86 protein-coding genes, 2 pseudogenes and 1 riboswitch (1 of these 89 only partly in view) are annotated in these 89,484 nt (G+C 74.4%); of the genes and pseudogenes, 31 read left to right on the plus strand and 57 right to left on the minus strand.

Annotated features, from left to right (window positions below):
• Positions 1 to 862: the 5' portion of a M56 family metallopeptidase gene (locus ACFOYX_RS14755; protein ID WP_109802915.1), read on the minus strand. The gene continues 56 nt to the left of window position 1, outside the view; 862 of the gene's 918 nt are visible here — the first part of the coding sequence; the start codon lies at positions 860 to 862; its stop codon lies off the left edge, out of view.
• Positions 859 to 1,230, minus strand: coding sequence for a BlaI/MecI/CopY family transcriptional regulator (locus ACFOYX_RS14760; RefSeq protein ID WP_109802916.1), 372 nt, complete (start codon positions 1,228 to 1,230; stop codon positions 859 to 861). The genes ACFOYX_RS14755 and ACFOYX_RS14760 overlap by 4 nt, the downstream gene beginning before the upstream one ends.
• Before the next feature lie 83 nt (positions 1,231 to 1,313).
• Here ACFOYX_RS14760 and ACFOYX_RS14765 point away from each other — a divergent pair, with 83 nt between their 5' ends.
• Positions 1,314 to 1,961, plus strand: coding sequence for a phosphatase PAP2 family protein (locus tag ACFOYX_RS14765; RefSeq protein ID WP_109802917.1), 648 nt, complete (start codon positions 1,314 to 1,316; stop codon positions 1,959 to 1,961).
• Between the two features lie 23 nt (positions 1,962 to 1,984).
• On the opposite strand, the gene ACFOYX_RS14770 is transcribed toward ACFOYX_RS14765, so the two are convergent.
• From ACFOYX_RS14770 to ACFOYX_RS14780, 3 genes are all read right to left on the minus strand, one after another.
• The gene (locus ACFOYX_RS14770; RefSeq protein WP_322438934.1) at positions 1,985 to 3,994 is read right to left on the minus strand and encodes a translation factor GTPase family protein; all 2,010 of its coding nucleotides are present in this window, start codon (positions 3,992 to 3,994) and stop codon (positions 1,985 to 1,987) included.
• A 228-nt stretch (positions 3,995 to 4,222) separates the two neighbouring features.
• The gene (locus ACFOYX_RS14775; protein WP_109802919.1) at positions 4,223 to 4,636 is read right to left on the minus strand and encodes a VOC family protein; all 414 of its coding nucleotides are present in this window, start codon (positions 4,634 to 4,636) and stop codon (positions 4,223 to 4,225) included.
• 111 nt (positions 4,637 to 4,747) lie between these two features.
• Positions 4,748 to 5,143, minus strand: coding sequence for a hypothetical protein (locus ACFOYX_RS14780; RefSeq protein ID WP_109802920.1), 396 nt, complete (start codon positions 5,141 to 5,143; stop codon positions 4,748 to 4,750).
• Between the two features lie 281 nt (positions 5,144 to 5,424).
• Between ACFOYX_RS14780 and ACFOYX_RS14785 the strand changes: the two genes are divergently transcribed.
• Positions 5,425 to 6,237 (plus strand): alpha/beta hydrolase family protein, encoded by an 813-nt coding sequence (locus tag ACFOYX_RS14785; RefSeq protein WP_322438935.1) that lies wholly within the window; start codon positions 5,425 to 5,427, stop codon positions 6,235 to 6,237.
• On the opposite strand, the gene ACFOYX_RS14790 is transcribed toward ACFOYX_RS14785, so the two are convergent.
• Positions 6,234 to 6,740 (minus strand): DinB family protein, encoded by a 507-nt coding sequence (locus ACFOYX_RS14790; RefSeq protein WP_109802922.1) that lies wholly within the window; start codon positions 6,738 to 6,740, stop codon positions 6,234 to 6,236. The genes ACFOYX_RS14785 and ACFOYX_RS14790 overlap by 4 nt on opposite strands.
• A gap of 115 nt (positions 6,741 to 6,855) precedes the next feature.
• On the opposite strand from ACFOYX_RS14790, the gene ACFOYX_RS14795 reads away from it, so the two are divergent.
• Complete coding sequence (locus tag ACFOYX_RS14795; RefSeq protein ID WP_322438936.1) at positions 6,856 to 7,893, plus strand: M36 family metallopeptidase; 1,038 nt, start codon at positions 6,856 to 6,858, stop codon at positions 7,891 to 7,893.
• Between the two features lie 40 nt (positions 7,894 to 7,933).
• Here ACFOYX_RS14795 and ACFOYX_RS14800 read toward each other — a convergent pair whose 3' ends face one another.
• The 8 genes and pseudogenes from ACFOYX_RS14800 to ACFOYX_RS14835 form a co-directional block, all read right to left on the minus strand.
• Entirely contained in the window at positions 7,934 to 8,821 is an 888-nt protein-coding gene (locus ACFOYX_RS14800) for a M15 family metallopeptidase (protein ID WP_377534031.1), read from the minus strand.
• A gap of 89 nt (positions 8,822 to 8,910) precedes the next feature.
• Positions 8,911 to 10,209, minus strand: coding sequence for a D-alanyl-D-alanine carboxypeptidase (locus ACFOYX_RS14805; RefSeq protein WP_322438937.1), 1,299 nt, complete (start codon positions 10,207 to 10,209; stop codon positions 8,911 to 8,913).
• A gap of 262 nt (positions 10,210 to 10,471) precedes the next feature.
• Positions 10,472 to 12,817, minus strand: coding sequence for a flippase-like domain-containing protein (locus ACFOYX_RS14810; RefSeq protein WP_322438938.1), 2,346 nt, complete (start codon positions 12,815 to 12,817; stop codon positions 10,472 to 10,474).
• A 266-nt stretch (positions 12,818 to 13,083) separates the two neighbouring features.
• Positions 13,084 to 14,331, minus strand: coding sequence for a serine hydrolase (locus ACFOYX_RS14815; protein ID WP_322438939.1), 1,248 nt, complete (start codon positions 14,329 to 14,331; stop codon positions 13,084 to 13,086).
• A gap of 96 nt (positions 14,332 to 14,427) precedes the next feature.
• Positions 14,428 to 14,574, minus strand: a complete 147-nt coding sequence (locus tag ACFOYX_RS14820) for a hypothetical protein (RefSeq protein WP_322438940.1) — start codon at positions 14,572 to 14,574, stop codon at positions 14,428 to 14,430.
• Between the two features lie 6 nt (positions 14,575 to 14,580).
• The gene (locus tag ACFOYX_RS14825) at positions 14,581 to 14,985 is read right to left on the minus strand and encodes a hypothetical protein (protein ID WP_322439001.1); all 405 of its coding nucleotides are present in this window, start codon (positions 14,983 to 14,985) and stop codon (positions 14,581 to 14,583) included.
• 105 nt (positions 14,986 to 15,090) lie between these two features.
• Positions 15,091 to 15,186, minus strand: a pseudogene (locus ACFOYX_RS14830) (FAD-dependent monooxygenase); the annotation flags it as partial.
• A 448-nt stretch (positions 15,187 to 15,634) separates the two neighbouring features.
• Positions 15,635 to 16,099: pseudogene (locus tag ACFOYX_RS14835) on the minus strand (FAD-dependent oxidoreductase); the annotation flags it as partial.
• Positions 16,100 to 16,200: 101 nt separating this feature from the next.
• Between ACFOYX_RS14835 and ACFOYX_RS14840 the strand changes: the two are divergent.
• The gene (locus ACFOYX_RS14840; protein WP_109802195.1) at positions 16,201 to 16,404 is read left to right on the plus strand and encodes a helix-turn-helix domain-containing protein; all 204 of its coding nucleotides are present in this window, start codon (positions 16,201 to 16,203) and stop codon (positions 16,402 to 16,404) included.
• A gap of 7 nt (positions 16,405 to 16,411) precedes the next feature.
• Positions 16,412 to 16,882 carry a Clp protease N-terminal domain-containing protein gene (locus ACFOYX_RS14845; RefSeq protein ID WP_109802194.1) on the plus strand — a complete coding sequence of 157 codons (471 nt, stop codon included), beginning with the start codon at positions 16,412 to 16,414 and terminating at the stop codon, positions 16,880 to 16,882.
• A gap of 141 nt (positions 16,883 to 17,023) precedes the next feature.
• On the opposite strand, the gene ACFOYX_RS14850 is transcribed toward ACFOYX_RS14845, so the two are convergent.
• From ACFOYX_RS14850 to ACFOYX_RS14870, 5 genes are all read right to left on the minus strand, one after another.
• Positions 17,024 to 17,467, minus strand: coding sequence for a protein-tyrosine phosphatase family protein (locus tag ACFOYX_RS14850; RefSeq protein ID WP_322438941.1), 444 nt, complete (start codon positions 17,465 to 17,467; stop codon positions 17,024 to 17,026).
• Between the two features lie 97 nt (positions 17,468 to 17,564).
• Positions 17,565 to 18,224 carry a hypothetical protein gene (locus ACFOYX_RS14855; protein WP_322438942.1) on the minus strand — a complete coding sequence of 220 codons (660 nt, stop codon included), beginning with the start codon at positions 18,222 to 18,224 and terminating at the stop codon, positions 17,565 to 17,567.
• Positions 18,225 to 18,237: 13 nt separating this feature from the next.
• Positions 18,238 to 20,019 (minus strand): DUF4012 domain-containing protein, encoded by a 1,782-nt coding sequence (locus tag ACFOYX_RS14860; protein WP_109802191.1) that lies wholly within the window; start codon positions 20,017 to 20,019, stop codon positions 18,238 to 18,240.
• Positions 20,020 to 20,107: 88 nt separating this feature from the next.
• Positions 20,108 to 21,373: a glycosyltransferase family 4 protein gene (locus tag ACFOYX_RS14865; RefSeq protein ID WP_322438943.1), complete on the minus strand. Its 1,266-nt coding sequence runs from the start codon at positions 21,371 to 21,373 to the stop codon at positions 20,108 to 20,110.
• Complete coding sequence (locus tag ACFOYX_RS14870) at positions 21,370 to 21,582, minus strand: hypothetical protein (protein WP_201749679.1); 213 nt, start codon at positions 21,580 to 21,582, stop codon at positions 21,370 to 21,372. Before ACFOYX_RS14870 ends, ACFOYX_RS14865 begins: the two co-directional genes overlap by 4 nt.
• On the opposite strand from ACFOYX_RS14870, the gene ACFOYX_RS14875 reads away from it, so the two are divergent.
• Positions 21,569 to 22,072: a low molecular weight phosphatase family protein gene (locus tag ACFOYX_RS14875; RefSeq protein WP_322438944.1), complete on the plus strand. Its 504-nt coding sequence runs from the start codon at positions 21,569 to 21,571 to the stop codon at positions 22,070 to 22,072. The two genes, ACFOYX_RS14870 and ACFOYX_RS14875, sit on opposite strands and share 14 nt — an antisense overlap.
• Here ACFOYX_RS14875 and ACFOYX_RS14880 read toward each other — a convergent pair.
• The gene (locus ACFOYX_RS14880) at positions 22,053 to 23,504 is read right to left on the minus strand and encodes a polysaccharide biosynthesis tyrosine autokinase (RefSeq protein WP_322438945.1); all 1,452 of its coding nucleotides are present in this window, start codon (positions 23,502 to 23,504) and stop codon (positions 22,053 to 22,055) included. The genes ACFOYX_RS14875 and ACFOYX_RS14880 overlap by 20 nt on opposite strands.
• Before the next feature lie 188 nt (positions 23,505 to 23,692).
• Here ACFOYX_RS14880 and ACFOYX_RS14885 point away from each other — a divergent pair, with 188 nt between their 5' ends.
• Positions 23,693 to 25,549, plus strand: coding sequence for a polysaccharide biosynthesis protein (locus ACFOYX_RS14885; RefSeq protein ID WP_322438947.1), 1,857 nt, complete (start codon positions 23,693 to 23,695; stop codon positions 25,547 to 25,549).
• Between the two features lie 79 nt (positions 25,550 to 25,628).
• Here the strand turns inward: ACFOYX_RS14885 and ACFOYX_RS14890 are convergent, their stop codons facing one another.
• From ACFOYX_RS14890 to ACFOYX_RS14935, 10 genes are all read right to left on the minus strand, one after another.
• Entirely contained in the window at positions 25,629 to 25,832 is a 204-nt protein-coding gene (locus tag ACFOYX_RS14890) for a hypothetical protein (RefSeq protein WP_109802187.1), read from the minus strand.
• On the minus strand, positions 25,829 to 26,161 hold the full coding sequence (locus tag ACFOYX_RS14895) for a hypothetical protein (RefSeq protein ID WP_322438948.1): 333 nt from the start codon (positions 26,159 to 26,161) through the stop codon (positions 25,829 to 25,831). Before ACFOYX_RS14895 ends, ACFOYX_RS14890 begins: the two co-directional genes overlap by 4 nt.
• Positions 26,158 to 26,526 carry a DUF1622 domain-containing protein gene (locus ACFOYX_RS14900; protein ID WP_322438949.1) on the minus strand — a complete coding sequence of 123 codons (369 nt, stop codon included), beginning with the start codon at positions 26,524 to 26,526 and terminating at the stop codon, positions 26,158 to 26,160. Before ACFOYX_RS14900 ends, ACFOYX_RS14895 begins: the two co-directional genes overlap by 4 nt.
• A gap of 72 nt (positions 26,527 to 26,598) precedes the next feature.
• The gene (locus tag ACFOYX_RS14905) at positions 26,599 to 27,186 is read right to left on the minus strand and encodes a TMEM165/GDT1 family protein (RefSeq protein WP_109802184.1); all 588 of its coding nucleotides are present in this window, start codon (positions 27,184 to 27,186) and stop codon (positions 26,599 to 26,601) included.
• 257 nt (positions 27,187 to 27,443) lie between these two features.
• Positions 27,444 to 28,409 carry an L-histidine N(alpha)-methyltransferase gene (gene egtD / locus ACFOYX_RS14910; protein ID WP_322438950.1) on the minus strand — a complete coding sequence of 322 codons (966 nt, stop codon included), beginning with the start codon at positions 28,407 to 28,409 and terminating at the stop codon, positions 27,444 to 27,446.
• Between the two features lie 55 nt (positions 28,410 to 28,464).
• Entirely contained in the window at positions 28,465 to 29,211 is a 747-nt protein-coding gene (egtC, locus tag ACFOYX_RS14915; protein ID WP_322438951.1) for an ergothioneine biosynthesis protein EgtC, read from the minus strand.
• Positions 29,212 to 29,253: 42 nt separating this feature from the next.
• On the minus strand, positions 29,254 to 30,567 hold the full coding sequence (gene egtB, locus ACFOYX_RS14920) for an ergothioneine biosynthesis protein EgtB (RefSeq protein WP_322438999.1): 1,314 nt from the start codon (positions 30,565 to 30,567) through the stop codon (positions 29,254 to 29,256).
• A 20-nt stretch (positions 30,568 to 30,587) separates the two neighbouring features.
• Positions 30,588 to 31,823: an ergothioneine biosynthesis glutamate--cysteine ligase EgtA gene (egtA, locus tag ACFOYX_RS14925; RefSeq protein ID WP_322438952.1), complete on the minus strand. Its 1,236-nt coding sequence runs from the start codon at positions 31,821 to 31,823 to the stop codon at positions 30,588 to 30,590.
• Positions 31,824 to 31,977: 154 nt separating this feature from the next.
• Entirely contained in the window at positions 31,978 to 32,736 is a 759-nt protein-coding gene (locus ACFOYX_RS14930) for a hypothetical protein (RefSeq protein ID WP_377534032.1), read from the minus strand.
• 16 nt (positions 32,737 to 32,752) lie between these two features.
• Entirely contained in the window at positions 32,753 to 33,376 is a 624-nt protein-coding gene (locus tag ACFOYX_RS14935; RefSeq protein ID WP_322438954.1) for an RNA polymerase sigma factor, read from the minus strand.
• Between the two features lie 556 nt (positions 33,377 to 33,932).
• Here ACFOYX_RS14935 and ACFOYX_RS14940 point away from each other — a divergent pair.
• Positions 33,933 to 35,294, plus strand: a complete 1,362-nt coding sequence (locus ACFOYX_RS14940) for a protein kinase (RefSeq protein WP_322438955.1) — start codon at positions 33,933 to 33,935, stop codon at positions 35,292 to 35,294.
• Positions 35,295 to 35,445: 151 nt separating this feature from the next.
• Here ACFOYX_RS14940 and ACFOYX_RS14945 read toward each other — a convergent pair whose 3' ends face one another.
• The 5 genes from ACFOYX_RS14945 to ACFOYX_RS14965 all read right to left on the minus strand — a co-directional run bounded on the left by ACFOYX_RS14945 (position 35,446) and on the right by ACFOYX_RS14965 (position 41,071).
• On the minus strand, positions 35,446 to 37,926 hold the full coding sequence (locus tag ACFOYX_RS14945) for an FtsX-like permease family protein (protein ID WP_322438956.1): 2,481 nt from the start codon (positions 37,924 to 37,926) through the stop codon (positions 35,446 to 35,448).
• Positions 37,914 to 38,705, minus strand: a complete 792-nt coding sequence (locus ACFOYX_RS14950) for an ABC transporter ATP-binding protein (RefSeq protein WP_322438957.1) — start codon at positions 38,703 to 38,705, stop codon at positions 37,914 to 37,916. Before ACFOYX_RS14950 ends, ACFOYX_RS14945 begins: the two co-directional genes overlap by 13 nt.
• Positions 38,706 to 38,856: 151 nt before the next feature.
• Positions 38,857 to 39,522: a response regulator transcription factor gene (locus ACFOYX_RS14955; protein WP_322438958.1), complete on the minus strand. Its 666-nt coding sequence runs from the start codon at positions 39,520 to 39,522 to the stop codon at positions 38,857 to 38,859.
• The gene (locus ACFOYX_RS14960; RefSeq protein WP_322438959.1) at positions 39,519 to 40,754 is read right to left on the minus strand and encodes a sensor histidine kinase; all 1,236 of its coding nucleotides are present in this window, start codon (positions 40,752 to 40,754) and stop codon (positions 39,519 to 39,521) included. The genes ACFOYX_RS14955 and ACFOYX_RS14960 overlap by 4 nt, the downstream gene beginning before the upstream one ends.
• A 74-nt stretch (positions 40,755 to 40,828) precedes the next feature.
• A complete protein-coding gene (locus ACFOYX_RS14965; RefSeq protein ID WP_322438960.1) occupies positions 40,829 to 41,071 on the minus strand; it encodes a GntR family transcriptional regulator in 243 nt (80 codons plus the stop codon).
• Positions 41,072 to 41,419: 348 nt separating this feature from the next.
• Between ACFOYX_RS14965 and ACFOYX_RS14970 the strand changes: the two genes are divergently transcribed.
• Positions 41,420 to 41,701: a hypothetical protein gene (locus tag ACFOYX_RS14970; protein WP_322438961.1), complete on the plus strand. Its 282-nt coding sequence runs from the start codon at positions 41,420 to 41,422 to the stop codon at positions 41,699 to 41,701.
• Positions 41,702 to 41,712: 11 nt separating this feature from the next.
• Here ACFOYX_RS14970 and ACFOYX_RS14975 read toward each other — a convergent pair whose 3' ends face one another.
• Both ACFOYX_RS14975 and ACFOYX_RS14980 read right to left on the minus strand, forming a co-directional pair.
• A complete protein-coding gene (locus tag ACFOYX_RS14975; RefSeq protein WP_322438962.1) occupies positions 41,713 to 42,474 on the minus strand; it encodes a hypothetical protein in 762 nt (253 codons plus the stop codon).
• Between the two features lie 7 nt (positions 42,475 to 42,481).
• Positions 42,482 to 43,162, minus strand: a complete 681-nt coding sequence (locus ACFOYX_RS14980) for a DUF305 domain-containing protein (protein ID WP_322438963.1) — start codon at positions 43,160 to 43,162, stop codon at positions 42,482 to 42,484.
• 138 nt (positions 43,163 to 43,300) lie between these two features.
• On the opposite strand from ACFOYX_RS14980, the gene ACFOYX_RS14985 reads away from it, so the two are divergent.
• A complete protein-coding gene (locus tag ACFOYX_RS14985) occupies positions 43,301 to 44,749 on the plus strand; it encodes a hypothetical protein (protein WP_322438964.1) in 1,449 nt (482 codons plus the stop codon).
• A gap of 54 nt (positions 44,750 to 44,803) precedes the next feature.
• Here the strand turns inward: ACFOYX_RS14985 and ACFOYX_RS14990 are convergent, their stop codons facing one another.
• From ACFOYX_RS14990 to ACFOYX_RS15020, 7 genes are all read right to left on the minus strand, one after another.
• Positions 44,804 to 45,805 carry a carcinine hydrolase/isopenicillin-N N-acyltransferase family protein gene (locus ACFOYX_RS14990; protein ID WP_322438965.1) on the minus strand — a complete coding sequence of 334 codons (1,002 nt, stop codon included), beginning with the start codon at positions 45,803 to 45,805 and terminating at the stop codon, positions 44,804 to 44,806.
• 105 nt (positions 45,806 to 45,910) lie between these two features.
• On the minus strand, positions 45,911 to 46,843 hold the full coding sequence (locus ACFOYX_RS14995; RefSeq protein ID WP_322438966.1) for a PfkB family carbohydrate kinase: 933 nt from the start codon (positions 46,841 to 46,843) through the stop codon (positions 45,911 to 45,913).
• A gap of 50 nt (positions 46,844 to 46,893) precedes the next feature.
• The gene (locus tag ACFOYX_RS15000; protein WP_322438967.1) at positions 46,894 to 47,376 is read right to left on the minus strand and encodes a DUF1203 domain-containing protein; all 483 of its coding nucleotides are present in this window, start codon (positions 47,374 to 47,376) and stop codon (positions 46,894 to 46,896) included.
• A gap of 277 nt (positions 47,377 to 47,653) precedes the next feature.
• Positions 47,654 to 48,619 carry a hypothetical protein gene (locus ACFOYX_RS15005; protein ID WP_322438968.1) on the minus strand — a complete coding sequence of 322 codons (966 nt, stop codon included), beginning with the start codon at positions 48,617 to 48,619 and terminating at the stop codon, positions 47,654 to 47,656.
• Positions 48,620 to 48,731: 112 nt separating this feature from the next.
• Positions 48,732 to 49,538, minus strand: coding sequence for an isocitrate lyase/phosphoenolpyruvate mutase family protein (locus ACFOYX_RS15010; RefSeq protein ID WP_322438969.1), 807 nt, complete (start codon positions 49,536 to 49,538; stop codon positions 48,732 to 48,734).
• On the minus strand, positions 49,535 to 50,545 hold the full coding sequence (locus ACFOYX_RS15015; RefSeq protein ID WP_322438970.1) for a cytochrome P450: 1,011 nt from the start codon (positions 50,543 to 50,545) through the stop codon (positions 49,535 to 49,537). The genes ACFOYX_RS15010 and ACFOYX_RS15015 overlap by 4 nt, the downstream gene beginning before the upstream one ends.
• A gap of 220 nt (positions 50,546 to 50,765) precedes the next feature.
• Positions 50,766 to 51,512 (minus strand): helix-turn-helix domain-containing protein, encoded by a 747-nt coding sequence (locus ACFOYX_RS15020; protein ID WP_322438971.1) that lies wholly within the window; start codon positions 51,510 to 51,512, stop codon positions 50,766 to 50,768.
• A 131-nt stretch (positions 51,513 to 51,643) separates the two neighbouring features.
• Here ACFOYX_RS15020 and ACFOYX_RS15025 point away from each other — a divergent pair, with 131 nt between their 5' ends.
• Positions 51,644 to 53,863, plus strand: coding sequence for a family 43 glycosylhydrolase (locus tag ACFOYX_RS15025; protein ID WP_322438972.1), 2,220 nt, complete (start codon positions 51,644 to 51,646; stop codon positions 53,861 to 53,863).
• Positions 53,864 to 54,093: 230 nt separating this feature from the next.
• Positions 54,094 to 55,890 (plus strand): DEAD/DEAH box helicase, encoded by a 1,797-nt coding sequence (locus ACFOYX_RS15030; protein WP_322438973.1) that lies wholly within the window; start codon positions 54,094 to 54,096, stop codon positions 55,888 to 55,890.
• 69 nt (positions 55,891 to 55,959) lie between these two features.
• On the opposite strand, the gene lon is transcribed toward ACFOYX_RS15030, so the two are convergent.
• Positions 55,960 to 58,296, minus strand: coding sequence for an endopeptidase La (lon, locus tag ACFOYX_RS15035; protein ID WP_109804934.1), 2,337 nt, complete (start codon positions 58,294 to 58,296; stop codon positions 55,960 to 55,962).
• Positions 58,297 to 58,555: 259 nt separating this feature from the next.
• Here lon and ACFOYX_RS15040 point away from each other — a divergent pair, with 259 nt between their 5' ends.
• Together ACFOYX_RS15040 and ACFOYX_RS15045 are read left to right on the plus strand one after the other, a co-directional pair.
• The gene (locus ACFOYX_RS15040; RefSeq protein ID WP_322438974.1) at positions 58,556 to 58,903 is read left to right on the plus strand and encodes an Lsr2 family protein; all 348 of its coding nucleotides are present in this window, start codon (positions 58,556 to 58,558) and stop codon (positions 58,901 to 58,903) included.
• A gap of 333 nt (positions 58,904 to 59,236) precedes the next feature.
• Positions 59,237 to 60,484 (plus strand): MFS transporter, encoded by a 1,248-nt coding sequence (locus ACFOYX_RS15045; RefSeq protein WP_236648452.1) that lies wholly within the window; start codon positions 59,237 to 59,239, stop codon positions 60,482 to 60,484.
• A gap of 61 nt (positions 60,485 to 60,545) precedes the next feature.
• Here ACFOYX_RS15045 and ACFOYX_RS15050 read toward each other — a convergent pair whose 3' ends face one another.
• Both ACFOYX_RS15050 and ACFOYX_RS15055 read right to left on the minus strand, forming a co-directional pair.
• Positions 60,546 to 61,871 carry a hypothetical protein gene (locus ACFOYX_RS15050; RefSeq protein ID WP_322438975.1) on the minus strand — a complete coding sequence of 442 codons (1,326 nt, stop codon included), beginning with the start codon at positions 61,869 to 61,871 and terminating at the stop codon, positions 60,546 to 60,548.
• 322 nt (positions 61,872 to 62,193) lie between these two features.
• Complete coding sequence (locus tag ACFOYX_RS15055; protein WP_322438976.1) at positions 62,194 to 63,066, minus strand: DUF2726 domain-containing protein; 873 nt, start codon at positions 63,064 to 63,066, stop codon at positions 62,194 to 62,196.
• 124 nt (positions 63,067 to 63,190) lie between these two features.
• On the opposite strand from ACFOYX_RS15055, the gene ACFOYX_RS15060 reads away from it, so the two are divergent.
• The 9 genes from ACFOYX_RS15060 to ACFOYX_RS15100 all read left to right on the plus strand — a co-directional run bounded on the left by ACFOYX_RS15060 (position 63,191) and on the right by ACFOYX_RS15100 (position 68,832).
• Positions 63,191 to 63,781, plus strand: a complete 591-nt coding sequence (locus ACFOYX_RS15060) for a GNAT family N-acetyltransferase (RefSeq protein ID WP_322438977.1) — start codon at positions 63,191 to 63,193, stop codon at positions 63,779 to 63,781.
• A gap of 93 nt (positions 63,782 to 63,874) precedes the next feature.
• Entirely contained in the window at positions 63,875 to 64,981 is a 1,107-nt protein-coding gene (locus ACFOYX_RS15065; protein WP_322438978.1) for a DICT sensory domain-containing protein, read from the plus strand.
• A 98-nt stretch (positions 64,982 to 65,079) separates the two neighbouring features.
• Entirely contained in the window at positions 65,080 to 65,268 is a 189-nt protein-coding gene (locus ACFOYX_RS15070) for a hypothetical protein (RefSeq protein ID WP_109804890.1), read from the plus strand.
• 11 nt (positions 65,269 to 65,279) lie between these two features.
• Positions 65,280 to 65,678: an Asp23/Gls24 family envelope stress response protein gene (locus tag ACFOYX_RS15075; protein ID WP_322438979.1), complete on the plus strand. Its 399-nt coding sequence runs from the start codon at positions 65,280 to 65,282 to the stop codon at positions 65,676 to 65,678.
• Position 65,679: 1 nt separating this feature from the next.
• Complete coding sequence (locus ACFOYX_RS15080) at positions 65,680 to 66,198, plus strand: hypothetical protein (protein WP_322438980.1); 519 nt, start codon at positions 65,680 to 65,682, stop codon at positions 66,196 to 66,198.
• Positions 66,195 to 66,743 carry a hypothetical protein gene (locus tag ACFOYX_RS15085; protein WP_322438981.1) on the plus strand — a complete coding sequence of 183 codons (549 nt, stop codon included), beginning with the start codon at positions 66,195 to 66,197 and terminating at the stop codon, positions 66,741 to 66,743. The genes ACFOYX_RS15080 and ACFOYX_RS15085 overlap by 4 nt, the downstream gene beginning before the upstream one ends.
• 99 nt (positions 66,744 to 66,842) lie before the next feature.
• Positions 66,843 to 67,559: a helical backbone metal receptor gene (locus ACFOYX_RS15090; protein ID WP_322438982.1), complete on the plus strand. Its 717-nt coding sequence runs from the start codon at positions 66,843 to 66,845 to the stop codon at positions 67,557 to 67,559.
• Positions 67,560 to 67,715: 156 nt separating this feature from the next.
• Positions 67,716 to 68,291, plus strand: a complete 576-nt coding sequence (locus ACFOYX_RS15095) for a DoxX family membrane protein (RefSeq protein ID WP_377534035.1) — start codon at positions 67,716 to 67,718, stop codon at positions 68,289 to 68,291.
• A 172-nt stretch (positions 68,292 to 68,463) separates the two neighbouring features.
• Positions 68,464 to 68,832 (plus strand): FKBP-type peptidyl-prolyl cis-trans isomerase, encoded by a 369-nt coding sequence (locus tag ACFOYX_RS15100; protein ID WP_089013951.1) that lies wholly within the window; start codon positions 68,464 to 68,466, stop codon positions 68,830 to 68,832.
• Between the two features lie 110 nt (positions 68,833 to 68,942).
• On the opposite strand, the gene ACFOYX_RS15105 is transcribed toward ACFOYX_RS15100, so the two are convergent.
• Positions 68,943 to 69,308: an STAS domain-containing protein gene (locus ACFOYX_RS15105; RefSeq protein WP_322438984.1), complete on the minus strand. Its 366-nt coding sequence runs from the start codon at positions 69,306 to 69,308 to the stop codon at positions 68,943 to 68,945.
• 217 nt (positions 69,309 to 69,525) lie between these two features.
• On the opposite strand from ACFOYX_RS15105, the gene ACFOYX_RS15110 reads away from it, so the two are divergent.
• Positions 69,526 to 70,545, plus strand: coding sequence for an SMP-30/gluconolactonase/LRE family protein (locus ACFOYX_RS15110; RefSeq protein ID WP_322438985.1), 1,020 nt, complete (start codon positions 69,526 to 69,528; stop codon positions 70,543 to 70,545).
• A gap of 74 nt (positions 70,546 to 70,619) precedes the next feature.
• Here ACFOYX_RS15110 and ACFOYX_RS15115 read toward each other — a convergent pair whose 3' ends face one another.
• From ACFOYX_RS15115 to pdhA, 5 genes are all read right to left on the minus strand, one after another.
• Positions 70,620 to 71,888, minus strand: a complete 1,269-nt coding sequence (locus ACFOYX_RS15115; protein WP_322438986.1) for an Ig-like domain-containing protein — start codon at positions 71,886 to 71,888, stop codon at positions 70,620 to 70,622.
• A 199-nt stretch (positions 71,889 to 72,087) separates the two neighbouring features.
• Positions 72,088 to 73,767: a right-handed parallel beta-helix repeat-containing protein gene (locus ACFOYX_RS15120; RefSeq protein WP_322438987.1), complete on the minus strand. Its 1,680-nt coding sequence runs from the start codon at positions 73,765 to 73,767 to the stop codon at positions 72,088 to 72,090.
• 241 nt (positions 73,768 to 74,008) lie between these two features.
• Positions 74,009 to 75,400: a dihydrolipoamide acetyltransferase family protein gene (locus tag ACFOYX_RS15125; RefSeq protein ID WP_322438988.1), complete on the minus strand. Its 1,392-nt coding sequence runs from the start codon at positions 75,398 to 75,400 to the stop codon at positions 74,009 to 74,011.
• Positions 75,401 to 75,476: 76 nt separating this feature from the next.
• Positions 75,477 to 76,493 (minus strand): alpha-ketoacid dehydrogenase subunit beta, encoded by a 1,017-nt coding sequence (locus ACFOYX_RS15130; protein WP_322438989.1) that lies wholly within the window; start codon positions 76,491 to 76,493, stop codon positions 75,477 to 75,479.
• The gene (gene pdhA, locus ACFOYX_RS15135) at positions 76,493 to 77,698 is read right to left on the minus strand and encodes a pyruvate dehydrogenase (acetyl-transferring) E1 component subunit alpha (protein ID WP_322439000.1); all 1,206 of its coding nucleotides are present in this window, start codon (positions 77,696 to 77,698) and stop codon (positions 76,493 to 76,495) included. The genes ACFOYX_RS15130 and pdhA overlap by 1 nt, the downstream gene beginning before the upstream one ends.
• A gap of 72 nt (positions 77,699 to 77,770) precedes the next feature.
• On the opposite strand from pdhA, the gene ACFOYX_RS15140 reads away from it, so the two are divergent.
• The gene (locus ACFOYX_RS15140) at positions 77,771 to 78,277 is read left to right on the plus strand and encodes an Lrp/AsnC family transcriptional regulator (RefSeq protein ID WP_322438990.1); all 507 of its coding nucleotides are present in this window, start codon (positions 77,771 to 77,773) and stop codon (positions 78,275 to 78,277) included.
• Positions 78,278 to 78,462: 185 nt separating this feature from the next.
• Entirely contained in the window at positions 78,463 to 79,503 is a 1,041-nt protein-coding gene (locus ACFOYX_RS15145) for a P1 family peptidase (RefSeq protein ID WP_322438991.1), read from the plus strand.
• An 85-nt stretch (positions 79,504 to 79,588) separates the two neighbouring features.
• On the opposite strand, the gene ACFOYX_RS15150 is transcribed toward ACFOYX_RS15145, so the two are convergent.
• Both ACFOYX_RS15150 and ACFOYX_RS15155 read right to left on the minus strand, forming a co-directional pair.
• Positions 79,589 to 80,563, minus strand: a complete 975-nt coding sequence (locus tag ACFOYX_RS15150; protein WP_322438992.1) for a DNA primase small subunit domain-containing protein — start codon at positions 80,561 to 80,563, stop codon at positions 79,589 to 79,591.
• Positions 80,564 to 80,701: 138 nt separating this feature from the next.
• Positions 80,702 to 80,932 carry a hypothetical protein gene (locus tag ACFOYX_RS15155; RefSeq protein WP_109804068.1) on the minus strand — a complete coding sequence of 77 codons (231 nt, stop codon included), beginning with the start codon at positions 80,930 to 80,932 and terminating at the stop codon, positions 80,702 to 80,704.
• 138 nt (positions 80,933 to 81,070) lie between these two features.
• On the opposite strand from ACFOYX_RS15155, the gene ACFOYX_RS15160 reads away from it, so the two are divergent.
• From ACFOYX_RS15160 to ACFOYX_RS15175, 4 genes are all read left to right on the plus strand, one after another.
• A complete protein-coding gene (locus tag ACFOYX_RS15160) occupies positions 81,071 to 81,802 on the plus strand; it encodes a histidine phosphatase family protein (RefSeq protein WP_109804062.1) in 732 nt (243 codons plus the stop codon).
• Positions 81,786 to 82,655: an NAD(P)H-hydrate dehydratase gene (locus ACFOYX_RS15165; RefSeq protein WP_109804061.1), complete on the plus strand. Its 870-nt coding sequence runs from the start codon at positions 81,786 to 81,788 to the stop codon at positions 82,653 to 82,655. The genes ACFOYX_RS15160 and ACFOYX_RS15165 overlap by 17 nt, the downstream gene beginning before the upstream one ends.
• A gap of 147 nt (positions 82,656 to 82,802) precedes the next feature.
• Positions 82,803 to 84,287, plus strand: a complete 1,485-nt coding sequence (locus tag ACFOYX_RS15170) for a S8 family serine peptidase (RefSeq protein ID WP_322438993.1) — start codon at positions 82,803 to 82,805, stop codon at positions 84,285 to 84,287.
• A 119-nt stretch (positions 84,288 to 84,406) separates the two neighbouring features.
• Positions 84,407 to 84,907 (plus strand): hemerythrin domain-containing protein, encoded by a 501-nt coding sequence (locus tag ACFOYX_RS15175; RefSeq protein ID WP_109804059.1) that lies wholly within the window; start codon positions 84,407 to 84,409, stop codon positions 84,905 to 84,907.
• Positions 84,908 to 84,956: 49 nt separating this feature from the next.
• On the opposite strand, the gene ACFOYX_RS15180 is transcribed toward ACFOYX_RS15175, so the two are convergent.
• Positions 84,957 to 85,823: a metallophosphoesterase gene (locus ACFOYX_RS15180; RefSeq protein ID WP_322438994.1), complete on the minus strand. Its 867-nt coding sequence runs from the start codon at positions 85,821 to 85,823 to the stop codon at positions 84,957 to 84,959.
• Positions 85,824 to 85,961: 138 nt separating this feature from the next.
• A riboswitch (ZMP/ZTP riboswitch) is annotated at positions 85,962 to 86,051 on the plus strand.
• 18 nt (positions 86,052 to 86,069) lie between these two features.
• On the opposite strand from ACFOYX_RS15180, the gene ACFOYX_RS15185 reads away from it, so the two are divergent.
• Entirely contained in the window at positions 86,070 to 87,488 is a 1,419-nt protein-coding gene (locus tag ACFOYX_RS15185; RefSeq protein WP_322438995.1) for a glycine hydroxymethyltransferase, read from the plus strand.
• A 138-nt stretch (positions 87,489 to 87,626) separates the two neighbouring features.
• Here the strand turns inward: ACFOYX_RS15185 and ACFOYX_RS15190 are convergent, their stop codons facing one another.
• Positions 87,627 to 89,288: a ribulokinase gene (locus ACFOYX_RS15190; RefSeq protein ID WP_322438996.1), complete on the minus strand. Its 1,662-nt coding sequence runs from the start codon at positions 89,286 to 89,288 to the stop codon at positions 87,627 to 87,629.
• Positions 89,289 to 89,484 lie beyond the last annotated feature (196 nt).

Here is an 89,484-nt window from a genome sequence, read left to right on the forward strand (position 1 = left end):
GCTGGACGGTCGCGGCGCCCAGGGTCAGCGCGGCGAGGACCAGGGCGAGCACGGCGACGGCCGGGCCACGTCGCGGGGTGGGCGGGTCGAGCAGGGCCCGTACCCGATTCGGGACGTCGCCCCCGGTCGCGGCGGTCAGGAGGTCGCCGGGGTGGCGCCGTCGGGCCAGGGCGGCCCGGGCCAGGGCGCGGGCGACCAGCCGGCGGTCCCCGAGTCGGGCGGCGGCGTCCTCGTCGGCCCACCGTTCGACGGCGTTGCGCAGCGTCCGGGCGGTGGGGGCGAGTGACGGGTTGGCCGTGGCGGCCAGGTCGACCGCGGTGATCCACCAGGCGTGCCGGTGGGACAGGTGAGATCCCTCGTGGGCGAGCAGTGCGGCGCGTTCGTCGGGGGCGAGGGCGCGCAGCATGCCGCGGGTGACCACGATGCGGCCGGTGGCCTCGGGGGTGGTGAAGGCGTCAGGAGTGTCGGTGTCGAGCACCACGAGGGAGCCGGGTTCGCCGAGTCGGCCGCAGTCGCGGTGCGCGGCGCGCATCGCCCGGGTCCGGCGGATGAGGAAGACGGCGGTGCGGGCGGCCGCGGCGGCGAGGGCGAGCAGGGCGGCGGCCGAGACCGGCCAGGGCACGGGAGCCTGCGACCGCAGCGCCTGGACCGACCAGGCGCCGGCCGCGGCGATCTCGGCGTCCTGGCCGATCCAGGTGGCGGCGACGACCGCGGCGGCGAACCAGAGCGCCGAGGTGACGAGGAGGCCTGTCGGCGCGAGGAGCCGCACGGCGAGGGCGGGTCGGAGGGTACGGCTCAGCCATGGGCCGCAGCAGGCGTAGGCGACGGCGGACGCCAGCACCACCCCCAGGGCGACGATCATGAGTCCGGCTCGGTCCGTTGGAGCAGGGTGACCAGCAGCGCCTCGTCCTCCGGCGTGAGCGAGCCGACGAAGCGGGTCAGGACGGCCGAGCGGTCGGTGTCGTCGTCGTCGAGCAGCCGACGCATCTGGTGGGCGGTCACCTGGGCACGGTCGCGTACCGCCTGGTAGGCGTAGGCGCGCCCGGCCGGGTGGCGGGTGACCCGCCCCTTGCCGTGCAGGCGGGCCAGCACCGTGGTGACGGTGTTGTAGGCCAGCCCGGCGTCGAGGCGCTCCCGGACCGTCGCCGGGGTGAGCGGCGCGTCCGCGGCGGCGAGCGCCGCCAGGATCTCGTGTTCCAGGTCGCCGTGCCGGCGGCGTCTGCTCTCCACCCGTCCCCCATCAACTACAAATCTTGTAGTAGTAAGCTCTGACCTACAAACATTGTAGGTGTCACTCGACGACGGGGAGCGGGATGGACGTCGGGCTGTTCGACGAGGTCAACCGGTTCGCGGTGGCCACCCCCTGGCTGCATGCCGCGGTGACTGGCTACGCGGCATTCGGCGTGGTGCTCTTCGCCGCCATCATGCTGGCCGGCTGGTGGTACGCCCGGCGCACGAGCGAGGCGGACCGGGTGGCGGCGGCCGTCCTCGCCCCGGTGGCGACCCTGCTGGCGGTGGCCGTGAACCAGCCGTTCGTGTCGGCGTTCCACGAGGCCCGCCCCTACACCAGCCACCCGGACATCCTCGTGCTCGCCACCCGCAGCACCGATTTCTCGTTCCCCTCCGACCACTCGGTGATGGCGGGCGCCGCGGCCGCCGCGCTGTGGTTCGTGTCCCGACGACTCGGCCTGGTCACCGCGGTCGCCGCGCTGGCGATGGGCTTCTCCCGGATCTACATCGCCGCGCACTACCCGCACGATGTCCTCGTCGGCCTGCTCCTCGGCGCCGTGGTCGCGGTCCTCGTCGTGCTGCTCGCCCGCCCGTTCACCACCCGGCTGGTCACCGCGACGGGTCGTACCGCGTTGCGCCCGCTGGTCACCGCCGAGCCCCCGACGCCGCCCGGTCCGGTCGTCGCCGCCGCCGGCCGGGAACGGACCCCGCCGGAGGACACCGGCCGGTGACCGCCAGGGCCGCAGTACGGCGGTCACCCGTCCTGGACCGCTCCGGTGACCCGGCGCGCCACCGCCAGCAGGTAGTCCTTGCGGTTGAGCGGGTTGTGGTCCCAGCGCGGCCGGCTCGGCACCGGCCCACGCACCGGCCGGTAGTGGTCGAACTCCGACTCCAGCATCCCCTCGCCCCGGGTCAGCGACGGCAGGCGCTGCTCCAGGGCGTGCACCCGGCCGGCCGGCACCTCTCCCTCCACCGGGTACGACGAGCCGCGCAGCGTGGAGCCGCGGGGCACCGCACCGAGCCCGGCGAGCACCGGCAGCACCGCGCCGAACAGATCCGCCGGCACGTCCAGGCGGAACCGGTGCATCGGCTCGTGCACCCGGGTGCCGGCCCGGGTGAGGGCGTCCATCAGGACCAGCGGGGTCAGGTTGCGGAAGTCCCCGGCGGTGCTGGACATGCTCTTGTCGAACACCCCGTGCGAGTGGCTCTGCCGGGCCCAGTACCCGCCGTGGGTCAGGGTGACCACGCAGTCGATCACCGCCCAGCCGCGCAGGCCCTGACGCAGGGTCTCCCGGACCGTCTCCTCGATGGCCTTGAGGAAGGCCAGCGGCATCGAGCCGAGTTCGATGCCGAGGCGGAACTCCACCCCGCTGTCGAGGGGGCCCGGTTCGATCCGCAGCCCCACGGTGGCGAGGAACGGGTTCGGCTCCCTGCCGATCCACTCCACGGCGGCGCCGACCCCGACCGGGCGTTCCACGCAGACGGTGGTGGTCTCCCGGAAGTCGACCCGCACGCCGTACTCGTCGGCGAGGGTGGCCTGGATGACCTCCTTCTGCACCTCGCCGTAGAGCGACACGGCGATCTCCTGCCGGATGTCGTCCTGCCGCAGGTTGATCAGCGGGTCCTGCTCGGCGAGCTGGGCAAGGGCCGAGTGCAGGGCCGCCCGCTCGGCGGCGCGGCACGGCACCACCACGGTCTCCAGGGTCGGCGGGGAGAAGTGGTGGCGGCCGGCCGGCCGGGCGGGCGGCGTACCGAGGAAGTCGCCGACCCGGACGTCGGCCAGACCCCACACCCGGGCGATCCGGCCGGCGCCCACCGCGGGGGCCGGCAGGGCGGTACCGGCCTCGAAGACACTGATCGCGGTGACCTTGGCCGCCGCGTCCCGCCGGAACGGGACCCGGTCGCGGACCCGCAGGGCGCCGGTGAAGATCCGGGCGTACGCGATCTTCTCGCCGGCCGGTCCGCGCTCGACCTTGAAGACCGTGCCGCACAGCGGGGCGGCCTCGTCGCCCTCCGCCGCCGGCAGCAGCTCGACGAGGCCGGCGATGAGCGGCTCGACGCCGGCCCCGGTGATCGCCGAGCCGGCGAAGACCGGGTGTACCCGCGCCCGGCGGGTCTGCACGGCGAGCGCCCGGCGCAGCCGGTGCCCGGTCACCGCGCGCTCGTCCTCGACGTACGCGGCGAGCAGCGCGTCGTCGTGCGCGGAGAGCAGGTCGACGAGCCGGTCGGTGAACGCGGGCTCGTCGGGCCCGCGCGGGATGGTGCGGGCGGCCGGGGTGCCGCGGTCCTCGACCCGTACGGTCGCGACCACGTCCGGCGTCAGCTTCTCGGCGATCTGGCGCAGCACCCGCTCCGGGTCGGCGCCGGCCCGGTCGACCTTGTTGACGAAGATCAGGGTGGGGATGCGCAGCCGTTGCAGCGTCCGCATCAGCACCCGGGTCTGGGCCTGGACGCCCTCGACCGCGGAGACGACCAACACCGCGCCGTCGAGCACGCCGAGCACCCGCTCGACCTCGGCGATGAAGTCCGGGTGGCCGGGGGTGTCGATGAGGTTGACGGTGACCCCGTCGACGACGAAGGAGACCACGGCGGAACGGATGGTGATGCCGCGCTGCCGTTCCAGCTCCATCGCGTCGGTGCGGGTGCTGCCGTCGTCGACGCTGCCGAGCTCGTCGATGACGCCGGCGCTGTGCAGCAGCCGCTCCGTCAGGCTCGTCTTACCGGCGTCGACATGTGCCAGGATTCCCAAGTTCAACGTCTTCACGCAGCGTCATGTCCTCTGGGTAGGTGGTGATTCCCTTCTGGTGGGACATGGACGCTGCGCGCATTGCCTGGCTCCTCTGCTCGGTCTTTCCTGGTCGGATTGCAGCAGCCGGCCCCGGGGCCGGCAACCGATTAACCCGTCCGGGTGGGCGGTTGGCGCGGTGCGGGGGCCGTTGCGGCGGGGGATTCGGCGCTGGGATGCGCCGGCGGAGGGGCCCGCTGATTGTCGTTATTTCGCCAGCCCGTGCGTCTGGACGTGGTGCGGGTTGGTCATCACGCCGAGCACGTTGCCGAACGGGTCGACGACCGAGGCGGTGACGAAGCCGTGGCCCCGTTCGCGCGGCGGGTCGTGCACCGCGGCCCCGGCGGCCAGCAGGCGGTCGAAGGCGGCGGTCACGTCGTCGACGTGCCAGTAGACGATCGCCCCGCCGGGCCGGTCGGCCGCGCCGGGCGGCGCGAAGCGCCGGTCGATCAGGCCCAGCTCGTCCTGGTGGTCACCCAGGCGGAACTCGTAGTAGGCGGGGCTCCCGTCCGGGCCGGACCGTTCGAAGTAGGGCTCGAGGGCGAGCAGGTCGGCGTACCAGGCGCGGGCGGCCGGCAGGTCGTCGGCCCAGAAGCTGACGGTGGCGAGTCCTCGCAGCATGATCGGTCCCTCTCGTCGTCGGCGCGCTTGACCGCACGCTACGACCGGGGTCCGACTCTTTTCGCGGGCCGCCCACGCAGGCTCGCCCGCGAGGCCGGCCCGCTGCGGCCGCTACTGGGCCTGGCCGACCGTGGGGCGGACCGTGACCCGCTCCATGAAGGGGAAGCGCGTGGTGAGGTCGGCGAGGGTCGCGCCGGCCCGCCAGGCGGCGGCCACCTGGACGACCTGGACCAGGTCGGTGCAGTCGCCCCGGGCCTGGACCTCCCCCGCCACCCTGATGTCGATCATGAAGTATCGGGCCTGGGAGCCCAGTCCGACGCAGACGGTGCCCCGTTCGGAGGTCAGCTCGGCGCAGGTGAAGCGGCTGCGACCCTGCTCGGGGGCGGACACGCGGCCGACGTCGAGCTGGTGCTGAGCGGCCGTCGCGCCGAGCCCGGACGCCAGCCCGCCCCGTTCGACCAGGTCGGGGTAGAGGCGCACACCCAGCGCCGTCGACACGTCGCTCATGACTGACTCCCACTTCCTCGTGACAGAGACCAGCAGCGCGCAGGTTTCGCGGAGGTTTCCGGCGCGCGTGTGGCCATCCTGTCCCTCCTGGACGGCCAGGGCAATAGGAACGGTCGATTCATCCGCGAATGGGGCGGAACGCCGTTGACACCTGGACGCCGGCCCTGGTCGCGGCCACGGACGCCACGAGCGCCGTCGCGGTCGATCTGCGGCAGCTCCGGTACGCGCTCTGACCGGCCGGCGGGAGCGGCCCCGGGCCGGCTCGCCTAGCATCGGCGGGCATGGCCCTCGTACGGTGTGACTTCTTCTCCGAAGCGCTGGGCATGGGCACCTCGATGACGGTGCTCCTGCCGGAGCGGACCTCGTCCGGGATCGGCATGGCCGGCAACGCCGCCGCGGGCGACCCGCCCGTGCTCTACCTGCTGCACGGCCTGACCGACGACGACACGATCTGGACCCGCCGCACCTCGATCGAGCGGTACGTCGCGCCGCTCGGGCTGGCCGTGGTGATGCCGAACGCCGACCGCAGCTTCTACACCGACGAGAAGCACGGCAACCGGTACTGGACCTTCCTCAGCGCCGAACTGCCCGAGGTGTGCCGATCGTTCTTCCGGCTCTCCGACCGACGGGAGGACACCTTCGTCGCCGGGCTGTCGATGGGCGGCTACGGGGCGGTGAAGTGGGCGCTGCGCGAGCCGGGGCGGTTCGCGGCGGCGGCCAGCCTCTCCGGCGCGCTCGACGTGGCCGAGCGGCGGGAGCACCCGACCAGGCCGGTGGACCCGGCGGTCTGGCACACCGTCTGGGACGACCGGCAGGTGCCCGGCACCGACGACGACACGGTCGCGCTGCTGGAGCGCGCCGGCGACGACCTGCCCGCGCTCTACGTCGCCTGCGGCACCGAGGACTTCCTGTACGAGGACAACACCCGCTTCGTCGAGACGGCCCGGCGGCGCGGGGTGCCGCTCACCGTGGACTTCTCCCCCGGCGCGCACGACTGGGCGTACTGGGACGCGAAGATCCAGGACGTGCTGGCCTGGCTGCCACTGCGGCGCGACCGGCCGCCGGCCGCTGAACGTCCGGCGCCGGAGGGCTAGACGCCGACGGTGCCGTCGATCGCCTCGCGGAGGAAGTCGGCGTGCCCGTTGTGCCGGGCGTACTCGTGCATCATGTGCAGCATCACCAGCCGCAGCGACACGTCCTCACCCCAGCGGACCTGGTGGCCGGTCACGTCCAGCGACTCCGCCTCCCGCTCGATGCGGCGGGCGTGCTCGACCTCCCGCTGCCAGGCCTCGAACGCCTCGGACCGGCTGGCCCCGGTCGCGTCGTACGCCTCCTGGTAGTCGCCGCTCTCCGACCAGACCAGCGGGACGTCCTCGGCGTTGATCACGCGGCGGAACCAGGCACGCTCCACCTCTGCCATGTGCCGGACCAGCCCGAGCAGCGACAGCGTCGAGGGCGGGGAGGACTGCCGGCGCAGCTCCTCGTCGCTGAGGCCCGCGCACTTGAGGGCCAGCGTGGCCCGGTGGAAGTCGAGGAAGACGCGCAGCGTCTCGCGCTCCCCCGCCAGCAGGGGCGGGCCGATCCGTTCGGTCTCCACGAGGGGTCCTTCCTGGGACGACGGGAGGGCTGCTGGCCTGCCCGTCGAGGCTTGGCAGGGTTCGCCGGGGAGCCTAGTCTCAGCGGATCGATCCACCGCTGAAGGGATCATGTTGATGCACCCCCACATCAGACGTTCCGCGCTGGTCGCCTCGGTGGTCACCGCGGCGCTGGTCGCCGGCGGCACGACCGTCCAGGCCGCCGGCGACCCGTACGGGCACAGCGCCACCGCCACGGTCTTCGCCCCGAACCCGGTGCAGCAGCTCGGCGACCAGGGCCTGACCGACGCGAAGGACGCCGACTACCCGGCGCTGGCCGGCGCGTACCGGTCGGTGCTGCTGACCAACCTGGACGGTTCCGGCACCCTCACCGGGAAGTACGTCGCGGTGAAGAGCAAGACCGGCACGCCGGCCCGGGCCGTCGACGGCGGGTATCCGGGGTGGCACCGCGACGCCGACCAGTTCGAGCAGGTCATGGGCTACCACTGGGTGAACACCGCCCAGGCGTACCTGCAGTCGCTCGGCTTCGGCAGCACGCTGCGGCCGGTCAACCAGCGGCAGATCGAGCTGCGCATCGACCAGTACGGCGGCGACAACTCGTTCTTCCGCGAGGACAAGGCCAACATCACCCTGGGCAAGGGCGGCGTGGACGACGCCGAGGACGCCGAGGTGATCGTCCACGAGTACGGCCACTCGGTGCAGGACGGGCAGGTGCCCGGCTTCGGTACGAACCTCGAGTCCGGCTCCATCGGCGAGGCGTTCGGCGACTACCTGGCGGTCGTGGTGACCAGCTGGGCGACCGGCACGCCGACGAGGACCCCGGAGGCCTGCGTGGCCGACTGGGACTCGGTCTCCTACACCCGTACCGCCCCGCACTGCCTGCGCCGACTCGACGGCACCAAGGTCTACCCGCAGGACATGCGGGGCGAGGTGCACGCCGACGGCGAGATCTGGTCCCGCGCGCTGTGGGACATCCGCACCGCGCTGGGCGACCGCACGGCCACCACGCTGATCGTGGAGGCGCAGTTCGACTTCGCCGCGGACACCTCGTTCCGGGACGCGGCGCTGGCCACGGTCGCCGCCGCGCAGCGGCTCTACGGGTCGGCCGCCGCGTCGGCGACCCGGGCGGCGTTCGTCGCCCGCGGCATCCTCTGACCGGGCGCCGTCCCGGCCGGGCGCCCGGCCGGGACGGCGCTCACCGCAGTGACGACCGGGCCACCGGGAAGTCGAAGTACGTCGTCGGGTACGGCTCGGCGGTGAGGCGGTAGTGCCACCACTCCCGCGGATAGTTCTCGAATCCCTGGGCGGTCATCAGCCGCCGCAGCAGCTCCCGGTTCGCCCGGGCGTCCCCGGTGATCCGCGGGTCGGCGGTGTGCGCGCGCATGTCGAAGCAGTCGAACCCGGTGCCCATGTCGACCGAGTTGTCGGGGAACCGCCGCCCCGGCGGCGCGGTGCAGGCGACCAGCGGCTGTCCCGGCACGTACCCGGGCTGGGTGGGCGGCGGGACGGGGACCAGGGTGAGGTCGAGGGTGCTGCCCCGGCTGTGCGCGGTCGGCGCGCCGATGTACCCGTCGGCGAAGAGCTTCGACTTGGCCTCGTCGGGATAGAACTCGGCCTTCATCTGCTGCTCCCCCGGCACCTTCGCCCAGGCCACGAAGTCGTCGGCGGCCCGCTGGGGGCGGTAGCAGTCGTACACCTTCAGGCTGCGCCGCTGGGCGAGCGCGGCGGCCTGCACCCGGCGCAGGGCCTCCGCCGCCGCACGGGTGAGCAGGCAGAGCGGCTCGGGGTAGCCGGCGATAGGACGACCGACGAAGTTGTGCGCGGTGGCGTACCGGATGTCGCTGTGGATGCTCGGGTCGACGTCGGAGAGCGCCACGAAGTCCGCCGGGGCCCGCGGCCCGGTGGCGGTGGCCGAGGGCGACGGGCTCGGCGGGCTCGGCGGGCTCGACGGGCTCGGCGGGGGCGGCGGGGGCGGCCCGGGTTGCTGACAGCCCGCGCCGACGGCTGCCACGGCGACGAGCACGACCGCCAGGTGCCGAGCAGTACGCCGGGCCGCGCCGCACGCTCGTCTCCCGCTGCTCACGCTACTCACGCTGCCTGTCTACCGGACCCACCTCGGCGGCGACGGGCCAACTCGCAGACCCGGCACGGTACGGCTCGGCCGGACCGGAGCTACCCGCCCTGGCCGGTCATGGCCGAGCTGGTCCGCACGGCGTGCCGGCGACGCCGCGTGATCAGCACGGTTCCGCCGGCCACCAGCACCGCACCGACCCCGAGGAGCGGACCGATCCCGGCCCAGGGCGTGGCGGCGCCGGCCGGGGCGCCGTGCAGGCCGGCCCCGCCGGCGAGGGCCGACGGCGGCACCGTGCCGGTCGGCGCGGCGCTGGCGGCGGTCAGCTCGCCGGGGCGGACCAGCCGGCCGACGGCGACGTCCCGCCGCAGCCCGAAGCCCCAGTCGAGCAGCGCCGCACCCTGCTGCCAACCCCGCTGGGTGGGGATCTCCGCGCCGAGCACGGTCACCACCAGCCGCCGGCCGTTGCGCTCGGCCGCGCCCACGTACGTGTGCCGGGCGAGGTCGGTGAACCCGGTCTTGCCGCCCAGCGCGCCCGGATACCGGTACAGCAGCTGGTTGTCGTTCTGGATCTGGAAGGGCTTCTCGCCCAGGGCCGGCTGGCCGGGGATCTCGGCGGTGCGGGTCGCCGTGTACCGGCGGAAGGCCGGATCGGCGAAGCAGGCCCGGAAGATCAGCGCCAGGTCGTACGCGCTGGTGAACTGGCCCGGACCGTCCAGGCCCGACGGCGTCACCGCGTGGGTCTGGAGGGCGCCGAGCAGCCGCGCCTGCTCGTTCATGGCGCGGATCCCGCCGGCCTGGCCGCCCGCGCCGCCGCCGAGCCGGGCCAGCGCGTTGGCCGCCTCGTTGCCGGACTTGAGCAGCAGGCCCAGCCAGATCGTCTCGATCCGGTACCGGCCGCCCTCGGCCAGGCCGACCGCGGAGCTGCCCGGCTCGATGGCCAGGTCCTCCGCCGTCACGGTGACCTCCTGCCAGGGGTCCAACCGGGGCAGCATCGTGGCGGCCAGCAGCAGCTTCTGCACGCTGGCCGGAACCCCGTACTCGTGCGGGCCGCAGCCGCCGAGCACCGCGCCGCTGTCCAGGTCGGCGACCAGCCACGACGTGGCGGTCACCGCGGGTGGCGCGGGCACGGACGGCGGCACCACCAGGCCGGCGGTGGCGAGCGCCGACCCGCCGACGGCGCGGGCGGCGGGGTCCGCGGGCGGCGGTGGCTGCGGCGGCGCCGTCGCCGGGGCCGGCACGTTGGGACAGGGCACCGCAGGCGCGGCGGTCGCCGCCCCGGCGGCGCGGACGGTCCAGCCGGTCGACGTCCCGGCGCGGGGACCGGCGACAGCAGCCGACGGCAGGTCCAACATCGGCAGCAGCAGGGCGGCGGACAACGCGACTGGCAGGCCTCTCATGCCCACGCACGCTAGCCACGCCGTCACGATCGGGTCGTATCCTCCGCCGTTCGCGTCCGAGGAGAGGGATCGGGCGGTAAGCTGAGCGGCTCCTCCGGCCGGCGTCGCTCGTGGTCCACTGACAGCGGGTGTCAGCGGCCCCGGCCTCGCGTGCGGCCATGGAGAACACCATCGACGGCGCCCGCCGGCCAGCCCGAGGGCGACGGCGAGCAGTCCCGCCTCGGCTCGCAGGCCGCCGTTGTTCAGGTGGAGCAGGTAGTTCTCAGACGACGTGTCGGCGGACCAGGACCCGCAGCGCCACGTAGCCGGGCAGCACCGGCAGCCAGAAGGTGGCCAGCCGGTAGACCAGCACCCCGGCGACCGCCGTGTCCACCCCGATCCCGTACAGCAGCAGGCCGGAGACCAGCGCCGCCTCGGTGGCGCCCAGCCCGCCCGGGGTCGGGGCGGCGGACGCCACCCCCTCACCGACGATGCCGACCAGCAGCACCGGCGCGAGGAGCGCGGGCTCGACCGGCAGGCCGACGGCGAGGAGCGACAGGTAGAGCGCGGTGCCGTAGGCCAGGGTGAGCCCCAGGCTCGCGGCCAGCAGCCGAGTGATCCGTCCGCTGCGGGCCAGCGAGCGTACGGCCTGCGCCGCCTGGCGGCGGGCCGCGCCGACCCGCGCGCGCAGCCGGGGTACGGCCAGCACCGCGGCGGCGAGCAGGAGCACCGCCAGCACGGTCAGCAGCACGATCAGGCCCCGCCCGGTGGCGGCGTTCACCAGGTGCCGGTGCGCACCGCGGGCGAACGGCAGCAGGACGGGCAGGAGCAGGCCGACGGAGACGATGCCCGAGACCCGGTCCACCGCGACGGCGGTGGCGGCCGCGGGGACCGGCAGGCCCTGCTGGCGCAGGTAGCGCACGCTCAGCGCGGCGCCGCCGAGGGCGCCCGGGGCGAGCCGGTTGACGAACGACGCGGCCACCTGCACCGCGACCGTCCGGCCGAGCGGCACCCGGCCGGCAGCGGCCGACCGCAGCACCAGCGCGCTCAGCAGGTAGGTGGCGGCGGAGGCCAGCAGGACGCCGGTCACGGCCAGCGGGTCGGCGTGCAGCACGGCGCGCAGCGCGGACCGCACCTGGCCGAGCTGTGGCAGCAGGAAGTGCACCAGGAGGCCGAGCATGACCAGCAGGAAGACGTCCCGGCGGCTGATCCGGACGACCCGGGCCAGCCGGTCGCGCCGGCCCGGGCAGCGGCGGACGATCTCGTCGTGCAGGTCCGCCAGCAGGCCCGGGTGGGCGTCGACCAGCGCCCGGCCGGCCCGGGACAGCAGGGCCGGTTGCAACCAGGGCAGCGTGTCGGCGACCGGACCGGCGCCGAGTTGCCGGATCGCGGCGTCGGCGGTCGGCCGTACGCCGGCCGGCGCGGCCAGCGTGACCAGGAGTTCCACCAGGTCGCGGGCCTGCTGGTCGGCCGAGGCGGCCTCGGTGCCGAGGCCGAGGTCGACCAGCCAGGCCGAAGTGTCGGCGACCAGCACGTTGGCCGCCCGCAGATCCCGGTGGGCCAGGCCGGCCCGGTGCAGCCGGGCCACCTGCCGGCAGACGTCGTCGAGGACGTCCGGCCCGAGCTGGGCCGGGTCCAGCGCGTCGAGCGATCGCCCGGGCACGAACTTTTCGACCAGCACCGCGTCGCCCACCGCGTCGACGGCGGTGGTGACCAGCGCCGGGGTACGCACCCCGGCCCGCTCGGCGAGCAGCAGCAGGTACGCCTCGTGCTCGTTCTTCTGCTTCGCCGTCACATACGGCGGCTCGTCGGCGATGTCCCGGTAGCGCAGCCGGCGGTAGAGCTTGTAGAGCCAGTCCGCGTCCCGCTGGCGGCCACCGGTGACCTTCACGAAGAGCCGCCGGCCGTCTGCGGTGGTGACCTGCCAGGACCGGGAACCGCGCGCGTCGCCCCGGACCGGCGTCAACTCGGCCACCACGAAGCCTCGGGCGCGCAGCACCTGGCGGAGCCGCCCGGCCGACTCGCCGGGGCCCACGTCACCGACGATCAGCCGGGTGAGGTTGGCGGCGAACCAACCGACGAGGAACCCGCCCAGCACGTCGACCGGCAGGTGGGTGCCCACGTGGATCCGGGCGGTGCCGACCGCCGCCACGGCCAGCCAGGCCAGGCCGCGCAGCCGGGCGGGCAGGGCCGGGGCGAGCACCACGGCGAGCGCGGTCACCACCGCCACGTGGCCGGAGGGGTAGCCGAACCGCCCGGTGACCGTGTCGTGGAACCGGACGTCGGCCAGGAACCCGCCCGGTCGCGCCCGGCCGACCAGGGCCTTGACGAGGATGGCCGACCAGTAGGCGAGGTTGCCGGCGAGCAGCAGGTCCCGGGCCAGGCCGATCCGCCGGGCCAGCACCGCCCCGGCCGCCGCCACCAGCACCGCCGGGTACGCGCCGAGCTGCATGACCAGCACCAGGGCCGGTCCGACCGGCCCCGGGATCTGGTTGACCAGGGCGAAGAGGTCCCGTTCCCAGCGGCCGGGCGGCCGGTGCCGGGCCCAGAGGCTGACCGTGGCGAGCAGCCCGGCGGAGACCGTCAGGCTGAACACCAGCGCCGGCGACGGCCGGTGGGTCCGGGGCATCCCCCCGCCCTAGCGGACGTCCGGCCGGCGCGGGCCACCGGTACGCGGGGCCGGCTCCGGCTGCGACGTCGTCCGGGCGGCTGCCGCGCTGTCCCGCATGGGTCTGACCATAGGGCGACGCCGGGACGCGACGGGCCGCAACAGGGATGAACCCTCTGGCCGCGGCGGCCTTCCCCCGGCCGGCCGGGTTCCGTGGCGTCGCCCGGCGGCGGAGCGGGACGGGCGGGGCGCGGCGCGGCGCTGCGGACGGGAACGGCGCGGGTGGGCTAGGCGCGGCGACGGCCGGTCGGCCGGGGACGGCGGCGGGCCGCCAGCACCGCCACCAGCACCCCGACGACGGTGGAGGCGCCGCCGGCGACCGGCCCGATGACCCGCCAGTCCCCCGCGACCATCCGGCGGCCGGCGGTCACGGCGGGGCCGTGCCACGGGGCGGGCACGGGCGGCGGGGCCGGGGTGCCGCTCGGGGCGGCCTCCGCCGTGTCCAGCTCTCCCGGCGCGACCAGCCGGCCGACCGAGGCGTCCCGGGGCAGCGCGAAACCCCAGTCCAGCAGTTGGGCGCCCTGTTGCCAGCCGCGTACCGGGCGGGCCTCGGCGCCGAGCAGGGTGACCACGAGCCGTCGGCCGTCGCGCTGGGCGGCGCCGACGTAGCTGTGCCGGGCCAGCTCGGTGAAGCCGGTCTTGCCGCCGAGCGCCCCCGGGTACCGGTAGATGAGCTGGTTCTCGTTCTGGATCTGGAACCCGCCCTTCTTCAGCGCGGGCTGGGCCGGGATCTGGGTCCGCTCGGTCAGCGTGTACCGCTGGAAGAGCGGGTCGCCGAAGCACGCGCGGGCGATCAGGGCGAGGTCGTACGCGCTGGTGAACTGCCCCTTGCCGTCCAGGCCGGAGGGGGTGACCGCGTGGGTCTGCCGGGCGCCCAGCCGGTGGGCCTCGTCGTTCATCGCGCGGACCCCGCCGGGCACGGTGCCACCGCCGAGCCGGGCCAGCACGTTCGCCGCCTCGTTGCCGGAGTTGAGCAGCAGCCCCAGCCAGACCGTCTCCACCGTGTACCGGCCGCCCACGAGCAGGCCGACGGCGGAGCTGCCCGGGGCGATGTCCAGGTCGCCCCGGGTCACGGTGACCGTCTGCTTCGGGTCGAGCTTCGGCATCATGGTGGCCGCCAGCAGCAGCTTCTGGGTGCTGGCCGGGGTGCCGTACTCGTGCGGGCCGCAGGCGCCCAGCACCGCGCCGGTGTCCAGGTCGGCGACGAGCCAGGACGTCGCGGTGACCGCCGGCGGGGCCGGCGCGCCGGCCGGCGCGACCAGGCCCGGCGTGTCGAGCTGCTCGCCGCCGACCACCCGGTCCTGCGGCACCGCCGGTGGGGGCACCGGCCGGGGCGGCCGGGACACCTTCGGGGCCGGCGCCTTCGGGCAGGGCAGCGGCGCGCGGGCGGCCTGGGCCGGCGCGGCCTGCGCGGGCACGACCGGCCCGACGGTCACGAGTACGGCGGCGGTGGCGGCCAGGACCCGAGCTCTCATGACCACGCAGACTAACCCGGCAAGATCGCTTGGCGGCGACCGACCCGGCCGGGCGTTCCAGCACAATCCGTGCGATCCTCTGACACCGGGGACGGGTCACCCGGGCTGGGCGGCCCGGCGGTGGGCCCGGCGGCGCCGGAGCCGGCGCACCGCCACCACGCCGAGCACCAACGTCACCAGGGCGACGCCGAACTGCCCCAGCGGCCACCACAGGGCGAGCAGCCAACGCAGCGCACCCTCCACCCGCGGCTACCGGGGCGATCCGAACCAGCGGCGCAGCGCCCCGGTCAGCCCGTCGGCCGGGTCGCCGGCCCAGGCCAGGTGGCCGTCGGGGCGGACGAGGAGGGCCGCGGCCTCCAGCGCGCCCCGGGCGGGCACGACGTCGACCCGGTCGGCCCACCCCGTCGCGGCCGCCGCGGCGCCCTCGACCAGCTCCACCACCACCGGCCGGCCGGCCCGCATCCGGTCCAGGACGGCGGTCCGACCGTGCGCGAGGGTGGGCAGCAGGTCGGGCAGCCAGGCGCCGGTCGCGGGGTGCGGATCCGGTTGACCGATGTCGTACGGCTCGTCGGCGCCGGCCAGCAGGGCGGCGACGTCCCACCGGGTGCGCTGCCGGCGGAGCAGTTCGGCGAGCAGGTCGCGGGCGGCGGTCACGTCGTCACCGGGGGCGAGGAGCGCGAGTTGCGCGCGGGACTGCAGCGCGACCCGTCGACCGACCGGCGCCCGTTCGGCCTGGTACGTGTCGAGCAGGCCGGGCGGCGCCCAGCCCTGCACCGCCGCGGCCAGCTTCCAGCCGAGGTTCAGCGCGTCCTGCAGTCCGAGGTTGAGTCCGGGACCGCCGACGGCGGGGTGCACGTGGGCGGCGTCGCCCAGCAGCAGGACTCGCCCGGGCCCGGTAGCTGGTGGCCTGCCGGAGGTTGACGCCGGCCAGCCGGCGCAGCAGCGGCGCCGGCCCGGTCGGGTGGCCCAGCGGGAGCGGCGCGCCGAGCACCCGGTCGACCGCGTCCCGCAGGTCGGCGAAGGTGACGGGGCCGTGGTCCGGCCGCGGGCCGGTCCACTCCATGGCGGCGACCAGGTGCGCCGCGCCGGTGTCGCCGAGCCGGGCGAAGGTGAACACCCCGCCGGGACGTCTGTGGTGGGCGTACGGCCACAGCTGCCGGCCGTCGGGCAGCACCAGGGCGCCGTCCGGGCCGAGCCGGTCGGCGGGGATGACGGCGTGGCCCAGGTGCGAGACGAACCGGTCGTCGGTGCCGCCCGGGAAGTCGATCCCGGCCTGCTTGCGGACCAGGCTGTGACCGCCGTCCGCGCCGACCAGCCAGCGGGTCCCCAGCCGCTGGTCGCCGTCGGCTGCGCGGACGGTGACCTCGACGCCGTCGTCGTCCGGCGCGAACCCGGTCACCTCGTGTCCGTACCGGATCTCCGCACCGAGGGCCCGGGCGCGGTCGGCCAGCACCTGCTGGAGGCGGGCCTGGGGCACGGGCAACGCGAACAGCGGGTTGTCGGCCAGTCCGGAGAGATCGAGCGGCAGGCCGCCGAACTGGAACCAGGGCGTGGGCGCCGGCGGTCCGGGCCGCCCGGCCAGGGGTTCGTAGAGGCCGCGCAGGTCCATCGCCTGGACCACCCGGCCCATCAGGCCGTTGGCGCGCGGCTCGCCGCCGAGCCCGGGGCCGCGTTCCAGCAGCAGCACGGGCACGCCGGCCAGGCGCAGTTCGCAGGCGAGCAGCAGGCCGTTCGGGCCCGCACCGACGATCACCACGTCGAGGGTCATTCCGGTCCTCCTCCGGACGGGGCTGTCAGCCTGGCCTGACAACCGCGCTCGACGTCAGTCTGGATTGACAATCCCACCGTTGTCAATCCAGACTGACAGCCATGGAAGAGACCGAGCTCGCCGCGCGGCTGCGCTCGCACGACCCGGCCGTCGGGCTGCGCGCGGTCGGCGCGCTGCACCGCCTGGCCGAACAGGTCGAGGCGGCGGCCGTGGCGCGCGCCCGCCAGGACGGCTGGTCCTGGGAGCAGATCGGGGATGCGCTCGGCGTGTCCCGCCAGTCGGTGCACAGCAAGCACGGGAAGTGAGGCCAACATGTTCGAACACTTCGCCGCCGGCGCCCGGACGGCCGTGACCGCCGCCCTCGACGAGGCCCGGCACCGGGGCGACCGCCGCCTCGGCACCGAACATCTGCTCCTCGGCGTGCTGCACGCGCGCGAACTCGACCCGCTGGGCGCGCTCGGCCTGGACCTGCCCCGGGCCCGGGCCGCCCTGGAGGCGCTGGACGTCGCCGCCCTCGCCGCGGTCGGCATCGACGTACGCGGCGTCGAGCGGGCTCCCGTACCGCTGTCGGGCAAGCGGACCCCGTTCACCTCCGCGGCGCGGACCGCGCTGCGGCGGGCCGTCGGCGTGACCCGCGAGCAGGGCGGCCGGCGGATCAAACCGGCGCACCTGCTGCTCGCCCTGCTGGAGTGCCCGCCGCCCGACCCGGCCGCGGAGGTGTTCCGCGAGCTGGGCGTGGACCGGTCCGCGGTCCGCGCCGAGCTGCGCCCGAAGGCGGCCTGACGCCGCGACCGCGACGAGCGGCCGCCCCTCGGCGCCCGGTCAGGGCAGCGTCACGGCATCTACGTGCTGGACGGCGACACCGTCACGGCCCACCACCTGCGCCGGTACGTCTCCCGCTGACCGGCCGGCCCCGCCGCCCGGTCAGCCGGTGGCGGGGCGGTCGCGGGACGGGTCGATCCGCCGGAGCCAGCGCCGCTGCCACGGCGTCTCCACCGCGCGGGGATGGTGACGCGCGCGTACCCAGGCCACCGCCCGGTCCGGGGGCAGCCCGTCGAGGACGGCGAGCGCGGCCAGCGCGGTGCCGGTCCGGCCGACCCCGCCCCGGCAGGCGATCTCCACCCGCTCCCCCGCGTACGCCCGGCGCCGCGCCTCGCGCAGCGCGTCCAGTGCGTCGGCGCGGTCCAGCGGCAGCCAGAAGTCGGGCCAGCGGATCCGCCGGTACGGCCAGGCGGGGAACGGCCCGGGGGCGAGCAGCAGGGCGAAGTCGGCCGGCGAGGCGGTGTCGGCGATCCGCCGTCCACGCACCACCATCCCGCCGGGCAGGGTCACCAGCCCGGCCCGGTCCACCCAGGACTCGCCGGCCATCGCCCCATTGTGCCGCCGCCGCGAACACCGGGATGCCCGCCGGACGGCTGTCCGACGGGCATCCCGCTCTGGTCCGGGCCCTGCCCGGTGCGTTCGGTCAGCGACCGCCCAGTCCGAGGCGCTCGCGGCGACGCCAGGCCAGGGTGAGCAGCAGCAGCACGGCGCCGGAGCCCAGCAGCCCGCCACCGAGCTTCATCGGCGTGTTCAGGCTCGAGCCGGTGACCGGCAGGTGACCGCCCCCGTCGTGGTGCGGCGGCTTCGGCGGCCGCTTCTGATACACGACGCCGGTGACGGACGCGGTCCGGTCGGGGTCGCTCGCCTCGTCCGTGGCGGTGAAGGTGTACCGGCCGACCCTCGTGGGCGTGTAGCTCACCTCGAATTCGCCGGCGGAGTTGGCCGTCACGGAGAAGTGCAGCGGCGCCGGCTGCGGCTGCGACGACTGGGGCTTCGAGTACGCCACCGCGGCCATCGCGACGGTGCTGCCGTCGCTGCGCCGAGCCGTTCCCTGGGCGGGAGCGGCGACCGGCGGCAGCGCCGAAATGCTGACGTCGATCGTCACCGTCCCGTTGGGCGTGAAGCCACTGCCGTGCAGGGTGAACGACGCACCCAGCGGGATGGCCGTCGGGTTCAACGTCAGGAGCAGTTGGGGCACGTACCCCGGTGGCTGAGGCTGCGGCTGAGCCGCCCCCGCCGCGGTCGGCACGGCGGCCACGGCCAGGCCGACCGTGAACGCCATGATGATGCGGGATAGCCGCATGATGGATTCCCTCCTACTGATCACAGCTTGGTGCGGAAACAACTTGGGTGGTCCATGGGGTGACGGTGGGGGTGAGTTGGAGCTCGGCGGTGCCGGCGCTGGTCTTCCCGGTGAGCAGCGTGAGGTCGAGGGTCCGGGTCGCCCCGGGCTTCACCTCCACCGTCGCGACGGTCACCTGCCGCCGGCGGTCGGTCCCGCTGCCCATCGCGGCGGCCTTCCCGTCGAGCCGGCCGCCGAGCACCGCCCCGCCGGTCGGGCTGTACACCGACACGAAGGTGCGGGCGGTGTACGGATCGCCGGACAGGGCCAGACCGGTGACCGACTCGGACAGGCCCGAGCGCGGCGCGGTCGAGTGGACCGCGACCCGGAGCCGGAGCTCCCGCCGGCCGTCCGACTGGCAGTCGCCGACCGTCAGGTTCGCCGAGAACCGCAGGTAGTAGCCGAGCTTCGCGCCGCTGCCGTCGTTGAGGAACACGCCGACCGTCGGCACGGTGTCCTTCTCGGGGAGCGTCCCGGTCAACCGGCTGTCGCCCAGGACACGCTGCTCTTCGGGATGGACACTCCAGAACAATATCCGGCGTTCGGCCACAGAACGGTCGAAAGCCGACAAAAGGGCGCGAACGTTGACGTTTTTCGTCAGGAACGCGTCGAAGACCGCCGCCCCCGCGGCAGCGAAGTAGGTGTCCTGCTCCCGGGTGCCCAGGTCCCGGTACGCGTCGCTGAGCAGGGCGCGGACGACGGTGTCGCCGACCAGCGCCGGGCTGCCGGGCACCGGCACCGGGCCGGTCGCCTTGAGCAGGTAGGACAGCACCACCGGATCGACCGCGAGCACCCCGTCCACCGCGGTCCCGGTCCGTCGGCGCACCATCTCGCGGTACAGCGCGGCGGCCGTCGGGAAGTCCGGCCCGAGGTTGACGTCCGCCGGATACCGTCCCGGCAGGTCGTTCCAGAGCCGGCGCTGCTCCGGCTGCACGGGCAGCGGCGGGTCGAAGCGGGTCAGGTCGGCGCTGGTGCCCTGCCGGGTCAGCGTGACCCGGCCGTTCTCGGCCTGGATCATCGCGTAGGCGCCGAACATGCCGCCCGTTGCCCGCAGCTCGGCGGGGTTCTGCGAGACCAGGAGATAGCGCCGGGGTCCGTCGGCGCCGAGCAGCGGCGGGAGCACGCGGGCGGCCTGGTCGGCGGCGCCGGTCAGGTCGGCCAGTCGGTCGATCTCCGCGCGCAGGCTGGACAGGGCGTCCCGGAGCTGGGCGAAGAGGTCGTCGGTCGGCACCGCCGCGAGCCGGGTACGAGTCTCCTCCACCGCGCGGTCGGCTCCGGAGAGCTCGGCCGAGACCGACCGGAGGCGGGCCAGGTCGAGGCGCCCCTCGCGGGGCACCAGGCCGGCGAGGTCGGTCCGGAGCAGGGTCGGAAAGGCCCGCCGGGCGAGGTCGTCGATCGCGACCGCGATCTGGCGTACCGCCTCCAGGTCGTCACCGGCGTACGGTGACCGCTGGCCGAGCCACCAGCCCGGGTCGCCGGTCGCCGTGCGCGCCGCGTCGGCCTGCTCCTGAAGCGCGGCGAGGGTGCGCTGGGCGCGGGCGGCGTCCCCGCCGACCACGTCCACGCTGAGCTGGCGCGCCAGCCCGGCCGCGTTGAGCAGGTGGGCGCGGGCCTGCCAACCACGGAAGCCGATCCACCCTCCGGTCAGCCCGACCAGCGAGAGAACCACCAGCCCACCGAGGAGCACGCGCCGGACCAGCGCCCGGGTGCGCCGTCGGGACCTGCGCCGGCGACGCGGCACACCACTATGCGTCACACCACTCTCCCACTCCAGAAACGGACAGACATGCCAATAGATCGTTTTTTAGCATGAATGGCAGGGCAGTGTGGTGGTATTCGACTTCTTACGCTTTGAATCCCTTATGCGAACTTCGGTCGGCGCGAACCGCGGCCGGCGCCGCGCCGCCCGCCACGTCGTAGAGCATCTGCTCGATCCGGTCGACGCCGGCCCGCAGCGACATCTCCCGCAGGTAGGCCTCGCGTCCCCGCCGGCCCATGTCCACCCGGGCCGGCGGCGGGATGGCGGAGGCCAGCCAGAACCGGTCGGCCAGCGCGGCCCAGTCCTCCGGCGGGCAGGAGAGCCCGGCCCGGGCCCGCTCGACCAGCTCTACCGTGTCACCGCCGGCCGAGGCGACCACCGGCGAGGCACAGGACAGGGCCGCCTGCAGCTTCCCGGGCACCATGCCGCGCAGCTCCGGCAGGTCCCGCAGCATCACCAACTGGTAGTCCGCCGCCGCGTACAGCTCCGGCATGTCCAGCGGCGAGCGCCGCTCCACGAAGCGGACGTTGTCCGCCCGGAGTTCGGCGGCGAGCCCCCGCACCCGCCGCTCCTCGGCGCCCGAGCCGACCAGGACGAGGTCCATCCGGTCGTCCAGCGCCGCCGCCGCGCGCACCGCGGTCTCCAGACCCTGCCGTACGCCGATCGTGCCGGCGTGCATCACCACGCACCGGCCGTCCCGGCGGATCAGCCGGCGGGCGGCCCGGCCCGGCTCAGTCGGCTGGAAGATCCGTTCGTCCGTCCAGTTGAGCACGATCCGCACCCGACCCGGGTCGGCGCCGCCGTCGGAGACCAGGTCGCGCATCGACGGCGCACTGACCGCGATGCCGTCGGCCTCCGAGTAGAGCCGGCGGAGGGTGGTGCCCATCCGCCCCGACCAGCGTCGGCTGTCGACACTGCGGGACGGGTCCTCCTCGGGCCACACGTCCTGCACGTGCAGCACGGTCGGGACCCGGCCGAGCAGCCGGAGCAGGCCGGCGGCGGCGAAGGTGACCGCCGGGAGCTGGAAGACGTACAGGGCGTCGACGTCGCCGAGGTAGCGCCGGCCGGTGAGCGCGACGCTGCCGGCGAACGACAGCCAGCTGGCCATCCGCGCCCCCGCGGACCCGTCGCCCCCGGCGTACCGGGGCACCCGGCGGACCGTCAACCGCTCGCTGCGCGTCTGGTGCCGCCAGCGCTGCCGCCAGCCGGGATAGACGTGGCCGCCGGGGTAGTCCGGGAAGCCGGTGAGGACGCGGACCTCGTGCCCGCGGGCGGCCAACTCCTCCGCCAGGCTGCCGGGGATGAACGCCGGCTCCGGCGGGAAGTGGTACGACAGGATGCCGATCTTCATGCGTCGGCCCCCGGCGCGGCGCCCCGGCGGCGGACCGCCGCCACCCCGTACGATGCCGACAACCCCTCCGCGTCCGGCAGCGACCGCCGGAGCACCGCCGTCGCGGCGATCCGTCCCGCGACCGCGCCGACGAGAGGGGTGCAGATGGTCGACGGAGTGCTCTTCGTCTGCCACGCCAACATGTGCCGGTCACCGATGGCGGAGTTCATCGCGCGTCGGCTCCTCGCCGAGCATCCGGTCACGGTGGCCAGCGCGGGCACGGACGCCGTCGACGGGGCGCCCATGCACCCGTACGCGATCGACGTCGCGGCCGGGACCGGCGCCGACCCCACCGGCTTCCGCGCCCGGAAGCTGCGCCCGGAACACCTGACCGCGGCCACCGTGGTGCTGACCGCGACCCGGCGCCAGCGCTCGCTCTGCACGGCGCTGGCCCCGGGGGCGCTGAACCGCACGTTCACGCTCCGCCAGTTCGCCCGGCTGGCCGCCGCGGCGGAACCGCCGAAGGACCCGGCCGGCCGGCCGTTGCGGGCGGCGGTCGAGGCGGCCGCCCGCGCCCGGGGGCGGCTGCAACCCGCCACCCCCGACGCGGACGACCTGCGTGACCCGATCGGCGGTTCGCCGGCGGACTTCCGGCGGTGCGCCGAGGAGATCGAGCGGTCGATCAGACCCGTGCTGGCGCTCATCGGGACAACCGGGTGAGTTCCTGGGTCGGATCGCTCACCTGGTTCGCCCCGGCGCGATCGCCGCGTCGGGCGGCCGGCGCCCGGTCGGGGCCCGCGGCCGGCACGGACACCCGGTACGCCTCGTACTGGTAGGCGTCCGCCTTCGGCACCTTCGCCATGTTCAGCACGCAGCCGAGCAACCGGACCGAGACCGAGTTCAGCGACCGGGCGGCGGCCGCCACCTGGCTGCGCGAGGTCCGGCCCTGCTGCGTGATCAGCAGGGCGCCGTCGGCCTGCACCGCCACCACGACCCCGTCGGTCACGGCCAGCAGCGGCGCGGTGTCGATGACCACGATGTCCGCCGACTCCCGCAGGGCGAGCAGCAGGTCCGCCATCGCCTTGGAACCGAGCAGCTCGCTCGGGTTGGGCGGCGCGGACCCGCTCGGCAGCACCAGCAGGGACTTGTCGCCCCAGCGCTGGACGACGTCGCCGACCTCGACGTCGCCGACGAGGACGTCGGTGAGGCCGATCCCACCGTCGAGGCCGAGATAGTCGGCGACCTTGGGCCGGCGCAGGTCGGCGTCGATGAGCAGCACCCGCCAGCCCGCCTCGGCCAGCGCGATGGCCGTGTTGCAGGCCATGGTGGTCTTGCCCTCGCCCTGCAGAGCGCTGGTCACCGCGATGACCCGGGCCGGCTCGTGCACGTCGACGAAGCGCAGGTTGGTGCGGAGCTTGCGGACCGCCTCCGCCCGCGCCGAGTTCGCCGCCTCGCCGACGATCAGCGGCGCGTTCCGGGCGCCGCTCTCGAACGGGATCTCCCCCAGCAGGGGGCTGCCGGTCACCCGCTGGAGCGCGGCGGCGTCCCGCATCCGCACGTCGGCCAGCCCGCGGAGCACGGCGAGCGCCATGCCGAGCAGCAGCCCGAGCACGCCACCGATGACCAGGTTGCGCACCGGCTGGGGGGAGACCGGGCTGGAGCTCACCCGGGGTCCGCTGACCACCTCCAGCTTGATCGGGGCGTTCTTGGCGTCCGGCGGCGTCTCCACCTTCTGGACCAGCTCCACGAACTTGGCGGAGAGGGCCTCGGTGACCTTCAGCGCGCGGTTCTGATCGGTGTCGGTGACCGTCGCCTTCAGCAGCACCGTGCCCGCCTCGGTCGAGGTGGTGACCCGTCGCTGCACCTGGTCGGCGGTGAGACCGACCTGGCTCTCGGCCACCACGCTCTGCGCCAGCCGGTCGCTGGTGAGCAGGTCGGCGTACGACTTCACGCGCTGCTGGAGGAAGAGCCCGCCCTGGTAGGCGTCGGTGACGCCCTGGCTGGGCGTGGTGACGAAGAAGGTCACCGAGGCCACGTACCGGGGTGGACTCTGGACCGTCACGAGGGCGGCCGTGCCCAGCGCCGCCATCAGGGTGGCCAGAACGATCCACCAGTGCCGTCGGATCAGGCGCAGATAGGTGCGAACGTCCATCACAACCCCCCTCGCGTCGGGTCAGTTATCCGGAAAAACTGCACGAAATCCCCCTAAAACGCCCAGTACACGTGCCAGGATCTAAAGCACTCATCCTTCTCAGTGAACGACTCAACGAATGTAGACGATTAGACCGGCACACAAGTATCAAATCCTCCCATTTCCGGATCAGACGCAGAGGGCAGACCATGGATCGCGAAGCCACCGCCGCCGAAGCAGCCACCGCACCCCGCCCCGGGGACACCCACCGCGCGGCGACCCCGTCTCTGTTAACGCTGGACACCGTCGCCTGGTGCGCCGGATTTCTGGGTGCCGCCTGGACCCGCTTCGAATTCGACCTGACCCCGGCCCAGTCCGTCCGGGTGCTGGCCGTCGCGCTCGCCTGCGCAGCGGTGTACGTCGCGATCACCGTGATCCGCTCCCGGGTCCGCGGGCGGCACCCGATCGGCAGCGCCGGCGAGGCCCGCGACCTGGCCGGCACCAGCGTCCTCGCCGCCCTGGTCACGCTGGCCGTGCTGCTGCCGACCACGGATCGGCCCGTGCCGGCCAGCACTCCCCTGGTGGGCACCGCGGTCGCCCTGCTCCTGATGGGCGCGGCCCGGGCCGGCTGGCGCGCCCACCGGGAACGCCGCCGGCGCCCGGTCCGCGGCGCCGAGCGGTGCCTGGTCTACGGGGTGGACGAGGCCAGCGAACGACTGGTCCGGGTCCTCCTCGGCGACCCGCGCAGCCGGTACGTCCCGGTCGGGCTGCTCGACGACCACCCCGGACACCACCGGCTGCGCCTGGCGGGGCTCCGCGTGCTGGGTGGCCGAGAGCAGATCGGCGAGGCCGTCCACCGGACCCGGGCGCGCACCGTCATCTTCTCGATGAGCGGCTCGGACGCCGAGCTCATGCGGGACGTGCGCAGCCGGACCCTCCAGGCCGGCGCCGCGTTCAAGGTGCTCCCCCCGGTACGCGACCTGCTGGACCGGCCGGTGGCGGTGACCGACGTGCGGGACATGCAGATCACCGACCTGCTCGGCCGGGCGCAGCGGGTGGCCGACCTGGCGGTGGAACGCAACGGGCTGGCCGGACGCCGGGTCCTGGTCACCGGGGCGGGTGGCTCCATCGGCTCGGAGCTGTGCCGGCAGATCGCCCGCTGCGAGCCTGGTGAGCTGATGATGCTGGACCGGGACGAGTCGGCGCTGCACGCGCTGCAGATGTCGCTGCACGGCCGGGCGCTGCTGGACGGGCCGGAGCTGATCCTGGCCGACATCCGGGACACCGAGGGGATCGCCCGGGTCGTCGCCGACCGGCAGCCGGACATCGTCTTCCACGCCGCCGCCCTGAAGCACCTGACGATGCTCCAGCGACACCCCGGCGAGGCGATCAAGACCAACGTGTGGGGCACCCTGAACGTCCTGGAGGCGTGCCGGGACGTCGCCGAGTTTGTCAACATCTCCACCGACAAGGCGGCCAACCCGATCAGCGTGCTCGGCTACTCCAAGCGGATCACCGAGCGGCTCACCGCCCACTACGCGCAGCAGCTCGGCGGGGCGTACCTCAGCGTCCGGTTCGGCAACGTGCTCAGCAGCCGGGGCTCCGTGCTCACCGCGTTCCAGGCGCAGATCGAGGCCGGGGTGCCGATCACGGTCACCCACCCGGACGTCACCCGGTACTTCATGACCGTGCAGGAGGCGGTGCACCTGGTGCTCCAGGCGGCGACCATCGGCCGGGGCGGCGAGGCGCTGGTCCTCGACATGGGCGAGCCGGTCCGGATCGCCGACGTGGCCCGCCGGCTCGCCGCCGAGGCGTCCGCCCCCGCCGAGATCGTCTTCACCGGGCTGCGGCCGGGCGAGAAGCTGCACGAGCACCTGTTCGGCGCCGACGAGGCGGACAGCCGGCCGCTGCACCCGCTCATCTCGCACGTCCGGGTGCCGTCGCTCGCCCCCGACGAGGTGCGCGGGCTGGACCCGTACGGCGACCCGGACGAGCTGATCAAGCGGTTGGCCGTGCTGTGTGCGGACACCGGGGCGGCGCTGACCGCGGTGCCCGGCCCACGCTGACCGCATCGCGCGGTGGGAGGCCTGACCGGGTGGGCCGTCCCGACGTCCGGTCCGCGCCGCGCCCGGACGCCGCACCGGCTCAGCGCCGGCGCTCGGCCGTACGCTCCTCCTCGGTCTTCTCGGTCTCCTCCAGCGCGTCGGCGTACGGCTCGGTGAAGTCGTCGCCCGGCACCGCGATCTCCTCGGCCCGGTCCTGCTCGTCGGGGCGCCCGCCGGCCGGCGGCTCCGGGGCGGTGGGATCCCCCGCGAAGCCGTACTCGTTGGGCTCGTCGTGCCTGCTCATGGGGTTCTCCTCGGGTCCTCTCCGTGTTCGCCTCTCGCCGCCAACGCTAGGCGGTGATCGTCTCCGCCGCAGCGCGGCGGCGATGTTGGGGCCGGGCCGGGCGGCCCGGCGGCCAGGGCCGCCCAGAGGAGGTGCCGCAGCGCCACCACGGCCGCCGCCACCGCCAGCGCCGACCAGCCCCCCGCCAGGGAGAGGCGCAGCAGCCCGGCGGCGACCAGCAGGTCCAGCAGGGCCCGCAGCGCGGCCCGCCAGGAACCGGTGGTGACCAGCGCGGCGAGCCCGGCGAGGAAGGCCAGCCCGGTGGTCAGGTCCGGCAGCGGTCCGGTCACGGCCGGGCTCCCCCGCCCGGCCGGCCCACCTGCCGCTGCTCCTGGGCGATCTCCCGGCGGAGGAAGAAGTTCAGCGCGGTCCGGATGGTGGCGATCGCCGCGAGCTGCCCGATCTCGGTGAAGGAGGGCGACACCGCGGTACGCAGGATGTCCCCGGCGAGCTGGAACTCCAGGCCGAGGGTGAGGAACCGGCCCAGGGAGATCCGGATGGGGGTGAACCGGGCGGCGTCGCGGTGCCGGAGTCCCACGACCACGAACCGCAACGCCGCCCAGAGCGCCCCGATGAAGATGATCAATGCGCCGGCGACCTCGACCACGGCGACCACGACCTCGTCGCCGTGGCGCAGGACCTCCGACCACCGCATCCCGAGCCGTTACCCGTCGCGGGCGGCAGTAGTCGGCGGGCCGGGCCGGCCGACCGGCCGGCCCGGGAGCTCTCAGGAGAGCTCGGCGACCGCCTCGAAGATCAGCCAGAGGCCGCAGATGGCGAAGAGCACCGCGGCGCCGTACCGGATCGCCTTCTCCGGCAGGTGCCGGCCGAGGAGCCGGCCGACCAGGATGGCCAGCGCGTCGGCGGCCACCATGCCCAGCGTGGAGCCGAGCCAGGTGCCGAACCAGCCGTACTTGGTGGCCAGGGTGATGGTGGCCAGCATGGTCTTGTCGCCCAGCTCGGCCAGGAAGAACGCGACACCGACGGCGATGATCGCCGACTTGCCGGTCTTCTCGGCCTTGCGCTTCTCCTCCTCGGTGAGCTTGTCCCCGCGCAGGGTCCAGGCGCCGAAGGCGAGGAACGCCAGACCCGCGATCAGCGAGATCCAGCCGGTGGGCAGGGCCGCGTTGAGGCCGTACCCGATCGCCACCGACGCGAGGTGCACGATCGCGGTGGCGACGGTGATGCCGATCAGCACCGGCACGGGCTTGAAGCGCGTGGCGAACGTCAGGGCCATGAGTTGGGACTTGTCGCCCAGCTCGGCGACGAAGATGACGCCGAAGCTGATCACCAGCGCGACGAGGAAACCGTCCATGTGAACCTTCCCGATCAAGCCGGGAGGAGGTACAGGGGCGCCCTCGACCCGGCTGCGACAGCCTGAGTCGAAGGTCTCGCCCGCCCCGGGGACCGGGGCCGCGTGGCCGGATGCGGAACGCACCAGTATGTCGACCACGACATTGGGGGCTACTCCCCTTCGCGCCGGCCAGCCTAGCCCACCCCGCCCGGCGCCGGCCGGCGCGGGTGAACAGCCTCACCCGCGGCCGCCTCCGGCGCGCCTCCCGGACCGGCCGCTCAGTCGGCCCGGGCGAGGGTTACGCCGAACAGGCCGTCCGGGTCGGTCCAGAAGGCCTCCGGGGCGAACCCGGCGCCGGTCAGCTCGGCGGTGATCCCCTCGGGCCGAAACTTCGCCGAGATCTCGGTCCGCAGCTCCTCCCCGGCGGCGAACTCGACGTCCAGGTCGAGTACCCGCACCCTCATCGGGCGCTCGGCACGCAACCGCATCTCGATCCACTCGCGCTCCGGCACCCAGGCCGCCACGTGGGCGAAGGCGTCCGGGTCGAAGTCCGCCCCCAGCTCCCGGTTGATCACCCGCAGCACGTTGCGGTTGAAGTCGGCGGTCACCCCGGCGGCGTCGTCGTACGCCGGCACCATCACCGCCGGGTCCTTGACCAGGTCGGTGCCGATCAGCAGCCAGTCGCCGGCCTCCAGCGCGGCGCGCATCGAGGTCAGGAATTCCGCCCGCTCGACCGTCAGCAGGTTGCCGATCGTCCCGCCGAGGAAGACCACCAGCCGCCGGCCGCCGGTGGGCAGCCGGTCCAGCTGCCGGGTGAAGTCGCCGACGATCCCGCGTACCCGCAGCCCCGGATAGTCGGCGGCGATCTCCGCGGTGGACTGCTCCAGGGCGCTCACCGAGACGTCCAGCGGTACGAAGGTGCCCAGCCCGCCGCGACGGGTGAAGGCGTCCAGCAGCAGCCGGGTCTTCTCCGACGAGCCGGACCCCAGCTCGATCAGCGTCTTCGCGCCGGTCAGCTCGGCGATCTCGTCGGCGTGCTCGGCCAGCACGGCCCGCTCGGCCCGGGTCGGGTAGTACTCCGGCAGCCGGGTGATCTCCTCGAAGAGATGGCTGCCCCGGGCGTCGTAGAACCACTTCGGTGGCAACCACTTCGGCTCGGCGGTGAGCCCGAACCGGACGTCCTCCCGCAGGCTGCGGGCGAGGTCCTGCTCCTCCAGGTAGATCTCCAGTGGCTCCGCGCTCATGAGGTGTCCCTTCCGTTGGCGAACGTCCCTGTCCCAGCTGCGAAAACTTCCGGCGTCACCCGCCCGCCAGGGCGCGGGTCCGCACCCCGGCCCGGGTGGCCACCACCAGCTGCCCCTCCGGCACCGGCCGCCAGTCGGGGTCGTCGTCCAGGGGCTCGGAGGCCAGCAGCACCGAATCCCCGGCGGTCCGGACCGACAGCGCGTGCCCGGCGGCGCTGGCCACCACCGTCCGGCCATCGGTCAGCAACAGGTTCAGCCGCGAGCCGGGGGCGGCCGTGGCGACCGCCGCGACGGTCTCGGCCACCGCGACGGCCGGATCCGCCCCGGCCCGCAGCCGGTGCCGGACCAGCGCCCACAGCAGCGCCGAGTCGGTCGGCGCGTCCAGCGTGAGCAGGTCGCGTACCGGCAGGTCGGCGGCGAGCGGGACCACCGCGTCCGGCCAGCCGCGGACCACCCCGTTGTGGCTGAACAGCCAGCGCCCCTCGGCGAAGGGCGCGGCGGCACCCTCCTGCACCGGCATCCCGACGGTGGCCGAGCGGACGGCGGCCAGCACCGCGCCGGTGACCGTGACGGCGGCCAGCTCGGGCAGCGTGCTGTCGCCCCAGAGCGGCTGGGCCCGCCGGTAGCGGACCGGGTCGCCCTCGCCCGGATACCAGCCGACGCCGAAACCGTCGGCGTTGATCGTGCCGCCGCCGCGCATGTCCCGCGGCGCCCAGGACTGCCGCAGCAGCGAGTACGGCGGGTCGTACAGCAGGGCTCGCAGGCGGACCGGCGGTCCGAGGTACGCGAGATGGCGACACATCAGGAGGCACCGTCGCTCACGCCGCCGCCTCGCTCCGCTCCCTCACGCGTGTGCCTCCTCGGGCCGGGCGTCGCGGGCGCAGCGGAAGCCACTGAAGATCTGCCGCCGGATCGGGTAGTCCCAGTTGCGGAAGGTGGCCCGGCAGGCCGCCTTGTCGGTGCCGAACGAACCGCCCCGCAGCACCTGGTAGTCGTCGCCGAAGAAGACCTCCGAGTACTCGCGGTAGGGGAAGGCGGCGAACCCCGGGTGCCCCCGGAAGGTCGTCGAGGTCCACTCCCAGACGTCGCCGATCAGCTGGTGCACGCCGAGCGGCGAGGCTCCCGCCGGGTACGCGCCCACCGGCGCCGGCCACAGGTGCCGCTGCCCCAGGTTGGCGTGCTCGGCGGTCGGGTCGTCGTCGCCCCAGGGGTAGCGGCGGGACCGGCCGGTCGACGGATCCCAGCGGGCCGCCTTCTCCCACTCGGCCTCGGTGGGCAGCCGCCGGCCGGCCCAGGCCGCGTACGCCTCCGCCTCGAAGAAGCAGACGTGCACCACCGGCTCGTCGTCGCGGACCGGCGACCACCGGCCGAACCGCCGGTACGCCCAGCCGTCGCCGTCGCGCCGCCAGTGCATCGGCGCGGTCAGCCCCGCCTCGGTGCGGTGCCGCCAGCCCGCCCCGCTCCACCAGCGCGGCTCGTCGTACCCGCCGTCGGCGATGAACTCGCGGTACCGGCCGTTGGTGACCGGCGCGGCGTCGATGGCGTACGCCGGCAGCTCGACGGTGTGCGCGGGGCGCTCGTTGTCCAGCGCCCACGGGTCGGTGGAGGTGCCCATGGTGAACGGGCCGGCCGGCACCAGCACCTCGTCGGCCACCCGGGCGCGCGGCTGCGGCGGCGGTGCCGCGTCCAGCACCGGCGGCCCGGAGCGCAGCTGGTGGGTGGCGAGCATGGTCTCGTCGTGCTGCTGCTCGTGCTGCACGATCATCCCGAACGCGAAGCCGTCGGCAAGCAGCCCCCGTTCGGCGAAGCGGATGCCGTCCAGCAGGTCGTACACCTTGTCCCGCACCGTGCTCACGTACGCCCGCGCCTCGGCCGGCGGCAGCAGCGGCAACGACGGCCGGTCCTTGCGGGGCTGCTTGAACGCGTCGTAGAGGTCGTCGATGTCCTGGCGGACCGCTGGGCGCCCGCCGACGTCGCGGACCAGCCAGAGTTCCTCCTGGTTACCGACGTGGGCCAGGTCCCAGACCAGCGGGGACATCAGCGGCGAGTGCTGCCGCACCAGGTCGTCGTCGTCCACCGCCTCGGTGAGCAGGGCGGTGCGGGCCCGGGTCCGCTCCAGCTCCACGGCGATCCGGCTGCGCAGCCGTTCCGCCTCCATGCCCGGCCGCTCGGTCGTCGTCACCGGTACCCCCTCTCCGCGGCGGCGCGGCGCCGCTGGATTCCTCGGCTCGTCTCGTCGTGCGTTCCCGCCGGCAGGTCCAGCTGCGGCAGGGCCGCCAGGGCCAGGTCGAACAGGGCCGCCGCCGCCTCGGCGAGCGGCCGGTCGGCGAGGCCGTACCGGGCGGCGGGGTGCCAGCGGTCGGCCACCGGGGCGGCGACGCTCAGCGCCGTCCGGGTGGTGCCCGGATCGGCGAACAGGGCGGCCAGCACCGCGAGCGGCAGGGTCCACTCCCGACCGGGCTGGGCGTCCAGGTAGCGGACCTCCAGGTAGCCGCGCGGGCGTACCGGCGGGAAGAGCGTGCCGACGTGGTATTCCAGGTCGTCGGTGGTGGGTGGCCGGGGCAGCGCCCCGGCGAGCCAGTCGGCGAAGGTGACCCCGGGCGGCGGTGTCCAATCCGGACCGTCGTCGCGCAGGCAGAGCAGCGGCGCGGCGAGGACGTACTCGGTCCAGGTCGCGACCGGGTCCCGGTCGGGCCGGGCCGGGGACCAGACCGGTCGGGTCCGGGCCGGGTCGATGGCCAGCCAGGCGGCCATCCGGGCCGAGGCCCAGCCGGTACGCCGGCCGGCGTGCCGATCCGCGGTGGCGAAGGCGGCCAGCAACGGCGGTCCCACCGCGTGCACCGCCGCCCACCGCTCGGCCAGCCGCTCCGGCTCGCCGGCGTCCAGGCAGACCTGCAGTCCGGCGGTGCTGTACATCATGGTCCGACCGGCCGGTCCGCGCCGGTCGAAGACGCAGCGCATGGCCTGGTAGCGCGGGGTTTCCACGACTGGGCTGGGGGCCCGCCAGGGGTCGATGCCGGTGTGCCCCAGGGCCAGCCCGGCGGCGTCCAGCACGGCGGTCAGTTCGGCGATGTCGGCCTCGGTGGCCAGGATCAGCGCCCCGATGGACGATCGCGGCGGGGTGGAGATCTCCACCTGCCCGCCCGGCTCCACGGTGACGCTGCCGCCGCCGGCGAGCGGCTCGGCGGGGCTCGTCCCGCCGATGGTGACGGGACTGTGCCGCCCCAGTGCCCGGCGGAGTCGTTCACGGTCGACGGGGCGGGCCGGATCAGCCCCGTCGTGCACGGTCCATTCCAGTTCGACGCCGGTGAACGTGGGCGGGCCGGTCTTGAAGCAGATCCTGGCGATGTGTCGGGCCGCCCCGGCCGTGTCCTGCAGGACGGTGGTCCGTTCCAGCTCCGGTGACATCACCAAGGGACGGCTCCCTTCTCCGTGCGGGTCCAGACCGCTGCGTCGACCGCGCTGTCACCGACCGTCATCGGCCGGTGCGTCCGCGGTTCCACCATCTTCTGTCTAGCAGACGGAATCCGCGCGCCCGTAGAGATGAATTATTGTCCGGATCGGCGGCTCAGCGGTCGGTGCCGGTGCTCGGCTTCCCGGTCGGCGCGGCGGGGGTGGGTCGGGTCGACCGGGCGGCTCCGCGGCTGGGCGAGGAGTTCGGGCTCGCCTCCGGCACCAGCCGCAGGCAGTAGTCCTCGACGCGGTCGGCGCCGCCGGCGACGCTCACCAGATCGCCGAAGCTGGGCGTCTCCAGCGCCTTGGCGCGCTGCTCTGGCGACTTGGCGAGGTACGACCGGCAGAGCCCGGTCAGCTGCGCCGTGGTCGCCGGTCGGCCCGGTCCGGCACCGGTGGTGCCGGGTGCCACGGACGGGCCGGTGCTGGCGGGGGTGCCCGGGCTGCTCCCGGTCGGGTCGGCCCCGCGGGTCGGCGACGGCGAGCCGTCGACGCCGGAGCTGGAGCTGCCCGGCGTGGTGGGTGCGGGTGGGGAGGTGGGCTGCTCGGGACGGTCGAGGCTGACCGCGGCGAAGGCCACGCCGGCGGTGGCGGTGGCGGCGAGCCAGGCGACCCAGGCCGCCGCGCCGACCCGGAGCCGCCGTCGCCGGGGTGCCGGCGCCGGCGCGAACGCGGGCGCCACGCGGGCCGCTCGGAACGCGGTCATGGCCTGCTCCTCCCCGGACAGCTCGCCCGGGTTCGCCGGGGCGGCCGCGGCGGCGAGCAGGTGCCGCAGCGGGTCCGCGTCGGCCGGGGGTCGGCCGTCCCGGGCCGCGTCGAGGAGACGCTCGGACTCCGCCCGGTCGGCGGGTCCGTCGGACCGGCGAGAGCTCATTCGGAATCCCCTCACGTCATCCGTCCGCCGGCTCGGCGTGGGGCGCGCTGGGCGCCTGCGATCCCCGACCGGTACGGGGGCGGGGCGGCGCCGACGGCTGGCCCGGCTCGCCGCGTTCGAGCAGCCCGGCGAGTCGGCGCAGCCCACGGTGGGCGGCGGTGCGGACCGCGCCCGGGCGCCGCCCGAGGACCCGTCCGGCGGTCTCCGCGTCGAGACCGATCACCGCCCGGAGCAGCACCGCCTCGGCCTCCCGCGGCGGCAGGGTGGCGATCAGCGCGAGCGCCGCCTCGGTGCCGATGGTCTCCCCGGCCCGCTCGGCGGTGTCGGCGTCCCCGGCCAGCTCGCTGAGCGCCTGCACGGGCACCGGCAGCGACGGTCTGCGGCGCTGCCGGCGCAGATGGTCCATCGCCCGGTTGCGGGCGATGGTGACCGTCCAGGCCCGGAATTCGCCGCCGGTGAATCTGGGCAGGTCACGGGAGATCTGCAGCCAGGTTTCCGAGGCGACGTCCTCGGCGTCCGCGCCGACGAGCGCGGTGAGATAGCGGACCAGGCCGGGCTGCAGGGTGCGGTAAAGGAAACGGAATGCTTCCTCGTCCCCCGCCTGCGCGGCGACGACCGCCTCGTTCAGCTCACCGGTCATGGAGCCGCCGTTCCGAATCCGCGGGCCGACCCGTGCCGGAGCCGGCGAGGCCGGCGCCCGCCCTGTCCGACAACCGGACCACCACCCGCACCATCAGCCCCCCGCTGACCCGATCGCGCCCGACGCCGGAACGGCGGACGCACGTATGGACAACGCCGCGGAACACGGCCGTCGGCGGACATACGGTACCGGCGTCATGGGGCGCGGCCCAGAGCCGGGCTAACGCTAGGAGTGGATCGGTGGTGGGACAAGCCGCCGTTCGAGCGGAAAGAGTGAGATTTGTCTAAGACCTGACACGGCGAGTCGGTGTAACGGCAGGGGCCTTTCAGACGCTCGGTGCGCCGATCAGCAGACATCAGGTGAATCCGGTGTCCGGAAGCCGGACATACGAAACTCGTCAGCCCCATTTCCTGGCCGATCGTACCGGGGTCCGTAAGGTCGGCCGAACGGCGCGGATGCCGCCGACCGTTCGGCGAATCGACCTCGAACCGGCCGCCGCCTCCGGCGGGAGAGATCGCGGGAAATACTCCGCCACCACTCTGGGTACGGTAATGGGGTGTTGTCATCGGAAGTCGTACTCAGCGGTCGGTACCGCCTGGACGAACGTGTCGCCACCGGCGGCATGGGCGACGTCTGGCGTGCCACGGACCAGGTGCTGGGCCGTCAGGTCGCAGTGAAGGTCCTACTTCCGGCGCTGGTGTCCGACCCCGACTTCATCGCCCGGTTCCGCGCCGAGGCCCGGATCATGGCCTCGCTGCGCAGCCCCGGCATCGTGCAGGTCTTCGACTCCGGCGCGGACGACCTGCCCGACGGCAGCCGCGCCGACTACCTGGTCATGGAGTTCGTCGAGGGCGAGCCACTCTCCCGCCGCATCGAGGCCGCCGGGCAGCTCGAGGTCGCCGAGACGATGTCGATCGTGGCGCAGGTGGCCCAGTCCCTGCACGCGGCGCACGCCCGCGGCATCGTGCACCGGGACGTCAAGCCGAGCAACCTGCTGGTGCAGGAGGACGGCACGGTCGTGCTGGTCGACTTCGGCGTGGCCCGGTCGACCAACGTGACCAGCATCACCAGCACGAACGCCGTACCCGGCACCGCCCTCTACATGGCTCCCGAGCAGGCCGCGGGCCGTCCGGTCTCCGGGGCCACCGACATCTACGCGCTCGGCGCCGTGGCGTACTGCTGCCTCACCGGCAGTCCGCCGTTCACCGGCGACAATCCGCTCCAGGTCGCCGTGCGGCACCTCGACGACGAGCCGCCGGAGCTGTCGCCCGACATCCCGCAGCCGGTCCGCGAACTGGTCGCGCGGGCGCTGGCGAAGGACCCGGCCGACCGCTTCCCGGACGGCGCCGCGATGGCGGCGGCGGCCCGCGCCGCGATCTCCGAGTCGCCCACCGCCATGGTGCCGGTCACGCTGCGCAGGCCGGCCGGCCCGATGACCACCCGGGACGACCACCCGATCGTGGCGCCGACGGCCACGGTCGGCCGAGCCGGTCGGCGCGGGCGACGTGGCGCGCTGGTCGGCGCGCTCGCGGCGGTGCTGGTGGGGCTGATCGCGCTCGGCGCCGCGCTCGGCGCGGCGAAATCGGCCGACAACAACCCGGCCACCACGATCGAGACCACGTCGCCCGGGGTCGCGCCCAGCGGCGAAGGCGAGGTCCCGGCCGCCACCGAGGCCGCACCGACGGGTCGCACCTACCGTCCGGCCGGGCCGGGCAACCGGCCGTCCCCGTCGGCTTCGGCGACACCGAGCCGGACGCCGACCTCGGCTACCTCGCCGTCGACATCACCGGAGCCCTCGACGGTCGAGACCACGCCGACGAGCACCGAGCCGGTGCCGACTGACACGACCACGACCACCGCGCCGGTACCGACGGACACGAGCACCACGACCACCCCTCCGGACACCCCAGAGGGCTGAACCGGCCCGCTCCATCGCCGGCACCGGTGCGCGGCTGCGCCGCACCGGCCACAGGTGACCGGCCAACCTCGCCGCACCGCCTGATCCGAAGCGGCCGCGCTCCGGTCCCGCTGCTAAGCGGGCCGGAGCGCGGTCGCTCAGCGCCCCGTCTTCACTCCGCGCCGAGCGCCTCGACCACCGGCCGGGCCAGCGCCCGCCGGGCCGGCAGGACGGAGGCGGCGAGGGCGGCCAGCACCGCCACCGTAAGGATCAGGCCGAGCCGCCCCCATGGCATGACCAGGGTGAAGTCACCGCCGATCCGGGCCACCACGGCCATCGCGCCCGCGCTGACGCCGGTGCCCAGCGCGATCCCGAGCAGCGTGCCGACCAGGGCGGTGAGCACCGCCTCGACGGCCAGCACGGCGCGCGTCCCGCCCCGGGTCAGCCCGACCGCCCGCAGCACCGCGTTCTCCCGGGTGCGTTCGACCACCGACAGGCTGAGCGTGTTCGCCACCCCGACCAGCGCGATCACCACGGCCAGGCCGAGCAGCGCGGTGACGAAGGCGAGCACCATGTCCACCGGGCCGGTGAGCATCTTCTTGTACGCGGCCTGGTCCATCAGGTTGACCGTGGGGTAGTCGGCGAGCACGGACTCGATCGCGGTCCGGGCCGCGGCCGGGGAGACCCCGTCGGCGGGATCGACCTCCGCCAGGTGCCCGCGCTCGGCCGGGAAGAGCCGGCCGAAGTCGGCGTCCACCACGTCGACCACGAAACCGGGGGGCACCGGGCTGCCGGTCAGCACCGGACCGTCGTCGGCGACCACCGCCGCCACCCGGAACGGCCGACCGGCGACGGTCACGGTCGAGCCGACGGTCCAGCCCCGCGCCGCGGCCACCTGCCGGTGCACCAGCACGGTGCCGGGGCCGAGCCGGCCGACGTCACCGGAGTCCACGGCGGTCAGCGTCCGGCCGATCAGGGCGGGGTGCGCCGACCGCACCTCGACACCGCCGACGACCCGGCTGCGCTGCTCGTGCACGACGCCCAGCTCCGGTCGGGCGGCCAACTCCCCGGCCAGCGGCGCCGGCAGGTCCGCCCCGATCCCGGTGACCAGGAAGTCCACCCCGATCTCCGCGTCCACGGCGCGCTCGATGCCCGCCTTCGCGCTGCCCGCCCCGACCACGAACGCCGACACCAGACCGATCCCGATGACCAGCGCGGTGGCGGTCGCGGCGACCCGGCGCGGGTTGCGGACCGCGTTGGCCACGGCGAGCCCGGCGGTCGTGCCGAGCAGTCGCCGGGCCGGCCAGCCCAGCACCCGGACCAGCGCCGGCACCAGGACCGGGCCGGAGAGCACGATGCCGAAGAAGCTGAGCACCCCGCCGGCGGCCACCAGCGGCACCTGACCGGCCAGGCCCGCGCCGACCAGCGCCGCCACCCCGGCGGCGAAGACCAGCGCGCCCAACGCCAGCCGCATCCGGCCGGCCCGCCGGGACGGCCGCACCGCCGCGTCGGTGAGCGCGGCCACCGGCGGCACCCGGGTCCCCTGCCAGGCCGGCAGCGCCCCCGCGCCGACGGTGAGCAGCGTGCCGAGGCCGAGGCAGCGCAGCACCGTCCGGGCAGTGAGGGCGAGCCCGCCGGAGGTCGGGGCGTCCCACGCGGACAGCAGCGCGTTCAGCCCGCCGGCGAGCGCGGCGCCGGCGAGGACGCCGAGCACCGAGGCGAGCAGCCCGATCACCGCCGCCTCCAGCAGGGTCGCCCGGAACACCTGCCCGCGGGTGGCGCCGACCAGCCGCAGCAGCGCGGTCCGCCGGGTCCGCTGGGCGAGCACGATGGCGAAGGTGTTGGCGATGACGAAGCCGGCCACCACGACGGACACCGCCGCGAAGGTCATCAGGAACAGGCCGAACTGGCGCTGGTCGCGTACCGCGTCGTCGACCGCGTCGTCGAGGATCTGCTGCCGCTCCTTCACCGTCGCCCCGGACCCGGCCACGGCGCGGACCCGTTCGGCCAGCGCCCGCGGGTCCGTCCCGGGACGGGCGGCCACCATGATCCGGCCGTACCCGGGCTCGCCGGTCACCGCGAGCGCGTCGGCGCCCACCAGCCCCAGGTACGGCCCGCCGACGTCCCGCGGGGTGCCGGCCACGTCCACCGTGCCGACCAGGGTGTACGGCCGGGCCGCTCCCCCGGACCCGCCGACCCGCACCGGTGAGCCGAGCCGGAAGCCCTCGTCGGCGACGGTCGGCGCGTCGAGCACCAGCTCGCCGGGGCGGGCCGGCAGCCGGCCGGCCACCAGGTCGTACGACTGGAGGGCCGGATCGGTGGGGATCGCGGCGAGGACGGCGTACCCGAGCACCGGGCGGCCGTCGGAGCCGACCACCCCGGCGGAGCCGGTCAGCTCGCCGTCGGCGGCGGCCACCCCGTCGACGGCCCGCACCCGGTCGACCAGGGCGGGCGGCAGGGGCGTCTTCCCGGCGTACACGGCCAGGTCGGTGTGCCGGTCGAAGGTGCCGGCGCGTTCGTACGCGGCGGCCCGCATGCCGTCGGTGAAGATCAGCGTACCGGCGACGAAGGCGACGCCCAGGACGATGGCGAGCGAGGAGAGCAGCAGGCGCAGCCCGTCGGCGCGTACCTGGCGCAGGGTCAGACGGAGCATCGGGTCCGCCCCTGGGCCGGCGTGGCGGCCGGGTCGAGGCGGGTGAGCGCGTCGAGGACCTGCCCGGCGGTCGGCGCGATCAGTTCGTGGACCAGGCGGCCGTCGGCGAGGAAGACCACCCGGTCGGCGTGCCCGGCGGCCACCGGGTCGTGGGTCACCATCACGACCGTCTGGCCGAGGGTGTCGACCGCCTCGCGGAGCAGGCGCAGCACCTCGGCGCCGGAGCGGGAGTCCAGGTTGCCGGTCGGCTCGTCGGCGAAGACCACCCACGGCCGGGTGATCAGCGCCCGGGCCACCGCGACCCGCTGCTGCTGCCCGCCGGAGAGTTCGGCGGGCCGGTGCCGGAGCCGGTCGGTGAGCCCCACCGCGGCGACCACCTGCCGCAGCCAGGCCGGGTCGGGCCGCCGGCCGGCGATGGCCAGCGGCAGGACGATGTTCTCCTCGGCGGTGAGGGTGGGCAGCAGGTTGAACTTCTGGAAGACGAAGCCGATCCGGTCCCGGCGCAGCAGCGTGAGCCGCCGGTCGTCGAGGCGGGCGAGGTCCGCGTCGCCGATCCGCACCGCGCCGCCGCTCGGCCGGTCGAGCCCGGCGAGGCAGTGCATCAGGGTGGACTTGCCGGACCCGGAGGGTCCCATGATGGCGGTGAACCGGGCGGCGGCGAAGTCGAGGTCGACGCCGTCGAGCGCGACGACCCGGGACTGGCCGGCGCCGTACTCCTTGCGCAGGTCGCGGGCGGTGACCGCGACGCCGGCAGCGGTCGTGACAGGTGCGACGGGCACGTGGTGCTCCCCGTGTTTCAGGCGGTGGATCTGACCCTTCCGACGCTAGGCGCGGCACCGGCCGGTTGATCTCCACCTGCGCGCTCGACCTGGGTACGACCGGGGTCGCCCCGGACCGGGTGGACCCGTACGACCCAGGTCGTACGCCCGCTCAGCCGCCGGGGGTGACCAGCCCGCTCTCGTACGCCAGCACCACCGCCTGCACCCGGTCGCGGAGCTGGAGTTTCGCCAGGATCCGGCCGACGTGGGTCTTCACCGTCGCCTCCGCGACGTGCACCCGGGCGGCGATCTCCGCGTTGGACAGGCCCTGCGCCACGAGCAGCAGCACCTCCCGTTCCCGCTCGGTGAGCTGGGCCAGCCGGGGGTCCTCGGTCGGGCCGGGACCGAGCTGACCGGCGAACCGGTCCAGCAGCCGCCGGGTGATCGACGGCGCCACCACCGAGTCGCCCTCGGCGACCACCCGGATCGCGGCCAGCAGCTCCTCCGGCGGGACGTTCTTGAGCAGGAAGCCGCTCGCCCCCGCCTGGAGGGCGGCGAACGCGTCGGCCTCGGTGTCGAAGGTGGTGAGCACCAGCACCCGGGACCGACCCAGCGGCCGCCCGGCGCAGATCCGGCGGGTCGCCTCCACCCCATCCATGGTCGGCATCCGGATGTCCATCACCACCACGTCCGCCTCGACCCGGTCGAGCACCCGCAGCGCGTCGGCGCCGTCGATCGCCTCGCCGACCACCGCCAGGTCGGGCTGGGAGTCCAGCACCATCTTGAACCCGGCGCGCACCAGCGCCTGGTCGTCCACGATCACCACCCGGACCGTCATGCCGCCACCCCCTCGGCCGCCGACGGTAGCGGCAGCCGCACCTCGACCCGCCAGCCCCCGGCCAGCCGCGGCCCGGCGGTGAGGCTGCCGTCGTACACGCTGACCCGCTCGCGCATGCCGACCAGGCCGTGCCCGCCGGACGGCGCCGGCTGGACCAGCGGCCGGCCGCGCCCATCGTCGACGGCCCGGACCAGCACGGCGTCGTCGGAGTACCCGAGGTCCAGGTCGACGGACGCGCCCACCCCGGCGTGCTTGAGGGCGTTGGTCAGCGCCTCCTGCACCACCCGGTACACGGTCAGCTCCAGGCCCGGCGGCAGCGCCACCGGCTCGCCGGTCACGGTCCAGGCGATCCGCAGCCCCGCGGCGCGGAACCGGTCCAGCAGCTCGGGCAGCTCGACCAGCGCCGGCCGGCGGTGCGCCGGCTCCGCCGACCACCCACCGCCGTCGGGCTCACCCGCCATCCCGGGCGCGGCCACCGGCTCCGGCCGGCTCGGTTCCCGCAGTACGCCCACCAGCCGCCGCATCTCCTCCAGCGCCTGCCGGCCGGTGTCGGCGACCACCTTGACCGCCTCGCGGGCGGTGGCCGGGTCCCGGTCGATGGTGAAGCGGGCGCCGTCGGCCTGCACGATCATCACCGCCATGCTGTGCGCGACCACGTCGTGCAGCTCCCGGGCGATCCGGGTGCGCTCCTCGGCCACCGCCGCCCGGGACTCCGCGTCCCGCTCGCGTTCCAGGGTGGCGGCCCGCTCCTCAAGGGTCAGCACGTAGAGCCGGCGGGTCCGCACGTTGAGGCCGACCAGCCAGACCGCGCCGGTGATCAGCCCGAAGTAGATGGCGCTCGCCCACCAGGCCGCCGGCCCGTGGACCTGGAGCGCGGCGAGCACCACCCCGACCGCGGCGGCCGCACCGGCGAGGATGCCGTCCCGCAGCCGGTCGGCGTACTTCACCACACTGTAGAGGGCGATCAGCACGGCGATGTCGTAGCCCAGCGGACCCCAGCCGGCGATCACCTGGGTGAGGGCGAGGGCGCCCACCACGACGGCCACCGGCGTCGGGTGCGACCGCCGGAACAGCAGCGCCACCGCCATCGCGCAGCCGACCAGGGTCGCCTTCCAGCCACCCGGCTGGGTGACCACGGCGGCGACGGCGAAGAGCACCACCAGGCCGGAGACGGCGACGTCGAACGCAACGCCGCGCAGCGGACGGCCGAAGATCGTGCGGTTCACGGTCACCCAGCGTACGGGGCGCACAGCCCTTCGAACGGCGGTGGCGGGTGCGGCGCTCGGCCGCCGGGGAGCCGCCCCGGTCAGGATACGGACCGGTCGGCGACGAAGACGCCGAGCCCCTGGTGACCGTAGAGCTCACCGGTTTCGATGAGGATCGTGATGGCCTGGCGGACGGTCGACTGACTGCCGACCTCGTACAGGTCGGCGAGAGCCTTGGTCGAGGGCAGCTTGTGTCCGGGCGGCCACTCGCCCGAGGCGATGCGTTTCCTGATGTCGGCGATGATCCGCCGATAGTGCGGCTCGAACTTCCGTGGTGCGGGCATGCGAAGTACTCCCAGCTAGGCCCACACATCTGATCACGGCCCGCGGGAGAACTTCAAGAGCAACGTTGACTTTACCAGTATTGCCGGTAGGGTGCAGAGTCGAGGAAAGGCCCCAGCTAGGCACTGCGGCCCCTTCCTTCGTCGGCGCGGCAACCGGAAGGTCAGCAGGCAGTTCCAGTCCCTGGCAGCCGGCGTGCTGCTCCGACGCCAGCAACCTCGGCCGTCGACAGACGGGCGACGAAGAAGCAGGCCCGGGGTGGGTGCCGGGCTCCGGCCGGCGTGGGCGCGCGGTCGCGCCGGTCGCCCCCGCCCGCCTCGGCGCCACCTGCCCATCGACCAGGGAGGGTCATGGATTCGACCGACGGGCTTCCGCTGCCGCCCCGGTGGATCGTCCACCTCCCCACCACCCTCACCAGCCTGGACGAGGCGATCTCCCTGACCGTCGCGCTGCGGGACTCGTTGCGCCACGTCACCGCCATCGACTTCGGCGAGACCACCCTCAGCGAGGAGGACCGCCAGTTCGTGCGTACCCGGGTCTGGTGCGACGCGCTGCTCGGCGACTCCGCCCGCTGCCCCCTCCCGGCCGACCACGATGGAGCCTGTACCGGACGCGACGGCCGACCGCGGTAGCCCCTGAGCCGTCAGGCGAACCGTTCGGTCGTCACGGGGATCAGCCCCTGCCGGCGCAGGACGGCGGTCAGTTCGTGCAGCACCGGCCCGACGGCGTCGTCAGCGTCGGTCGCCAGCGAGGCGGTCAGGTCGAGGCACCAGGCGAGGCCCTGGCCGATTCTGCGGAGGTTCCAGTCGAACAGGTCGCTGCCTACCCGCAGTCGGCCGGCGGGCATCCCTCGTGCCTGGTCGGCAGGACCGTCTTCGGCCGGCGTCCGCCACTCGGCACTCAGGTAAGCCAGTTGGTCCGCACGAAGGTCCTTGGCGAACAGGACGCGGTAGACCCGCTGCTCGTGGAATCCGGCCGGTGCGTCCGCTGGGCCGAGCCGGAGCGGCGGCGCGGTCGGAAACCGCTCGTAGTGACGGAAGTAGGTACGCAGTACGGCTTCGGCGGGCAGCCGCCCCCCGCCGAGCTGCCGGTAGGCCACCTCGGCGGCGCCGCGGCCGACCGGCGTCACCCGCCCGGACAGCTTCGGGTCGGTGCGCATGCCGCGGCTGAAGGATGCGGAGCTCCACCAGCCGCCGTCCGCCGGTGTCCACCCTGCACTCCGCAGGCCCAAGGTCGACCAGTCGCAGTCCCGGACGAACTCCTCCACGAGGATCCCCTCCGCCCGGGGTTCCGGCGGGCGGGCGCTGATCGGCGAGAGGATCAGGTAGTAGTCCAGTCGCGGTCGCGGCTCGGCGGTATGGGCGACCGCCGCCGGTCGCCCGGTCCGATGCGGATTGGTGGTCATGTGGCGGTCAGCGGGCCAGCAGTTCGTGCATCCGGTCGATCTCGACGCCCTGCTCGGTGGCGACCGAGTTGGCGAACTCGCTCATGGTCAGGTCCGCGCCCACCTTGAGCAGGTCGGTCGCCATCGCCACGGCGCCCTGGTGGTGCGCGGTCATCATCTGGACGAAGAGCCGGTCGAAGTCCGCGCCCCGCGCGGCGGCGAGCCCCCGCATGGCCTCCGGGGACTGCATGCCCCGCATGGTGCCGTGGTCGTGCCCGGGCACCTCCGCGGGCAGCCCACGCGCGGCGAGCCAGCCCCGCATCAGGCCGATCTCCGGCTCCTGGGCGGCCCGGATGCGGTCGGCGACCGCGCGGACCCGCGGGTCGGCGGCCCGGCTCTCGGCGAGCGCGGCCATCTCCAGCGCCTGCTGGTGGTGCGGGATCATCATCCGGACGAACCAGACGTCGAGGCTGTTGTACCGGGGTGGCGACGCGTCCCGGACCTCCTGCGCCGGGCGGACCGCCGCCGACTCTCCCGGCCGTCCGGGCACGATGACCGGGGGTACGTCCGCCGTGGGCGACGCGCTCGACGTCGCTGCGGCGACCTCCGGGGCGCTGTCGGCGCGCGACCGAAGGGTCAGGCCGAGGACGACCAACACCAGGGCTCCAACTGTGACGGCGATGAGCGTCCGTCCACGTCGGTCAGTCATGCGCGACCCCTCCCGGTCGAGGTGACAGCGATCCTATCCATAGACAATGGAACCCGAATGTGACCCAGGTCACATTGATGTCGGTCGTCCACCGGTAAGGTGTGGGCCATCGTCATCCCCTTTCGAAGGGTCTCGCCGATGATCAGATTCACTGCGTCTCGGTCCCGTCAACTCCGGATCGTGAGCCTGGCCGCCACCGGCCTGCTCCTTGCCAGCGTCGCCACCGCCACTGGTGCTCAGGCGACACCCCGACTCAGCGCCGAACCCGCCACGGTGGACGCCGCCGGGCTCGGTGTCGACCAGATCTCCAGCAGCCCCAACATCCGGCAGATCGCCAACCTGCCGAAGCAGGCGCCGTTCGACACCGAGAGCGCCTTCGGCACCGACATGGCCTTCCAGGGGCCGTTCGCCTACGTCGGCAACTACAACGGATTCGTCATCTACAACATCGCGAACCCGTCGAAGCCGAAGATCATGTCGCAGGTGCTCTGCCCCGGGTCCCAGAACGACGTCTCCGTCTACGGTGACCTGCTCTTCCTCTCCACCGACTCCTCCCGCAGCGACGACTCCTGCAACAGCGTCTCGCAGTCGGCGTCGGTGAAGGAGTCCTGGGAGGGCATCAAGGTCTTCGACATCAGCGACAAGGAGAACCCGCGCTACATCAAGTCGGTCGAGACCGACTGCGGCTCGCACACGCACACCCTGGTGCCCGGGAAGGACGGCACGTCCGTCTACCTGTACGTCTCCTCGTACAGCCCGACCGCGTCGTTCCCCGACTGCCAGCCGCCGCACGACTCGATCTCCATCGTGAAGGTGCCGCTGAACCAGCCCACCGACGCGGCGGTCGTCAGCACGCCGAACCTCTTCCCGGACGGCGGGTACCCGGGCCGCCCCGGCGGCTCGGCGACCACCGGCTGCCACGACATCACCGCCTACCCGGAGAAGGACCTGGCCGCCGGCGCCTGCATGGGTGACGGCATCCTGATGGACATCTCCGACCGGGAGGCGCCTCGGGTGATCAACCAGGTCCGGGACACGGTCAACTTCGCCTTCTGGCACTCGGCCACGTTCAACAACACCGGCACCAAGGTCATCTTCACCGACGAGCTGGGCGGCGGTGGCGCGGCGACCTGCAACACGACCGTCGGGCCGAACCGCGGCGCGGACGCCATCTACGACATCACCGGCAGCGGCGACGCCCGGACGATGGTGTTCCGCAGCTACTTCAAGATCCCCCGGGACAACTCCAGCACCGAGAACTGCGTGGCCCACAACGGCTCGCTGATCCCGGTGCCCGGGCGCGACATCATGGTCCAGGCCTGGTACCAGGGCGGCATCTCCGTCTGGGACTTCACCGACTCGGCGGCGCCGCGGGAAATCGGCTACTGGGAGCGGGGGCCGATCTCCGACACCCATCTCGTCCTCGGTGGCGCCTGGTCGTCGTACTACTACAACGGCAACATCTTCTCCAGCGACATCCAAAAGGGTCTGGACGTGCTGGAGATCGACCAGGCGTCCATCCCGGGCGCGGAGACGAGGCACTTCACCCGGCTCAACGTGCAGACCCAGCCCGACTACCGGGACTGACGGTCCACGACACTCGGGCCCGGCTCCGCACCACGGGGCCGGGCCCGACGCCGGTCAGCTCATCGCCAGCTGGTAGCGGCGCTCGCCGCCGCCCCTCGCGGTGACCAGCCGCACCTCCCCGGTGCGCAGGCCGTACGTCACCGACCAGCGGGTGTGCGGCTGCCGGACGGCGTCGAGGAGCTTCAGCGCGGCCGGGGAGTCCACCGCCCCGCCCGCCTTGTCCAGTGCGGCCGCGACGACGCCGTACCGGTGGTCCTGCCGCAGCCGCCGCTCGGGCACGTCGATCACGGGCACGTTGGTCAACGCCTGCCAGCGGCCCCGACCCCGCTGGGCCCGCAGCCTCCCGTCGACGAACTCGACCACGGCGGACGCGCCGGTGGCATCCGCGAGCAGGTAGTGCAGCGGCGGACCGCCGGCGAAGTCCAGGTTGTAGCGCTCGAAAACGCCGATCGCCTCGTCCACCGTGGCGGCGTTGTCCAGGACGAGGCGCAGGATGCGTACCGAGCCGGCGGTGGGGCGGCCCGGCACCGGACGGGCGGTCGCCCGGTCGTCGGCGGCCAGCCCGACGGCGAGCCCACGCTCGTTCATTCCGTCGAACGGCAGCAGCGGCGCGTTGAGCAGCCGCCGGTCGCCGGCCGGATCGGGGCCGACACCGAGGTAGGAAATGTCCACCAGGGAGATCGAGGCGTACCCGTCCGGCGGGTCGGTCCGCAGCACCAGGGCCGGATTGGGTTCCCAGTCGAAGTTGCGAGCGAACAACGGCCGGCCACGGTCGCCGAGCGCGGCGAAGAGCGAACAGCCGAACGGGCTCGCCGTGGGCGGCGCGGAAATGCCGACCGTCGGGTCGTAGTCGCCCGCGTAGGTCATCTCGTACAGCGGCAGGTCGTCGACCTTGCGCAGGCTGGCCAGGGTCCGCTCGACCTGGCCCGGGTCCTGCCGCGAGGCCGTCGGCGTCCCGGCCGGGGCCGGGCGCGGCGCAGCGGTCGGGGCACGGGTGCACGCGGTGACGCTGAGCATCAGGGCGCCGCCGGCGGCGAGCAGTGTCCTCCTCCGCATACCGGCGACGCTAGGGCAGGCAGAGACGGTTGTCCATCGCCACACCGGCCGCTCGTGTGCCGCGGTCCCGGCACAGCCGTGCCCGGCGGGTCGGCGGGCCGGCCGTCAGGACGCCGGGATGCGGGCCAGCTGCTCCTCGATCGCCGCGGCGGAGAGGGCCGGCCGGCCGCCGGGATGGCCCACCGTGGCTCCGGCGGCCGCGACCGCGTACCGGGCGGTGCGCTCGGGCGGGTCGCCGCGGAGCAGGCCGACGGTGAGCGCGGCGACGAAGGCGTCGCCGGCGCCGGTGGTGTCCACCGTGGGCGTCTCGCTGAGCGGCACGAACAGCTCGCCGCCCGGCCAGGCGAAGGCGTTCCCCTCCCCCGCCACCTCGATGGCCACCAGCGACGGCCCCCGCCCGAGCAGCTCCCGGCCGGCCCGCAGGCCGGCGTCGGCGTCCTTCGGCGGGTCGCCGACGATCAGCCCGGCCTCCCGCGCGTCGGCGCGCAGCACGTCGGCGAGGGTGAGCAACTCCGTCGCGCCGTCCGGGTCGTCCGGCGCGCCGTCAAGCAGCACCAGCCGGTCGGCCGCCCGGGCACACCGCGCCGCTGCGAGCGCCGCCGGCAGGGGCTGCTGCAGCTGTACGAGCACCGCCCGGGCCGCCCGCACCACGTCCTCCGCGCCGGCCACGTCCGCCTCGGTCAGCAGGGTCTCCTCGGGGATGTCCTCCAGGTAGCGCCAGCGGCCGTGGGCGTCCACCACGTCGACGATGAGCGCGCTCGGCGTGCCCTCCCGGCGCACCACCGGTGCGACGTCGATGCCGTCGCTGCGCGCCTGGCCGAGCAGCCGGTCCCCGACCTCGTCCAGCCCCACCACCCCGAGCAGGCCGACCCGCGCGCCGAGCTGGGCGAGGCCCACGGCCTGGTTGGCGCCCTTGCCGCCGAGCAGCTCCCGGCGACGCCGCACGAGGGCCGCCCGGGAGGCGCCGGGAACCTCGTCCACCAGCAGCACGAGATCCCGCGCCACCTGCCCGACCGCGATCGCGTCCAGTCCCGCCATGCCGGGCTGATACCCGGGCCGCCGCCGGTCAAGCCCCGGGACGGGGTGGCTCAGTCGTGGGCCCGCTCGACCGTGAACATGAAGCAGCCGTAAACCACGTTGCGGCTGTGCAGCGCGACCACCGCCGGGTCGGCGAACAGCTCGGCGATGACCGCCTCCGGGTCGTCGCCGTCGTGCCGCCGGCCGCCGTGGATGCGGCCGCGCCGGTCGTACGCCCGTAACACCTGCGGACGTCCCCGCCAGGGCGCCGGGTAGCCGCCGGCGGGATCGGCTCCCCGGCAGTCCGCGTCGTGGGCGAAGACCGGCCCCACCTCCCGGTACGGCCCGGCGGCCAGCGGCGGCGCGTAGCCGAACAACAGCAGCGGCTCGCCCGGATTCGCATCGCGCAGGCAGCAGCGCAGCGGCTCCCCGCCCTCGGCGGTGGACCGCTCCACCGGCTGCCCTGCCGCGTCCAAGCCGGTGGCCCGAACGGCGGCCAGTGCCCCGGCCGGCAGCGGGCGGACGAGGAACGTGTTGTTGCCGAGTGTCGTCATGACCCCAGCCTCGCGCGACCCGGAACGGGATGCTGGCGGCGATCGGACCTCGCGTCACCGTTCCAGTGCTCAGCCGGGCAGCGCCGCCTCGGCGCCACCGCGGGTGCGGCGCGGGCCGACCAGCCGGCGGACCACCGGGGCGGCGTTCCACTTCGCCGCGCCGACCAGGTCCCGGGCGTTGTGATCTCGCCGTGCGGGGCGCGGACGGCGAGCATCCGGCGAAAGGTGGCCGGGTCGGCCTCCGGGCCGAGGCTGAGCGCGATGCCGCACATTCTCCTCAGAGGCCCATTTCGGCCTCGTACGCCCGCCGCAGCCGGAGGCGGGCGGTGGGCGCGAGGCAGAGATGCCAGGCCTGACCCTCGTCGACCACGTTGATCTCACCGGCGTCCTGGCGGGCCAACAGCAGCCCGGCCAGGGTGTCCCGGACCCCGAAGCGGCCGTACCAGGCCAGTTCCACGTCGGCGGCGTAGCCGAGGCAGTGGCCGCTGGGGACCATTTCGGCGTACCCGAGGCGGCGCAGCCGATGTTGGTGCTCGGCGCTGCGGGCCAGGCTGGTCACCCAGAGCGGCGGGGTGGCGGGCGGGGTGGCCGCGGCGAACTCCCGGGCGATGTCGTTGAGCAGGGCCACGACCTCGCGGCGGGCCCGGCGGAACATCAGGCCCCCGGTGCGCGGGGTGGCGTCCGGCAGGAGTCGGCGGCGTACCACGCGCAGGCTCCGGCGGAGGACGCTCGCCGGTTGCTCGTGGTACCGGAAGCTGAGCAGGCCACGGCGGCGCAGCCACTCCAGGTCGACCAGGTCGACGCTGCCGTTGACCTGCGCGTCGGTGGCGAAGGTGGGCGCGTCCCGCCACCACATCACGTCGATCCGGGAGAGCAGGTAGATCCGGACCAGCGCGGTCAGGTCAGCGGCGGAGCTGCGGGCGTTCGGCTGGTAGCGGGCCATCTCCAGCAGCAGCGTCTCCCGGGCGCCGACGAACCCCTGCGGGGTGGCGTCGAGCACCGCGGCGATCGCCGGCTCGCGCAGCCGCTGGTCCAGCAGCACCTGCCTGGCGGCGGTCGACGGGGCGTCCGCCAGGGCGCCCACCTCGACGAGCAGCTCCGCCACCGCGGCCCGGTACCCGGCCAGGTCCGGCTCGCCGGGTGCGGACCGGCGGGTCGGGGACGACGGGTGGCGGCGGACGGGGGCGGTGGACGCGACAGCGGGCCCGGGCTGCTGGCCGGGGCTTCGGCTGGGCACTCGCATGGTCGGGTCCCCTTCTCCGGGCAGGACACGGTGTGGATGAACCTGAAACACACCGTAATCACCAGAACCCGCGGATCCCCGAACAATCCTCCTATCTCCCCCGAACGACGCCCTATCCGGTGTGGTCCGCCCCGAACCGCCCGGACAGCTCCTGCACCCACCCGTACGACGGGACGGCGCGCCGGTCACCGTCCCGCCCGGCACCGACGGCGTCGGCCAGGTCGAGCGCCGCGCCGAGGGCCGCGCGGAACAGCAGCGACCCGGTGCTCACCCGGGCCACCCCGAGCCGACCCAGCTCGGCCAGGCTCGGGCCGCCGGGCCGGTGCAGCACGTTCAGCGGCACGCCGACCTCGGCGGCGAGCAGCCCGACGGTGTCGTCCGGTGCCCCGGGGACGAAGAACCCGTGGGCGCCCGCCGCCCGGTACGCCCGGGCCCGGTGCAGGGCCTGCTCCAGCGGCTCGGGCGCCCCCAGCCACCAGGCGTCGGTGCGGGCGTTGAGGAAGAGCCCGGGCGCCGCCGCCCGCGCCGCCGCGAGCTTGGCCGCCACCAGCTCGGTCGGGGCCAGGGTGCCGTCGGGGCGGCCGTCCTCGAGGTTGACCCCGACCACGCCGAGCGTGGCCAGTTCGGCGACGTACCCGCCCACCTCCGCCGGGTCGTCGCTGAAGCCGCCCTCGACGTCGACGGTGAGCAGCACCGGCAGCCCGCGCAGCCGGCGGGCGAGGTCGAGATTCTCGCCCCGGGTGGCCGCCGCCGCGTCGGGTTTCCCGCCGGCCGCGGCGACCCCGAGGCTGGTGGTGCCGATCGCGGGATGGCCCTGGGCGGCGAGCGCGGCGGCGGAGGCCGCGTCCCAGGCGTTGGGGAGCAGCAGCGGACGGCCCGGCCGGTGCAGGGCGTGGAAGGCGGCGTACCGGTCGTTCATCGGGCGATCACCTCGAGTGTGGTGGGGACGCGCAGCGCCGGGTGCGGGTCGTGGCGGATCTCGGCGTCGGTGGCGCGGCAGCGGCGGCGCAGCACGTCGACCACCCCGGTGGCCAGGGCCAGGGCGTGCCGCTCGCCCGGGCATCCCCGCGGCCCGGCGCCGAAGGTCAGCGCGCGGCCGGGCCGGCCCGGGACGAACCGGTCCGGCTCGGCGAAGACGGCCGGATCGCGGTTGGCCGCGTCGAAGCGGAGCAGCAGCGCAGTGCCGGCGCGGATCTCCCGCCCGCCGAGCCGCAGCGGTGCGGTGGCGACCCGGCGGGTGGCGCGGACGGGCGGATCGAGCCGGAGCACCTCGGCCAGCAGGTCGCCGGTCGGCACCGGCTCCGGCGCCGCGAGGACGTGCCGGGCGGCGGCGCCGATCAGCCCGGCGGTGGCGTCGCAGGCCTGCACCAGCAGTCCGAGCCGGTTCGCGGTGACCTCCGGCGGGGTGGGCGGCGACAGCGCCAGCAGGGTGCCGACCGCCCGCTCGGCGCGCGCCACCGCCGCCGGGGCCGCGCCCGGGTGGTAGGCGGCGGCCACCGCGACCACCGCCGGCCCGGCCGCCGCCGGGTCGGCCAGGCCGAGCCGGTCGGCCAGCACCTCCAGCGGTACGCGCCGAGCCAGCCGCGCCATCACGTCGAGCCGCCCGCCGGCCCGGTCGATCTCGTCCACGGTCAGCCGGGCGGCCGCGCTCCGCAGGTCGTCCGGGTCGAGCCCGGCCAGGGCAGCCACGCCGACCGCGCGCCGGGCCGGGTGGCGCTCCGGGGCGCTGAACCGGCTCACCGTGCCCCGCAGCCAGGCCAGGGTGCCCGGCGGCCCGGCGGGGGCGGTCGGCACCACGCAGTCGGGGTGGGTCAGCACGGCGGTCACGTCGGCGTGGCGACTGACGCACCAGCCGTCGCCGGCGTCGGCGACGGGCGGTCCGCAGGCGGGCGTGTCGGGCGCGGCGGCGATCATCGGCCAGCTCATGACCCGACGCTAGGCCCGCAACCCTTCGGCCCCCGCCGAACCGTCCTCACCGCCGACCGGCCCGGCATCCCGCCGCGGTTCTCGCGCCAGCTCGGCGACATGGCGCCATCCCGCCCACCCAGACACCCCCACCTCGCCGATCCGGAGTCGACCAAGGACGGCAGCCGACCCAGGCGGCCAGGGGAAGGGCAGGCGCGGCGGGAGGGCGAAAGGCCGGCGGTCAGGCGCGGCCGGCGCCGGTGTCGCGGGGCGGGGCGGGCGCCAGGTCGGAAGGGTCGAGATCGAGGGCGGCGGCGAGCGCGGGCGCGCCGGCCGGGGTGAGCCGCACCGCGCGGCCGGTGCCGCGTACGGTCCAGCCGAGGTCGAGGAAGCGGTGGCAGAGCGCCGCCCCGAGCGCGCCGGCCAGGTGGGGGCGGCGCTCGGTCCAGTCGAGACAGTCGCGTACCAACGGCCGCCGGGCGGCTCGCAGCGGCTCGACCGGTACCCCGATCCCGGCCAGCCAGTCGAGGCCGGCGGGGGTGAGGGCGAGGCCGCCCGAGCGGTCCAGCAGGTTCCGGGCGAGCAGCGCGTCGTACAGCCGGACGCCGAGCCGCCCGGCCAGGTGGTCGTAGCAGGTCCGGGCGTAGGCGAGGGCGGCGCCGGCCGACGCGGCGCGCAGGGTGCGGGGTGGCACGGCTGGGGCGGGGGCGTGCCCGGCCAGGTCCTCGATGAGCTGGGCCACCGACGGGCCGGCCAGGCGGACATACCGGTGCCGACCCTGCCGCTCCTCCACCAGCAGCCCGCCGCGGACCAGCCGGGTGAGGTGGTCGCTGGCGGTGGACGCGGCCACCCCCGCGGCACGGGCCAGCTCCCCCGCCGTCCAGGCCCGCCCGTCGAGCAGGGCCAGGCAGAAGCTGGCCCGGGTGCGGTCGGCGAGCAGCGCGGCGAGGCCGGCCAGGGAACCGCCGTCGGGGCTGGTGGTGGTCATACCCCCATGCTGGCACGGGGACGGTTCGGTGCCCACCGAAGGATGCCGGTGCCCTTTACATCGTTGTATCCAACGTTGTAGAAACGTGGCACCGCAGTGACCTCTGTCGACACCGACCCGAGGCAGGTCTGATGGGACATCTCCACCGTGGCGGCGTGCTCGCCGCCGTACTCGGCCTGGTGCTGGCGACGACGGCGTCCGCGCCGGCCGTCGCCGGTTCCGGCCCCGACCGCTACCGCAACCCGGTCTCCGCTGGATTCGCCGACACCTTCGCCGACCCGGTCGTGGTCCGCGGCGACGACGGCCTCTGGTACGCCTACGGCACCTCCGACCCGCTCCGGGAGGGCGAGAAGCAGGCCCACCGGGTGCCCACCGCCCGCTCCGCCGACCTGGTCGCCTGGACGTACGTCGGCGACGCGTTCGCCCCCGACCAGCGCCCGTCCTGGGCCGCCCCCGGCGCGGCGTTCTGGGCGCCCGACGTGCGCCGCATCGGCGACCACTGGGTGATGTACGTGACGGTCACCGACACCACCGTCTCCGCCGACACCTTCGACACCGCCATCGGGGCGGCCACCGCGCCCACCCCGACCGGCCCGTGGACCTTCGCCGACGCGCCGGTGGTCGCCCCGCGCCCCGGCGGCGGTGGCGGCTACCTGTGGACCATCGACCCGAGCCAGTTCACCGACGTCGACGGCCGCAACTACCTCTACTTCGGCAGCTACTACGGCGGCATCTCGGTCACCGAGCTCACCGCCGACGGGCTGCGCGCGGTCGGCACCCCGAGCCTGGTCGCCGTCGACAACAAGTTCGAGGGCGGCTACGTGCTCCGCCACGACGGCTGGTACTACCTCTTCGCCTCCACCGCGAACTGCTGCGCCGGCCCGGCCACCGGGTACTCCGTCCAGGTCGGACGGGCGCGCGCCCCGCGCGGGCCGTTCGTCGACCGGGACGGGCTGCGGTTGGACGCCTCCCGGGCCGGCGGCACCCCGGTGCTCACCCAGAACGGCAACCGCTGGATCGGCACCGGCCACAACGGCTTCCTCACCGATCTGTCGGGGCAGGACTGGATCGCCTACCACGCGATCGACCGCGCCGACCCGTACCTGGACGAGCCGTTCGGGATCAACGAGCGGCCGATGCTGCTGGACCGGCTCGACTGGATCGACGGCTGGCCCACCGTGAACGCCGGCGCCGGCCCGTCGGAGGAGCCCCGGCCGGCGCCGGTCACCACCGCCCGGCTCGACGAACGCTTCGACTCCCCCGCGCTCACCCGCTGGCGAGCCGGCGACGACACCTGGCAGGTGGCCGACGGGCGGCTCACCGGGACCGGCGCGCTGACGAGTCGTACCGATCTCGACGGGGACGTGCGGGTGGAGGCCGACCTGCGGCTGACCGGCGCGGACGCCGCCGGGCTGCGGCTCGGCCCGGTGGACGTCCGGGTCGAGGCCGGGCGCCTGACCGCCCGCGAGGCCGACGGGGGGAGCGCGAGCGTCCCGCTGCCCGCCGGATTCCACCCCGCTGACCGGCACAACCTGGCCGTCGAGGTCCGCGACCGGCGGCTCGTCGCCGAGCTGAGCCCGGCCCGCCTGGGCGACCAGCTCGCCGTGGCCACGCTGCGCCTGACCCGCCCGGTCGCCGGACCGCTCACCCTGCTGGCCGACGGCGGGACCGGCGAGTTCGACAACGTGAGCGTCGCCCCGCTGTACCGGCCGGCGCGGCACGCGGTGGCGCCGCCAGGCGTCGGCCCACTGCTGTCGGACTGGTCCGACGAGTTCGACGACGGGCTCGACCCGGCCTGGCGGTGGGTCCGGCAGAACCCGGACGCCACGGTCAGCGGCGGCGCGCTGCGCTGGCCGGTGGAGTCGACCGACCTGGTCGGCACCGGTAACACCGCGGGCGTGCTGCTGCGCGACGCGCCCAGCGGGGACTACGTGGCGGAGACGAAGGTCACCCTCGACCTCGGCGAGGAGACGGTCCGCAACTTCCAGCAGGCCGGCCTGGTGGCGTACGTGGACGACGACCGGTTCGCCCGGCTGAGCCAGGTGGCGATCTGGAACACCCGGCAGGTCGAGTACGGCTACGAGCTGCCCTTCGCCGGCCGGCCGGTGTACGGCGGGAACATCGTCGGCACCCCGGCCACCACCACCTGGCTGCGGCTGGCCCACCACGTCGACCCGGCCACCGGGGAGCACGAGTTCCGGGCCGCCTCCAGCCGAGACGGCGTGCACTGGACCTGGGGCGGGGTGTGGACCTTCCCGGCCGACACGACGCCCCGGATCGGCCTGGTCGCGCACGGCGGCGCCAACCCGCCGGTGACCGCGGTCTTCGACTACCTGCGGTTCCACCGCTGAGCCGCGCGGAGGCCGTCCGCCGTCGTGCGGACGGCCGCCGCCGGCCGGTTCAGCCGCGGATGCGGGCCGTGCCGTCGACCGCGGCCAGGCGGCCGCCAGCTCGTGCACCGTCCGGGTCTCGCCGGCGCGGAGGCCGCCCGAGGAGAGCTGAGGCCGCCCGCCGGGTGGCGCGGGTGACGGTTGTGCCGGTCGGCGCGACGAGCCGCGGGCCGTGATGAAAGGCTTGTCCCATGAGTTCCGCACCAACACCGACCGACCCCACCCCCACCGCCGACGCCGACGAGGCGACCGCCTTCGCGGATCTCGGGCTGCGCGCCGAACTGCTCGGCGCGCTCTCCGCGCTCGGCTACGAGGAGCCGACCCCGATCCAGCGGGAAGCGATCCCGCCGCTGCTGGCCGGCCGGGACCTGCTGGGGCAGGCGGCGACCGGTACGGGCAAGACCGCCGCGTTCGCCCTCCCGCTGCTGCAGCGGATGCCGGACGACCGGAGCGCCGGTGACCCGGTGTCGCTGGTGCTGGTGCCCACTCGGGAGCTGGCGGTGCAGGTCTCCGAGGCGTTCCACCGCTACGGCAAGGACCTCGGCACCCGGGTCCTGCCGATCTACGGCGGCCAGCCGATCGGCCGTCAGCTGCGCGCCCTGGACATGGGCGTGGACGTGGTGGTGGCCACCCCCGGCCGGGCGCTGGACCACATCGCCCGGGGCACCCTGCGCCTGAGCTCACTCGCCACCGTGGTGCTGGACGAAGCGGACGAGATGCTCGACATGGGCTTCGCGGAGGACATCGAGGCGATCCTGGAGCACGCCCCGGAGCAGCGGCAGACGGTGCTCTTCTCGGCGACCTTGCCGTCCCGGATCGACGGGCTGGCCCGTAAACACCTCACCGACCCGGAGCGCATCCAGATCGAGCGGGAGCGGCCGGTGGCCGGCGAGGCGCCCCGGGTGCGGCAGAGCGCGTACATCGTGGCCCGCGGGCACAAGCCGGCGGCGCTGGGCCGGGTGCTCGACGTGGAGTCCCCCACCGCAGCGATCGTCTTTTGCCGCAGCCGGGAGGAGGTGGACCGGCTCACCGAGACGATGAACGGCCGGGGCTACCGGGCCGAGGCGCTGCACGGTGGCATGAGCCAGGAGCAGCGGGACCGGGTGATGGGGCGGCTGCGCTCCGGCACCGCCGACCTGCTGGTGGCCACCGACGTGGCGGCCCGCGGCCTGGACATCGAGCAGCTCACCCACGTGGTCAACTACGACGTGCCGTCGGCGCCGGAGTCGTACGTGCACCGGATCGGCCGGGTGGGCCGGGCCGGCCGGGAGGGCGTGGCGATCACCCTCGCCGAGCCGCGCGAGCACCGGATGCTCAAGACCATCGAGCGGGTCACCGGGCAGCGGATCGCCATCGACAAGATCCCGACGGTGGCGGACCTGCGCACCCGGCGGCTAGAGCTGACCCAGGCCGCGCTGCGGGAGAGCCTGCTGGAGGACGACCTCGACCCGTTCCGGGTGATCGTGGAGACGCTGTCGGACGAGTTCGACATGATGGAGGTCGCCCTCGCCGCGGTGAAGCTGGCCCACGAGGCGACGCTGCCCGGCGCCCCCGACGAGGAGGAGATCCCGCAGGTCGCGGTCCGGCCGCAGCGGGAGACCCGGCCCGGGTACGAGGCGCGCGGCGGGGAGCGGCGCGGCGGCGCCCGACCGCGTACCGGTGGCACCGCGCAGGTCTTCATCGGGCTGGGCCGGCGCGCCGGGGTCCGGCCGCAGGACCTGGTCGGGGCGATCACCGGGGAAACCCAGCTCAGCGGCCGGGACATCGGCTCGATCGAGATCGCCGACCGGTTCTCGCTGGTCGAGGTGCCGTCCGGGGTCGCCGACGAGGTGATCGCCGGGCTGCGCGGCAGCACCATCAAGGGCCGCAAGGCCACCGTACGGCGGGATCGTGACGGCGACGGGGGCGGCGGGCGTCGCTTCGAAGGGGCGGACCGGCCCGAGCGCCGCGACCGGGACTTCGGCGGCGACCGGCGCGAGCGGCGCTGACGTACGCATGCCGAGGCCCCCGGTCGGTCGACCGGGGGCCTCGGTGCGTCCCGCCGGGGCGGGTGGCGGTCAGGCCGCGCTGAGCGTCTGGCCGCCGAGGGTCTCCGCGTCGACGTCGGCCGGGCGCAGCGCCAGGGCGAGCACGTCGGCGACGTCGGCGAGGGTGTGGATGGTCAGCGCCTCGCGGACCTCGGTGGGCAGGTCGTCGAGGTCCGGCTCGTTGCGGGCCGGGATGATGACCTCGGTCAGGCCGGCCCGGTGGGCGGCGAGCAGCTTCTGCTTCACCCCGCCGATGGGCAGCACCCGGCCGGAGAGGGTGACCTCGCCGGTCATCCCGAACTCGGGGCGGACCGGACGGCCGGTCACCAGGGAGGCCAGCGCGGTCACCATGGTGATGCCGGCGCTCGGCCCGTCCTTGGGCACCGCACCCGCCGGGAAGTGCACGTGGATCCGCCGCCCGGCGAGGGCGTTCGGGTCGATGCCGAGGCGTCGCCCGTTGGAGCGCAGGTACGACAGCGCGATGTGCGCGGACTCCTTCATCACGTCGCCGAGCTGGCCGGTCAGGGTCAGCCCGGGCTCGCCCTCCATGCTGGTGGCCTCGATGAAGAGCACGTCGCCGCCGGCACCGGTGACCGCCAGGCCGGTGGCCACGCCGGGCACCGCGGTCCGCTCGGCCGACTCCGGGGTGAACTTCGGCCGGCCCAGGTAGCGGGCCAGGTTGCCGTCGTCCACCCGGACCGGCGCCGGGTCGGACGCCAGCGCGACCGCGACCTTGCGCAGGATCTTCGCCAGGGCGCGTTCGAGCTGCCGGACGCCGGCCTCCCGGGTGTACTCCCCCGCGATCCGGGCCAGGGCCTCGTCGGCGACGGTGACCTCGTCGGCGGTCAGCCCGGCCCGTTCCCGCTGCCGGGGCAGCAGGTGGTCGCGGGCGATGGCCACCTTCTCGTCCTCGGTGTAGCCGTCCAGGGTGACCAGCTCCATCCGGTCCAGCAGCGGGCCGGGGATGGTCTCCACCACGTTCGCGGTGGCCAGGAAGAGCACGTCGGACAGGTCGAGGTCGACTTCCAGGTAGTGGTCCCGGAAGGTGTGGTTCTGCGCCGGGTCGAGCACCTCGAGCAGGGCGGCGGCCGGGTCGCCGGAGTAGCCGGCGGCCAGCTTGTCCACCTCGTCGAGGAGCACCACCGGGTTCATCGAGCCGGCCTCGCGCAGGGCGCGGACGATCCGGCCGGGCAGCGCGCCGACGTAGGTGCGCCGGTGGCCGCGGATCTCCGCCTCGTCGCGGACCCCGCCGAGGGAGACCCGGACGAAGTTGCGGCCGAGCGCCCGGGCGACGGACTCGCCGAGGCTGGTCTTGCCGACGCCGGGCGGGCCGGCGAGGGCGAGCACCGCGCCGGAGCCGCGGCCGCCGACGACGCCGAGGTTGCGCTCGGCCCGCCGGTTGCGCACCGCGAGGTACTCCAGGATGCGGTCCTTCACGTCGGCCAGGCCGGCGTGGTCGGCGTCGAGCACCGCGCGGGCCGCGGCCAGGTCGGTGTTGTCCGCGGTACGCGTGTTCCACGGCATCTCCAGCACCGTGTCGAGCCAGGTGCGGATCCAGCCGGCCTCCGGAGAGGCGTCGCTGGCCCGCTCCAGCTTGCCGACCTCCCGCAGCGCCGCCTCGCGGACCTTCTCCGGCAGGTCGGCGCTCTCCACCCGGCTGCGGTAGTCGGCGGAGCCGTCCGGCTCGTCCTCGCCGAGTTCCTTGCGGATCGCGGCGAGCTGCTGGCGGAGCAGGAACTCCCGCTGGGACTTCTCCAGCCCCTCGCGGACGTCGGTGTTGATCCGCTCGGTGACCTCCTGCTCGGCGAGGTGGTCCTTCACCCAGCCGACGAGGAGCTCCAGCCGGGCGGTGACGTCCGGCGCGGCGAGCAGTTCGGTCTTCTGCGCCAGGCTGAGCCAGGGCGCGTAGCCGGCCGCGTCGGCCAGCTCGGAGAGGTCGGTCATCCGCTCCATGGCGTCGATGACCTGCCACGCGCCGCGCTGCTGGAGGACCGAGGTCATCAGCGCGCGGTACTCGCGGGCGAGTTCCCGGGCCTTGCCGGCCGGGGCGGGCTCGTCGAGCTCGGTCGCCTCGACCCAGAGGGCGGCGCCGGGTCCGGGGACGCCGGAGCCGATCCGGGCCCGGGACAGGCCGCGGACGACCGCGGCGGGTTCCCCGTCGGGCAGCCGGCCGACCTTCTCGATGGTGGCGACCGTGCCGACGGAGCCGTACTCCCCATCGAGGCGGGGCACGGCGAGGAGCTTCTTGTCACCGGTGGCGCGGGCCGCGTCGACCGCGGCCTGGGTGGTCGGGTCGAGGGTCACCGGGATGACCATGCCGGGCAGCAGGACGGCGTCGGTCAGTGGAAGTACCGGAAGAGTTGCCATCGAACACCTGCTATCGGGTTGAGTTGAGCGTGACAGGCTCAAGTAACAATGCGTTCCCTTTGTTCCTACCTGTGACCCACGCCACTCCCCCGGCCCGGCCGGCGGTCGCTGCCCCGCCCACCCCGACCGGCCCGGCCCCACGATTCCGCGACCGGATTAGGTGACCCGCCGAATGGCAAACGGCCGGTATTGTTGCGAATTCGCCGCGTCATAGGTCAAACTCTTAGCCACACCCCGCCCGACACAGGGAGCAATGGCGATGGCAAGGAAAGTAATCACCGTTCTGACCGACGACCTCGACGGCGGAAAGGCCGATCGGACCGTCGAGTTCAGCCTGGACGGCGTGGCGTACACCATCGACGTCTCCGACGAGAACGCGGGCGTGCTGCGCAAGGCGCTGGACCCGTACATCAGCGCAGGCCGGCGAATCGGCCGCGGACCGGTCGAGGCTGGCCGCCCCACCCGCCGGCCGGGGCGCCCCGCCACCTCGGGAATGGACCGCGAGCAGAACCGCGCCATCCGGGAATGGGCCGTCAAGAACGGGTACGAGATTTCCGAGCGGGGCCGCATCCCGGTCTCCGTGGTGGAGGCGTACCAGAACCGCTGAGCGGTCGGGGATCACCTTCGGGCACGCCGGGGTCACGCTGAGAAATCAGCGTGGCCCCGGTCCGCTTTTTCAACCGTTCACAATTTCCCGCCGTGCGGGTCGCTCCCGCGCGGGACGGTCACTCCCCGGTCGTCCCGTCGATCAGCTGCCGGGCCACGTCGAGCTGGCCCACGAGCCGCGCCGGGAAGCGCTCGGTCCACATCCGCGACGGTACGGCCCGAGGGTGAGCGGCGCCACCATGATCGACGCGTGACCGGAACCCTGTCGTACCCCTAGGTTGTAATGACCGGCGTAGCTAGCAGGCATTACACGGACGACTCTCGGGGGTGGCGCATGGCGACCTGGTGGCGGCAGACGGCGGGTGGACTGCCGCGCACGTTCTGGTACCTGTGGACAGCCACGCTGATCAACCGGCTGGGCAGCTTCGTCGCCATCTACCTCGGCGTCTACCTGGTCTCCGTACGGCACTTCGACGCGTCGTACGCGGGGATGGTGATCGGGTTGCACGGCGCCGGCAGCGCGCTCGGCACGCTGCTCGGCGGGATGATCGCGGACCGGTGGGGGCGGCGGCCGGCGATGCTGGCCGGCAACGTCACGGCCGCGGGGGTCGCGACCGTCCTCGGGCTGACCACTCAGCCGGTCGGCATCGCGCTGCTGACCCTGCTGCTCGGGCTCTTCCTCGGCGTCGCCCGACCGGCCTTCACCGCCACCATCATCGACGTGGTCGGCGACCGCGACCGGCTGCGGGCGATGACGCTCAACTACTGGGCGATCAACATCGGCTTCTCCGTGGCCGCGACCGTGGCCGGTCTGCTGGTCCGGGTGGACCCGTTGCTGCTCTTCCTGGTCAACGCCGCCGTGCTGCTCGGCACGGCCACGCTGATCGCGGTCAAGGTGCCCGAGTCCCGGCCGGCCCCGGTCACCGTCGAACAGTTCACCCGGGCGGACCGGGGTGGGCTCGGCGTGGTGCTGCGGGACCCGGTCTTCCTGACCTTCACCGCGCTCACCGGGCTGGTCTGGCTCTGCATCGAGGCGAACGTGATGCTGCCGGTGGCGTTGCAGGCCGACGGGCTGCCCGCGGCGGCGTACGGGCCGGTCATCGCGGTGAACGGCCTGATGATCGTGGTCGGGCAGCTCTTCGTGCCGCGGCTGATCGCCCGCTTCGACCGGTCCCGCACCGTCGCGGTGGCGGCGGTGGTGGTCGGCACCGGCTTCGCGCTCACCGCGCTGGCGGACAGCGTCTGGTTCTACGGACTCGCCGTGCTGGTCTGGACGCTCGGCGAGATGACGATGACGCCGGCCAACTCGGCGCTCACCGCGGACCTCTCCCCCACCGCTCAGCGCGGCCGCTACCAGGGCGTCTACTCCCTCGGGTACGCCTTCGCCAGCTTCGGCGGCCCGACCGTCGGCGGGCTGGTCACCGACCGGTTCGGCGACACCACGCTCTGGCTGGGCCTGTTCGGCCTGGCCCTGCTGGTGGCGGTCGGCAACCTGCTCGCCGCGCCGGCCCGCACCCGGCGCATCGGGGCGCTGCGCGCCCCGGCCGAGGAACCGGTCCGACCGGCGCCCGCGCTGGTCTGACGGCAACGGAACCGCCCGGGGCGCACCCCCCGGGCGGCTCCGGCCGTCGACCGACCCGGTCTCAGTTGACCTCGATCCGCACCACGTCGAAGGCGGGGGTCTGGTTGGCCCGCTCCATCATCGGGATGCGGTGCGAACCGTCACCGGCCCAGACCGCGCACTGCGCGAGACCCGACTGCGGCAGGCCGGGGATCTGGATCTGCACGTCGTCCGGCTGGTCGCTGCCCCGACCGTCCTCGGTGGCCACGAAGAACGCCGGCACGTCCTGCGGGTTCGGGGGCTGCCGGGTGTCGTTGAGCATCCGGCAGGCGGTGTGGAAGTGTCCGCGTACCAGGCCCTGGTCGTTCAGCAGCGAGCTCTCCAGGTAGTAACCGCCCTGGCCGGCCGCGAGGAAGCGGTCCCGGACCAGGTTCTTGGTGGTGACCCGGAGGGTGAACGGCTCGTTCCGGTTGACCTGGTTGGGGAATTGCGTGATGAGCAGCGAGGGATTGTTCGCGGCGGCGCCCACCTCACCGAAAGCGGTGCTCACGCAGCGGTTCCCGTTCTGGAAACCGTCGTGCGGCTGGAGCTTGCTGTTCGTGCAGTCCTTGGCGAGGACGCCCAGCCCGTTGCCACCGTTGTTGTTCCCGCCGTTGTTGTTCCCGCCGTTGTTGTTCCCGCCGGTCTGGCCGCCGTTGTTGTTGCCGCCGGTCTGGCCGCCATTGTTGTTCTGGCCGCCGTTCTGACCGCCGCCGTTCTGACCGCCGGTGTTCCCGCCAGCGTTCTGACCGGCGTCGGCGAGGGCGCACTGGGCGAGCTGGTCGAGCCCCTGCGGTCGCTGCGCCACCCGCCCGATCGCGGTCGCGATCCGGTTCAACGTCGCCTTCCGCTTGTCGGCCAGCGGCCGCAGGATCGCGTTGTTGATGAAGTCCTGGCCGTTGCGGCCGGCGTCGGCGGCGAGCCGCCGGTTGGCCTCGGCGATCTGGGCGTCCAACAGGGCGAGGTTGCGGTCCACCTCGTTGCGCGCCTCGGCGGGGACCTGCGGAAGTTTGCCCTTCACGTCCGGACAGGCCACGGTGGGCGGGCCGGCCGCGGCGCCGCCGTTGCCGGCCTTGACCGCCTGGCACTCGGCGACGGACATCTGCCCGTCACCCCAGTGGTTGCGCACCCAGCGGCCGTTCTGCCACGTCCGGGTCGTGCTGCCCTGGCCGCTCGGCGAGGTGGCGCCGGGGCTGGGCGCGACGCACGACGCCGAGGCGGCGCGGGTGTACGTCCGCCGGTCCTGGGCCGACGAGATCTGGGTCACGGCGACGATTCCGCCGAAGACCGCGAGCGTGCCGACAACGGCCAGCAGTCGCTTGCTCCGCGCGTTCCCGGATGGCCGGCGCGCCCGTGTGGACCTGCGCATCGAAATGCTCTCCTTCTCGATCCGGTGGCTGACTCGTGACCCCCGGCGGACCGACGAATTCGGGGTGAGGATCACTGCGACGTTCCGCTCGCACGTCGATGACCGACGATGCCCTTTCCGCACCGTCTCCCGCGCCTGCCGACGCGGCTGCGAAGATCTGGGTCCATTCGCGCTTAGGTACGGAGCGACGGCGGCGAAGGTTCAAGCGGGGATCGGAAAACTCCGCGACGGGGTCGACCCGTGCGCCCTGCCGGCGGCCGGCGTGGGCATGCGCGACGGGCGTGGCGCCGCACGGAGCGGCGCGGTTTGCCGGCGCGGGTGGTCAGTCGGCGCAGAGGTGCTCGAAGGCGAAGCCGCCCGCCAACTCGTCCCGGCGGGACGCGAGGAGCCGGATGTCGCGGCGGAGCCGCTCCCGGTCCACCAGCGGCGGCTCGCCCGCGTCCAGGCCGCGTACCCGCTCCCCGACCGCCAGGGCGGACAGGTCCTCGGCGAGCCGCGCCGGGTCCACCCCGCAGGAGAACCGCTGCGGGAAGACCTGGACCCGTTCGACCAGGCACCGGCCGGGCCGCACCTCGACCCAGCTCCACCCCTCGGCCGGCCCGTTCTTCCAGAGTGCGTGCAGGCCCCGGACGATGGGATCGGCGAGCCGCCGGTCCACGTACGCCTCCACGACGGCGGCCCGGGTCAGCGCGCCGAGGTCGTTGACGTGCCCGCTGCGCCCGTCGGGGAGCCGGCCGATGATGTCCCGGAACCCGACCGGCTCGGCGCCCTCCGCCCCGGCGGCGGTGGCGTCCGCGTAGGCGCGCGCGTCGATGACGTACTCGACGATCCGGCGGCCGTGGTCGGCGCCGCGCAACGTCGGCGACTCGATGCGCAGCACCGCCAGGCCGACCGCCGCGCAGACCGCGCTCTTCATCCGCTCGGCGCGCTGCTCCGCCGAGCCGGCCGGCGGCGGCGGAGCGATGTCCACGGCGAACAGTGGCCGGCCGGTGTCCGCGGCGCACACCACCTGGTCGAAGCCCTCCCGGATGGCGGTGCTCCACTGGTGTCCGGTGATGCCCGGCGGTCGCCCGTGCACCAGCTCGCTGAGCCGGCGCGACGCGTACCCCACCTGACCGGCCCGGGTCAGCAGCGGCGCACCCCCGGCCGTGATCGGGCGCAGCCAGGGCGTGTCCTCGCTGCCGGTACTCGTCATCTTCGCCAGATCCATCCGTCGGTCGGTCGACCGGACCGAGTCTAGGACGTCGATCATGGTGAGCGCGTCGCCGGTGCGGCCGAATCCGGTTGCCCGGACCGGCCGGCGCCGCTGGGATGAGCACGTGTCGACCTTCCTCACCACCGCCCGGCTGGCGCTGCGCGAGTTCACCGCCGCCGACGCGCCGCTGCTCACCGAGTTGGACGGCGACCCGGCCGTGATGCGGTACCTCACCGGGGGCCGCCCCACCCCGGCGGCCGAGATCCGCGACCGGGTGCTGCCGCGGATGCTGGCGGCGTACCGGCGTCCGCCGGGCTGGGGCTGGTGGGCCGCGGAGCGGCGGCACGACGGCATGTTCCTCGGCTGGTTCGAGTTCCGGCCGACCACGGACGGCGACCCCCGGGAGGTCGAGCTGGGCTATCGGCTGCGCCGGGCCGCCTGGGGCGCCGGGTACGCCACCGAGGGAGCCCGCGCACTGGTCGACAAGGGCTTCGCCGAGCTGGGCGTGGTCCGGATCGTCGCCACCACGATGGCGGTCAACCGCGGGTCGCGGCGGGTGATGGAGAAGGCCGGACTGGCGTACGTGCGGACCTTCCACCAGGACTGGCCGGAGGCGATCGAGGGAGCCGAGCACGGCGAGGTGGAGTACGCGCTGACCCGACGGGAGTGGCGGGACCGCCGGTCGTCCGCTTCCCCGTCACCGGCGGGACGCTGACCCGCCGTCCGGGCGGCCGCTGCGCCGGGCGGACGACAGCCGCCGTCCGCGCGGCCGGTGCGCCGGGCGGACGACCCCTCTAGGCTCGGTCGGGTGCCGCAGAGTGGACGGACCCCGCAACGGTCGACCAAGCGCAGCCTCGTCGCCGTCTCCCATGCCATCGAACGGGCCGCCCTGGCCACCGCCGAGGACGGCCCGCTGGTGGTGTTCGCCCTCTTCCAGCGGCGGCCCTACTTCGCCCGGGAACGCGCGGTCTACGAGCGGATCGCGGCGAGCGCGGCGGTGACCGTGGTGGGGATGGTCGGTCCGCCGCCGCCCGAGCTGCCCGCCGGGGCGTACGGGGTGATGCTGGACGAGGCGGAGGAACTGGCCCGGGAGTGGACCGTGGTGGCGCTGACCCCGCGCTTCGGGGCCACGCTGGTGGCGTACGACCGGGGCGAGGTGGCTCCGGCGGTCTCGCTGGAGGCCGGGCGGCTCTTCGAGGGCCACTGGGGTTTCCGCCGCGACGAGGCGCTGCACGAGGTGATCCGGCTACGGGCACGCCTCGCGGACCGGTTGCCGGAGTCGGCCCGGTCCCGGTTGGACGAGGTGGTCGCCCGGGTCCGGGACATCCCGGCCGGGCCGGGCGAGTCCCGGGCCGAGGCCGCGATCCGGATGCTGGCCGCCCGGGGCGAGCGCGCGCACCCGCCCCGGCAGGCGGAGCCGGTGGACACACCGGCCGGGCTGCTCGACGAGCCGGGCCTGCGCCGGTGGACCGGCATGGACGGCGTAACCGCCTCCGGCACGCTGCCGGTGGCGCTGGTCGGGGTGCGGGTGGACGAGCCGGCCGGCGCGCCGGAGCGGTTCGGCCGGCGCAGCGCCGCCCGAGAGACGCAGGCGGTGCTCGCCGCGGTGACCGGAGTGCTGCGCCCGGTGGACCGGGCGATCCGCCTCGCCGACAACGAGTACCTGCTGATGCTGCCGGCGCTGCACGAGCAGGGGGCGCTGGACGTGGCGGGCCAGGTGCACGAGGCGGTCGGCGGGCTGGCCCGGTCGTACCCGTTCGTCGCCTTCGGGGTGCACGCGGCGGTCACGGTGACCGACCGGCGGCCGCTGCCGGTGGCGGACGTGCGGCACGCGGTGGAGTGGGCGGCGCGGGAAGGCGTACCGGTGGCGACCCTCGCTCCGGAGCCGGCCCGGGTCGCGGCGAGCGCACCCTGACGGTCCGCACCTCCAGCATTGCCACGTCGCACAGGCTTGGCGACGGCGGGAACGGGTACGCCGCGCCCATGAGCCGACCGGTGCGAGCGGAGGTGGGCATGACGCGACAGCAGTTCGGGTTCCTCGCCGGGTTCCTCCTGGTGGCGGTCTGGGCGCTGGGCGGGCCGGGCGCCGCCGCGGCCGCCACCCTGGCCGGCCTGGTCGGCTGGCTCCTGGTCCGGGTCCTCGACGGCGAGGTCACCATGGCCGGGCTCGCCGACCGGGTCGCCCCGCCACGCCGGCGCTGACCGGGGCCCCGATGACCGGCATCCTGCCCCGCCGCGGACGCACCGCGCCCACCGGCGCCGACGCCACCCGGAAGCGCGGCGCCGCGTTCACCGGCCCCGACGCCACCCGGGAGCGCTGGCCGGAGGAGCGGATCGCCCGGCTCGCCGAGGACGCCGCGCGACGAACCCCGGGTGTCGCCGTCCCGGCGGCGACCGTCCGCGCCGACGGCCGGGCCGCCCGCGTCGACCTCGACCTCGCCGTCGACCACGGCCGGCACCTGCCGACCGTCGCCGAGGCCGTACGCCGCCGGGTGGCCGCCCAGGTCGAGGCGCGCACCGGCCTGACCGTGGCGGGTGTCACCATCACCGTGGTGGACCTGCTCCTGCCCGAGCGGGGCGGCGGCACCACGCCGCCGGGGAGTGGAGGCTGACGTGCGGACGGTCAACCGGGTCGCCACCCTGCTGCTCGCCGTCGCCCTGCTCGCCGGCGGGATCCTCGTCGCCGTCGAGGCGTCGCTCGCGGCGCTCGGCCGCCCCGGCCTGCTGCTCCCCGGTGGCCACGCCGCCCTGACCGGCACCCGCTGGCAGGACGCCCCGGCCCGGATCGTGGCCGCCGCGGTCACCCTGATCGGCCTGGTCGTCCTCGCCGCCGAGCTGCGCCGGTGGCACCCGACCCGGCTGCGGCTCGACGGGGCCGACGGCTGGCACCTGCACCGGCGCTCGGTCGAACGACGGCTGACCCGAGCGGTCCGCTCGGTGCCGAGCGTACGGCGGGCCCGGGTGCGGATCCGCCGACGCGGGGACGCCTGGCGGCCCCGGGTGACCGCCACCGGCGATCCGGCGGCCCGCTCCGACGTCGAGTTCGCGGTGCACCGGGAGCTGGACCGGCTGGCCGCGCCGACCCGCGGCCGGGTCGAGGTCCGGCTGGTCCCGGCCCGGCGGGCGGCATGAGCAACGCCGCGCACCGGCTGCTCTGGACGGTCGTCGCCCTGCTGCTGACCGCCCTGGGCGGTACCGGCCTGGCGGTGAGCCTGGGCCGGCTGCCGGGCGCCGACAGCCCACTGCTCGGCGCGGCCCTGCTGCGCTGGTGGCGGGCCGGCGCCCCGTGGAGCGCCGTGGCGGCGGTGGTCGGCGGCGTGCTGCTGGCCCTGCTCGGCCAGCGGCTGCTCGCCCGGGAACTGCGGGTGCCGGGCCGGCTGGCGGGCACCCTGGTGCACGGCGGCGACGGGGGTGGGCGTACCCGGGTGGACAGCGGGGTGCTCACCGGCGCGCTGGAGCGGGACCTGCTCCGGGAACCCGGCGTGCGCCGGGCGCGGGTGCTGCTCACCGGCCCCACGGGCCGGCCCGACTTCTGGGTGGAGGTGCACCTCGACCCCCGCGCCGGCACCGCCGTCATCCGCGAACACGTCGACGCCGCCGTCCGGCGGTTCGCCGCGACCGTCGGCTGCCGCCCCGCCCACCTCGACGTGACCGCCCGGGTGGACGCGGAACCCTGACCGGCGCCGCCGGCACCTCCCCAGGCCGGAAGCCGTGGCGGGCGGCCACGTGCCGTGCGGCATGATCGGGGTCCGATCTGCGGCGGAGAGGAGCGACGGGTGCGGGTGGTGTCCCTGGTGCCGTCCCTGACCGAGGCGGTGGCGCTGACCCGCCCCGAGGTGCTGGTCGGCGCCACCGACTGGTGCACCCACCCGGTTGGCCTGGACGTCACCCGGGTCGGTGGCAGCAAGTACCCGGACCTGGACCGGGTGCTCGCGCTCCGGCCCGACCTGGTCCTGCTCAACGAGGAGGAGAACCGCCGTGCCGACGCCGACGCCCTGGTCACGGCCGGGGTCCCGGTACGGGTCACGTTTCCGCGTACCGTGCCCGAGGCGCTGACCGAGCTGGCCGAGCTGGCCGGCGCGCTCGGCGCGACCACCGAGCCGGACTGGCTCGTGGCGGCCCGCCGGGCCTGGGCCACCCTGCCCGAGCCCGGAACGCTCCGCCGGGCGGTCGTACCGGTGTGGCGCCGGCCGTGGGTGGTGCTCGGCAGCCGGACGTTCGCCGGTGACGTGCTGCGCCGGCTCGGCGTGGCGAACCTGTACGCCGACCACGCCGAGCGCTATCCCCGCCCAGACCTGGCCGAGCTGCGGGCGCATCCGCCGGAGCTGGTGGTGCTGCCGGACGAGCCGTACCGGTTCACCGCCGACGACGGACGGGAATCCTTTCCCGGCGTGCCCTGCGCGCTGGTCTCCGGGCGGCACCTGACCTGGTACGGCCCGTCCCTCGCCGAGGCGCCCGCGCTGCTCGCCGCCCAGCTCGCCCAGGCCGGCTGAACCGGGCTGGCCCGGACCGGGAAGGCCGTCCGGACCGGGCCGGGAGGGGACCAAGGTCCCGGGCAGGAGCGGCCCGGTCGGCCCTGCCCGCGACGACGGGGCGGAGGTGGAATGAAGCTGCCACCGGGAAGCGCGGTGCGAGGCACAGGAAGGGACGTGGAAACCATGACCGCGACAGTCGAGCGGATCACCGCCAACACCATCGCTCCGGCGGCCGGGACCACCCGTGACGTCGAGACCATCGGTCAGAAGGCCACCCGGTACGTCTTCGCGGGTCTCCGGATCGCGCTGGGCTGGACCTTCCTGTGGGCCTTCCTGGACAAGATGTTCGGCCTCGGCCACGAGACCGCCGCGAAGAACGCCTGGATCAACGGGGGCAGCCCCACCAAGGGCTTCCTCACCTTCGGTGCCGCCGGCCCGTTCCAGGGTCTGTACCAGGACATCGCGGGCGCGGCCTGGGCGGACTGGCTGTTCATGGTGGGCCTCGCGGGCATCGGCGTCGCACTGCTGCTGGGCGTCGGCACCCGGGTCGCCGCGGTCGCCGGCGGGATCCTGCTGGTCATGATGTGGACGGCCGTGCTGCCCCCCGAGAACAACCCGGTCATGGACGACCACCTGATCTACGCGGGTCTGCTGGCCGGGCTGGCCCTGGTCGGCGCCGGCAACACCCTCGGGCTCGGCCGGGCCTGGGCGAAGCTCCCCATCGTCCAGCGGCTTCCCTGGCTGAAGTGAAGTGACGGATCTGGCACCACCGACAGGGCGGGCGTCACCGGCGTGACCCCCGCCATTGCGTACGCCCACGGTCCCCGCCCGGTCGTCCGGCGGGGACTGACGCGTATCGGCGGGCCGCTATCGGGCAGGATCGACGGGGACCGGATCCACCACCGAGGTAGGAGACCTACGCATGGACAAGCCCGAGGTAGGCCCGATCGAGGGCGCGCCGCCCGCCGATCTCGTCATCGAGGACATCACCGTCGGCGAAGGCCCGGAGGCGCAGCCGGGTCAGCTGGCCAGCGTGCACTACGTCGGGGTGGCCCACTCGACGGGCCGCGAGTTCGACGCGTCGTGGAACCGGGGTGAGAGCTTCGAGTTCCCGCTCGGCGGCGGTCAGGTCATCGCCGGCTGGGACCAGGGCGTGGTGGGCATGAAGGTCGGCGGCCGCCGCCGGCTGACCATCCCGCCGCACCTGGGCTACGGCAGCCGGGGCGCCGGCGGGGTCATCAAGCCGAACGAGACCCTGGTCTTCGTGGTCGACCTGCTCGGCGTCCGCTGAGCCGGCACTGAGCCCGGCGCAGGGGGCCGGCGGCGTGTCGCCGGCGGCCCCCTGCGCGCTGCGCGGCTCGGGAACCGCCCGGCGGGATCGCCCCGGCCCGACCGGCGTGGTCAGGCCGGCACCAGCTCCGCCACCCCCGCCGTCGCCACGGTCGCCGACTGCCGCACCGGCAGCACCCGGTGCAGGCCGGTGGCCCGCAGCACCCGCGCCACCACCGGATCCGGGTCGACCAGCACCAGCTCGCCGCCCCGCGCGCGGACCCGCAGGTGGGCCGCGATCAGCGTGCGCACCGCGGCCGCGGAGAGCACCCGCACGCCGGACAGGTCCAGCCGGAGCAGCGGACGGGCCGGCGCCGCCCACAGCGCGGCCCGGAACGACCCGATGGTCGCGATGTCGATCTCGCCGACCGCCCGGACGTCCACCACCTGGTCGCCCACGGTGATCTCCACGTGGAACCGGTCGCTGCGCTGCCCCATGCCGACGAACCTATCCGCCGGGACCGACAGTTCCGGCCCGCCCGGACCGGGATCCGGGTACGGCCCGGGTCCGACCCCGAGGGACGTCAGGGTCCCCGGTCAGGTGCCCCCACGATGCCGTGCGCCTCTCCCCGGAGGGCCCGGAAACCTCCGTCGCCGCGCCGTTCCCCGGCGAACGAGGGCTGCCCCGGGCGCATCGGCGGGTGACAATGAGCGGATGGCCGTTCCCCGTCAGCGCCCGCCCCGACTCATCCGGCCCGTCCGCGAGCCGGCCACCGTGCCTCCGCCACTGGAGGGGCCGTGGGCCCCCACCGACCTCCGGCTCGACCACGCCGACCTGCTGCCGCTGCCGTACGGCGCGCACGGGCCGGAGGACGTGCTGATCGACCCGGACGGCCGGGTGATCAGCGGGGACGAGGACGGCCGGTTGTGGTGGTGGCCGGCGGACGCGCCGCCGGGCACTCCGCCCCGGCTGCTCGCCGAGACCGGCGGCCGACCGCTGGGTATCGAGCTCGACCCGGTCGACGGCGGCCTGGTGGTCTGCGACGCCTATCGAGGGCTGCTGCGGGTCACCCCGGACGGCGTGGTGCACGAACTGACCGGCACGGCGCCGCCGGTGCACCTCGCCGACAACGGCACGGTGGCCCGGGACGGCACCATCTACTTCACCGACTCGTCCGATCGGTTCCCGCTGTCGCACTGGAAGAAGGACCTGCTGGAGCACCGGCCCAACGGCCGGGTGCTGGCGTACGACCGGCGGACCGGGCGCACCGAGGTGGTGACGAGCGGGCTCTACTTCCCCAACGGGGTCGCCCTCACCCCGGACGAGTCGGCGCTGATGCTGGTGGAGACGGCCACCCACCGGCTGCTCCGGATCGACCTGCCGGACGGCCGGGCCACCGTGCTGACCGACCTGCCCGCGTACCCGGACAACGTCGCCGCGGTGGGCGACGGGACGTACTGGATCGCCCTGCCCAGCCCCCGCCTGCCGATCATGGAGCGGCTGCTGCCGCATCCCCGGGTACGACAGCTGGTGGCGCTGCTGCCGGGGGCGGTGCAGCCGCAGCCCCGCCGCTACGGCCTGGTCGCGCTGGTCAACGGCGAGGGGCGGGTGCTCCGGACGCTGCACGGCCCGACCGGCGCGTACTCGATGATCACCGGCGTGCGGCAGCACGGGGACGTGCTCTGGCTGGGCAGCCTGACCGCGACGGGCGTGGCCCGGGTGCGCCTCGGCTGAGCGGCCGTGACGGGCGGCCGGCCCGCCACCGTCCGAGGGTGGCGGGCCGGCCCGGGTCGTTCCTCCCCGGTGGGTCAGCCGCCGCTGGCCGAGGGGGCCGGTGCGGGCGCCGAACCGCCGGCCACCGCGCCCGGGTGCGGCGTGGCGACGTGGGTGGGCTTCAGCCCGGCCGGTACGGGCAGCGCGCTGCCCTTGATGAACTCGTCCCAGCTGACGTTCCAGGCCGTGAACCCGTTGCCTTGGTCCAGCTTCACCTCGGTGCCCTTGATGGTCACCAGGTCGCCGACGTGGGTGACGCCCATCAGCCAGTCCGCGGCCGCCGCGGAGACGTTAGTGCAGCCGTGTGAGGTGTTGGTGAAGCCCTGCTCCCCCTCCGACCACGGGGCGGAGTGGATGAACTCGCCACCCCAGGTGAGCCGCTGGGCGTCATCGACGTCGACCACGTAAGGATCGGCCGAACCCCGGGTGTCGAAGGTGGTCCGGTCGAACTTCTCCATGATCACCATCTTGCCGCTGGAGGTGGGCGTGCTCGACTTGCCCATGCTCACCGGGACCTTGCGGAGCAGCTTGCCGTCCTGGTAGACGGACATCTGCTTGGTGGCGTTGTCGATGTCGAGCGAGACCTGCCGGCCGATCTTGGAGGTCGCGCTGTGGTCGGCGTCGCCGATGGCGTCCTTGCCGATCGGCAGCCCCTGCAGCGCGCTCCGTACGCTGATCTTCGTGCCGGACTTCCAGTGGTCGGGCGCCCGGTACTCGACCTGCTTGCCGTCGGACTCCCACGACCAGGCGCCCGGCTGCGGCGGGTCGGTCTTCACGAACAACCGGCGCTGTACGTCCGCTCTGGCCTCTTTCGGAATTGGCGGATCGAATGCGACGACCACCGGCATCGCCGTCCCGTACGTCTGATTACTGGTGAAATAGAGCTCGGTGGTGACGGCCGGCTTGGTCGATTTCGCCATCGTGGTGAACGTCGTCTTCTGCGTGGTGGTACGTCCGGAACCGCCGGTCGCGGTGACCTCCGCCGTATACGTCCGGGAGTTCTGCAATGGCCGGGTGGGCACCCAGCCCGACCCGTCCTCCCGCGGCTCGGCCGGCACCTGCACACCCTTGTCGTCAGTGAGCCGGACCGCGGTGACCTTCCCGTGCGCGACCTTCGCGCCCACCTCTGCGCTGATCGGCACATCCTTGGTCCGGTCCGCCGGTGTCACGGTCACCGACGGCGCGGCCGCCTTCCCGTGCCCCGGCTTCGCAGCCTCCCGCTGACCGGCGGTGCAGCCGCCGATCACCAATGGCGTGACTGCGATGGTTACTGCGAACAGCCTCAATCGCCGTCTCACGTCCATATTCCACACCCCATTTCCCAGTCCCCGTTGGCCCCATTCTGTACGGCGTTTCTCCGGCCGGGTCGCGCTTTTGGAGGAAATGGTGGGCGACGGGACGGCCATTTGATGCCGGGTGTGCCCGGCAGGCGACGCTCGGGCCACGACGTCCGGGATCGGCAGTCCTGGGCGGGCGGCGCACGGACGTACCGGACCGGGCCGGTCAGTCCCAGTCCTCGTCGCCGTGGTTGCGGTCCCACCGCCCGCCCAGCGACGGGGTGTCCAGGCGGGTGGCGGCCACGCCGTTGCCGGCGAAGTCGTTGTCCTCCACCCGGCAGTCCACCCAACTGCCCCGGTCCGTGACCCACAGCCCGTGGGTCTGCGTCCGCACGTCGTGGTTGTCCCAGACCCGGTTCCCCCGGATGGTCGCCGAGTCGAACGCCGCGTTGATCGCGATGCCGGCCCGGGTCTCCGGCGCGGCCGACAACTCGTACGAGGTGCCGGGCACCGGGGTGTCGCCGCTCCACGCGGTGCAGGCGTCGGGGCGTACCGGGGCGAGGGAGAGTTCGGTGCCGGTGTTCGCGGCCACCACGGCGGTGCGCTTGCCGACCCGGAGCACCTTGCCCCGGTGGCCGTCGTGCGGCCAGTCCGCCGACCGGTCGACCAGGTTCTGGTCGCCGTAGCGGACCGTCTCGCCGCCGCCCGTGGACGCCCCGGCGCACTGTCGGCCGTTGTTGCGGATGCGGTTGTTGAGCAGAACGGTGTCCGTCATCGGGCGGTCGACCCGGATCGCGTCCAGGCCGTTGCCCCAGAACTCGTTGCTCTCGACCACCACGTCCAGCGCCGGGTCCTGGTAGCCGCGCCCGAGGTTGTGCTCGTGGAAGCCGTGCCGCCCGTTGCCGGTGATCCGGTTGCCCCGCACGGTGTACGGCCCGGGCGTGTTGCCCATGCTGATGCCGTCGGCCAGGTTGCCGTCGATCACGCAGTCGGTCAGCAGCCCGCCCCGGCCGGCCACCCCGGCGGTGCCGTTGGCCGAGACGTCGTACCCGGCCTCCAGGTTTCCGGTCATCGTGCAGGCCGTGACGATCAGGCCGTCGGCTCCCCAGTCGGAGATACCGAACCGGTTGCCCTGGCTGTGGCAGCCGATGATCCGGTAGCCGCGCGGCGGCGGCCAGTAGGGCTTCTGCAACTCGAGGAAGATGCCGTTGGTGCCGTTGCCCAGGGCGGTGCAGTTGGCGATGGTGAGCCGCTCCACCGTCCCCCAGCCGCCGATGCCGACGCCGATGCCGGCACCGCCCATCTCCTCCCCGTTGTCCAGCCGGCCGCAGCCGACCACCACCACGCCGTCGATGCTGCTGTCCTGGAGGAAGTCGCAGCCCAGCCCCGTTGCGGCGGTGTGGTGGATGTAGAGGTTGCGGAACATTGCCCGCACCATGTACTGCAGGCCCAGCCCCTTGGCCAGGTAGTTGTACTCGGCCATCGCCACCCCCGAGCCGTCGATCTCGAAGTCGGCGAAGGTGCAGTCGGCGATGTGCCGGTCCCGGCTCGCGCCGTGCTGCACGGTGGTCCAGAAGGCCAGCGGCGTCGGGTCGGCCCGGTTGCCCTCGTTGCTCAGCACGAACCGGGTCGCGGCCGGGCCGGCGCCGATCAGCGACACCCCGCTGCGCCAGACGGTCCCGGCGTCGCGGACGGAGTAGATCCCCGGCGGGCAGTAGATCACCCGCGCCCGTCCGTCGGCGACGTAGCCGTCGCCGAGCCGGTCCACCAGCGCGGCCAGCGCCGGCTGGTCGTTGGTCACCCCGTCGCCGGTCAGGCCGTACTCGCGGGCGTCGCACCACAGCGGCGCGCCCGCGACGGCCGGGCGGCGGTTCCGCACGGTGGGCGGCAGTTGCTGGTACGACACGGCTGCTCCTCTCGGACTCCGGGCGACGACGGCCTCGGATTCCCGGCCTCCCGAGCGGTTAACACCGCGGGACGGGCACGGGGAGCAGATGCGACAGACGGGACGGCGGTGGACTACGCCGCCTTCCGGGGGCGGTCCGACCAACGCCGGCGACACCGGTCACCGCCGGGGAACCGACCCGCACGGCGGCCCGTACGGGTCGGAGCCGGCCGCCCGGACGGGCGACCGGCTCCGCGCGCCGTCAGACGTTCGCGACCAGCAGCGCGGGCTGCTCGACGCAGTCCGCGACGTGCCGCAGGAAGCCGCCGGCCACCCCGCCGTCGCAGACCCGGTGGTCGAAGGTGAGGCTGAGCTGGGTGACCTTGCGGACCGCGAGCTGCCCGTCGACCACCCAGGGCTTGTCCACGATCCGGCCGACGCCGAGCAGCGCCGCCTCCGGGTGGTTGATGATCGGGGTGGAACCGTCCACACCGAACACCCCGTAGTTGTTCAGGGTGAAGGTGCCGCCGGTGAGCCGCGCCGGGGGCAGCGTGCCGGCGCGGGCGGCGGCGGTGGTGGCGGCCAGCTCGGCGGCCAGCTCCCGGGTGGTCAGCCGCTGGGCGTCGCGCAGCACCGGGACCAGCAGGCCCCGGTCGGTCTGCGCGGCGATGCCCAGGTGCACCCCGGCGGACTGGACGATCCGCTGCCCCTCGGTGTCGACGTGGGCGTTGAGCTGCGGATACCTCCGCAGCCCGCTGAGGCAGATCCGGGCCAGCAGGGCCAGGATGCTGACCGGCGCGTCCGGGGTGGCCGCGTTGATCGCGGCGCGGGTCGCCAGCAGCGCGGTGGCGTCCACGTCGACCCAGATGGTCACCTCGGGGATCTCCCGCCGGCTGCGGGAGAGCTTGTCGGCGATGACCTTGCGGATGCCGGTCAACGGGATGACCAGGTCCTGGTCGCCGGCCGGGGCGAGCCCGACGTGCGCGGCCGGGGCCGGCTGGTCCGGGACGGCGGCCAGCCGGGCGGCCGGGGTGGCCTCGGCGGCCTCCACGTCGGCCCGCCGGATCACGCCGCCCGGTCCGGTGCCCCGGACCGTCGCCAGGTCCACGCCGCGCTCCCGGGCCAGCCGCCGGACGATCGGCGAGATGACCAGGGCCGCCCGCGGGGACGCGGCGGCGGCAGCCGGCTCAGGTGCGGCCGGCGCGGCGGGGGCCGACTCGGGGGCGGCCGGTGCGGCGGGGGCCGGCTCGGGGGCCAGCGCCAGGCGGGGGCGGCGACGCCGCCGACCCGAACCGCCGTGGCCGGTGCCGTACCCGATCAGCACGTTGCCGGAGCCGGCCCGCTCCTCCTCGCGGTAGGTGGCGTGCCCGGCGGGCTCCCGGCCGTCCGGGCCGGCGCCGTCCAGCGGCGCGATGGTGATCAGCGGCTGGCCGACCGGGCGTACCTCACCCGCCGCGCCGTGCAGCGCGACGACCCGACCGGCGTACGGGCAGGGCACGTCCACGACCGCCTTGGCGGTCTCCACCTCGACCACGCTCTGGTCCACCGTCACCACGTCGCCGACGGCCACCCGCCACTCGACGATCTCGGCCTCGCTCAGCCCCTCGCCCAGGTCGGGCAGGAGGAAGACCTGCGTCCGCTCGACGGTGGTCATGCGGATTCCTCCCGTCGGTCGGTATCCGCATGAGCCTCGTCCGGGCTGTGCCTGATGATTCGCTCGCTACGCTCGCTCATGCGACGCTCCCCTGCGGCAGCCAGCGCGGGTCGGGCTGGTCGTCCCACTGGAGCCGGGCCACGGTGTCCAGCACCCGGTCCACCGAGGGCAGGTGGGTGTGCTCCAGCATCGGGGCCGGGTACGGGATGTCCAGGCCGGACACCCGCAGCACCGGGGCGTGCAGGGCGTGGAAGCAGCGCTCCTGCACCCGGGCGGCGATCTCCGCGCCGACCCCGGCGAAGCCCTGCGCCTCCTGGATCACCACGCAGCGGCCGGTCTTCCGTACCGAGGCGGTGACCGTGGCGTCGTCGAACGGCACGATGGTGCGGACGTCGACGACCTCCAGGTCCCAGCCCTCCTCGCGGGCGGCCTCGGCGGCCTCCAGCGCGACCGGCACCGCCGGCCCGTACGCCAGCAGGGTGGCGTCGGTGCCGGCCCGGCGTACGACGGCCGTGCCGAACGGCGCGGTGCGCGCCGGCAGTTCCGCCTCGGCGCTGGAGAAGTAGAGCTTCTTCGGCTCCATGAAGACGACCGGGTCCGGGTCGTCGATCGCCGTGCGCAGCAGCGAGTACGCGTCCTCGACGGTGGCCGGGGTGACCACCTTCAGGCCGGGGGTGTGCGCGTAGTACGCCTCGGAGGAGTCGCAGTGGTGCTCGACCCCGCCGATGCCGCCGGCGTACGGCACCCGGATCACGATCGGCACGCTGAGCGCCCCACGGGTGCGGTTGCGCAGCTTCGCCACGTGCGAGGCGATCTGCTCGAACGCCGGGTACGCGAACGCGTCGAACTGCATCTCGACCACCGGGCGCAGCCCGGACATGGCCAGGCCGACGGCGAAGCCGACGATGCCGGCCTCGGCGAGCGGGGTGTCGAAGCAGCGCTTGTCGCCGAAGCGGGCCTGGAGCCCGTCGGTGATCCGGAAGACGCCGCCGAGCTGCCCGACGTCCTCGCCGAAGACGACCACCCGGTCGTCGTCGAGCATCGCGTCGGCGAGCGCGGCGTTGAGCGCCTTCGCCATGGTCATGGTGGCCATCAGGCGTCCCCCTCTGAGTCGCGGGCGGCGGCCAGCTCGGCGCGGACCTGCTCGCGCTGCTCGACCAGCTGCGGGGTCGGCTCGGCGTAGACGTGCTCGAAGAGGCTGAGCGGGTCGACGGTGGGCTGGGCGTTCATCCGCTCGCGCAGGTCCGCGGCGTACGCCTCGGCCTCCTCGGCGATCGCGTCGACGGCGGCGTCGTCGAGCACGCCGCGGGCCCGCAGGTAGGTCTCCAGGCGGGCCACCGGGTCCCGGTCGCGCCACGCCTCGACCTCGTCGGGGTCCCGGTACCGGCTGGCGTCGTCGGCGTTGGTGTGCGCCTCCATCCGGTAGGTGTGCGCCTCCACCAGGAACGGCCCTCGGCCGGAGCGGGCGTGCTCGACCGCGCGGGTGAGCACGGCGAGCACGGCCACCGGGTCGTTGCCGTCGACCTGCTCGCTGGGCACGCCGTAGCCGACGCCCTTGTACGCCAGGCTCGGCGCGGCGGTCTGCCGGGACAGCGGGACGCTGATCGCGTACTTGTTGTTCTGCACGAAGTAGACGACCGGGGCCTTGAACACGGCGGCGAAGTTGACCCCCTCGTGGAAGTCGCCCTCGCTGGTCGCGCCGTCGCCGATGAAGGCCAGCGCGACGGTGTCCCGGCCCTGGTAGGACTCGCCGTAGGCGAGCCCGGCGGCGTGCACGCACTGGGTCGCCAGCGGGGTGCACTGCGGCGCGGTGTGCACCCGCGTCGGGTCGTAGCCGCAGTGCCAGTCGCCGCGCAGCAGGGTGAGCACCTCGACCGGGTCGATGCCCCGGGCGGTCAGCGCCATCGACTCGCGGTAGGTGGGGAAGACCCAGTCGGTGTCGCGGACGGCGAGCACCCCGCCGACCTGGCAGGCCTCCTGTCCCCGGGAGGACGGGTAGACGGCGAGCCGGCCCTGCTTGGTCAGGGCGGTGGCCTGGACGTCGAAGCGGCGGCCGACGACCATCCGGCGGTACATCTCGCGCAGCGCCTCGACCGACGGCTCGGGGTAGTCGGCGCGAGGCGGCAGCGGGGTGCCGTCCGGGTTCAGCAGTCGGACCGGCTCGGCCGTCGGCAGCAGGCCGGCCGTCGGGTCGGGTGCGGCCGGGGTGGCCGGCCGGCGGGTGCGCGGGGATGCCCTGCGGACCGCCTGGGGTGTGCTCGTCACGGCGGGGACCTCCTGGACGTGTGGTGGCCCTATGCTCCTGCTGTTGGATGATTGACTCAAGATCCCCGGTGAACGTGGGACGAATGGTGAGCTGAGGAGCGATTCATGAGCCAGGAGACCAGCCCGGCACCGGGCGAGGCGGGCGGAACGGGACGTTCGGCCGGGCCGCTCGACGAGGTCGACCGGCGAATCCTGGACGAGCTGGTCCGGGACGGGCGGCTGTCCATCCGTACCCTGGCCGAACGGGTGCACGTCTCGCGGACGAACGCGTACGCCCGGGTGGAGCGCCTGCTGCGGGACGGCGTGCTCACCGGGTTCCGGGCCCAGGTCGCGCCGGAGCCGGCCGGGCTGGGCACGTCGGCGTACATCGCGCTGACCATCGAGCAGAACACCTGGCGGGAGGTCTCCGCCGAGCTGGCCCAGGTCCGCTACGTCGAACACGTCGCCCTGCTCAGCGGCGAGCACGACGTGCTCGCGCTGGTCCGGGCGCCGGACAACGCCACGCTGCGGGACGTGGTGCTGGAGCGGGTGCAGAGCATCGCCGGGGTGCTGTCGACGCGCACCTGGCTGGTCTTCGAGGAGTTCGACGGCACGCAGAGCCCCTGGGAGTAGGCGGCACCTCGGGTGCGATGGCGGCGCGTAAAGCAGAAGTGGGGTTTGACCTCAAGCGTCCGCGATGAGCGCGACCCCACCCTGGATGTTGTCGTGGTCCTCGTCGTGCGGATACCACCACACTCGACCGGCCAGATTCCGCAACGATCCCAGCACCGCCGGACTGAAACAACGACAGGAGCACCATGAATGAGCAGCGCTGCCGTGCCCGCGACCTCGGGGTCGTCGTGGGCCCGCTGTCCACCGGGCGGCACAACGTGATCACCGATGTCGCGGGGATCCTGGTCGGGCACACCACCATCGACGACGGCGCCGACCTGCACACCGGTGTCACCGCCGTCGTACCGAGCCAACTCGGCCCCGGACGGTGGACCCTGCCGGCCGCCGTGTACTCCGGCAACGGCCACGGGAAACTCGTCGGCTCGACCCAGGTGGACGAACTCGGCGTACTGGAGTCACCCGTCCTCCTGACCGGCACGCTGTCCGTGTTCCGGGCTGCGGACGCGCTGCTGGGGTACCTGATGGACCGCCGGCCGGGCGACCTGTCGTTCAACCCACTGGTAGGAGAAACCAACGACGGGCATCTCTCGGACATCCGCCGTCGCCCGATCACCGAAGAACACGTGCTCGCCGCCATCACCCGGGCATCCGGCGAACCGCCGGCGGAGGGCTGCGTCGGGGCCGGCACCGGCACCACGGCCCTGGGCTTCAAGGCCGGCATCGGCACCTCGTCCAGGGCCGTACGGGTGGCCGACCGCCCGGCGACCGTCGGCGCCCTCGTCCAGTCCAACTTCGGCGGAGTCCTGACCGCCCTCGGAGTCCCGCTGCCGGTCGATGAGCTGATCCCGGACGCCGACCGGACCGAACCACCCGGCAACTCATGCATGATCGTGGTGGCCACCGACGCGCCCCTGGACGCGCGACAGCTCGGGCGGCTCGCCCGACGGGCGGTCTTCGCCATGGGCCGGGTCGGGGCGTCCTACAGCAACGCCAGCGGCGACTACGCGATCGCGTTCAGCACGGCACAGCCGGACCAGCCACCAATCCCCGACGGGGAGATCAACCCAGCCTTCACCGCCGTCATGGACGCGGTCGAGGAAGCGCTACTCAACTCGCTCTTCACCGCCACCACCACCAGTGGGCGTGGTAACACCAGTTACGCCGTTCCGCACCGGGCGGTGATCGAGCGGTTGTCGGCGGCCGGCCGGCTGGCGGCGCAGGCCTGAGCCGGGGTATGGGCACCTGAACGGTGCTCGGAGGCCTCATCCACGAGGCCGGCGGCGAACCAGGGCCTGAGACACGGCCCGGGCGTCAGCGCTCCGGCGGGGCCGCCAGGCCCTCCCGGTCGGCCAGTTCCAGCAGCGGCGCCAGGGAGAAGCGGCGCTCGTCCAGGCCGGCGTGCGGATCACCCCGCTCCGCGAACCGGCCCGGCATGCTGAGCACGTCGAAGTCCTCGGGCCGCGCGTCGTCCAGCTCCGACCAGTCCAGCGGCGCGGAGACCAGCGCCGCCGGCGTGGGCCGGATCGAGTACGCCGAGGTCACGGTGTGGTCCCGGGCCATCTGGTTGTAGTCCACGAAGACCGGCCGGTCCCGCTGCTCCCGCCACCAGGTGGTGGTGACCAGGTCGGGCAGCCGGCGCTGCATCTCGCGGCCCAGCGCCAACACCGCCCGCCGGCACTCGCCGAAGCTCCAGCGCGGCTCGATCGACAGGTAGACGTGCAGGCCGCGCCCGCCGGTGGTCTTCGGGTAGCCGACCAGCCCCAGCTCGTCGAGGAACGCCCGCACCTCGTGCGCGACCGGGACCACCTGCGCGAAGTCGACGCCCGGCATCGGGTCGAGGTCGATGCGGAGCTGGTCGGGATGTTCCACGTCGGCCGCCGAGACCGGCCACGGATGGAACCGGAGAGTGCCGAGATTCGCCGCCCAGATCACCACCGCCAGCTCGGTCGGGGCCACCTCGTCCGCGGTCCGCCCGCTGGGGAAGGTGAGGTGCGCGGTCCGCACCCAGTCGGGCGCGCCGGCCGGCAGCCGCTTCTGGTAGAAGGCGTCACCCCGGTTGGTCTGCCGGGTGGCGATCTTCGCCCCCTCGAAGACGCCGCGGGGCCAGCGCTCCAGCATGGTCGGACGGTCCCGAAGCGCGCGCAGAATGCCGTCGCCGACGGCGAGGAAATACTGGATCACGTCCAGCTTGGTCAGTCCGCGCTCCGGGAAGTACGGCTTGTCGGGGCTGGAGACGCGGACCAGCCGCTCCCCCACCCGGATCTCCTCGGCCGCCGTGGTCGCCACGCCTCACACCGTACGACGCCGGTCCACCCGCCGCCGGGTACTTGTCAGGCGACGAGCAGGACGCCGGCGGGCGGAGACCCGCCGACATTTCGCGGCGACCGGCGGGCGCACCCGCCCGCCGGTCGCCGTACGTCCGGTCTAGCCGTTTTCCTTCTGCATCCGCTCCATGAGCATCTTCTTGCCCTGGTCGGCGGCCTTGCGGTTGTTCTCCTGCATCTTGCGGAACCAGGTGGCCAGTTCGCTGTCACCCCGTTCCTCGGCGTCGGCGATGTACGTCTCCATTCGCCAGACGTGTTCCAGCGAGAGCTGGATGGTGTGGATCAGGTCGTAGTTCTTGTCCTTGACCACACTGACCTTCTCGCTGATCATCGTCGCCACGGCGTACCTCCCCATGTCTCGGCTTCGCGTGGAGCCAGCGCTTACCCGCCCGCCGAGCGTTCACGCACCCGCAGGCCGACCGGCGACCGGTGCGGTTACCCGGGCGGGGGCCCGGGTACCGGAGGCCGCATGGCGGAACTGGCAACGCTCTGGATCGTGCGGCACGGCGAGAGCACGGCGAACGTCGCGGCCACCCAGGCGGAGGCCTCCGGGGCCGAGCTGATCGACCTGACCCACCGGGACGCGGACGTGCCGCTGTCGACCACCGGGGAGGAGCAGGCCCGCGCCACCGGTCGCTGGCTCGCCGGCCTGCCCGAGGCACGCCGTCCCGACGTGGCGGTGGTGTCGCCGTACCTGCGGGCGGTGCGGACCGCCGAGCTGGCGCTGGCCGGCACCGGGATCCCGGTCAACCGGGACGAGCGGCTGCGCGACCGGGAACTGGGCATCCTCGACGGCCTGACCCCGTACGGCGTGCGCCAGCGGTTCCCGGCCGAGGCGGACCGCCGGACCCGGCTGGGCAAGTTCTACTACCGCCCGCCCGGCGGCGAGTCGTGGACGGACGTGGCGCTGCGGCTGCGTACCCTCCTCGGCGACCTGCGCCGCGACCACCCGGACCGCCGGGTGCTGCTGTTCGGCCACGACGCGCTGGTCTTCCTGCTGCGCTACCTGGTGGAGGGGCTCACCGAGGCGGAGCTGATGGCGCTCACCCGGGAGCACGTCATCGCCAACTGCTCGGTGACCGGCTGGTCGGCGGGCGCCGACGGCCGGCTGGTCCCGGACGGGTTCAACGAGGTCGCCCACCTGCATCGGCAGGGCGCGCGGCCGACCAGGGAGGACGAGGTCCATGCCGAACCGGTCTGACACTCCGGTCATCACCCCCGCGCTGCTGCGGGACTGGGCGCTGCCGGTGCCGACCGGCGGCAAGGAGCACCGGGGCAGGGTGCTCGTCGTCGGCGGCTCCCGGTTCACTCCCGGCGCGGTGCTGCTGGCCGGGGTGGCGGCGTTGCGCGCCGGCGCCGGCGTGCTCCAACTGGCCACGGCCGAGTCCACCGCCACCGCGTTGAGCATCCAGGTGCCGGAGGCGCTGGTGGTGGGGTTGCCCGAGACCTCCGACGGGGCGGTCGCGGGCGGTCCCGGCGGCCTCCTGGCCGACCTCGTGGCCGACGCCGACGTGGTGGCCGTCGGCCCCGGCCTCAAGGACATCGACGCCACCCGCGGGCTGCTGGACCTGGTGCTGGGCGCCGCCGGGCCGGAGACGCCCCTGGTGTTCGACGCGTACGCCCTCGGCGCGCTCAGCCACGCGCCGGACCTGCTGGTCGGCTCGGGCCGTCCGGTGGTGCTCACCCCGAACCTCACCGAGGCCCAACACCTGCTCGACCGGGACCTCGGCGACGACCTGGACGCCGAGGCGGCCGAGGTGGCCCGCCGCTACGACACGGTGGTCTCCCTGTACGGGCACATCGCCACCCCGGACGGGCGGGGCTGGCGGGAGGAGAGCGGCGACGCCGGGCTGGGCACGTCGGGCAGCGGCGACGTACGCGCGGGGCTGCTCGCCGGCCTGCTCTCCCGCGGCGCGCAACCGGCGCAGGCCGCCTGCTGGGCCGCGTTCGCGCACGCGGTCAGCGGCCAACGGCTGGCCCCCCGCTACGGCCGGATCGGCTTCCTCGCCCGTGAGCTGCTCGACGAGATCCCCCAAACGTTGGCCACCGTCTGACGGTTGTTGTTCGTCCGTTCGGGTGTGTGTAACAACACACCATCTCCCTACGCTGAACTCTCGGAAGCGGGCAGCCGGCCCGCTTCCCGCCGGTCCGCTCCCCGCCAGGGAGTGCGACCCGGCCGGAACGGCCCCCTGGGAGTCTGTGTGAAGAACCTCCGTCGCAAGACACTGGCCGCCGCGTCCGCCGTGACGCTCGGCGTCGGTCTCGCCGTCACCGGCGGGCTGGCACCGGCGGCGGCCGCCGGACCGGACACCACGTTCCTGGTCCTCGCCCCGCAGGGCGCCAACACCGAGAAGGCGGCCGCCCGGGTGGCGGCCGCCAAGGGCACCGTGGTGGCCAACTACGACCAGATCGGCGTGCTCGTCGTCCGGTCGACCAACCCGGACTTCGCCACCCAGGTGGCGGGCGCGGGCGTCGACTCGGTCGCGTCCACCGCCGGCCTGGGCACCGCCCTCGACGAGGGTGAGACCGTCGAGGTCTCCGCGGCCGATGTCGCCAGCGCCACCGGCGACCCGACCAAGGAGCCGCTCTACGGTCAGCAGTGGGACATGGACATGATCCACGTCCCGCAGGCCCACGCGGTCAACGCCGGTAGCTCGAACGTCGTCGTCGGCGTGCTGGACAGCGGCATCTCGAGCACCCACCCGGACCTGGCGACCCAGATCGCCAAGGACAAGAGCACGTCCTGCCTCGGCGGTGTCGTCGACACCTCCGAGACGGCGTGGAACCCGACCACCAGCGACCACGGCACCCACGTAGCCGGCACCATCGCCGCCGCCGTCAACGGCGTCGGCGTGACCGGCATCGCGCCGGGCGTCAAGGTCGCCGCCGTCAAGGTGGTCAACGACGGCGGCTTCATCTACCCGGAGGCTGCGGTCTGCGGGTTCATGTGGGCCGCCACCCACGGGATGCGGCTGACCAACAACAGCTACTACATCGACCCGTGGGAGCTGAACTGCCGCAACGACGCGCGCCAGCGTCCGGTGTGGCAGGCCGTGCAGCGGGCCATCCGCTACTCGCAGTCCAAGGGCGTGCTGAACGTGGCGTCCGCGGGCAACTCCAACTACGACCTGGCCCACAAGCTCTCGGACTTCGGCAGCCCGGACGACGGGACGCCGGAGGCTCGGGAGAACCTCACCAACGCCTGCCTCGACCTGCCGGCCGAGGCCCCGGGCGTGGTGACCGTCTCGGCGGTGGGCCCGACCGGTGCGAAGAGCTACTACTCCTCGTACGGCCTGGGGGTTGTCGACGTCACCGCACCCGGTGGTGACAGCCGGTTCCGCACCGCCGGTGTCCGGGGGACCACCACCGACCAGGTCCTGTCGACGACTTTCAACCCGGTCACGAAGACCAACGGTTGGGGTTACAAGCAGGGCACGTCGATGTCCGGCCCGCACGCCGCCGGCGTCGCGGCGCTGGCGCTGTCGGCCCACCCGGGGATGACCCCGGGCCAGCTGGCGTCGTTCCTGGAGCAGTCGTCGGTGGCGCAGTCCTGCCCGGACGGCGTCTACAACCCGGCGCCGCTGCACCCGGACGGTCCGACGGCCTACAACGCGACCTGCTCCGGCGGGGAGCGCAACTCGTTCTACGGCGCGGGCATGGTCGACGCGTACAACGCGGTGAAGTAGTTGCGGCACAGCACGACCTGTGGTGGGGCCCGGCGGAACATCGCCGGGCCCCATCCGTTTTCGCAGCTCATGTCGGGGGTAGGGGATCATCCGTCAGCCCAACCCCCAAGGAGGTACCGGTGTCCACCGACGCCATCGTGCTGCTCAAAGAGGACCACAAGGAGATGCGCCGCCTCTTCCGGGAGTTCCAGAAGGCCGAGGACGGCCCGGCCAGCCGGCGCCAGGAGCTGGTGAACCAGATCCTCGAAGCCCTGACGGTGCACACCTACCTGGAGAACGAGGTGATGTATCCGGAGGTCCGCAAGCTCCTGCCGGACCTCGAGGACGACATCCTCGAGTCGTACGAGGAGCACCACGTGGCGGACCTGCTCTGTGCGGAGCTGGCCGCCATGGACGCCTCCGACGAGCGCTTCGTCGCCAAGACGACGGTGCTGATCGAGAACGTCGAGCACCACGTCGAGGAGGAGGAGCAGGAGTGGTTCCCCAAGGTGCGGGAGGCGCTCGGCCGCAACCAGCTCCAGGAGATCGGTGAGCGGATGATCGCGATGCGCAAGGATGCCCCGCGCACCCCGGATGACCCGAAGGCCCGCAAGAGCCAGCTGGACGCCGCCACCGCCTGACCCACGCGACTGCCCCGGGGCCCGGCCGTCGGTCGGGCCCCGACCTGTGTCACCACGCCGTCGGCGGGGTCCCCTCAGGGGCGGGCAGGATGCGGCGCAGGACGCCCGGCGGCCGGGACCGCTGCTTCCACTCGCGCGGATAGCCCACCGACACCTCCTCGAACCGGACCCCGTCGTGCCAGGTCGTCCGGGGAATGTGCAGGTGGCCGTAGACCACCGCGGCGGCGGCGAAGCGCCGGTGCCAGTCGGCGGTTGCCTCGGTGCCGCACCACTGCGCGAAGATCGGATGGCGCAGGACCCGGGTCGGCTCGCGGACCAGCGGGAAGTGGTTGACCAGCACCGTCGGCAGCGCCGGGTCCCGCGCGGCGAGCCGGGCCGCCGTCGTCGCCACCCGGTCCGCGCACCAGGCCGCCCGGCTCGGGTACGGATCGGGATGCAGCAGGACCTCGTCGGTGCAGACCACCCCGGTCCGGTACGCCTCCGCCAGCGCCGCCTCCGGGGTGTCCAGGCCGTCCGGGCGCCAGCTGTGGTCGTACAGCAGGAACAGCGGCGCCACCAGCGCCGGCCCGCCCGGACCGCGCCACACCGGGTACGGGTCCTCCGGGGTGAGCACGCCGAGGCGGCGGCAGAGGTCGACCAGGTGCTGGTAGCGCGCGACACCGCGGAGCTGGACCGGGTCGCCCGGCGGCGTCCAGAGCTCGTGGTTGCCCGGGGCCCAGACCACCCGGGCGAAGCGCCGGCTGAGCAGGTCGAGCGCCCATTCCACCTGGGCCACCGTGTCGCCGACGTCGCCGGCCACCAGCAGCCAGTCCCGCGGCGACTCCGGGCGCAGCGCCTCGACGACGGCGCGGTTGTCGGCGTGCCGGACGTGCAGGTCGCTGATGGCGAGCAGCGCCCCGTCGTCCTCCCCCACCATCCGTCGATCCTAGGGTCCGCCGCCGCGCCCACGGGGGACGCGACCGGTGCGGCGGTCGAGGCTGGCTCGAACCGGCCGCGCCACGCCGACGGGTTGCCGGAGGTGGACCGGGCCACCCCCGGCGGACCCGGTAGGATCTGCGCGGGCCGTTACTGGCGCGTGGGGATGGAGAACCATCGGGGAGCGGTCCCGTCACGAGGACGCATGCCGAGCGCCTGGGCCTTCCGCACGTCACCAGGAGGTCGCATGTCGCTGAACGCCGAATCCACCGCCTTCCGCAGCGCGCTCGAGGTGATCCGGGCCGTCGAGCCGCGGGTGGCCGACGCCATCGGGGCGGAGCTGGCCGACCAGCGCGAGTCCCTCAAGCTCATCGCGAGCGAGAACTACGCCTCTCCGGCCACCCTGCTGGCCATGGGCAACTGGTTCAGCGACAAGTACGCCGAGGGCACCGTCGGGCGTCGCTTCTACGCCGGCTGCCAGAACGTCGACACGGTCGAGGCGCTCGCCGCCGAGCACGCGCGGGAGCTGTTCGGCGCCGCCCACGCGTACGTGCAGCCGCACTCCGGCATCGACGCCAACCTGGTCGCATTCTGGGCGATCCTGGCCGATCGCGTCGAGTCCCCCGCCCTGAAGAAGGCCCAGGTACGCCAGGTCAACGACCTCACCGAGGCGGACTGGTTCGCGCTGCGCCGCGAGCTGGGCAACCAGCGGATGCTGGGCATGTCGCTGGACGCCGGCGGTCACCTCACCCACGGCTTCCGGCCGAACATCTCCGGCAAGATGTTCGACCAGCGCAGCTACGGCACCGATCCGGCCACCGGCCTGGTCGACTACGACAAGGTGGCCGAGGCGGCCCGCGAGTTCAAACCGCTGATCCTGGTGGCCGGCTACTCCGCGTACCCGCGGAGGGTCAACTTCCGGATCATGCGGGAGATCGCCGACTCGGTGGGCGCGACCTTCATGGTCGACATGGCGCACTTCGCGGGGCTGGTCGCCGGCAAGGTCTTCACCGGCGACTTCGACCCGGTGCCGCACGCGCACATCGTCACCACCACCACCCACAAGTCGCTGCGCGGCCCGCGGGGCGGCATGGTGCTCTGCGGGCCGGAGCTGGCCGACCAGGTCGACCGGGGCTGCCCGATGGTGCTCGGCGGTCCGCTGCCGCACGTGATGGCCGCCAAGGCGGTCGCCCTGGCCGAGGCCCGCCGCCCCGACTTCGCCGACTACGCCCAGCGGATCGTCGACAACGCCCAGGCGCTCGCCGAGGGGCTGACCCGCCGGGGCGCCAAGCTGGTCACCGGCGGCACCGACAACCACCTGGTGCTCATCGACGTCACCGGCTACGGCCTCACCGGCCGGCAGGCCGAGCAGGCGCTGCTCGACTCGGGCATCGTCACCAACCGCAACTCGGTCCCGCAGGACCCGAACGGCGCCTGGTACACCTCGGGCATCCGGATCGGCACCCCGGCGCTGACCAGCCGCGGTCTCGGCACCGCCGAGATGGACCAGACCGCCGAGCTGATCCACACCGTGCTCAGCCAGACCACGTCGGGCGAGTCCAAGGCCAAGTACGTCCTCGACCCGGCCCTGGCCGACAAGGTCAGCAAGCAGGCCAGCGACCTGCTGGCCGGCTTCCCCCTCTACCCCGCCGTCCACCTCGGCTGACGCCCCGCACCACCGACGCCCCGCCCGGCCCCCGGCCGCGCGGGGCGTCGCACTTCCCGCCCCACCCGCCCCCCCGACCGCGGTGATCGGGAGGTTTGCGCCTGATCCGCGGGTTTCCCGGAGACGCGAACCTCTTGATCAACAGGCGCCGGGGGTGTGGTGGGCGCGGTTGCGAAGGGCGCGGAGGCGGTGCAGGACGTCGGTTCCTCCCCGGCCGAAGTGGTCGTGCAGGGCGCGGTACTCGGCGTAGAGGTCGTCGTAGGCGGCGGCGCGGGCCGGGTCGGGGCGCCAGGTCTCGCGGTGCCGCGCGCCCATCGCCGCCGAGGCCGCCTCCACGTCCGGGTACGCCCCGGCCGCCACCGCCGCGTGGATCGCCGCGCCGAGGGCGGCCGGGTGCGCGGCGTCCAGCACGTGCAGCGGCCGGCGCAGCACGTCGGCGTAGATCCGCAGCAGCAGCCGGTTGGCGGTCAGCCCACCGGCCGCGGTCAACTCGTCCACCGGCACCCCGGCCGCGGTGAACGCCTCGACGACCGTCCGCGCGCCGAACGCGGTGGCCTCCAGCAGCGCCCGCCAGATCTCCTCCGGCCGGGTGGCCAGGGTCAGCCCGACCAGCACGCCGCTCAGCTCGTGGTCCATCAGCACCGAGCGGTTCCCGCTGTGCCAGTCCAGCGCCAGCAGCCCGTGCCCGCCCACCGGCTGGTCGGCGGCGAGGGCGTCCAGCAGCTCGTACGGCGAGACCCCGCGCCGCCGCGCCTCGTCCGCGTACGACCCGGGCAGGGCCCGCTCGACGTACCAGGCAAAGATGTCACCCACGCCGCTCTGCCCGGCCTCGTAGCCCCAGCCGCGGGCGGTGACCCCGCCCTCGACGACGCCGCACACCCCGGGCACCTCGTGACAGGCGTCCGAATTCATGATCAGGCAGGTGGAGGTGCCGAGGACGGCGAGCATCCGGCCCGGCTCGACCGACCGGGCCGCGGCGGCGGTGACGTGCGCGTCGATGGCGCCGGCCGCGACCGCGACGCCGGCCGGCAGGCCCGTCCATCCGGACGCCTCGGCAGTCAGCGCGCCGGCCCGGGCACCGGACTCCACCAGCGGCCCGTCGACCTTTGGCAGCAGGTCGGGCAGCTCGGGGTGGAGCGCGGCGAGGAAGTCGGGGGCCGGGTAGCGGCCGTCCTGGCGTAGTCCCTTGAAGCCGGCGGCGGAGACGTTGCGGGTCGGGCGGCCGCAGAGCTGCCAGACCAGCCAGTCGGCCGTCTCGATCCAGCGCTCCGCCCGGCGGAACACCGCCGGGTCGTCCTCCAGCACCTCCAGCGCCTTGGCGAGCTGCCACTCGGCGGAGACCCGGCCGCCGTAGCGGGCCAGCCAGGGTTCGCCGCGCTCGGCGGCGAGGGCGTTGATCCGATCGGCCTGCCGTTGCGCGGCGTGGTGCTTCCAGAGCTTCGGCCAGGCGTGCGGCCGGTCGCGCAGCTCGGGCAGCTCGGCGAGCGGGGTGCCGTCGGCCAGGGTGGGCAGCACCGTGCAGGAGGTGGCGTCCAGCCCGATGCCGATCACCTCGGCCGGGTCGACGCCGGCCGCGCGGACGGCGGCGGGCACGGCGGTCCGCAGCACCTCGCGGTGGTCTTCCGGGTCCTGCAGCGCCCAGTCCGGCGGCAGCGCCGGCCCGTCCGGCAGCCAGTCGGTGAGCACCCCGCGCCGGTACGCGTGCACCGCGCTGCCCCGCTCGGCGCCGTCGGCCACGTCGACCACCACGGCCCGGCCGGAGAGCGTGCCGAAGTCCACGCCGACGACGTAGCGGCCCACTGTTGCCTCCTCCCGCCACCGCCGACCAGCGGCGGTGGTGGGAGAAGACGCTAACCGGACGCTCCTATGCTGCGTCAAGCTCTGAGGGCGGGGTTTCGAGGCGTCGGTAGATTTCGCGGGCGATGTAGCGCTCGAGGCAGCGTTTGATCTCTCGGTCGGTTTTTCCTTGGCTGCGGCGGCGCTCGGCGTAGGCGCG

Origin of the sequence: Micromonospora sp. GCM10011541 (assembly GCF_042650725.1) — a bacterium.
GTDB lineage: Bacteria > Actinomycetota > Actinomycetes > Mycobacteriales > Micromonosporaceae > Micromonospora > Micromonospora sicca.

Excerpts from the sequence above, each read along its gene's own strand:
- ACFOYX_RS14765 (WP_109802917.1), top strand. The coding sequence starts at position 1,314 with ATGGACGTCGGGCTGTTCGACGAGGTCAACCGGTTCGCGGTGGCCACC.
- ACFOYX_RS14775 (WP_109802919.1), bottom strand. The coding sequence starts at position 4,636 with ATGCTGCGAGGACTCGCCACCGTCAGCTTCTGGGCCGACGACCTGCCG.
- ACFOYX_RS14780 (WP_109802920.1), bottom strand. The coding sequence starts at position 5,143 with ATGAGCGACGTGTCGACGGCGCTGGGTGTGCGCCTCTACCCCGACCTG.
- ACFOYX_RS14785 (WP_322438935.1), top strand. The coding sequence starts at position 5,425 with ATGGCCCTCGTACGGTGTGACTTCTTCTCCGAAGCGCTGGGCATGGGC.
- ACFOYX_RS14795 (WP_322438936.1), top strand. The coding sequence starts at position 6,856 with ATGCACCCCCACATCAGACGTTCCGCGCTGGTCGCCTCGGTGGTCACC.
- ACFOYX_RS14805 (WP_322438937.1), bottom strand. The coding sequence starts at position 10,209 with ATGAGAGGCCTGCCAGTCGCGTTGTCCGCCGCCCTGCTGCTGCCGATG.
- ACFOYX_RS14810 (WP_322438938.1), bottom strand. The coding sequence starts at position 12,817 with ATGCCCCGGACCCACCGGCCGTCGCCGGCGCTGGTGTTCAGCCTGACG.
- ACFOYX_RS14815 (WP_322438939.1), bottom strand. The coding sequence starts at position 14,331 with ATGAGAGCTCGGGTCCTGGCCGCCACCGCCGCCGTACTCGTGACCGTC.
- ACFOYX_RS14840 (WP_109802195.1), top strand. The coding sequence starts at position 16,201 with ATGGAAGAGACCGAGCTCGCCGCGCGGCTGCGCTCGCACGACCCGGCC.
- ACFOYX_RS14845 (WP_109802194.1), top strand. The coding sequence starts at position 16,412 with ATGTTCGAACACTTCGCCGCCGGCGCCCGGACGGCCGTGACCGCCGCC.
- ACFOYX_RS14850 (WP_322438941.1), bottom strand. The coding sequence starts at position 17,467 with ATGGCCGGCGAGTCCTGGGTGGACCGGGCCGGGCTGGTGACCCTGCCC.
- ACFOYX_RS14855 (WP_322438942.1), bottom strand. The coding sequence starts at position 18,224 with ATGCGGCTATCCCGCATCATCATGGCGTTCACGGTCGGCCTGGCCGTG.
- ACFOYX_RS14865 (WP_322438943.1), bottom strand. The coding sequence starts at position 21,373 with ATGAAGATCGGCATCCTGTCGTACCACTTCCCGCCGGAGCCGGCGTTC.
- ACFOYX_RS14875 (WP_322438944.1), top strand. The coding sequence starts at position 21,569 with ATGGCGGAGTTCATCGCGCGTCGGCTCCTCGCCGAGCATCCGGTCACG.
- ACFOYX_RS14870 (WP_201749679.1), bottom strand. The coding sequence starts at position 21,582 with ATGAACTCCGCCATCGGTGACCGGCACATGTTGGCGTGGCAGACGAAG.
- ACFOYX_RS14880 (WP_322438945.1), bottom strand. The coding sequence starts at position 23,504 with ATGGACGTTCGCACCTATCTGCGCCTGATCCGACGGCACTGGTGGATC.
- ACFOYX_RS14885 (WP_322438947.1), top strand. The coding sequence starts at position 23,693 with ATGGATCGCGAAGCCACCGCCGCCGAAGCAGCCACCGCACCCCGCCCC.
- ACFOYX_RS14890 (WP_109802187.1), bottom strand. The coding sequence starts at position 25,832 with ATGAGCAGGCACGACGAGCCCAACGAGTACGGCTTCGCGGGGGATCCC.
- ACFOYX_RS14900 (WP_322438949.1), bottom strand. The coding sequence starts at position 26,526 with ATGCGGTGGTCGGAGGTCCTGCGCCACGGCGACGAGGTCGTGGTCGCC.
- ACFOYX_RS14905 (WP_109802184.1), bottom strand. The coding sequence starts at position 27,186 with ATGGACGGTTTCCTCGTCGCGCTGGTGATCAGCTTCGGCGTCATCTTC.
- egtD (WP_322438950.1), bottom strand. The coding sequence starts at position 28,409 with ATGAGCGCGGAGCCACTGGAGATCTACCTGGAGGAGCAGGACCTCGCC.
- egtC (WP_322438951.1), bottom strand. The coding sequence starts at position 29,211 with ATGTGTCGCCATCTCGCGTACCTCGGACCGCCGGTCCGCCTGCGAGCC.
- egtB (WP_322438999.1), bottom strand. The coding sequence starts at position 30,567 with ATGGAGGCGGAACGGCTGCGCAGCCGGATCGCCGTGGAGCTGGAGCGG.
- ACFOYX_RS14930 (WP_377534032.1), bottom strand. The coding sequence starts at position 32,736 with ATGAGCTCTCGCCGGTCCGACGGACCCGCCGACCGGGCGGAGTCCGAG.
- ACFOYX_RS14935 (WP_322438954.1), bottom strand. The coding sequence starts at position 33,376 with ATGACCGGTGAGCTGAACGAGGCGGTCGTCGCCGCGCAGGCGGGGGAC.
- ACFOYX_RS14945 (WP_322438956.1), bottom strand. The coding sequence starts at position 37,926 with ATGCTCCGTCTGACCCTGCGCCAGGTACGCGCCGACGGGCTGCGCCTG.
- ACFOYX_RS14955 (WP_322438958.1), bottom strand. The coding sequence starts at position 39,522 with ATGACGGTCCGGGTGGTGATCGTGGACGACCAGGCGCTGGTGCGCGCC.
- ACFOYX_RS14965 (WP_322438960.1), bottom strand. The coding sequence starts at position 41,071 with ATGCCCGCACCACGGAAGTTCGAGCCGCACTATCGGCGGATCATCGCC.
- ACFOYX_RS14970 (WP_322438961.1), top strand. The coding sequence starts at position 41,420 with ATGGATTCGACCGACGGGCTTCCGCTGCCGCCCCGGTGGATCGTCCAC.
- ACFOYX_RS14975 (WP_322438962.1), bottom strand. The coding sequence starts at position 42,474 with ATGACCACCAATCCGCATCGGACCGGGCGACCGGCGGCGGTCGCCCAT.
- ACFOYX_RS14980 (WP_322438963.1), bottom strand. The coding sequence starts at position 43,162 with ATGACTGACCGACGTGGACGGACGCTCATCGCCGTCACAGTTGGAGCC.
- ACFOYX_RS14985 (WP_322438964.1), top strand. The coding sequence starts at position 43,301 with ATGATCAGATTCACTGCGTCTCGGTCCCGTCAACTCCGGATCGTGAGC.
- ACFOYX_RS14990 (WP_322438965.1), bottom strand. The coding sequence starts at position 45,805 with ATGCGGAGGAGGACACTGCTCGCCGCCGGCGGCGCCCTGATGCTCAGC.
- ACFOYX_RS14995 (WP_322438966.1), bottom strand. The coding sequence starts at position 46,843 with ATGGCGGGACTGGACGCGATCGCGGTCGGGCAGGTGGCGCGGGATCTC.
- ACFOYX_RS15000 (WP_322438967.1), bottom strand. The coding sequence starts at position 47,376 with ATGACGACACTCGGCAACAACACGTTCCTCGTCCGCCCGCTGCCGGCC.
- ACFOYX_RS15005 (WP_322438968.1), bottom strand. The coding sequence starts at position 48,619 with ATGCGAGTGCCCAGCCGAAGCCCCGGCCAGCAGCCCGGGCCCGCTGTC.
- ACFOYX_RS15010 (WP_322438969.1), bottom strand. The coding sequence starts at position 49,538 with ATGAACGACCGGTACGCCGCCTTCCACGCCCTGCACCGGCCGGGCCGT.
- ACFOYX_RS15015 (WP_322438970.1), bottom strand. The coding sequence starts at position 50,545 with ATGAGCTGGCCGATGATCGCCGCCGCGCCCGACACGCCCGCCTGCGGA.
- ACFOYX_RS15020 (WP_322438971.1), bottom strand. The coding sequence starts at position 51,512 with ATGACCACCACCAGCCCCGACGGCGGTTCCCTGGCCGGCCTCGCCGCG.
- ACFOYX_RS15025 (WP_322438972.1), top strand. The coding sequence starts at position 51,644 with ATGGGACATCTCCACCGTGGCGGCGTGCTCGCCGCCGTACTCGGCCTG.
- ACFOYX_RS15030 (WP_322438973.1), top strand. The coding sequence starts at position 54,094 with ATGAGTTCCGCACCAACACCGACCGACCCCACCCCCACCGCCGACGCC.
- lon (WP_109804934.1), bottom strand. The coding sequence starts at position 58,296 with ATGGCAACTCTTCCGGTACTTCCACTGACCGACGCCGTCCTGCTGCCC.
- ACFOYX_RS15040 (WP_322438974.1), top strand. The coding sequence starts at position 58,556 with ATGGCAAGGAAAGTAATCACCGTTCTGACCGACGACCTCGACGGCGGA.
- ACFOYX_RS15045 (WP_236648452.1), top strand. The coding sequence starts at position 59,237 with ATGGCGACCTGGTGGCGGCAGACGGCGGGTGGACTGCCGCGCACGTTC.
- ACFOYX_RS15050 (WP_322438975.1), bottom strand. The coding sequence starts at position 61,871 with ATGCGCAGGTCCACACGGGCGCGCCGGCCATCCGGGAACGCGCGGAGC.
- ACFOYX_RS15055 (WP_322438976.1), bottom strand. The coding sequence starts at position 63,066 with ATGACGAGTACCGGCAGCGAGGACACGCCCTGGCTGCGCCCGATCACG.
- ACFOYX_RS15070 (WP_109804890.1), top strand. The coding sequence starts at position 65,080 with ATGACGCGACAGCAGTTCGGGTTCCTCGCCGGGTTCCTCCTGGTGGCG.
- ACFOYX_RS15075 (WP_322438979.1), top strand. The coding sequence starts at position 65,280 with ATGACCGGCATCCTGCCCCGCCGCGGACGCACCGCGCCCACCGGCGCC.
- ACFOYX_RS15085 (WP_322438981.1), top strand. The coding sequence starts at position 66,195 with ATGAGCAACGCCGCGCACCGGCTGCTCTGGACGGTCGTCGCCCTGCTG.
- ACFOYX_RS15100 (WP_089013951.1), top strand. The coding sequence starts at position 68,464 with ATGGACAAGCCCGAGGTAGGCCCGATCGAGGGCGCGCCGCCCGCCGAT.
- ACFOYX_RS15105 (WP_322438984.1), bottom strand. The coding sequence starts at position 69,308 with ATGGGGCAGCGCAGCGACCGGTTCCACGTGGAGATCACCGTGGGCGAC.
- ACFOYX_RS15110 (WP_322438985.1), top strand. The coding sequence starts at position 69,526 with ATGGCCGTTCCCCGTCAGCGCCCGCCCCGACTCATCCGGCCCGTCCGC.
- ACFOYX_RS15115 (WP_322438986.1), bottom strand. The coding sequence starts at position 71,888 with ATGGACGTGAGACGGCGATTGAGGCTGTTCGCAGTAACCATCGCAGTC.
- ACFOYX_RS15125 (WP_322438988.1), bottom strand. The coding sequence starts at position 75,400 with ATGACCACCGTCGAGCGGACGCAGGTCTTCCTCCTGCCCGACCTGGGC.
- ACFOYX_RS15130 (WP_322438989.1), bottom strand. The coding sequence starts at position 76,493 with ATGGCCACCATGACCATGGCGAAGGCGCTCAACGCCGCGCTCGCCGAC.
- ACFOYX_RS15140 (WP_322438990.1), top strand. The coding sequence starts at position 77,771 with ATGAGCCAGGAGACCAGCCCGGCACCGGGCGAGGCGGGCGGAACGGGA.
- ACFOYX_RS15145 (WP_322438991.1), top strand. The coding sequence starts at position 78,463 with ATGAATGAGCAGCGCTGCCGTGCCCGCGACCTCGGGGTCGTCGTGGGC.
- ACFOYX_RS15155 (WP_109804068.1), bottom strand. The coding sequence starts at position 80,932 with ATGATCAGCGAGAAGGTCAGTGTGGTCAAGGACAAGAACTACGACCTG.
- ACFOYX_RS15160 (WP_109804062.1), top strand. The coding sequence starts at position 81,071 with ATGGCGGAACTGGCAACGCTCTGGATCGTGCGGCACGGCGAGAGCACG.
- ACFOYX_RS15165 (WP_109804061.1), top strand. The coding sequence starts at position 81,786 with ATGCCGAACCGGTCTGACACTCCGGTCATCACCCCCGCGCTGCTGCGG.
- ACFOYX_RS15180 (WP_322438994.1), bottom strand. The coding sequence starts at position 85,823 with ATGGTGGGGGAGGACGACGGGGCGCTGCTCGCCATCAGCGACCTGCAC.
- ACFOYX_RS15185 (WP_322438995.1), top strand. The coding sequence starts at position 86,070 with ATGTCGCTGAACGCCGAATCCACCGCCTTCCGCAGCGCGCTCGAGGTG.